General features: G+C 41.2%; 81 protein-coding genes and 1 pseudogene. 47 read left to right on the top strand and 35 right to left on the bottom strand.

Translation table 11 applies throughout. The annotated features are described in order from the left end of the window. Window positions 1–169 precede the first annotated feature (169 nt). The 5 genes from msrA to thyA form a co-directional block, all read right to left on the bottom strand. The gene (gene msrA, locus HLH16_RS03075) at window positions 170–694 is read right to left on the bottom strand and encodes a peptide-methionine (S)-S-oxide reductase MsrA (RefSeq protein ID WP_171528196.1); all 525 of its coding nucleotides are present in this window, start codon (window positions 692–694) and stop codon (window positions 170–172) included. A gap of 119 nt (window positions 695–813) precedes the next feature. Then, window positions 814–1,275, bottom strand: coding sequence for an META domain-containing protein (locus HLH16_RS03070; RefSeq protein WP_171528195.1), 462 nt, complete (start codon window positions 1,273–1,275; stop codon window positions 814–816). A 104-nt stretch (window positions 1,276–1,379) separates the two neighbouring features. After that, window positions 1,380–2,441: an Lnb N-terminal periplasmic domain-containing protein gene (locus HLH16_RS03065; RefSeq protein ID WP_171528194.1), complete on the bottom strand. Its 1,062-nt coding sequence runs from the start codon at window positions 2,439–2,441 to the stop codon at window positions 1,380–1,382. A gap of 28 nt (window positions 2,442–2,469) precedes the next feature. After that, window positions 2,470–2,982, bottom strand: coding sequence for a dihydrofolate reductase (locus tag HLH16_RS03060; RefSeq protein WP_171528193.1), 513 nt, complete (start codon window positions 2,980–2,982; stop codon window positions 2,470–2,472). 80 nt (window positions 2,983–3,062) lie between these two features. Further along, complete coding sequence (thyA, locus tag HLH16_RS03055; protein WP_171528192.1) at window positions 3,063–3,905, bottom strand: thymidylate synthase; 843 nt, start codon at window positions 3,903–3,905, stop codon at window positions 3,063–3,065. A gap of 635 nt (window positions 3,906–4,540) precedes the next feature. Between thyA and HLH16_RS03050 the strand changes: the two genes are divergently transcribed. Next, window positions 4,541–5,062, top strand: coding sequence for a CHAP domain-containing protein (locus tag HLH16_RS03050; RefSeq protein WP_171528191.1), 522 nt, complete (start codon window positions 4,541–4,543; stop codon window positions 5,060–5,062). 62 nt (window positions 5,063–5,124) lie between these two features. On the opposite strand, the gene HLH16_RS03045 is transcribed toward HLH16_RS03050, so the two are convergent. The 3 genes from HLH16_RS03045 to HLH16_RS03035 are packed head-to-tail and all read right to left on the bottom strand — an operon-like array spanning window position 5,125 to window position 9,865. Next, the gene (locus HLH16_RS03045) at window positions 5,125–6,528 is read right to left on the bottom strand and encodes an efflux transporter outer membrane subunit (RefSeq protein ID WP_171528190.1); all 1,404 of its coding nucleotides are present in this window, start codon (window positions 6,526–6,528) and stop codon (window positions 5,125–5,127) included. A gap of 11 nt (window positions 6,529–6,539) precedes the next feature. After that, window positions 6,540–8,519, bottom strand: coding sequence for a MacB family efflux pump subunit (locus tag HLH16_RS03040; RefSeq protein ID WP_171528202.1), 1,980 nt, complete (start codon window positions 8,517–8,519; stop codon window positions 6,540–6,542). Window positions 8,520–8,521: 2 nt separating this feature from the next. Next, the gene (locus HLH16_RS03035) at window positions 8,522–9,865 is read right to left on the bottom strand and encodes a MacA family efflux pump subunit (RefSeq protein WP_171528189.1); all 1,344 of its coding nucleotides are present in this window, start codon (window positions 9,863–9,865) and stop codon (window positions 8,522–8,524) included. Window positions 9,866–10,444: 579 nt separating this feature from the next. Between HLH16_RS03035 and HLH16_RS03030 the strand changes: the two genes are divergently transcribed. Further along, the gene (locus tag HLH16_RS03030; protein ID WP_131287464.1) at window positions 10,445–10,894 is read left to right on the top strand and encodes a bacteriohemerythrin; all 450 of its coding nucleotides are present in this window, start codon (window positions 10,445–10,447) and stop codon (window positions 10,892–10,894) included. Here HLH16_RS03030 and holA read toward each other — a convergent pair. The 4 genes from holA to HLH16_RS03010 form a co-directional block, all read right to left on the bottom strand. Then, window positions 10,891–11,889, bottom strand: a complete 999-nt coding sequence (gene holA, locus HLH16_RS03025) for a DNA polymerase III subunit delta (protein WP_171528188.1) — start codon at window positions 11,887–11,889, stop codon at window positions 10,891–10,893. The two genes, HLH16_RS03030 and holA, sit on opposite strands and share 4 nt — an antisense overlap. A gap of 16 nt (window positions 11,890–11,905) precedes the next feature. Beyond that, window positions 11,906–12,442 (bottom strand): LPS-assembly lipoprotein LptE, encoded by a 537-nt coding sequence (locus HLH16_RS03020; RefSeq protein WP_171528187.1) that lies wholly within the window; start codon window positions 12,440–12,442, stop codon window positions 11,906–11,908. A gap of 209 nt (window positions 12,443–12,651) precedes the next feature. Beyond that, window positions 12,652–15,276 (bottom strand): leucine--tRNA ligase, encoded by a 2,625-nt coding sequence (gene leuS, locus HLH16_RS03015; RefSeq protein WP_171528186.1) that lies wholly within the window; start codon window positions 15,274–15,276, stop codon window positions 12,652–12,654. Window positions 15,277–15,427: 151 nt separating this feature from the next. Beyond that, entirely contained in the window at window positions 15,428–15,781 is a 354-nt protein-coding gene (locus HLH16_RS03010) for a DUF4124 domain-containing protein (RefSeq protein ID WP_171528185.1), read from the bottom strand. 798 nt (window positions 15,782–16,579) lie between these two features. On the opposite strand from HLH16_RS03010, the gene HLH16_RS03005 reads away from it, so the two are divergent. The 20 genes from HLH16_RS03005 to HLH16_RS02910 all read left to right on the top strand — a co-directional run bounded on the left by HLH16_RS03005 (window position 16,580) and on the right by HLH16_RS02910 (window position 38,107). Further along, window positions 16,580–18,307, top strand: coding sequence for an acetolactate synthase 3 large subunit (locus tag HLH16_RS03005; RefSeq protein ID WP_171528184.1), 1,728 nt, complete (start codon window positions 16,580–16,582; stop codon window positions 18,305–18,307). Next, a complete protein-coding gene (gene ilvN / locus HLH16_RS03000) occupies window positions 18,304–18,795 on the top strand; it encodes an acetolactate synthase small subunit (protein WP_131287452.1) in 492 nt (163 codons plus the stop codon). The genes HLH16_RS03005 and ilvN overlap by 4 nt, the downstream gene beginning before the upstream one ends. Before the next feature lie 120 nt (window positions 18,796–18,915). Further along, window positions 18,916–19,932 carry a ketol-acid reductoisomerase gene (gene ilvC, locus HLH16_RS02995; RefSeq protein ID WP_086173953.1) on the top strand — a complete coding sequence of 339 codons (1,017 nt, stop codon included), beginning with the start codon at window positions 18,916–18,918 and terminating at the stop codon, window positions 19,930–19,932. A gap of 273 nt (window positions 19,933–20,205) precedes the next feature. Further along, a complete protein-coding gene (locus HLH16_RS02990; RefSeq protein ID WP_171528183.1) occupies window positions 20,206–21,021 on the top strand; it encodes an XAC2610-related protein in 816 nt (271 codons plus the stop codon). Window positions 21,022–21,208: 187 nt separating this feature from the next. Beyond that, window positions 21,209–22,492 (top strand): glycosyltransferase family 4 protein, encoded by a 1,284-nt coding sequence (locus HLH16_RS02985; RefSeq protein WP_171528182.1) that lies wholly within the window; start codon window positions 21,209–21,211, stop codon window positions 22,490–22,492. 31 nt (window positions 22,493–22,523) lie between these two features. Beyond that, on the top strand, window positions 22,524–23,075 hold the full coding sequence (locus tag HLH16_RS02980; protein WP_171528181.1) for a phosphatase PAP2 family protein: 552 nt from the start codon (window positions 22,524–22,526) through the stop codon (window positions 23,073–23,075). An 86-nt stretch (window positions 23,076–23,161) separates the two neighbouring features. Beyond that, a complete protein-coding gene (gene iscX, locus HLH16_RS02975; RefSeq protein ID WP_086192927.1) occupies window positions 23,162–23,362 on the top strand; it encodes a Fe-S cluster assembly protein IscX in 201 nt (66 codons plus the stop codon). Window positions 23,363–23,471: 109 nt separating this feature from the next. Then, window positions 23,472–23,903: a nucleoside-diphosphate kinase gene (ndk, locus tag HLH16_RS02970; protein ID WP_067722016.1), complete on the top strand. Its 432-nt coding sequence runs from the start codon at window positions 23,472–23,474 to the stop codon at window positions 23,901–23,903. Between the two features lie 123 nt (window positions 23,904–24,026). After that, on the top strand, window positions 24,027–25,262 hold the full coding sequence (gene rlmN / locus HLH16_RS02965; protein WP_171528180.1) for a dual-specificity RNA methyltransferase RlmN: 1,236 nt from the start codon (window positions 24,027–24,029) through the stop codon (window positions 25,260–25,262). 16 nt (window positions 25,263–25,278) lie between these two features. After that, window positions 25,279–26,085, top strand: coding sequence for a type IV pilus biogenesis/stability protein PilW (gene pilW / locus HLH16_RS02960; RefSeq protein ID WP_502707633.1), 807 nt, complete (start codon window positions 25,279–25,281; stop codon window positions 26,083–26,085). Then, the gene (locus HLH16_RS02955) at window positions 26,076–26,864 is read left to right on the top strand and encodes a helix-turn-helix domain-containing protein (RefSeq protein WP_171528178.1); all 789 of its coding nucleotides are present in this window, start codon (window positions 26,076–26,078) and stop codon (window positions 26,862–26,864) included. The genes pilW and HLH16_RS02955 overlap by 10 nt, the downstream gene beginning before the upstream one ends. Before the next feature lie 24 nt (window positions 26,865–26,888). Continuing rightward, a complete protein-coding gene (ispG, locus tag HLH16_RS02950; RefSeq protein ID WP_171528177.1) occupies window positions 26,889–28,004 on the top strand; it encodes a flavodoxin-dependent (E)-4-hydroxy-3-methylbut-2-enyl-diphosphate synthase in 1,116 nt (371 codons plus the stop codon). Then, on the top strand, window positions 28,001–29,296 hold the full coding sequence (gene hisS / locus HLH16_RS02945) for a histidine--tRNA ligase (protein WP_171528176.1): 1,296 nt from the start codon (window positions 28,001–28,003) through the stop codon (window positions 29,294–29,296). Before ispG ends, hisS begins: the two co-directional genes overlap by 4 nt. A 30-nt stretch (window positions 29,297–29,326) precedes the next feature. Further along, the gene (locus HLH16_RS02940) at window positions 29,327–30,028 is read left to right on the top strand and encodes a YfgM family protein (RefSeq protein ID WP_171528175.1); all 702 of its coding nucleotides are present in this window, start codon (window positions 29,327–29,329) and stop codon (window positions 30,026–30,028) included. Continuing rightward, window positions 30,028–31,176: an outer membrane protein assembly factor BamB gene (gene bamB, locus HLH16_RS02935; RefSeq protein WP_171528201.1), complete on the top strand. Its 1,149-nt coding sequence runs from the start codon at window positions 30,028–30,030 to the stop codon at window positions 31,174–31,176. Before HLH16_RS02940 ends, bamB begins: the two co-directional genes overlap by 1 nt. A gap of 3 nt (window positions 31,177–31,179) precedes the next feature. Beyond that, on the top strand, window positions 31,180–32,589 hold the full coding sequence (gene der / locus HLH16_RS02930) for a ribosome biogenesis GTPase Der (RefSeq protein WP_131287431.1): 1,410 nt from the start codon (window positions 31,180–31,182) through the stop codon (window positions 32,587–32,589). Window positions 32,590–32,680: 91 nt separating this feature from the next. After that, entirely contained in the window at window positions 32,681–33,328 is a 648-nt protein-coding gene (locus HLH16_RS02925; protein ID WP_171528174.1) for a 4'-phosphopantetheinyl transferase family protein, read from the top strand. A gap of 514 nt (window positions 33,329–33,842) precedes the next feature. Then, complete coding sequence (locus HLH16_RS02920; protein WP_171528173.1) at window positions 33,843–35,348, top strand: hypothetical protein; 1,506 nt, start codon at window positions 33,843–33,845, stop codon at window positions 35,346–35,348. Further along, window positions 35,339–37,399, top strand: coding sequence for an MreC domain-containing protein (locus tag HLH16_RS02915; RefSeq protein ID WP_171528172.1), 2,061 nt, complete (start codon window positions 35,339–35,341; stop codon window positions 37,397–37,399). The genes HLH16_RS02920 and HLH16_RS02915 overlap by 10 nt, the downstream gene beginning before the upstream one ends. Window positions 37,400–37,411: 12 nt before the next feature. Beyond that, window positions 37,412–38,107 carry a hypothetical protein gene (locus tag HLH16_RS02910; RefSeq protein ID WP_171528171.1) on the top strand — a complete coding sequence of 232 codons (696 nt, stop codon included), beginning with the start codon at window positions 37,412–37,414 and terminating at the stop codon, window positions 38,105–38,107. 119 nt (window positions 38,108–38,226) lie between these two features. On the opposite strand, the gene HLH16_RS02905 is transcribed toward HLH16_RS02910, so the two are convergent. After that, on the bottom strand, window positions 38,227–39,000 hold the full coding sequence (locus HLH16_RS02905; protein ID WP_171528170.1) for an SDR family oxidoreductase: 774 nt from the start codon (window positions 38,998–39,000) through the stop codon (window positions 38,227–38,229). Window positions 39,001–39,121: 121 nt separating this feature from the next. On the opposite strand from HLH16_RS02905, the gene mazG reads away from it, so the two are divergent. From mazG to yjgA, 9 genes are all read left to right on the top strand, one after another. Beyond that, complete coding sequence (gene mazG / locus HLH16_RS02900; RefSeq protein WP_171528169.1) at window positions 39,122–39,883, top strand: nucleoside triphosphate pyrophosphohydrolase; 762 nt, start codon at window positions 39,122–39,124, stop codon at window positions 39,881–39,883. Between the two features lie 61 nt (window positions 39,884–39,944). Continuing rightward, window positions 39,945–40,301, top strand: a complete 357-nt coding sequence (locus HLH16_RS02895; RefSeq protein WP_250850218.1) for a ComEA family DNA-binding protein — start codon at window positions 39,945–39,947, stop codon at window positions 40,299–40,301. 136 nt (window positions 40,302–40,437) lie between these two features. After that, window positions 40,438–41,889 (top strand): polynucleotide adenylyltransferase PcnB, encoded by a 1,452-nt coding sequence (pcnB, locus tag HLH16_RS02890; protein WP_214646599.1) that lies wholly within the window; start codon window positions 40,438–40,440, stop codon window positions 41,887–41,889. Further along, a complete protein-coding gene (gene folK, locus HLH16_RS02885) occupies window positions 41,886–42,374 on the top strand; it encodes a 2-amino-4-hydroxy-6-hydroxymethyldihydropteridine diphosphokinase (RefSeq protein ID WP_171528167.1) in 489 nt (162 codons plus the stop codon). The genes pcnB and folK overlap by 4 nt, the downstream gene beginning before the upstream one ends. A 39-nt stretch (window positions 42,375–42,413) precedes the next feature. Beyond that, window positions 42,414–43,223 (top strand): 3-methyl-2-oxobutanoate hydroxymethyltransferase, encoded by an 810-nt coding sequence (panB, locus tag HLH16_RS02880; RefSeq protein WP_131287419.1) that lies wholly within the window; start codon window positions 42,414–42,416, stop codon window positions 43,221–43,223. A gap of 2 nt (window positions 43,224–43,225) precedes the next feature. Further along, window positions 43,226–44,071: a pantoate--beta-alanine ligase gene (panC, locus tag HLH16_RS02875; RefSeq protein ID WP_171528166.1), complete on the top strand. Its 846-nt coding sequence runs from the start codon at window positions 43,226–43,228 to the stop codon at window positions 44,069–44,071. A 25-nt stretch (window positions 44,072–44,096) separates the two neighbouring features. Continuing rightward, on the top strand, window positions 44,097–44,948 hold the full coding sequence (rapZ, locus tag HLH16_RS02870) for an RNase adapter RapZ (protein ID WP_131287414.1): 852 nt from the start codon (window positions 44,097–44,099) through the stop codon (window positions 44,946–44,948). After that, the gene (locus HLH16_RS02865; RefSeq protein WP_010325935.1) at window positions 44,945–45,214 is read left to right on the top strand and encodes an HPr family phosphocarrier protein; all 270 of its coding nucleotides are present in this window, start codon (window positions 44,945–44,947) and stop codon (window positions 45,212–45,214) included. The genes rapZ and HLH16_RS02865 overlap by 4 nt, the downstream gene beginning before the upstream one ends. Window positions 45,215–45,216: 2 nt before the next feature. Further along, the gene (yjgA, locus tag HLH16_RS02860) at window positions 45,217–45,753 is read left to right on the top strand and encodes a ribosome biogenesis factor YjgA (protein WP_131287412.1); all 537 of its coding nucleotides are present in this window, start codon (window positions 45,217–45,219) and stop codon (window positions 45,751–45,753) included. Between the two features lie 147 nt (window positions 45,754–45,900). On the opposite strand, the gene HLH16_RS02855 is transcribed toward yjgA, so the two are convergent. Then, window positions 45,901–47,541, bottom strand: a complete 1,641-nt coding sequence (locus HLH16_RS02855; RefSeq protein WP_171528165.1) for an acyl-CoA synthetase — start codon at window positions 47,539–47,541, stop codon at window positions 45,901–45,903. A gap of 237 nt (window positions 47,542–47,778) precedes the next feature. On the opposite strand from HLH16_RS02855, the gene HLH16_RS02850 reads away from it, so the two are divergent. From HLH16_RS02850 to infC, 4 genes and pseudogenes are all read left to right on the top strand, one after another. Next, window positions 47,779–49,065 (top strand): D-arabinono-1,4-lactone oxidase, encoded by a 1,287-nt coding sequence (locus tag HLH16_RS02850; RefSeq protein WP_171528164.1) that lies wholly within the window; start codon window positions 47,779–47,781, stop codon window positions 49,063–49,065. Window positions 49,066–49,075: 10 nt separating this feature from the next. Further along, window positions 49,076–50,230 (top strand): annotated as a pseudogene (locus HLH16_RS02845) (alanine racemase). Between the two features lie 232 nt (window positions 50,231–50,462). After that, window positions 50,463–52,385 (top strand): threonine--tRNA ligase, encoded by a 1,923-nt coding sequence (gene thrS, locus HLH16_RS02840; protein WP_171528163.1) that lies wholly within the window; start codon window positions 50,463–50,465, stop codon window positions 52,383–52,385. A 5-nt stretch (window positions 52,386–52,390) separates the two neighbouring features. Next, the gene (gene infC / locus HLH16_RS02835; protein ID WP_131287406.1) at window positions 52,391–52,942 is read left to right on the top strand and encodes a translation initiation factor IF-3; all 552 of its coding nucleotides are present in this window, start codon (window positions 52,391–52,393) and stop codon (window positions 52,940–52,942) included. Between the two features lie 202 nt (window positions 52,943–53,144). On the opposite strand, the gene HLH16_RS02830 is transcribed toward infC, so the two are convergent. Beyond that, a complete protein-coding gene (locus HLH16_RS02830; RefSeq protein ID WP_171528162.1) occupies window positions 53,145–53,612 on the bottom strand; it encodes an Hsp20 family protein in 468 nt (155 codons plus the stop codon). 317 nt (window positions 53,613–53,929) lie between these two features. On the opposite strand from HLH16_RS02830, the gene HLH16_RS02825 reads away from it, so the two are divergent. From HLH16_RS02825 to HLH16_RS02815, 3 genes are all read left to right on the top strand, one after another. Continuing rightward, a complete protein-coding gene (locus HLH16_RS02825; protein WP_171528161.1) occupies window positions 53,930–54,553 on the top strand; it encodes a glutathione S-transferase N-terminal domain-containing protein in 624 nt (207 codons plus the stop codon). A gap of 103 nt (window positions 54,554–54,656) precedes the next feature. Further along, window positions 54,657–54,947, top strand: a complete 291-nt coding sequence (locus tag HLH16_RS02820) for a hypothetical protein (RefSeq protein WP_350643832.1) — start codon at window positions 54,657–54,659, stop codon at window positions 54,945–54,947. Window positions 54,948–54,965: 18 nt separating this feature from the next. Continuing rightward, window positions 54,966–55,388 carry a YqaA family protein gene (locus HLH16_RS02815; protein WP_171528198.1) on the top strand — a complete coding sequence of 141 codons (423 nt, stop codon included), beginning with the start codon at window positions 54,966–54,968 and terminating at the stop codon, window positions 55,386–55,388. Between the two features lie 39 nt (window positions 55,389–55,427). Here the strand turns inward: HLH16_RS02815 and HLH16_RS02810 are convergent, their stop codons facing one another. Both HLH16_RS02810 and HLH16_RS02805 read right to left on the bottom strand, forming a co-directional pair. Beyond that, window positions 55,428–56,162: an energy transducer TonB family protein gene (locus HLH16_RS02810; protein ID WP_171528160.1), complete on the bottom strand. Its 735-nt coding sequence runs from the start codon at window positions 56,160–56,162 to the stop codon at window positions 55,428–55,430. Between the two features lie 104 nt (window positions 56,163–56,266). Further along, window positions 56,267–57,526 (bottom strand): MFS transporter, encoded by a 1,260-nt coding sequence (locus tag HLH16_RS02805; RefSeq protein WP_171528159.1) that lies wholly within the window; start codon window positions 57,524–57,526, stop codon window positions 56,267–56,269. A 236-nt stretch (window positions 57,527–57,762) separates the two neighbouring features. On the opposite strand from HLH16_RS02805, the gene rpmI reads away from it, so the two are divergent. Together rpmI and rplT are read left to right on the top strand one after the other, a co-directional pair. Next, a complete protein-coding gene (gene rpmI / locus HLH16_RS02800) occupies window positions 57,763–57,957 on the top strand; it encodes a 50S ribosomal protein L35 (protein ID WP_004278281.1) in 195 nt (64 codons plus the stop codon). 11 nt (window positions 57,958–57,968) lie between these two features. Next, window positions 57,969–58,328: a 50S ribosomal protein L20 gene (gene rplT / locus HLH16_RS02795; RefSeq protein ID WP_131287394.1), complete on the top strand. Its 360-nt coding sequence runs from the start codon at window positions 57,969–57,971 to the stop codon at window positions 58,326–58,328. Window positions 58,329–58,402: 74 nt separating this feature from the next. On the opposite strand, the gene HLH16_RS02790 is transcribed toward rplT, so the two are convergent. The 3 genes from HLH16_RS02790 to lgt all read right to left on the bottom strand — a co-directional run bounded on the left by HLH16_RS02790 (window position 58,403) and on the right by lgt (window position 60,049). Continuing rightward, window positions 58,403–58,768 (bottom strand): hypothetical protein, encoded by a 366-nt coding sequence (locus HLH16_RS02790; protein ID WP_171528158.1) that lies wholly within the window; start codon window positions 58,766–58,768, stop codon window positions 58,403–58,405. After that, a complete protein-coding gene (locus HLH16_RS02785; RefSeq protein WP_171528157.1) occupies window positions 58,768–59,154 on the bottom strand; it encodes a hypothetical protein in 387 nt (128 codons plus the stop codon). The genes HLH16_RS02790 and HLH16_RS02785 overlap by 1 nt, the downstream gene beginning before the upstream one ends. A gap of 82 nt (window positions 59,155–59,236) precedes the next feature. Beyond that, a complete protein-coding gene (gene lgt / locus HLH16_RS02780) occupies window positions 59,237–60,049 on the bottom strand; it encodes a prolipoprotein diacylglyceryl transferase (protein WP_171528156.1) in 813 nt (270 codons plus the stop codon). 93 nt (window positions 60,050–60,142) lie between these two features. Between lgt and HLH16_RS02775 the strand changes: the two genes are divergently transcribed. Continuing rightward, window positions 60,143–60,925, top strand: coding sequence for an NRDE family protein (locus HLH16_RS02775; protein ID WP_171528155.1), 783 nt, complete (start codon window positions 60,143–60,145; stop codon window positions 60,923–60,925). Between the two features lie 43 nt (window positions 60,926–60,968). On the opposite strand, the gene HLH16_RS02770 is transcribed toward HLH16_RS02775, so the two are convergent. From HLH16_RS02770 to tatA, 4 genes are all read right to left on the bottom strand, one after another. Beyond that, entirely contained in the window at window positions 60,969–62,984 is a 2,016-nt protein-coding gene (locus HLH16_RS02770; protein WP_171528154.1) for a PhoX family protein, read from the bottom strand. A gap of 210 nt (window positions 62,985–63,194) precedes the next feature. Beyond that, window positions 63,195–63,971: a twin-arginine translocase subunit TatC gene (gene tatC / locus HLH16_RS02765; protein ID WP_171528153.1), complete on the bottom strand. Its 777-nt coding sequence runs from the start codon at window positions 63,969–63,971 to the stop codon at window positions 63,195–63,197. Beyond that, a complete protein-coding gene (gene tatB, locus HLH16_RS02760) occupies window positions 63,968–64,390 on the bottom strand; it encodes a Sec-independent protein translocase protein TatB (RefSeq protein WP_171528152.1) in 423 nt (140 codons plus the stop codon). Before tatB ends, tatC begins: the two co-directional genes overlap by 4 nt. 6 nt (window positions 64,391–64,396) lie before the next feature. Then, on the bottom strand, window positions 64,397–64,630 hold the full coding sequence (gene tatA, locus HLH16_RS02755) for a twin-arginine translocase TatA/TatE family subunit (protein WP_171528151.1): 234 nt from the start codon (window positions 64,628–64,630) through the stop codon (window positions 64,397–64,399). Between the two features lie 154 nt (window positions 64,631–64,784). Here tatA and HLH16_RS02750 point away from each other — a divergent pair, with 154 nt between their 5' ends. Further along, window positions 64,785–65,672, top strand: coding sequence for an AEC family transporter (locus HLH16_RS02750; RefSeq protein ID WP_171528150.1), 888 nt, complete (start codon window positions 64,785–64,787; stop codon window positions 65,670–65,672). Window positions 65,673–65,791: 119 nt separating this feature from the next. On the opposite strand, the gene rdgB is transcribed toward HLH16_RS02750, so the two are convergent. The 10 genes from rdgB to HLH16_RS02700 form a co-directional block, all read right to left on the bottom strand. After that, the gene (rdgB, locus tag HLH16_RS02745) at window positions 65,792–66,418 is read right to left on the bottom strand and encodes an RdgB/HAM1 family non-canonical purine NTP pyrophosphatase (RefSeq protein WP_171528149.1); all 627 of its coding nucleotides are present in this window, start codon (window positions 66,416–66,418) and stop codon (window positions 65,792–65,794) included. 107 nt (window positions 66,419–66,525) lie between these two features. Continuing rightward, entirely contained in the window at window positions 66,526–67,113 is a 588-nt protein-coding gene (locus HLH16_RS02740; RefSeq protein ID WP_171528148.1) for a tetratricopeptide repeat protein, read from the bottom strand. After that, window positions 67,110–67,703: a methionine biosynthesis protein MetW gene (metW, locus tag HLH16_RS02735; RefSeq protein WP_131287365.1), complete on the bottom strand. Its 594-nt coding sequence runs from the start codon at window positions 67,701–67,703 to the stop codon at window positions 67,110–67,112. Before metW ends, HLH16_RS02740 begins: the two co-directional genes overlap by 4 nt. After that, window positions 67,703–68,863: a homoserine O-succinyltransferase MetX gene (gene metX, locus HLH16_RS02730; protein ID WP_171528147.1), complete on the bottom strand. Its 1,161-nt coding sequence runs from the start codon at window positions 68,861–68,863 to the stop codon at window positions 67,703–67,705. The genes metW and metX overlap by 1 nt, the downstream gene beginning before the upstream one ends. Before the next feature lie 88 nt (window positions 68,864–68,951). After that, complete coding sequence (gene leuA / locus HLH16_RS02725) at window positions 68,952–70,649, bottom strand: 2-isopropylmalate synthase (protein ID WP_171528146.1); 1,698 nt, start codon at window positions 70,647–70,649, stop codon at window positions 68,952–68,954. Between the two features lie 258 nt (window positions 70,650–70,907). Then, a complete protein-coding gene (locus tag HLH16_RS02720; RefSeq protein WP_171528145.1) occupies window positions 70,908–72,020 on the bottom strand; it encodes an alpha-hydroxy acid oxidase in 1,113 nt (370 codons plus the stop codon). Beyond that, window positions 72,017–72,700: a Fe2+-dependent dioxygenase gene (locus tag HLH16_RS02715; protein WP_171528144.1), complete on the bottom strand. Its 684-nt coding sequence runs from the start codon at window positions 72,698–72,700 to the stop codon at window positions 72,017–72,019. The genes HLH16_RS02720 and HLH16_RS02715 overlap by 4 nt, the downstream gene beginning before the upstream one ends. A 107-nt stretch (window positions 72,701–72,807) precedes the next feature. After that, the gene (locus tag HLH16_RS02710) at window positions 72,808–75,045 is read right to left on the bottom strand and encodes a catecholate siderophore receptor Fiu (protein ID WP_171528143.1); all 2,238 of its coding nucleotides are present in this window, start codon (window positions 75,043–75,045) and stop codon (window positions 72,808–72,810) included. Window positions 75,046–75,410: 365 nt separating this feature from the next. Beyond that, complete coding sequence (locus HLH16_RS02705; RefSeq protein WP_171528142.1) at window positions 75,411–76,094, bottom strand: Fe2+-dependent dioxygenase; 684 nt, start codon at window positions 76,092–76,094, stop codon at window positions 75,411–75,413. A 107-nt stretch (window positions 76,095–76,201) separates the two neighbouring features. Further along, window positions 76,202–78,475 (bottom strand): TonB-dependent receptor, encoded by a 2,274-nt coding sequence (locus HLH16_RS02700; protein ID WP_171528141.1) that lies wholly within the window; start codon window positions 78,473–78,475, stop codon window positions 76,202–76,204. A gap of 808 nt (window positions 78,476–79,283) precedes the next feature. On the opposite strand from HLH16_RS02700, the gene tig reads away from it, so the two are divergent. The 5 genes from tig to HLH16_RS02675 all read left to right on the top strand — a co-directional run bounded on the left by tig (window position 79,284) and on the right by HLH16_RS02675 (window position 84,988). Then, the gene (gene tig / locus HLH16_RS02695) at window positions 79,284–80,618 is read left to right on the top strand and encodes a trigger factor (RefSeq protein WP_171528140.1); all 1,335 of its coding nucleotides are present in this window, start codon (window positions 79,284–79,286) and stop codon (window positions 80,616–80,618) included. A gap of 192 nt (window positions 80,619–80,810) precedes the next feature. Beyond that, window positions 80,811–81,416 (top strand): ATP-dependent Clp endopeptidase proteolytic subunit ClpP, encoded by a 606-nt coding sequence (gene clpP / locus HLH16_RS02690; RefSeq protein WP_131287347.1) that lies wholly within the window; start codon window positions 80,811–80,813, stop codon window positions 81,414–81,416. Between the two features lie 27 nt (window positions 81,417–81,443). After that, window positions 81,444–82,754, top strand: a complete 1,311-nt coding sequence (gene clpX / locus HLH16_RS02685) for an ATP-dependent protease ATP-binding subunit ClpX (RefSeq protein WP_171528139.1) — start codon at window positions 81,444–81,446, stop codon at window positions 82,752–82,754. 204 nt (window positions 82,755–82,958) lie between these two features. After that, window positions 82,959–83,672, top strand: a complete 714-nt coding sequence (locus tag HLH16_RS02680; protein ID WP_131287343.1) for a DUF2846 domain-containing protein — start codon at window positions 82,959–82,961, stop codon at window positions 83,670–83,672. A gap of 182 nt (window positions 83,673–83,854) precedes the next feature. After that, window positions 83,855–84,988: an IS4 family transposase gene (locus HLH16_RS02675; RefSeq protein WP_171528138.1), complete on the top strand. Its 1,134-nt coding sequence runs from the start codon at window positions 83,855–83,857 to the stop codon at window positions 84,986–84,988. A gap of 67 nt (window positions 84,989–85,055) precedes the next feature. Here the strand turns inward: HLH16_RS02675 and HLH16_RS02670 are convergent, their stop codons facing one another. Then, window positions 85,056–86,582, bottom strand: a complete 1,527-nt coding sequence (locus HLH16_RS02670; RefSeq protein WP_171528137.1) for a fumarate hydratase — start codon at window positions 86,580–86,582, stop codon at window positions 85,056–85,058. Window positions 86,583–86,817 lie beyond the last annotated feature (235 nt).

Raw genomic sequence — 86,817 nt, 5'->3', positions numbered from 1 at the left:
AAATACGGTATTCTGATGTGACAAAACCTGAATCCTGGTCGTTAAAGTGTTTGTTTGCACTCATATTTTAACTGTTCGGACTCAGGTTTTTTTATTTAAATCAAACTATGGGACAGCAGTGACCGAGAGGGTCGCTTTTTTTATATCTGAAGTTTGCTGAAAAGTGCGGTTATTGGGATTTAAGCAAATCCTGAAACTTGCTGCGTAATTTCATTAATTTGGGTGGAATGGCAAAATTACAGTAGCCTTGAGATGGATTTCGGGCAAAAAAATTCTGGTGATATTCTTCGGCAGGGTAGAACTTGGGTGCAGGACTCAGTTCAGTCACAATATTCAGACCTTCTGCTTTCAGGGCATCAATGGTTTGTTGTGCCTGCTGTTGCTGTTCATCATTCAGGTAATAAATCACAGAACGATATTGAGTACCGACGTCATTGCCTTGACGGTTTAACGTCGTTGGATCATGCGTGGTGAAAAATACATCCAAAAGCTGAGCAAAGCTAATTTGTGTTTCATCATAATCAATCAAAATGACTTCCGCGTGGTTGGTATCTCCACGGCAAATATCGTCATAACTTGGATTGTCGGTATGGCCACCTGCATAACCACTAACCACTTTTTCTACGCCTTTCAGCTGTAAAAATATGGCTTCAACACACCAAAAACATCCACCACCAAATAATGCCTGTTGCATGGTTTTATCCTATATTTGTTTATTTTTTTAATATATGGGCTTTTTATGAAGCTACAATGTATTTATTTATGCATTTTATATACAAAATCCTGAAATTTTAGGCTTTTTATCTGCATTATTTAACGCGGTTGAACCGGACTGGTCAATTGAATAAGAAGATTGCCATGACGATCAAGCAGTTTGAGTGTTTTGCCAAAGACTTGATAGTTTGCCACTTTAGTTAGTGCTGCATTAAATTGTTGCGATACATTGTTGCCATCTAAACATGCCATTTTGGTGCCTGCCATTTGGCTCAAGATTAAAGTATCGCGTCCCGCTGCATAGCTTCCCATAATCCGATTACAACCATCGGCACCACTGACGTGTTTGGTTGCAGCATCAAACTGTAAGCTTGGAATATTGTGTGCAGTGGGTGAGGTCTTAATTTCAGTATTGCCAATATGCGTTGCAATCCAGGTACGGTTTTGTAATTGAACTAAATTTGCAGTTTCAATCGTAGAAGATGCGTTAGGTATCGTTTCACAACCTGTAAAAGCAAGAGCTGCAGCAATCATGCTGACAGCACATAATTTTTTTAACATATTGGAATTCTCGTTCTTGATTTAACTTACGTTCTATATAAACAAAAAAATAGCCATTTAACTAGGATTAAATGTATGTTTTATATATTTTTTTGCATTTCTTATTATGGTACATCTACAGTTTTAGGTTTCGGTAAACTCTGACGAATAAGGGTTGAATATTGAGTGCTGCTCATATTGTTTAACGCACTGACACGTGGGTTGATGTAGGCAATTTCATACCACTGTTGCATGGTTAAATCGTGTGAAATGGCATGCAGGTCATACAGATAATTAGGTAAATAGCCAGAAGCCAGCAGGCGGTAATCGGTTGGCAAGTGCCTTTTAGATACTGCTTGTACCATATCAAATACCAGCGTGGTGCAGTTACTGGTCAGGCTGTTATACCATTTTGGCTGATTTCTTAATTCATTGGCTTTATACAGATATTCTTCAAACAAGGCGCGTCTTTCGGTTTTCGACATATTGACCGGGAAGAAATAGACATGTTCGCCCCGAATATTGCTGCGGGTATAAATCAGATCTTTTTCATCTGCTGCGATCAGGCTGAGTTCGTATTTTCTAAAAAAACCGCCATAGGTGGAAAATTCTTCATTTTTTTGTTTACGAATTTCAATCGAAAAGGTCAGTGGTTTGCTATTGGCAAAATCAAAACTGACTAGGGTATGCGCGATGCGTGGTCCCATCCAATAGGAGGTGATGATATTCACGCCGCTAATCTGGTCTAAATCAAACTGACGGGTTTCCCAATGCTCATCATAGCTGCCATCCGTATGCCAGTTAAAATTACGTACATTGTGTAGCGTGACCAAATTGCCCTGTTGTTCATAAGACAATATTTGGGCAACTTCGGGATTCCAGTCACGATCTTGTTTGGCTTCCAGGTTAAAATACCAAAATAAGCCCAACAGAAAACCAAAGATATAAATCAGTATATCTATATGGCGGTTAAATAAATTTTGGGTGATATAAATACCGAGAATACTTAAAGCAAAGACAATCCAAATGCCAATCATTATGCGGGTGACCAACCAGCCAAAAGGTTCTTGAAACCACAACGCAAGACACAGCCAAATAGAGGACACAATAACGAAAAGGCTAAACATGGAATGGAGTAAAGCCATGCCTAGAGCAGCGAAAAATTCCCTTTTTCCAATATTCTGCATATTTGACTGTTATAAGTAATTATTACCTTTATTTTCGGTAAGTTGCGAACTCAAAAGCAATCCCAGTTTTGTCGTCAATATGTTGTTCAGACGCGACCTTTTTAAATTCAGCTGGAATTTCTGGATAGTAGGCATCGCCTTGAACATCAAGTTCAACATGGGTCAGTTCTAAACGGTCGGCAATGTCCATAGTCTGTTTAAAGATCTCACCGCCACCGATAATAAAGATCGCTTCCGGCTTTTCTGAGGCTTGCACATCGGCAACCGCTTGAGCTAAGGCATCTTCAATCGAGTAGGCAACTTTAGTCCCTTCAAATGACCAGTCGGTGTCACGGGTAATCACCCAATTGACCCGTTTTGGCAAGGTGCGTCCCATCGATTCCAAAGTCTTACGACCCATGACCACGACACCACCTTGGGTGATTTCTTTAAAGTGCTTGAGGTCAGCAGAAATGTGCCAAGGTAAGTCATTATTTTTACCAATGCAGCGTTGTTGATCCATGGCCACGACATGAACAACTTCTAAATTTTGAAAGGTCATAAAATTTTCCCTGTATTTTTTATACTCAGATACGTTTTCCCCCTTTTGCAAAAGGGGGAATTAAAGGGGGATTTTAGAAATTAAACCGCAACCGGCGCTTTAATCCCTGGGTGTGATTCATAGCCAATAATTTCGATATCTTCAAATTTAAAATCGAAGATGTCTTTCACTTCGGGATTCAATTTTAATTGGCAAAGCGGCAAAGGTTCACGGCTGAGCTGTAATTTTGCCTGTTCAAAATGGTTGGCATATAAATGGGTATCACCACCAGTCCAGACAAAGTCGCCTACACCCAGGCCGCATACTTGCGCAATCATATGTGTGAGCAGGGCATAACTGGCAATATTAAATGGCACACCTAGGAACACATCCGCACTACGTTGATAGAGCTGGCAAGACAGTTTTTCGTTCTGGACAAAAAACTGGAACAGGGTATGGCAAGGTGGAAGGGCAACATTTCCCGCTTCATTCGGGTTCCAGCCCGATACGATTAAACGGCGTGAATTGGGATTGATTTTAATTTCATTAATCAGCCATTTGATCTGGTCAAAACCATCTTGCTCATATAAGCCATTTTCTTTTTTAGTTGCGCCAAAGTTACGCCATTGATGACCATAGACTGGACCCAATTCGCCTTCAGGACGACCAAAACGTGCAGTTTGTTCTGCAGTGGACCATTCATCCCAAATCGAAACTTTATTGTCCTGCAAATATTTGACGTTGGTATCACCTTTTAAAAACCACAACAATTCAATCACGATAGAACGGAAATGAACTTTTTTAGTGGTCAATAAAGGAAAACCTTTGGAAAGATCAAAGCGCATTTGATGACCAAATACAGAACGTGTACCTGTTCCAGTACGATCGCCTTTGTCGCCACCGTTGTCGAGGATATGTTGTAAAAGGTCTAAATACTGACGCATGTCTCTCTCATAATCGTGTGAATTTCATGTGGCACATATTAGCCTTTTTTTACCGGTGAGGAAACTCTATCAAGGGAGCAGATAGGTAAATTAAAATCTGCGAGTTAATTTTTATAAGATAATGATTTATATAGGTATTATTGGTATTTTATTGTAATCTAAGTCATCACCTCCAATCTTGACTGGATTGGATGAAAAATTATAAGGGTGAGGAAAATGGATCGATTTTTCTGGAAAGAATTTTTCAACCCCCTAAAAAAACTCTATTAGGTCATTTGGTATTAAATATTCGAAATAGTTGCATGATCCTGCATGAGAACAAGCAGGGCTTAAAAAATTACAATATATAGCCCATGTCAGATTTTGAAATTTAGACCGTTTTATTCCATCAAATTATGGCTTAAAGACTCGAAACTTAATAACAACCTAGTGTTGCTCGAATGAACATCAATTAAATTTTTACTGGTATTGGATTATAAAAATTAACAAAAAATAATCATTTAAGTCTATTTCAAAGGCTTTAGTTAAATTTTATTACATTTGTTGCATGAAAAATCACATTTTACACGGTACTATCTTTGCCGTCGAAATGAGTGAAAAGCCCGAATTTTAAGGGTTAGGAGTCGTTATAAAGAATGGTTTATGATCATAATGTAAACATGAATGAAGTATATGCTCCAGTCCAGACAAACATCGTAATTCGTTCCCAATCTGGTAAGAATTCTAAGAAAAATACGGAATCCAAGTTCGTTCAAGCCTTCCCAAAACAGAACATCATTGCAAGCAATGGACAGCGAATAGATATTAATAAATTCACCAATTTCTTGCAGGGTATTAGCTCATATAGCAGTTCACAAAAGTGTGCGAAAAGTATTCGTCTTGCTTTGGAATCGGCAGGTGCACGCTTTCAAAGTCATCCCGTTGCTGCGGCAGACTGGGGTAATACTTTAATGAAAATTGGCTATCGACAAATTAATCCTAAATTCGATGCCCCTAAAGAAGGCGATATTTATATTATTGATCGGACTGGTAAACATGTGTATGGACATATTGCAGGGTTTAATGGCACGCAATGGGTCTCTGACTTTAAGCAAAAAAGTTATGACGTTTATAATGAAAAAGGTCTGACCTATAAATATTATCGTCCGAGTTTTTAAGTTTTCCTGGAAAACTGCTTAAATAAAAAAAGCCTCTTTAGAGGCTTTTTTTATTGTTTAGCTTAAGGCAATTGTTTGATGGGACTGCCACCTAAAGCCTGCATCAGAGTCACATAGGCATTGTATTGACTCTGCTTGGTTTGAATTAATGACAGTCGTGCATTGCGTGTGGTTTCTTGTGCATCGAGCAGGTTTTTCAGCGCGATGGCACCGTTGCGGTAACGCACTTCAGTTAAACGTTCAGTCTTCTCGGCAAGTTGCACATTTCGTTCCTGCAAAGCCACCTGCTTGTTTAATTCGGTGCGTGCAGATAGCGCATTTTCCACATCGGCAAAAGCCTGATACAAGGTTTGGCGATATTGCATAATCGATTTTTCATAATCCAGATTACTGATCTCCACATCTTTCTTCATATCGTTATATTGCAGGAACGGCAAGCTGAGATTCGCCCCCAAAGTTAAAGCAGGGTTCTGCAACAGGTTGCTTAACGATGTGCTGGAAGAACCTAAATTTCCGGTCAGACTAATGGAAGGATAATAGCTGGCTTTAGTGGCATCTTTGCTTGCCAAGGCCTTACGTAAACGTAATTCGGACGCTTGTAAATCCGGACGACGCGATAGCAAGTCAGCGGGCAAGCCAGTCGACACAGCCGGTAGGGCAATTCGCGGTAAACGGGACGGTTCCTGAATATTCAGTTGCTGGACGGGCATGTTAAGTAGAACCGCCAAAGCCGTGCGCGCTTCAACACGCTGCTGTTCAATCTGACTTAAGCTCGCTCTCTGGCTTTGAACGGATTGTTCCGCCGAGGTGAGGTCCAGACCTGAAACTGCCCCAGCACGATATTGGGTACGGACCAGTTCATAGATTTTTTGCGTACTGGCCAGGTTTTGCTGTGCAACGGCGTAACGCTCGTTCAGATAACCCAATTCCCAGTATAAATTGGCAGTGGTCGCCACCAGACTTTGTGCGGTACTTTGCAAGTCCTGTTCGGTCGCTAGCGCTTCCCATTTACTGGCTTCAGTTTGACGCGCCAGTTTGCCGAATAAATCCAGTTCATAGCTCACGCCGCCACTTAAAGACAAACCACGTGAAGCATCATCCCCAGAATTCAGGTCAATACTATGTCCTGCTGAAACGCTGGAACTGACCCGTGGACCTTGCTTGTTTTGAGCCAAACCAGCTTGTAGACGTGCCTGCTGCAAGTTAATCCCTGTAACAGCTAAATCGGTATTAGTCGCTAACACCTGATTAACCAGTTGATTCAGCTGCGCATCGCCAAACAAGGTCCACCATTGATCGGCATAGACATTAGCATGCACCTGCTGGCTGAGTGCTTTATTGTTCTGGAAATTGCCTGGAATATTTACGGCAGGTTGTTCATACGGTGTTTTTACCACCGCAGCACAACCGACCAGTGATCCAGTTAAAATAAGACTAGCGACAAGTTTGGTAAAATTCATTTGCATTCTAAGTATCCTTATTCGCGAGAAAGTGCATCGACAGGATTAAGCTGTGCTGCATTACGGGCAGGGATAAAGCCAAAGATAATCCCGATCATGCTGGAACAGACAAAGGCCGCAATAATTGATGTGGTTGAGTACGCCATCTGGAAAGTTCCCCCAGCAAAATGACTAATCAGCTGCCCAATACCTAAAGATAAAAGCACCCCCAAGATCCCGCCTAAAATACAGACCAGCACGGCTTCAATCAGAAACTGCTGCAAGATGTCACTTTGACGTGCACCGACCGCCATACGCACCCCAATTTCCTGAGTACGTTCGGTCACCGAAACCAGCATGATGTTCATAACCCCGATCCCCCCGACAATCAGGGAAATCACCGCAATTGCAGACACTAACAGGGTCATGGTTTGCGTGGTTTGCTGAATGGTTTCACGAATACTGTCAGAGTTTTGGGTAAATACGTCTTGTGCGCCGTGACGTTGTACCAGCAGGTTCAGAATCGCATTTTCAGCCGCAGCACTCGGGTATTCATCTTTAATCCGGACAATGATATTACGCACATTGGATTGCCCTAGCATGCGACTCATCACCGTCGAGTAGGGCAGGTAAACATTCAGGCTGTCCGAGTTACCCATCATCGATTTTTGCGCTTCAATCACGCCAATAATACGACTCGGTACACTGCCCAACAAAATGACCTGACCCACAGGATTGGTGCCATCATTAAAGAAAGTATTCTTGGTATTGCTGTCAATCACTACGTCTTGGGCACGTTCAGTAACACCTTCTTTGTCAAAAGGTTGTCCGGATTCAAAGGTCATGCCTTTGACATAGAAGAATTCTTCACTGACACCATTCACCGTTGCAGAAGCTTCAGTATCTTTAAAGCGTGCGGTGATGCTGTTAGTCACGGAAGGACTGACACCATCGACATATGGTTGTTCAGCCAAAGCTTCAGCATCAGCAGGAACCAGTGTTTTGACTTGGGCAGTTTTGGAGTTATCACCAAATCCACGACCTTGATAAACGGTAATGGTATTGGTACCCAGACTACTGATATTTTCCAGAATCTGTTTCTGTGAGCCATTCCCTAAAGCGACCACCGATACCACCGATGCAATACCAATAATGATCCCGAGCATGGTCAGGAAGGTACGCATGCGGTGCGCATTCATGGCAAGCAAAGCCATGCGGAAGGCTTCGCCTAGTCGGTCGGCAGCAGAGCGCCAGGACGGAGTTTTCTTTTGCGGAGTACGATCAAGCTGCTGCTTTTCCAGAACTTCACCATCGGTTTCAGGAACATTCGGTTTATCTGAAATAATGTTGCCATCACTGATTTCGATAACACGTGAAGCATTTTTCGCCACGTTATGATCGTGGGTGACTAAAATGATGGTATGACCTTTGGCATTCAGTTCGCGTAAAATACGCATCACCTCAATACCACTGTTTTTATCCAATGCACCGGTCGGTTCATCGGCTAGAATCACATCGCCGCCGTTCATCAGGGCACGGGCAATCGAAACACGCTGCTGCTGACCACCGGAAAGCTGACTGGGACGGTTTTGGGTTTTTTCAGCTAATCCTAGATCCGTGAGTAGTTGGGTGGAACGTTGTTGACGCGCAGAGGCATCGACACCAGTATAAATGGCCGGAACTTCAACATTCCCTGCCGCAGTTAAATCACCCAGTAAATGATAACGCTGGAAAATAAAACCGAAATATTCACGGCGCAATTGTGCCAGTTCATCCGGTTCTAATTTTCGTGTTTCACGCCCTTTAACCTGATAGCTACCTGCAGTCGGTTGATCTAGACAACCGAGGATGTTCATCAGGGTCGATTTACCCGAACCAGATTGCCCGACAATGGCCACCAGTTCTCCGGGATAAATCTCTAAATTAATGCCCTTCAGAATCTGAATGGTGCTTTCCCCGGCAGGGAATTCACGAGTCAGATCTGTGACCTTGAGCAAAGGTTGTTGATCTTGACTCATCATTACATTCTCACTGGACCGGCACCACCAGCTACACGGTTACTGCGTTTGGCAGAATCATTCGAGGTATCAGAAGCATCTGCGATCACCACTTTATCACCTTGTTTTAAGCCTTTAATCACTTGAGCAGTGACACGGTTATTCAAGCCGACCAAGACTGGTTGCGGTTTTGTAGTGCCATCTGCCTGCACAATGCGAACCATCGACATAGAGGCTTTGCCTTGTTCAATCAGTGATTTTTCTTCAGCAGACAGTTCCAGGCGTTTTGGACGTTCAGTTTTAGCCTGCTCTGTATCGGCTGGCTTTTGTTGTTTTGTTTGGTCTGCATTACGTTCACCGCGTTTGCCTTGCGGGCGATTTGAGCTTTGTAAGGCTGCTGCAGGGACAGTTAACACATTTTTTGCTTCACTGAGTACGATATAAACCTGTGCAGTCATATCAATACGTAACTTGCCATCTTCATTGGGTACATCAAATAGGGCGTTGTAATACACTGCAGTGTTTGATGATGAAGTCGAAGAGTTATTGTTTTCGGTATTGATTGAATTCGGTGCAGGTTCTACTTGGCGTAGTTTTGCATAGTGCTTTTTGTCACTATTGCCTAAAGTCGTGAAATAAACAGTTTGACCTTCTTCAACTTTCATCACGTCAGCTTCAGAGATTTCAGCCTTAATGGTCATAGTGTCGAGCTTTGCCAGTTTAACAATGGTGGGTGCACTTTGGTTGGCGTTTACGGTCTGACCTTCCTCGGTCACAATCGCCACAATGGTGCCATCCATCGGCGCAACAATCTGGGTATAGCCCAAATCTTCTTTAGTCGTTGCCAGTGTTAAGCGAGATTGTTCAATTTGTGCATTAATCGCCAGAATTTCAGCTTGTGCTGTTTTGTAGCTGGCCAATGCTGATTCTAATTCAGCACGTGAAGTTGCATCTTGTGCATACATCGCTTGTTGACGTTGATATTCAGCTTGAACTTTGGCCAAGTTGGCTTGCTTGACGGCCAGTTGAGCCTGTTGATTTTTAATGCTCGCTTCAGCCGTTTTAAGATCATTTTCCTGACGAATCGAATCAATTCTCGCGATCAGTTGACCTTGTTTCACTTGGTCGCCCAATTTCACATACATTTTTTTTACCTGACCGGAAACCTGAGCACCGACGCTGACCATTTTGGTGGCTTCAAGTACACCGGTTGCAAGTACCGAGTCTTCAATATCGCCGCGGCTGACTTCACTGGTAATGTATTGCGGTGGTTGCTCTTTTGGTTTTAAGAAAAACCAGGCGGTGACTGCAATAGCAAGAATACAGACCACTGCTACAACTATTTTGGACGGCTTTATTTTTGGCATAGTGAGCGTATAAATTCAGAAAATTGAACAGATTATAAAAGCTAAATGAGGATAGAGCGTGAATTTTTTAAAAACAAATGAGAATTATTTTCTTTTTTGAGATCTCTTGAAAAGTGACTAAAGCGATTGTGAACTGATTTTAAAACAGCCTTTTACAGTGTGATTTGTAGGCGATGAGTAATTGATTGAATTTGGATTCAATGAATTTCTGAAAGGTGATTTTCAGTTTGATTGTTGAGTTTCACAGCAATACTGCTATGAGACTGCATTTTTACCAACGCATCTCAGGCCTCGAGAACAGATTAGATTTTAGTCGAATGATACTGGACTTATCTAATGATTTTTATTTAAAAATTTTCTATGTTTGACATTTTTGCATCTCCTTTATTTTCGCAGACCTAGCTAGATAATTATTCTAATAATTTAAAAAATCTTTGTTTTATCTATAGATTTAAATAAAAAAAGTTTGTAACATTAAATCCCATATTTTTTTTATGGGATTAATAATAATAGTGCCATGCACAATGATTGTGCGCAATAAATCATGACTTTAATATGAAAATTTGTGTGAGGTAACGGATGGAATGGAATGAAAGTTATAATATTGGAATCGATGTGATTGATAATCAACATCGCCAAATCTTGGATTACATTAATGCTCTGGAGAAGATTAGAGTGAGTGGTGATCGTAATCAGATCAAAGAAGTCTTGGATGATTTGATTGATTATACCCAATCACATTTTAGCTTCGAAGAAAACTTGCTTGAACAAGTGAGCTATCAGTATTTGCCTTCTCATAGAGGCATACACGACTTATTTGTTAAACGGCTGAATGATTATCGTCAAAAATTTGATCGGGGAGAATCGGTCGAAAATGATTTATACCGATTACTGTCAAAGTGGTTGATTAATCATATCCAACATGATGATCAAGATTATGTGGATGCGGTGCGTGACAATATGCTGCACTATTTACGTTCACAAGAACAGAAAAAAGGTAAAAGCTGGTTTTCGCGTTTTTTCAGCTAAGCAGTAGGTGATTCAAATAACATTTGACCACACATACTGGTAATCGCTTGTAGAACCAGATGTTCTGGATTTTCCTTTCCCAGACCTTTAATGGATGCATCAATACGTAACAGCAGTGAAGGCCAGGTTAGAAAGTTGTTTGGATTCAGTCGTCTTAGAGCTTGTTGATATAGACTGACTTTATTTTTCCAAATCCCCAGTTGCAAGGCATTTTGCGGCTGTTCAAACAGTTGCATCAGCAAGCGCATTTCTTTGCTGATACTCCATAGAATCAGGCTCATCGGTTCACCCGAGGCAATTAAATATTGGAAGATTTTAATTGCCTGAGCCAGATTTCCGGCAAGCAGGGCATCATTTAAATCGTAAGTGGTATAGCGTGATTGGTCTTGTAAACATGAATATAAATGATCAATCTGGATGATGTCCACATCGGCAAAAGTATCGCTGACACGCATCAGACTGTTTTTTGCCGCGAGCAGGTTATGCTCATGATGTTGTTCAAGCCACTGCCAGGCATCATTCGCCAGTTTAATCCCCAGTTTTTCCGCCTCAATCCCTAAAATCCGTTGACGATCTTGTGGATAGTTGGCAGTCAGCGGCACAGTGACACCGTTGGCATCAACCACCTGAAAGAAACTTGATTTTAAACTGCTACTGTCCTGCTTGGGCATTACCACAAGCAACAGGTTTTGCTCATTATGTTGAATGTAGCTTTTCAGCTGCTTGATGCCATTCGCATCCGGCTTGATGTTGCCATGCACTTCAATGGCAAGCTGATTGGAAAAAAGCGATAAACTATTTAGAGCATTAAATACATTTTTCCAATCGCTGACATTGTTAATGTCATAACGCTGACGTTCAATTTCTTGTTTTTGCCAACTTTGACGAAAAGCATCCAGTAAGTTTTGCTCAAGTAATGGCTCTTGACCATACATAATCCAGGCACCGCGAGCTTCATCAACACGTTTTAGTGCTTGTGGATAGTCAAGTTTCATAGCTTAATTTCTATCTTTAAGGTTGAGTGGTTGAAGCTGCTGATTTGGTCACGACTTTCGGCAGACGATTTGATGATATTTGACGCACAATTTGCTGGGCAATGTCATCAACAATGACTTGATTGAGATATTTTTGTTCTTGGTCATCGGTGTTGACTGTCGCGACGTCATATTGATAGCTGCGTGAAGCGGTCAGGGTACGTGGTTCAGTCACAGGATTACCTTGTGAATCTTCAATACGGAAAGTTACGGTTAACCGAAGCAAGGTTTCAACCAATTTACCGTTTAGTTCATGACGTTGAGGTGTGTAATCAAGTACATGTAATACATAAGCATCTGGATTGTTGCTGAGTTGAATACCGGTTGCACCCAGGTAAATGGCAAGTTTTTCGTGCAATTCTTCTGTGTTATTCGGAAGTGCTAAACTCATTTTAGAGTACGCAACAGGAGCCGTGGTTGGGGTAGTTCCTTTTAAATGAAAACCACAACCGACTAAGCTAGCACTTAGACCCAAAGTTAATACAACCGCTGCAACACGTTGAACTAAATGCATGCTTATTCCTCTATTTAATTTTCCCAATTGTAATGATTGGGAGGGATATCTTTCCCTAAGCTCAGTGGATTGTAAAGTCAAAGCCCGTTGGCTGGCAACGGGCTTTGTGTTTTTAAATCTCCCCTAACCCCTCTTTAAGAAAGAGGGGAACCCTTCACACCTACTGAGGGAAGTCCCCTTTGAAAAAGGGGGATTTAGGGGGATTAAAATTAAACGACTAGATTCACTAATTTATTCGGCACAACAATTTCTTTCTTGGTTGGACCGGTCAAGAATTGTTGAACTTCAGGTAAGGCTTTTGCCTGAGCCAAAATGTCTTCTTTAGACGTATCGACTGAAACTTCCAATTTACCGCGAAGTTTACCATTCACTTGAACCACAATCGTGTGGGTATTACGGGTTAATGCAGACTCATCCACAACTGGGAATAGCGCTTCAGTTAACTCAATGCCAAATTCAGTCAATAATGTTTGACTTAAATGTGGTGCAAATGGTGCAAGCATTGTCAGCAAAGTAATAATGGCATCACGTTCAACTGCAACATCGTTGTCATCTTTTGCTTCAAATTTGTTGATGCTATTCAATAATTCCATTTGTGCTGCAATGGCTGTATTGAATGCATGACGACGTTCTAGGTCATCACTGACTTTTTGAATGGTTTCATGCGTTTTACGACGTAAGTCTTGTGCATCTTTGGATAGGTTTGCAGTATCAATATTCGCTGCATGATTGCCTTTTTCCAAGAAGCCTGTTGCCAAACGCCATACACGTTTCAAGAAACGGTTTGCACCTTCAACACCGGCATCAGACCATTCAAGCGATTGATCGGGTGGCGCTGCAAACATCATGAATACACGTGCAGTATCTGCGCCGTATTGGTCAATAATCGCTTGCGGGTCGATACCGTTGTTTTTCGATTTCGACATTTTTTCTTGACCGCCAACTACAACTTCCTGACCATCACCTTTGTATTTAGCAGAAAGAATACGACCTTTCTCGTCTTTTTCTAACTCGATATCCGCAGGGTTAAACCAGGTTTTCTTACCTGATTCTGCTTCACGATAGAAGGTATCAGCCAAAACCATACCTTGAGTAAGAAGATTTGTGAATGGTTCGTTACCTTGAACAACACCTTCATCACGCATCAATTTATGGAAGAAACGTGCATAAAGTAAATGCAGAATTGCATGCTCAACACCACCGATGTATTGGTTCACTGGAAGCCAAGATTGTGCAGCCTCAGGTTTCACCATACCGCCAGTGAAATCTGGAGATGCATAACGTGCGTAATACCAAGAAGATTCTACGAATGTGTCGAGTGTATCTGTTTCACGACGAGCGTCTGCGCCACAGCAAGGACAAGTCGTTTGATAGAATTCAGGCATTTTGTTCAGTGGGTTACCTGAACCATCCGGCACCACGTCAGTCGGAAGAATCACTGGAAGTTGTTCTTCAGGTACAGGCACCTGTCCACAAGTTTCACAGTTGATCATTGGAATTGGGCAACCCCAATAACGCTGACGAGAAACACCCCAGTCACGTAAACGGAACTGAACTTTGGTATTGGCAAGTTTCTGTGGTTCTAATTTCGCGATAAACGCATCAAAAGCACCTTGGAAATCTAAACCGTCAAACTCACCCGAGTTAACCAGTTTACCTTCTTTCGAACCGTACCATTCTTGCCACTCAGTTGCAGAGAATTCGGCATCATCTGCGCCTTTGGCATCAATCACTTGCTTGATGGTTAAACCGTATTTATTGGCAAATTCGAAGTCGCGTTCATCGTGTGCTGGAACCGCCATCACCGCGCCTGAACCGTAAGACATCAACACGTAGTTGGCAATCCATACTGGAACCGCTTCACCAGTCACCGGATGCTTCACAGAAAGACCTGTTGCCATGCCTTTCTTTTCAGCAGTCGCAAGATCTGCTTCTGCAACAGAACCCATACGGCATTCTTCAATAAATGCCGCCAATTCAGGATTGGTTTCAGCAGCTTTAAGTGCCATTGGATGTTCAGCCGCAACAGCAACATAAGTCACACCCATCAAGGTGTCACCACGTGTGGTATAAACAGTTAAATCATCGGCATACACTTCAGGGTTCGCTGAAGGGAAGGTGATTTCCATGCCTTGTGAACGACCGATCCAGTTACGTTGCATGGTCAACACTTGTTGAGGCCAGCCATCTTTCAATGAATCTAAATCATCTAATAATTCTTGTGCATAATCGGTAATGCGGAAGTAATACATTGGAATATCACGTTTTTCAACCAATGCACCTGAACGCCAGCCGCGACCATTTTCAACTTGCTCATTCGCAAGAACAGTCTGATCGACAGGATCCCAGTTCACTGTTGAAAGTTTGCGATAAATCAAACCTTTCTTATAGAGCTGTACGAATAACCATTGTTCCCAGTGATAATACTCTGGTGTACAGGTTGCAAATTCACGATCCCAATCGACTGAAAGGCCAAGTTTTTTCAATTGATCACGCATGTATGCAATATTTTCAAAAGTCCATTTTGCCGGAGCAACCTGGTGGGCAATGGCTGCATTTTCTGCAGGAAGACCGAACGCATCCCAACCCATCGGTTGCAACACCGTTTCACCTTTTAAACGGTGGAAACGGCTGATCACGTCACCAATGGTGTAGTTACGCACATGACCCATATGCAGCTTGCCACTTGGGTAAGGGAACATCGACAGGATATAGCGATGTTTACCTTCTACAGTGTCGGCAACTTTAAAGGCTTTGCGAGTTTCCCAGTCTTTTTGGACATTTGGCTCAATCGCACTAGCTTGATATTCAGGGTCAATGTGAGAAGTAGTCATAAACGTATATAAGAACAACGGTTAAAAGTTTGTTGCACAGCATAGCGCAAAATGCACTAAAAAGTGAATTTTGCGCCCGACATAAATCATAAAATATAAAAGTTTTTAACCAGCAAAAACCATTTCAAAGGAGGAAATGAGGGATTGCTGACTATTGAGCAGATAATACTTTATTAGAATTTGATGAACGATCCGCTTCTCGTGCTACAGCTGGAGCCGCATTTGCAGCAGCCACTGCAACATTGGCAAGGTTTTGAGCTTCTTTTGATACGGACTCTGTTTCTGCGGTAGAGGTGTTTTTAGAGCTTTGAGATGACTTATTCGGACCGTAAGTATCTACTTTACCTTTTTTCTGGGCAGATTTTGGTGGTGGGGTGGTGGTGTAATGGGTAGACCCTTTTGCATCGACCCATTTGTAATATTCTTTAGCAAAACCAGTGGTTGAACTTAGACTGAAGGTAAAGCATGCAGCCATGAATCCAATTTTGATGAAAGATGATGACATAATGAACAAGTCCTTATAATAATCAGTCAGTTGTAATATATAAAATATAGCCACATTATCAGTTTTGTATTTTATATGATTTTTATTTATTTGCAGAAAAAAAAGATAAGCTGACGAATGATATGGATGATTCAATTCGGCATGAAGAATAGTTTAATTTAGTGTTACTTTTTTAAATCTAAGTCGTTCTGTTTTGACTGATTTGTGATCGCATTAGTAATGAGGCTATGACGAAAATAAAAGCAGAATATTCGGCACATGACAGGGTTATTTTAAATTTGTATTGAGAAAGATAAATCTGAAAAACCGCAATATATTAAAATTATTTATTTAATTTATAGTATTTTTTTATCATTAAATTTTGAGTTGTAATGAAGTGATTGGTTTTTCTCATGAAATCCTCAATAAGCAAATGAAATGTAAAATCACGCCTAAAGCTTAAAAAACAGACGGTCTGTAAATAATCAAGAAAAAGCTAATTTTTAAACTTGACTTTAATAGTCGAAACTACAAAAATGCTGACTGTAGTTTTATATGCGTTTATTTGATCACCCTTCGAATCAGCGTCATTTTAGCAATGGACTTCTTCTCTAGCCGAGAAGCTGAACAAAGCCAACAAAATATGTTTATCCCAACATGTTTTAGACCCCATATTGCTCAAACAGCAGTCAGGTCAGATTTTTTTCCTATTGCTATGAAAACTATGAAATTTGTGTGCTATAACAGTGCAGACAGTTAATGAATTAACCACTACAAATGCCCTCCATTTGTTAGTGAAAAAGATTAGGGTGAATCACGTTGGAACTTTTATCTGGTGGTGAAATGCTCGTTCGCGCATTGGCGGACGAAGGCGTTGAACATTTATTTGGATACCCAGGCGGCGCAGTACTTCATATTTACGACGCGCTCTTTCAACAAGACAAAATCAATCATTACCTCGTACGTCATGAGCAAGCTGCTGGTCACATGGCAGATGCCTATTCGCGCGTAACAGGTAAAACTGGTGTGGTACTTGTCACATCAGGTCCGGGCGCAACCAATACAGTAACGCCTATTGCAACCGCATATATGGACTCAATCCCAATGGTGATTTTGTCTGGTCAGGTTGCAACACATTTAATTGGCGAAGATGCATTCCAAGAAACAGACATGGTCGGTGTTTCTCGTCCAATCGTGAAACATAGTTTCCAAGTGCGTCATGCCAGTGAAATTCCTGGGATTATTAAAAAAGCATTCTATATTGCATCTTCAGGTCGTCCAGGTCCTGTGGTTGTTGATATTCCTAAAGATGCAACCAATCCTGCAGAAAAATTTGCTTACGAATATCCTGAAAAAGTGAAGATGCGTTCGTACCAACCACCGCATCGTGGTCACTCAGGTCAAATCCGTAAAGCCATTGAAGAATTGATTAGTGCTGAACGTCCAGTCATCTATAGTGGTGGTGGTGTTGTTCAAGGTAATGCCTCTGAATTACTGACTGAGCTTGCCCATCTTCTAAATTTCCCGGTAACCAATACCCTGATGGGCTTAGGTGGTTTCCCGGGTAATGATGAGCAGTTCATTGGTATGTTGGGTATGCATGGTAGGTATGAAGCCAACATGACCATGCACAATGCAGACGTGATTTTGTGTGTAGGCGCGCGTTTCGATGACCGTGTAACCAATAATCCAGCAAAATTCTGTCCGAATGCCAAAGTGATTCATATTGATATCGACCCGGCGACGATTTCAAAAACCATCATGGCGCATATTCCAATCGTGGGTGCAGTAGAACCTGTACTTCAAGAGATGCTGGTTCAATTGAAACAAATGAATGTTTCTAAGCCAAATCCTGAAGCGATTGCTGCATGGTGGTCTCAAATCAATGAATGGCGCAAAGTACATGGCTTGCGTTATGAGGCGGGTAAAGATGGTGTAATGAAACCACAACAGGTGGTTGAAGCACTTGATCGCATCACCAACAGTGAAGCCATCATTACTTCGGACGTAGGTCAGCATCAAATGTTTGGTGCAAACTACTATAAATACAAACGTCCACGTCAATGGATCAACTCTGGCGGTTTGGGAACCATGGGTGTTGGCTTGCCATACGCAATGGCTGCGAAACTCGCATTCCCGGATCAGCAAGTGGTGTGTATTACTGGTGAAGCATCCATTCAGATGTGTATCCAGGAATTATCGACATGTAAGCAATATGGCTTAAATGTGAAAATTCTCTGCTTGAATAACCGTGCTCTAGGGATGGTTAAACAATGGCAGGATATGAATTACGAAGGTCGTCATTCAAGCTCTTATGTAGATTCATTGCCAGATTTTGCCAAATTAATGGAAGCCTACGGTCACGTCGGTATTCAAATTGACCATGCAGATGAGCTTGAATCCAAGCTTGCAGAAGCAATGGCAATCAATGATAAATGTGTATTCATCAACGTAATGGTTGATCGTTCAGAGCACGTTTATCCAATGTTGGTGGCTGGTCAATCTATGAAAGATATGTGGTTAGGAAAAGGAGAGCGCACAAAATGAGACACATAATTTCTGTACTCGTTGAAAACGAAGCAGGTGCGCTTTCTCGTTTAGTGGGTTTATTTTCTCAACGTGGTTATAACATTGAGACATTGAACGTTGCACCGACTGAAGATCCAACCATGTCGCGTTTGACCCTCACCACTTATGGCGATGATCATAAAATTGAACAAATCACCAAACAGCTCAACAAATTGGTTGAAGTGGTAAAAGTGGTTGATTTGTCTGAAGGTGCGCACATTGAGCGCGAACTGATGTTGATTAAAGTGAAATCACTTGGATCAGCACGTGCCGAAATCAAACGTACTGCAGACATTTTTCGTGCCCAAATTGTCGATGTAACACCGACGACCTATACGATTCAAATTGCGGGTACCACTGAAAAGCTAGATGGCTTTATTGATGCATTAGCAGAAAATACCATTCTTGAAGTGGTGCGTTCAGGTGTATCGGGTATCGCGCGCGGCGAAAAAGTTTTAACGATCTAACAGATTTTAATTTTATTCACACATTCTGCTCATCTTATAGATGAGGTTCCAAGCCAATGAATACCAATAACATCATTGGCTTGGATAAAAGGAAACAAAAGCATTTAAGCGGAGACAGCAATGCAAATTTTTTACGATAAAGACTGCGACTTATCTATCATCCAAGGTAAAAAAGTAGCGATCATCGGTTACGGTTCACAAGGTCACGCACATGCGCTTAACCTTAAAGACTCTGGCGTTGACGTAACTGTTGGTCTACGTGCGAACTCTACTTCTTGGAAAAAAGCTGAGAATTCAGGTCTTAAAGTTGCTGAAGTTCCTGCTGCTGTAGCGCAAGCTGACGTAGTAATGATCTTGACTCCAGATGAATTCCAATCACAACTTTACCGTGACGTGATTGAGCCAAACATCAAGCAAGGTGCGACTTTAGCATTTGCTCATGGTTTCTCTATTCTTTATAACCAAGTTGTGCCACGTGCTGACTTAGACGTAATCATGGTTGCTCCAAAAGCTCCAGGTCACACTGTACGTTCTGAATACCAACGTGGTTCAGGTGTGCCTGACTTAATCGCCATTCATCAAGATGCTTCTGGTAATGCACGTAATGTAGCACTTTCTTACGCTTCAGGCGTAGGTGGTGGTCGTACAGGTATCATCGAAACTTCATTCCGTGAAGAAACTGAAACTGACCTTTTCGGTGAGCAAGCAGTTCTTTGTGGTGGTGCTGTTGAGTTGGTTAAAATGGGCTTCGAAACTTTGGTTGAAGCTGGTTATGCGCCTGAAATGGCTTACTTTGAATGCTTGCACGAACTTAAATTGATCGTTGACTTGATGTTTGAGGGCGGTATCGCGGACATGAACTATTCAGTATCTAATAATGCTGAATATGGCGAATACGTAACGGGTACTGAAGTAATCAACGAACAGTCTCGTGAAGCGATGCGCAATGCACTTAAACGTATTCAGTCTGGTGAATATGCGAAAATGTTCATTCAAGAAGGTGCGTTGAACTACCCATCTATGACTGCACGCCGTCGTCAAAATGCAGCTCACGGTATCGAAGTAACAGGTAACAAGTTACGTGCGATGATGCCTTGGATCCAAGCGAACAAGATTGTAGACAAAGAAAAGAACTAAGTTCTAATTTCTAAGTCAAAAAAAAGCCCTTGTTTGATAACAGGGGCTTTTTTATGCAAAGCAGTATTTTTCCTCCTTGCCCTTCGTACAAAACAGTGTTTTGTACTCGTTCATACCTTGGATTCAAGCAAATACAATCGTAGACAAAGAGAAAAACTAAGTTTTCTTTTTGTTTCAAAGATACAAAAAAGGCCGCTCAATTGAGCGATTTTTTTGTGATACAGTACTCATAATCGTCCGCATTATTGAGTGTGCTGAACAATGAAAACTAAAATGAAAACTAAATTATTGCTTTGTATTACTGCGTTGGCTTTTTCCAATTTAAGTACTGCTGAAACTGTTTTAAATGCTCCAGAATATAAACCACTCAATAACGTTCGTGTTTCCATGCAACGTATGTTGCGTTCGAGTGAGGGAAGATATTTCCTTAGCTTGTATGCCGGTATTTGGAATCCGCATGCCATTTTATATGACCTGGTTGAACCTCAGACAATCAATTTAAAAGGATTGCAAAAAGGAGATCAGCTGAATTTAAAATCTGTTGATGCTGACTCTGAAAATATAACAAATAAGACTTATCAATTATCAGGGATACTTAATGCCAATAGCGGTGATCTTAAAGCGATGTTGGCTGATGGTGATGATACTTTGGGAAAATCTATTCAATTTGAGCCTGCAATAAAGGTCTCAGATAAACCAAATTTTATTTTTAAATTTTATGGTCTAGAAGATATTAACCAACCATATGGTTCAGTACTCAAACGATTAGATATTGTGAATAAAAATAATAACAATGTGGCACAAAGCCTAACAGGATTTACTGCGTTTCCGAAAAGTATCGGTTATATGGATATTAATTTTGATGGGTATTATGACATTGTATTGTCAGATATTTCAGAAGAACGAACCATTCAAGATAAACGTTATATTTATTGGATGTTTAACCCCAAAACCCAACAGTTTCAGCGCTCACCACAACTTGAAAAGATTGTGGGGTTTCCAAATTTACATGGGGAAAAGCAACAAATTGATTTTGGGGAGGGACAGTTATACCAAGTGGAAAAAGGGTTGTTAAATCGGATGGAATAACCACTTACTGCTTGTAATTAAAGATATAACTAAAAAGAGCTGTTTAAAACATGATGGTTTAGAAGGATATGTTTTCTCTTTATTTATTTTGGGATTATACCGTATTTCAATAAATCTACATCTAATTATCATCAAACTGAAAGAAACAACATCTAAGCTAAGTCTAAAATAACGACATAGGTGTTGTATGGCAAATTTGTATGCGACCAGTCTGCTAAAACAACAAGATTTTCCAGAAAGTTTTCAATTTTATTTTAAGCAAAGAAAGCAAAATATTGCGTGTGATGATATCCAGGTTTTAAAAGACTTGGTTCGTCCACGCCTAAAAATAGCCATCGTTACTGAAACTTGGTCTCCAGAAATTAATGGGGTGGCACTATCTCTACTACAATTATGTAAAGGTTTGCAAAAACAAGGTCATAAAATTTTACTGATTCGACCAGAACAACAGGAGAGCTGTCACGACTTTATCCCCAGTAAAGAGTGTCTGGTCAAAGCACAATCTATTCCTAAATACCCAAGCCTTCAATTTGGTTGGCCACAATTTTTAAAAGTATCGCAAGCACTGGATGGATTTGTACCAGACGTTGTACATATTGTTACCGAAGGTCCCTTAGGTTTGAGTGTTTTGCAGGCTGCAAAAAGCAAAGGAATTCCGGTTTCAAGTGGTTTTCATTCACCTTTTCAAGAATTTAGTCGCTTTTTTGATTTGGCTTTTTTAGTTAAGCCTATTCAGCACTATTTACGTTGGTTTCATAACAATACACAACTGACCTGTATTCCAAGTAAAGATACAGAATATATTTTAAGACAGTTTGGTGTTCGTTGCCCGTTGGCTATTGTTGGACGTGGTGTAGATCTTGCATGTTTTTCTCCAGAACATAGTTCGGAGGCTTTACGTCAACACTGGAAAGCTACTTCAGAAACCAGGGTGATGTTGTATGTAGGACGACTATCTCCCGAGAAGGAAATAGATGTCGTGGTGAATGCCTATATCGCTATGAAGCGAATGACTCAGCACGATGTAAAACTCGTCATTGTCGGTGATGGACCAGATCGGAGTCGTCTGGAAATGTTATGCCAAGGTCATGATGTTATTTTTACGGGGAATTTAACTGGTTTGAATTTAGCTCAAGCTTATGCAAGTGCCAATGTTTTTGTATTTGCCAGTCAAGTTGAAACCTTTGGTAATGTGGTGCTTGAGGCCATGGCAAGTGGTTTGCCCGTGATTGCTTATGATTATGCCAGTGCACATTTACATGTGAAAAATGATGAAACAGGGTGGTTAAGTCCTTTAGGTCAGATGGATAAACTGATTCAGTTGATTTATCAATTACCGAATAATTATCACTTGAAATACATGGGGGTAAAAGCCCGTGAAGCAGTACAGGACGTAGGATGGCAACATCCTGTACGACAGTTTGAACAGGCACTATATGGAGTTGCCAGAGAGATGCAAATGACATCCTGAATTTTAAGCAGACGCTTAAAGGAGAATCATCATGAAATTAAAAAAAGCAATAATAACGATGCTAGATCTCGATTTAAAAGGATGTATGTATCTGAATCATTTTTCACATTCACATACGGTAGCCCATTTTTTTAAGATCATTAGTCGTCTCGGCAATGGTTTGTTTTGGTGTCTGATGTTAGCCAGTCTTTGGGTGTTGGAAGATAGGTTTTATATCGAGCAGTTGCTATATATCTTGATTGGTGGATCTGTAGGTTCTGCAATTTATAAAATCTTGAAACAAAAAACTACACGTCCTCGACCTTATCAAGTGCATCAAGTGATTCTATTGCGCGAGCAACCACTAGATCACTTTAGCTTTCCTTCTGGGCATACCTTACATGCTGTCATGGCGAGTACAGTGATGGGTTATATTCAGCCGATGTTACTTGTTTTGATGTTGCCTTTTACCCTATTGGTTGCCATATCCCGTATGGTTTTAGGATTGCATTATCCGAGTGATGTGATTGTGGGTGCGTTGATTGGTGTGTTGGTCGCAACAGGAATTATTTTTACCGCGCCATTTTTAAATATCGTGTTATAAAAATGTCTTTTTAAAAATCGAAAAGCTATCTCTCGATTTTAGGAATTTGTTAAAGTAGGGCATTCATTTAGCGCTTAGGAATAACCATGGGTTTACGTTGGACTGACACTATTGATCTTGCCATTGAACTTTCTGAAGCACATCCAGATGTCGATCCACAATGGATTCGCTTTACAGACCTACATGCATGGGTTTGTGCATTGCCAGACTTCAAGGATGACCCGGAAAAATCGACTGAAGGTTTGCTGGAAGGGATTCAAATGGCGTGGATTGATGAAGTTCGTTAATCAGTAAATCGAAAAAAGCAACTTTTTACATATCAAAAGCTGATACTTGCTGATTATCTCGGTATAATGCGGCAAAATTTTCTCGTCAAATTGACATAAGGAGCCAATCATGGCTATCGAACGTACTTTATCTATCGTTAAACCAGACGCAGTTGCTAAAAACAACATCGGTGACATCTTTGCTCGTTTTGAGAAAGCTGGTCTTAAAATCGTTGCAACTAAAATGAAACATTTGACTCAAGCTGAAGCTGAAGGCTTTTACGCTGAGCATAAAGAACGTGGTTTCTTCGGTGACCTTGTTGCGTTCATGACTTCTGGTCCTGTTGTAGTATCTGTTCTTGAAGGCGAAAACGCTGTTCTTGCTCACCGTGATATCTTAGGCGCAACTAACCCTAAAGAAGCTGCTCCTGGTACTATCCGTGCAGATTTCGCTGTAAGCATCGACGAAAACGCTGCTCACGGTTCTGACTCAGTTGCATCTGCTGATCGTGAAGTTAACTACTTCTTCGCTCAAACTGAGATCTGCCCACGTACTCGTTAATTCGAAGTATTCAAACCAGATAAGTGTTATTATACTTATCTGGTTTTTTTATTCTCTGAATAATACTTTGCTCGATTATTGAGCTTCTCCTTTCATCTTTAGACATGGTTTAGGTAATTACACATGAGTACTGAAGTCGTCGCTACAGCAGCAATTTCTGCTGACCAGCAACCATCTCCATCCGCTCCGACACAGCAAAATGCTGTGGAAAAAGTGAACCTACTCGGCATGTCACGTCCGCAAATGGAAAAATTCTTTGAGGATATGGGTGAGAAGAAGTTTCGTGCCGGGCAGGTTATGAAATGGATTCACCAGTTCTTCGTAACTGATTTTGCCGAAATGACCAATATTTCTGGCAAGTTACGTGAAAAACTGGAACGTATTTGTGAAATTAAAGCGCCCGAAGTGGTGCATAAAAACTATTCTAAAGACGGCACCCGTAAGTGGGTGTTCCGTGTCGGTGATGGTGAAGGTTCTCTCGTCGAAACTGTGCTGATTCCGGCAGAACATCGTAGTGGTTTACGTCGTACTTTGTGTATTTCCTCTCAAGTGGGCTGTGCACTGGACTGTTCATTCTGCTCAACCGGCAAACAGGGTTTCCAGCGTGATTTGACTCAGGCAGAAATTATCGGTCAGCTGTGGATGGCGAACTATTCTTATATGGAAGATGTGCCGGTGCTTGAGCGCGAACGTTCAGTGACCAACGTGGTGATGATGGGTATGGGTGAACCACTCCTCAACTACGATGCCGTGTTGAACTCGATGCGTGTGATGCTAGATGACTTTGCTTACGGTATGTCAAAACGTCGGGTGACTTTATCGACTTCAGGTGTGGTGCCGAAAATCGACCAAATGGTCAAAGATATTGATGTGGCGCTTGCCATTTCTTTACATGCGCCAAATGATGAACTGCGTAATGAATTGGTTCCAATTAATAAAAAATATCCGTTAGAGCAATTGATTGCCGCATGTCAGCGTTATATTGCCAAAGATGGTAACGAAAGTTCACGTAAACATGTGACCATTGAATATGTGATGCTGGATGGAGTGAATGACCATCCTGAACATGCACAACAAATGATTAAGTTATTAAAAAATTTACCCAGTAAAATTAATTTAATTCCATTTAATCCATTCCCGCATGCACCATACGGTCGTTCAAGCCGTAACCGCATTATTTCTTTCCAAAAAACTTTGTCTGATGCAGGTTTTGTGTGTACGATTCGTCAGACACGTGGTGATGATATTGATGCTGCGTGCGGACAGTTAGTAGGTCAAGTGGCTGACCGTACCCGTCGTGCGGAACAGTGGAAAAAGAAAATTGCGCAAAGTAATGAGATTATGCGCTCTCAAGGATAATAAAAGGGGACGCCAATTGAGAAAGCCCGCATATAAATTAGCTTTTATTACAATGATTTGTATGTCTGCTATTTTTATCACTGCTTGTCAGACACAGACAACCATGGTGAAGAAAGATCCAGAAAAAGCAGTTAAAGTTCGCACTCAATTGGCTGCAGAATATATCAAATCGGGTGATCTGGATTCTGCAAAGCGTACTTTAGACCAAGCGCTTGAAATGAATCCTCGAGATTCCGCTGCGAATATGATGATGGGAATTTTACTGCAACAAGAAGGCAGTAAAGTCAGTATGGATAAAGCAGAAGCATATTTTAAGCGTGCCATTTCTGCTGATCCGAAAAACGCACAAGCGCGTAACAACTACGGTACTTATTTGTATCAAATTGAGCGTTATAATGATGCGATTGAGCAACTCAATGTAGCGGGGACAACATTGGGTTATGATCAGCGCTATAAGGCATTGGAAAATGCAGGGCGAATTTATTTAAAACTAGGTGATATGGTGAATGCTGAAAAATCATTCAAACAAGCCCTGCAAGTAAATCGTGATTCCTATATTTCAATGTTAGAGTTGTCCGAAATTTTTTATTTGAAACAGCAGACCGCTGCTGCGACACAGTTGTATGAACAGTTTGTGCGTGGTGTTGGTCAAAAGAATCAAGGTGCGCGTGCGCTCTGGATTGGTATCCGAAATGCACGGGCAAATAGTGACACAATGGGAATGCAGGTACTTGTCAATCAATTACGTGCACTCTTTCCAGAGAGTCCGGAATACCAACGTTATCTGCAATTACAGTACAGTACTGAGGCCGTATGGAAGTAAATCCTAATTCACAGCAATCAAATGGTTCAAGCGTAGCACCCAATGCATTAGGAAATGTTCAGCGTCCAGGTGAGTACTTACGTCAAATTCGAATTGCACAAAAGCGTGAATTAAATGACGCTGCCAAAGATTTGAACATGCAAGTGAAAACTTTGACAGCTTTAGAGCAAGATGATTATAAAGCTTTGCCGGAAGCAACTTTTATTAAAGGTTACTATCGTATTTATGCGAAATATTTAAAGGTTGATGCAACAGCGATCATCCAGCGTTTTGATGAGATCTATCAAAATGATACAGGGTTATTGCCAAATCATGCCTTAAACAATTCCCCGATTAAAATTATGGGCAAACTGCCAGGTTCGAATCGTGATCGCAATAAGAAGTGGTTAAAACGTATCATCATCGCTTTAGTGGTATTGGTTGCTGTAGTTGCTGCTGTGATGGCTATACAAAATTTGTCGTCGAATAAAGATGATAGTCAAGAAATTGCACCTGCGGAATCCGATGTAGAAGTGTTGAATCTAGATAATTCAACAGCTGTATCGGGTGATCAGTTGGAACTTCAGTTTAGCCGTCCAACCTCTGTTCATATTGTAGATTCAACCGGTAAAGTTCTGGCAACAGGTCGTCAGGCATCAACAGTGAAATTAAATGGTGAAACTCCATTCCAAATTCGCCTTGATGATGCATCAGCTGTCACATTAACTTTAAATAATGAAAATATTGCGTTGTCACCGTATACCGTGGATGGCAAAGCAGACTTTCGTTTGTCACGTTAATGGGTAAAGAGAAGAGCGATATTAATGATTGAAAATCCGATTAAGCGCCGTCCCACTCGTAAAATTCGTGTTGGTTCAGTCTATGTAGGTGGTGATGCACCTATTAGCATCCAAAGTATGACCAATACTGAAACTTGTGATGTTGCTGCAACCATTGCACAAATTCAACGTTGTGCTGATGCCGGTGCGGACATCATGCGTGTTTCTGTACCTTCGATGGAAGCAGCAGCGGCATTTGGTGAAATTCGTAAGCAAGTCAATGTACCCTTGGTTGCCGATATTCATTTCGACTATAAAATTGCTTTGGCTGTTGCCGATGCCGGTGCAGATTGCTTGCGTATTAACCCGGGCAATATTGGTTCTGAAGCGAAAATTCGTGAAGTGGTTGCTGCGGCACGTCACCACGATATTTCCATGCGTATTGGCGTGAATGCCGGTTCACTGGAAAAAGACATTCAGAAAAAATATGGCGAGCCGACAGGTCAAGCGTTGCTTGAATCTGCGATGCGTCATATCGATATTTTAGACCGTCTGGATTTCCAGGAATTTAAAATTTCGGTGAAAGCGTCGAATGTGTTTCTAACCATGGATGCCTACCGTTTATTGTCTGCGCAAATTGATAATCCACTGCATTTGGGTGTAACTGAAGCGGGGATCTACCGTACCGGTTCAGTGAAATCAGCAATTGCCCTCGGTGGTCTGTTGATGGAAGGCATTGGCGATACCATGCGTATTTCCTTGGCAGCAGAGCCTGAAGAAGAAGTGAAAATTGGTTTTGATATCTTAAAATCATTGGGGCTTCGTTCTAACGGGATTAACTTTATTGCCTGCCCAAGCTGTTCGCGCCAAGAATTTAACGTGATTAAAGTGATGCAATCACTGGAAGAGCGTTTGGAAGATATTCGTACCCCCATGGATGTATCCGTGATTGGGTGTAAAGTGAATGGCCCGGGTGAAGCTAAAGAAGCCGATATTGGCGTTGTAGGTGCAAGTCCGCGTTCACTGGTGTATCGTAATGGCGAGAAAAGCCATTTAATCGATACCAATCAATTGGTTGATGAAATCGAAACTATGGTTCGTCAACGTGTTCTAGAGCTTGAAAAAGCTAAATCTAAAGAGATTATTCGTAGTTCATCATGAGTTCAATTGTCGCAATCAAAGGTTTTAATGACATTCTTCCAACGCAAACTGCTGCGTGGAGACGTCTTGAGCAACATTTAGCATCGCTTATGGATGCTTATGGTTACCAGCAAATCCGTTTGCCGATTGTTGAACAGACCAATCTGTTCAAACGTTCAATTGGTGATGCTACGGATATTGTTGAAAAAGAAATGTACACGTTCTTGGATAAGGGTAATCCACCTGAGTCTTTGACCTTGCGTCCTGAAGGGACTGCAGGCTGTGTACGTGCCATGCTTGAGCATAACTTGCTTCGCGGTGCGACTCCTCGTGTGTGGTATGTCGGACCCATGTTCCGTTATGAAAAACCACAAAAAGGGCGTTACCGTCAGTTCCATCAATTTGGTGTGGAAACATTTGGTGTCGCTACACCGGATATGGAAGCAGAATTGATTTTGATGACTGCGCGTTTGTGGAAACGCATGGGCGTAGCGGATAAAGTCCGTTTAGAATTGAACACTTTAGGCGAATCAGACGAACGTGCGGCATACCGTGCAGCGTTAGTTGAGTTTTTAGAATCGCACAAAGGTGATTTAGACGAAGATTCGCAACGCCGTTTAAGTACCAATCCGCTGCGTATCCTCGATTCTAAAGATGCCCGTACGCAAAAAATTCTTGAAAATGCACCAAAACTGCATGACTTCATGGGTGAGGATAGCATGAACCACTTTGCACAATTGCAGCAGTATTTAACTGATGCAGGTGTGGAATTTGTGATTAACCAAAAATTGGTTCGTGGTCTAGATTACTACAACAAAACTGTTTTTGAATGGACAACGACACATTTGGGTTCACAAGGAACTGTATGTGCCGGTGGTCGTTATGACGGTCTTGTGGGGCAATTGAAAGGTAAAGCTGATCAATCCGTACCTGCGGTTGGTTTTGCAATGGGCATGGAGCGTTTACTGCTTTTACTTGAACAAGTTGAAGACAATACACCTGTACGCGATTGTGAAGTATTCTTGTTGTCGGATCCTGCATCGCAAGGTAAAGCCTTGGTACTTGCAGAACAAATTCGTAACCAGCTTGAAGCAGCAAATAGCAATATTCGCCTGAAAGTCGGTTCTCAAGGTTCGATGAAATCTCAGATGAAAAAAGCCGATCAATCTGGCGCTATTTTTGCCGTGATTGCAGGTGAACGTGAGTGGGAAGCACAACAATTAGCTGTGAAAGAATTGGCAACCGCCGAGCAAACTGATGTTGCTGTGGCGAATATTGTGCCATTCTTCATTGAAAAATTTTCTTCAAAATAAGCTTAAAAAACATAAGGAAAGGGTAATCACATGAACGCATTGAGTGATGAAGAACAACTTGATAGCTTGAAATCTTTCACTAAGAAATATGGCTCTGCCATGATTAGTGGGATTTTAATTGCGTTGATTGCCTTTTTCGGATGGGAATATTGGCAGAAGAAAAACCTGGCTGAATCTCAAATGGAAACAGCCAAGGTTCAACAGTTGATGGATGATGCTAAAAATGCGCAAGGCAATGCCAATGCATTTAATGCCTTATCTGCAACTGCGGACAAAATTGTCAAAGAAGCCCCAGATTCTGCTCAAGCCATTCAAACGCAATTGCTTATGGCTAAATTGGCTTATGACAAAGCAGATTATGCGCATGCAGAAAGAGCATTAAAGAAAGTTGAAAATTCTAAGCTTGATGATGCAGGCCTGATTCAGCTGGTTAAACTCCGCTTGGCTTATGCTCAGCTTGCGCAAAAGAAATATGATGATGCATTAAAGACATTGTCTGCAGTGACAGATCCCGCTTTTAAAGCGACCGCTGATGAAGCACTGGGTGATGTGTATGTTGCTAAAAATGATATAGAAAATGCTAAGAAATCGTACAAGAGTGCATGGGATGCACTGGTTGAACGTCAGCAGGAACGTCAAATTTTACAAATTAAACTCGAAAGTGTCGGCGTTTTAGTTGATGATCCTGATGTGGAACGACCAATTTTAGAAACACAAGTGGATGAGTCATGATGGATAGAAAATACAAAATACCGTTTGCGCTGACAATTTTAACATTCGCACTTGTTGGCTGTTCAACCAATAAAATTAAAGTGGAAGAGGTTAAGCCGAATCCATTACCTAAATTGGCTCAAGCCAAAAGTCTTGTTCCGGTATTTTCTCAAAGTGTTTCATCAACATCGAAAGCGGATCCATTACGTCTGCGTTTAGATGTGGATAACGGTGTAATCTTTGCCTTAGATCCAAAAGGTGAAGTCGCGGCTTATCAAGGTAAGCAACGTATCTGGGAAAAAAAGGTGTCTAAGCAGGGCTTAAGCTCTGGCGTAGAAGCAGGTGAAGGCACTCTTATTGTTGGTAATAACAAAGGTCAATTGTTCGCTTTAGATCAAGCAACAGGCGAGCAAAAGTGGACTGCACAATTAGCAGGCGCCATTTTATCGACTTCACTGATTCAATCCGGTCGTGTGATTACCGTCAGCAATGACGGCACTGTTTATGGACATGATCTTGCCACCGGTCAGCAAGTTTGGACATATAACCTTCCTAATGTACAATTTAGCTTACGTGGAATGGCATCGCCGGTCGCACTCGACCCGCGTACGGTATTGATTGCTTCATCAAATGCTTATGTTTATGCCCTTGATATACTCAGTGGTGTACCGCGTATGCAGCGCCGTGTTGCAGTAAGCGATGGCCGTTCAGATATTCAACGCCTCAATGATATTGATGGCGATCCAGTTGTTGCAGGTCAGTTTCTTGTAACAACCAGTTTCCAAGGACAAGTCACTGTTACAGATTTAGCTTCACAACAAGTGGTGTGGAGTGAAGATGCAAGCAGTATCCAACGTCCAGAAGTAATGAATAATACCGTTTTTGTTGCACAAGCAGATGGCAAAATCACTGCTTATGCACTAACAACAGGTGAGCAATTATGGCAAAACGATAGTTTGCTCAATCGTCAGCTCAGTAATCCTGTTGTTCTCGGACAAGACCTTGTGGTTGGTGATCTCGATGGTGTATTACACCTAATCGATCCAACTTCTGGGCAACTCATTGGTCGATCAAAAACAAGTGGTGAAGTACGTTCACTACGCGAAATTGATGGACAACTATATGTCTCCACCAGAAAGGGCGCGTTAAGCGTTTGGCAGAACCGTTAATTTATGAAACCCGTAATTGCGCTAATTGGACGTCCGAACGTCGGCAAATCAACGTTATTTAACCAGATTACCAAGAGTCGTGATGCACTCGTTGCTGACTTTGCTGGTCTTACTCGTGACCGCAAATATGGCGATGCAGTATTCCAAAATAAATCCTTCATTGTAGTTGATACAGGCGGTATCGGTGAAAGTGAAGCAGGTATTGATTCATATATGGCTGAGCAATCAAAAACAGCCATCAATGAAGCCGATATTATTGTTTTTGTTGTTGATGCGCGTGCGGGATTACTAGCGTCAGATGAACAAATTGCACGAGAACTTCGTACCCTAGGGAAGAAAGTTTACTTGGTTGCAAACAAAGTTGATGGTGTACATGCAGAAGCTGCTGTAGTTGAATTTTATCAACTCGGCTTTGGCGAACCATTACATGTTGCAGCAAGCCACGGTCGTGGTGTTGCTCAAATGCTGGAAGATGTGCTTGCAGATGTTCCTGAGGATGAAGATCCTGAGTTGCATGACCAGAACACCGGTTTACGCTTAGCTGTGATTGGTCGTCCGAACGTCGGTAAATCGACCTTGGTCAACCGTTTACTGGGCGAAGAGCGGGTTGTGGTTTATGACATGCCAGGTACCACGCGTGATTCTATTTATATTCCGTATGAACGGAATGAACAGAAATACACGCTGATTGATACTGCAGGTGTACGTCGTAAAGGTAAAGTAGATGAAATGGTTGAGAAATTCTCAATCGTGAAAACTTTGCAAGCCATTAAAGATGCTCACGTTGTAATTGTGGTATTGGATGCACGCGAAGGCGTGGTTGAACAAGATCTACATTTGATTGGCTATGCTTTAGAAGCGGGTCGAGCAATGGTGATTGCAATCAACAAATGGGATAACATGACGGAGTACGACCGCAAGCAATGTAAGCTTGATGTTGAACGTCGTTTTGACTTTATTCCATGGGCGAAAGTGCACTTAATTTCAGCACTTCATGGTACCGGTGTGGGGGAGATGTATCCTTCAATCCACCGTGCATTTGATTCTTCACATTTGAAAGTTTCGCCAGCGAAATTAACCCAAATTTTGAATGATGCAACTGAAGCACATCAACCGCCAATGATTAATGGTAAACGCATTAAAATGCGTTATGCTCACATGGGTGGTCAAAATCCACCAACGATTATTGTGCATGGTAATAAAGTTGATAAAACCCCTGCGGATTATCGCCGTTATTTGGAAAATGTCTTCCGTCGCGTCTATAAACTTGAAGGCACACCGGTTCGTATTGACTTTAAAACGTCTGAAAATCCGTTTGAAGGGCGTAAGTCGCAAATGGACGAACGCGTGGCTGCACGTAAACGTCGTTATGTTCAGAAGTTTAAAAAGGCTGAAAAGAAATTTAAGCGTTAATCAATGATGTGTTGATGATAAAAAGCCTGAAGTTTACTTTGGGCTTTTTTCTTTTAAGATGTCATTATATTTTTGGGATTAGGATGTACACGTGACCAGATTGATACGAGTAGATGTCGATACAATTGAGCGTATTGTCCCTCTATCTAAAGAATTAGATCGCAAGACTAAAATTCAGCAGCAAAAACAGGCAATTTATCATTATCGAAATCAATTGCTCACCCAACAATTAGAGACAACAATTCAGCAAGAAGATTTTGCTACCACTCAACATGGCAAACCGTATTTAGTTAAATCTCCTAAATTTTATTTTAATCATAGTCATAGTCAAAAAAATTATGCTTTAGCAACCAGTAACAATATGCAGGATTTAGGTGTGGATATTGAAGATTTAGATCGAAAGGTACGATTTGAAGCTTTGGCAGTGCATGCTTTTCACCCCAATGAATTGCAACACTGGAAGGAACTGGAACATGATCGTGATTATTGGTTTAAAGTCTGGACGACTAAAGAAGCAGTATTGAAAGCATCTGGCTTGGGTATACATCTGAATTTAAATGAGCTAGAGACTCAGGTGCATCCTGTTTATGATGGAGGATTATGCACTCATCCTTTAATTGGAACATTTGCTTATCAAAATTTCAATTTAGGTCATGTCATGTTAACGGTGGCATGGCGTTCAGAGGCATCCTGTAAAGGTTTTGCTTTTCCAGAAATTAAAATATTTTTTCCATCTTAAAAAGTTTTTTAAATAACTTTATGAATCATTGAGTTTTTAAAGAGCCTGTTAATCCGGTTCTTTTTTTATTTTGATTTCATTCATTTTCTGTTCGCCAAAAATATTGCTCATCCGGTTAATAAATTATGGAGTGAGCTTCGAAAGAGTTTTTTTAGGGGGTATCTCGGGTTAAAAAGCATCTCTATTTATTATTCATCTTCATCTCTGATTTTTCTCTTGATTATGAGCTGTTCGGTTTGGACTGACTTCATCAATCCGTGATAACACATTCATAAAAATCTTGTTAAATTCACTAAGAATGCTTTCTAAGTCTAGGGAGTGTAGAAAATCTAAATAATGAGTTAATTATTTATAATTTGTTGAAAATCAATAAAAAATAAAATTATGTGATGGAGTTGATATTAAAATTTGTTTATTATTTGTTTGTTTTTTGTAGATTGATAAATCACGTAAAAAATAACCAAAATGTAAGAGTGGGTACACCCAAAAAAACTTTAGTGAAAAAGGTAAAAAGATGAAAAAAACCGTATTGACGCTCATGTGTATGTTTGCAGGACAAATCGCTAATGCAGAAATCATTAAAGTAAATGGGGAGGGGAAAGCCGCTATTATCAAAAAAGATCCGAATGGCACACGTAACCAGGCATTCAACAATGCGAAAACAGATGCCGTAATTGCAATGATCAAAAAAATAAATGGTCCACAAGCCATGGGTGAGGCACAACAGTATTTAGATGAAATTGTGAAGCAAGTTGATCCAACCTATATCAGTAACCGTGGAAGTTCGACTCAAGGCAATAATGAGTTAGTGACTCAAATTAGCTTGGAAATGGATGATCAAGAATTCCGTTCTATTCTGAATGATTTTGGTCTCTCTAAAAAGAACAGCCGTTCAAGCCCGATCATGATTGTTATGGATGAATATTTCGGTGTACCAAAAGATAATTCTAAACCGGTAAAAGAATTTACTTCTTATTTCTCCGATCGTAGCTACAGCTATGATGAAGATGCTAGCTACAAAGCGAGTGAAAGTGCCAAAGCAAGCGACAGCAGTTCTTATTCTTCTAAAGGGAAATCTGCAGCGGCATCAGGCTATGCCTATGGCAATTATTATGGGGCTGGCGCAGGCGTTTCTGCACGTTCAGCGAGTCACAACAACTCAGGTAAATCTGCATCTTCAAGCAGTTATAATGCCAGTGAGTCGGCAAATTATAGTCAATCTGAACGCCAGAATGATATTCAGAGCTTTGTGAAATATGTGGAATATCAAACGCCAAGTACTAAAGCTGAACATGATAATCAAACCTTAAATGCGATTTCAGCGGCAGCTTCCCGTTACGATTTACGCTTGTTGGATTCCGATATTTTTCGTAGTACTTACCTGAAAGGTCGTAGCCTGACCATTCAACAGCTTTTAAGTGATACAGAGCTTGCGAAATTGGCAGTTGCTGCACGTAAGGAAAAAGCTGATTGGTTTATGGCGGGAAGTTCGTACATTTATGACCGTGGTCGTTCATCCGCAACAGGGCAGTTCGTTTGCGATGGTGCAGTCAGTTTTAAAATTTATTCTGTAGATGATGGCACTTTAATGGGCGGTGAAACTCGCACTGAATCATCGACAGGTGCGACTACAGATTCATGTCGAACCAATGTGGCAAAAAAACTGGGTGATTTAGCCATTAGTCAGGTAGGGCCACAAATTCTTGCCTACTCTAAAAATCGTTCAATGTACGGCAAAGAAATCACCATTTTTGTGAAAAGCGTTTCAGGCAATGTTTCTACCCGTTTAGGTGATGACTTGTATGTGGCACTTGAAGAAATTGAAGGTGCAGAAAACATTGATGTGCGTACACAGGATGGCAAACTGGTCGAACTGACTATGACGTATAAGAGCAGTAAACCAATTACCGGTGAGCTGGCGAAAGCACTACGTAAAGTCAATCCGACACTTTCAAGTGCAGAACGCTTGCAGGCAGGTAATACGATCACACTTTGTATTGGTGGTACTCAATGCAAGTAAAAGCTAAAGCACTCTGGTTTGCAATGTCGATGCTTTCGGTATCTGTTGCACAAGCCAATATTCAAATCTACCCATCACAAGGGCTGTTTGGTTTAGAGCAACAGTGTCGCCAAGATTCAAATCGAATTGAAGCCAATGGTTCATCAATTATTTGTGATTTTAGCAAAGCCATTCAAAACGAAAGTGTTCGGAAACAGGCTCAACAATTTTTTGTGCAGGGTTTGCAAAACAGCTTTCCTGACCAAATCGTAGCGAACATTTCACAGAAGACTAAACATCGTACTTATGTGGCGTCTTTAGAAGTGATACGTGCCAGTGAATATGTGGTGAATAAAGACTCAACATCGGAAATTTTTTTACCTGTGACCTTGAGTTTAAAGCTCACCAATATTTTGTCGGGTGAAGTGATTTATAGCGACAGTGCGACTTTATCCCAACCGATAAAAGTCTTGAGCAGTGAGCTTGATTCAGTTGCCACAAAAGCTGAAATTGAAAAGAAATTTCAAAGTACTTTGCTGACCTTGACCCAGCAGGTCACACAGGATTTGAAATCCAAATTTAAGGTCGCTGAAATCGAAAGTAATGTGATTGATACATGGAAATCATATTTAGTGTTGGATAAAGGCTTTAATCAGGGAATAGCCAAAGGTGACGAGCTGAGTTCTGTGGATGGCGATTTAATTCGGATTGTGCATGCTGATAGTGATTATGCGGTCGCCATTCCTGTATTAATGCTGAATAAGGCAAAAATATTTAGCAAGATATCAACCAATACGCGCCAAGCTTTAAATAAGCCTAAAGCTTTGGTGGTGGATGTTTTGAATTATCAGGGTGAGTCAAAAGATCTGGTTGAACAAATATTTTCAGATGCCGTGGGAGAAAAAGCATCTTTCACACTGACACCGGTAAATAAGCGTTATAGCGCATTGGCACAAAGTATTGGTGAACAAACAGAACTGGCACAAGCTGAAGATATTAACCAGCGCGAATTGCCTGAATTTTTTATTCGCATCAATGTCATGCCTGCAATTGCTTATGAGCAAGCAGTCGGCAAAATGACTCAGCAGCAAGTGGTGCATAGTGAAGTATTTGCGGAGATGATCGATCGTTCAGGTCGCGTTATTTTTTCAGCACATACCACGGATGAAATTAAAGAAATCATTTCACAAGGTATGGGATTTTCTTTAGAGGCACGCAAAGAAATTTCACTAAAAAATGCGCTGATTCAATTGGGCCAGAAATTTCAAAAAGGTATTCAGTTCACTCGTTCCGATTTGAAAGTGAGTGGCAGCAGTCAACAAAATGTAAACATTGAAGATAAAGGTGAGCGCTTAAGTGTTGGGATGAAAGTGCATGTTTATAACCAGCAAAAAGTAGCACAGCGTAATGTTCTGATTCCGACTTGGGAAGCCACAATTATTGAGCGCAATGGTTCACAAGTAAAAGCACAACTTGATTTTCCAGTCAGTGGCAATGACCGACTTCCGGTACATTCGGGTGATGTCGTTTTAGTCGATAGCAATGCAGCTGTGGGCGACTCAAAATTGGCCCGTGTATTTTGCCCTAATATGCATACAGAGCAGGTCGGTGAGATTCCTTTCTATGGGTTTGGCCCTCTGATTTATCATGCATTTTCAAGTGAATCTAAGCGGCCATTTTATGCCACAGGCTCAGGTTTTAGAGGTCAAACAGCCTTAAAAGATGCGGTCATTCAACTGACAGAAAATTCAGGCTTCAAAAAGAACCTGGATCTCAAATTTTATCTCCCCCGCGATGAATGTTTGCAACCTGTCTTTAAAATTCAGGTCAAAGAAAATTCAATCAAATGTAATGCTGATAAATCAAATTGTGATGCAACCCTGGTTATGGGAAGTGGCGCGCGCAAATTTGATGAAAAAGCTGAACGTATTGGTGCCTATGGACTTCAGCAAGAAATTGAATTGAAAGGCATTGATAACCAGCATCGTTACGCGATGTATAACATCCAGATGTTTAATGCATTACCTCCAATTCTCAAACAAATCGTGCAAAAAGCCGATTCTTCACAATAAAGGAAATGACAGATGAAAAAAGTAGCGATTGTTTTGGCGGTATCATTATCACTGGGCACCTCATGTGTACAAGCGGGTTTTGGGTCGTTAGGCGGGCTTGCTTCTACATTGACAGAATCTGTAACGGGTGTTTCATCATCAAATATGGATTTGGCTGGCTTCTTTACTCAAGCGAAAGCAACCAATGCGATGTTCATTGAAAGCCGTAGTGCTTTGGCTTCCTTGCTTGCAAGTAAAAAGGAGTCAGATGAGTTAAGAACAAAACAAAAAAGTTTGAAAACCACTTCTGATCCAAAAGAAAAAGAAGCGATTCAAAAAGAAATTGTCGCAATGTCGAATGCGGTTCTTGATGCATCAAAAAAGGATGAAGATGCAACAGTTGCAAAACTTTCATCACTTAATGCAGATCAAAAGAAATATTTATTGGCGTCTGCATCAAACTTTGTGATTGCAAGTTTAACGGCGCGTGACTTGGCTTTGGGTGCGAAACAAGTCAGCATGGGCGTGATGGCAAACCCTATGAGCTTGACAAATACGGGCCTATCTCTGGTTGATGCAAAAAATGTTGTAGGTGATATTACCGGTATTGCGAAAAATTCAAGTATGGCTCTGGTGGAATATCCGAAACTACTTAAAAAAGCCGGGATTGAATTTAAAATGCCTGAGAGTGCAGCATCGAAACCACAAGATATCTCTTCATTTTTATAATTGGGTGCTTGTCTCTACGCTTTATTTAAAAGTAAATAAAAAATCTCTCACCAATAATTGAATGATTTTCTTTAGAAAAAAAGAGCCTGTTAGTCAGGTTCTTTTTATTTTGATTTTTCTCATTTTCTTTTCGCCAAAAATATATTGCTCATCCGGTTAATAAACTGCGGACTGAGCTTAGAAAGCATCATCAGTACTTTGGTTTTAAGTCCTACCGCTTGATGGATTTTGGTGAACATTGAGTCTTTCGCTTGCACACGTGCGTAAATTGCCTGTGCAACATCTTCAGCAGTTAAATGTACGCTCATATTTTGGATGCTGCCTGCATCCATATTTTTGACCATTGCGGTTTGAACAAATAAGGGCATGACATCTAAAACGCGAATGCCGTATTTTTGCCACTCAATATCTAAGCCTTCGGTAATGCCGCGAACCGAAAATTTACTGGCTGAATACGAGACTAAATCGGCTTGGCCATATATCGCAGAGGCAGAAGACAGGTTGATAATACGCGCGAAAGAAGCCTGCTTTAGGAAAGGTAAAGCGGCATGGCAACCATTTAAAATACCTTTAACATTAATATCGATGGTTCGGTGATGTGCTGCAATATCGGTCTGTTCAAAAGCCCCTGAATAGAGAATGCCAGCATTGTTGACCAACACATTCATTTCGCCTGCCCACGCCTGAAATTCAGTCAATGCCCGTTGCCATTGCTGATAATCAGCAACATCGAGTAAATCTGCTTTAGCTTGTGATCCTAATTGCTGGGCAAGTTTTTGGGCTAGAACCTCATTGATATCATAGATGCTGACTTTATAGCCGTGTTGATAAAACAGCCTTGCCGTTGCAGCGCCAATGCCTTGTGCTGCACCACTAATAAAGATACTGTGCATAGGTTTCTCCCTATCAATTTTATTTTTTGTGCGCTTAATTTCTTAACTCGTTCTGTTTGAGCATAACCAACCTTGATAGTGAAAACCGTTGTTAATTGGAAGTGATTGGAGTGATGAAAACATGGATAAATTATTGGTAGTGATGCGTGAGTTACGTGAAAAATGTCCATGGGACCAGCAGCAAACACCGCAAAGCCTGACTAAATATGCCATTGAAGAAGCGTATGAGGTGGAAGCGGCAGTTAGGGAGGGGAATACAGACGAGATACGGGATGAACTCGGTGATTTACTTCTGCAAGTCGTTTTTCAGTCGCAAATGTATAGTGAAGTCGGGGCTTTTGATTTTAATGATGTCGTGAATGCGATTACTGAAAAGTTAATTCGTCGTCATCCACATGTATTTCAGGCAGAGCGATTTTCACAGCTCAGTTCAGATGATGTTGCTGTGCTTTGGAAACAAATTAAACAACAAGAAAAACAAGGCAAAGCCCAATCCCGTTTAGATGAGATCAAACATGGACCTGCAATTCAACAAGCGCATGAAATTCAAAAAAATGCTGCACTAATTGGCTTTGATTTCCCGGATGTGGCAGGCGCTTATGGCAAGCTGAATGAAGAATTACAAGAGCTGCAACACGCCATGGATAATCAAAATTCCGACGAAATATTCGATGAATTTGGTGATTGTTTGTTTTCACTCATTAATGTTGGACGTAAACTAGGGCTTTCCAGTGAAATGGCGCTTTTAAGCACTATTCATAAATTTAGAACTCGTTTTGCTTTCATTGAAGATCACGCTCAACAGCAACATAAAAAAATTGAGACTCTGTCTTTAGAAGAAATGGATCGACTCTGGGAGCAGGCAAAACAACAATTAAAATAAAAGGCCGATAATGAAAAAAATAATACAGATCCTGAATGCAATTTTTTATATGGGTGTATTGATGTCGGTGTTGAGCGGAACGACGGGTTATGCTCAACAATTCGACCAACACTATTTAAAATGGAAGGCTGAACAGGAAGCCCAGGATGCACGTTTAAAAATACCGCATGTATCTCCGCCAAAAAATTACTATTTGGCGAAACCTGCTTTACAGGCATCCACTGGGGCTAAAATAAGTTTGAACCAGGCCAATCTGGAACAGTTACAAGAGCTGTCTGGGATCGGTTTAAAAAAAGCAGAAGCGATCATTGCCTATCGTCAAAAAAATGGAAAATTTAAAAACATTGAAGAATTACAGCAGGTCAAGGGAATTGGACCCGCTTTATTTGCCAAGAATAAAGATCGATTAAGCCTGTAATTCATAGGTCAAGCAGTCAAGAAGGGCCAAACAATATATTTAGCATTGAGATAATCAAATTGCCCTTTGATTGTGTTAGATATATGATTAGCGTCATCTTAGATATTTTACGTTCAGACGTAGGAGACAGCGTCTTTTGCAAACTTTGCGCGCGTCAAAATGTGGTTTATCAACCGCTCAATTACCTTCTTCCATATTAGATGTTATCGATGCCTTAAATAAGGCAGGCTTTGAAGCTTATATCGTCGGTGGCGGTGTCCGTGACTTAATGTTGGGTCTGAATCCCAAAGATTTTGATGCAGTCACCGATGCCACGCCGGCACAAGTGAAAGAAGTTTTCGGACGGCGTTGTCGTATTATTGGGCGACGTTTTGAGCTTGCTCATGTCTATTCAGGCCGAGAACTGATCGAAGTTGCGACATTCCGTGCACCGCCTAAAAAAGCAGTGACTTCTGCTTCAGGCATGATTTTACGTGACAATAATTGGGGCACGATTGAGCAAGATTTTGCCCGCCGTGATTTTTCCATTAATGCAATGTATTACCAACCGCGTAAAGGGATCGTGCTCGATTTCTGTAATGCAGTTGATGATATCGAAAATAAAACTTTACGCTTATTGGGTGATCCGACTTTACGTTTTGAAGAAGATCCAGTGCGTATGCTGCGTACTTTGCGTTTCGCGGCAAAATTAAATTTCAGTATTGCGCCTGAAATTTTAGAGATTTTCACCCCTGAAATGACCCAGTTACTGCGTGATATTTCTCCGCATCGTTTATATGACGAATCGCAGAAATTGTTCACCATGGGGCATTTGAATCGCGTGCTGCCGATGCTGATTGATTTTGATATCTGGCGTCAGCTGTTTGCCGATATCCGTCCAGATATTTCAACCTTTATCGAACGTGCAGCCATCAATACCGATCAACGTATTCAAATTGGTAAAACCATTAACCCTGCATTTTTCTATGCCGTGTTGCTGTGGAAACCCTTTTTAGAACGTTGTGAATTTTATCTCAATAAAGGTGTTGTTGCTGCAGAAGCACGTGCACAAGCGGGCTTGGATGTATTAAAGCGTCAGGCCACCCGTACTATTATTCCACGTTTTGCAGAAACCTTTATTCGTGAAGTTTGGGAAATGCAAACCCGTTTGCTCAATCCAAAACCACAGCAAATACAAGCGTTATCGACCCATGCACGTTTCCGTGCCGGCTTCGATTTCCTGTTGCTTCGTGAGAAGTCAGGTGACAATACCACCCAAGGTATGGGCATGTGGTGGGATTCTTATCAGCTGCTGAGTACGGATGAAAAAGAACGTGCCATTAGTCAATATAATCGCCAACGTGCAAAAAGTCGTCGTAAAGCTGCAACAGAAGATGTGATTGAAGCTAAATCAGTTTCTGTAGAAATTGAACCTTTGGTAAACGAGCCTGAACCACGCCGCCGTGAACGCAAGAGCAGAACACGATCTGACCGACCTGTTCAAACAGTTTCTGCAGGCGGTTCAGAGATTGCATATGACCATCCAATTCTAAAACGTAAACGTGTTAAACGTGATTTAAGCCAAGTGGTTTTTGGACCGACACAATGAGCACAGTCACCTATATTGGCTTAGGTAGTAACTTGGGTAATTCACGCCAGATTTTGCTTGAAGCTGTGCAAAAGCTGGCAACACTTGGAACCGTGAAAACATCCAAGTTATATCAAAGTCCTCCCATGGGACCCCAAGACCAACCGAATTATTTAAATGCGGTGGTACAGCTAGAAACCGATTTAGCGCCCTTGCTTTTATTGGATGAATTACAACGTTTTGAACAAGAATCAGGTCGGGTGCGTTTACGTCGATGGGGCGAACGTACTTTAGATCTGGATTTATTGGTCTATGGTCAAGAACACATTCAAAATGAGCGTTTAACCGTTCCACATGTGGGACTGCTCGAACGTGATTTTGTGGTCATCCCCTTGTTAGATTTAGATGCAAATATACAAATTAAAACACAACGATTAAAAGATTTACCCGTGGTTCAACATCCAACCCTGACTGTTTTGGATGATGAAACTTGGTCAAATATTTAATTTAGGCATGTTCTTGGAACGTGTTAGAGGAACATCTTGATGATTAGTCTCAGCGACTTAAGACAATTTAAAACTGATGGACGCAAATTTTCTTGTCTGACCTGTTACGATGCCAGTATGGCAAAGGCAATGGAAATTGCCGAAGTCGACAGCATTTTAATTGGTGATTCTTTAGGGATGTCGATCCAGGGCCGTGATTCAACCCTGCCCGTGACTGTGGAAGATATGGCTTACCATACCGCTGCGGTACGCCGTGGGAATCAACATGCCTTCATTATGACTGACTTGCCATTTATGAGTTATGCCACTTTAAATGACGCATTGATAAGCTCAAAAACCGTCATGCAAGCTGGCGCGCAAATGGTCAAAATGGAAGGCGGGGCTTGGTTAAGTGAAACTGTCACTGTTTTGACACGGAATGGCATTCCAGTCTGTGTACACTTGGGTTTAACGCCTCAATCCGTTCATGTATTTGGCGGATATAAATTACAGGCACGTACCCGTGAAGCAGCGGATCAACTGATTGCAGATTGTAAAGCTGTGGTAGAAGCGGGTGCTGCATTATTATTATTAGAATGTGTACCGGCACAATTGGGTAAAGAAATTAGTGAATTGTTCCCGCATATTCCAGTGATTGGGATTGGTGCAGGTGCAGATACCGACGGTCAGGTGCTGGTCGTTCAAGATATGCTGGGCTTGACCTTTGGTCGCGTGGCTAAATTTGTACGTAACTTTATGAAAGAACAGGCAGGGGAAACTGCAATTCTGGATGCTTTTAAAGCCTACCATGCTGCAGTACAGGATGGTTCTTTCCCTGCTAAAGAACAAACTTTTCAAGTCGAGCTGTAAACATGAAAACAGAAACCACCATTCAAGGATTAACTGCTTCACTTAGTCCAGCTCGAGCGGCACGAAAAATTATTGGTTTTGTTCCAACCATGGGGAATTTGCACGAAGGTCATTTAAACCTGGTGCGTGAAGCACGCAAGATATGTGATGTCGTGGTGGTCAGTATTTTTGTCAATCCAATTCAGTTTGGTCCAAATGAAGATTTTGAAAACTATCCACGTACTTTAGAACAGGATAGCCGTTTGTTGGCAGATGTGGGCTGTGACATTGTTTTTGCACCCAGTGTTGAACAAATGTATGGCAATAAACCCCGTTTAACCAATATTAGTGTCTCTGAAATTACTAACGATTTATGTGGCTTACAGCGTTCAGGTCATTTCGATGGCGTGGCTGTGGTTGTGACTAAACTGTTTAATATGGTGCAACCGAATTTTGCATTCTTTGGACAAAAAGATTATCAGCAATTGGCGGTGATTCGTCAGTTTGTACGTGATTTGAATATTCCATTGGAAGTGATTGGTGTGCCGATCACCCGTGCTGATGATGGTCTGGCTTTAAGCTCGCGTAATGGTTATCTAACTGAAGAGCAGCGTAAGACAGCTCCAGCAATTTACCAAAGTTTAAAAGCGGCTGAACAAGAACTGCAAAATGGTGTTGCTCTAGCGGAAGTGTTGGAAAATATAAAGCAAAAGTTGACACAAGCGGGTTTTATTGTGGATTATGTGGAAGCACGTACTCCCGAATTACAAAAAATTGAAGCATTTGATCAAGATGTCGTTTTGTTTGTAGCTGCTAAATTAGGTACAACCCGACTGATTGATAACTTGCAAGTTAAGTATACTGCATAAAATTTAGTCATAGGACAGCCTTGCCATGAAGCGTATTTTAATCGTTACAGGACAATCTGGATCAGGAAAATCATCTGCCTTGCAGGTGCTTGAGGATTTGGGCTATTACTGTATTGATAATTTACCATTGGCATTGCTGCCTGAAATTGTTGCCAAACTGGACAGTGAAAATAATTTAGAACAATTGGCTTTAGGGGTGGATGTACGCAGTACCCGCGCAGATCTACAAGAGTTTGATCATGTTTTTGAACAACTGCAAAGACATGGTTCGGTGGATATCATTTATTTGACCACCCAAGATCAACAATTGATTTCCCGTTTTAGTGCATCGCGGCGTCCACATCCTTTATCTAGTCGTTTTAAAAGTTTGAATCAGTGTATTCAGGAAGAAAAAACCTTATTGCTTCCGATACAATTACGATCAACAGTACATATTGATACCAGTGATAAAAGTGTGCATGATCTAAAGCACACTTTGTTGTCTAAACTTGGACAATCCGATAACTTAATTTTAATTTTACAATCTTTTGGTTATAAACACGGTATTCCCCTCGATGCCGATTATGTGTTTGACGTACGTCATTTGCCTAATCCGCATTGGGATCTGGAATTGCGAAAATATTCAGGTTTAGATTTACCTGTACAACAGTTTTTGCTGCAAAGTGAACAAACCAACGAGATGTTCGAAGACATTTATCATTTTTTAGATAAATGGTTGCCTGCCTTTGCTGAGGGGCATCGTCACTATATGACGGTGTCGATTGGGTGTACGGGAGGGCAGCACCGTTCAGTATATATTGTGGATAGACTCAAAAAGGCTCTTGAGGCAAAATGGTCTATTCAGGTCTTACACAGGGAAATGAAGCACTGGTCATGATTGACACAACTGTTGACGTAATTAACAAACTAGGTTTACATGCGCGTGCGTCTGGAAAGCTGATTGAAGTTACCACCAAATTTCGTTCATCGATTCAAATTGGTAAAGGTGACAAATTAGTCGATGCAAAAAATATTATGTCCTTGCTCATGCTCGGTGCAGGCAAAGGCACAACTTTACGTTTAGTGCTTGAAGGTGCAGATGAAGAACAAGCTTTATCTGAAATTCAGGCGCTATTTGCAGCAAAATTTTACGAGGCAGATTAATCGTGGCACGTCGACCGCAACAGCGTTTTACTGAAGATGACTTTGAAACTTTAGAAGGGCGTGCAAGCAAAACCGAACAAAAAAAAGCAGTTCAACGTATGGCTGCTTTAGGTGAACAACTCTCTGAATTGAGTCTTAAACAAATTCAGAAACTCCCTGTGGAAGAGCGTTTAATTGATGCGTTGTTAGACGTACGTAATATTACGTCACATGAAGCACGCCGTCGCCAATTTCTACGTATTGGTAAATTATTGCGCAATGAAGATGAGGCAGTGATTTTATCTTATTTAACTCCGCAACAAGGTGCGAAAAAAACTGCACAATTGCAGCGTTGGGTTGACCGAATGATTGCACAGGGTGATCCAGCAATCAAAGAATTCATGAAAGCGCATAATGCGGCTGAACATCATCCGATTCGTCAGCATATCTTGCGTATTCAGCGTGATATCACCAAACAATTGCCTGAAGAACAAGTCGCTGCTTCTAAGTTGAAATTATTTAACTATATTCAGCAAGTAGCATTGATTTCAGACAATTGATTTCTTGGTTCGATACTAAAACTAAAAAAGCGACTCATATGAGTCGCTTTTTTATGCTTTGATATTTCTCTCTTGCGCTTTGCGACAAGGCAGTGCATTGTCGCTTGCTCAGGGAGAGAGTTAGAGAGAGTTGTGGGTGCGGATAAATTACTGAAACTCACCTGTGGCACGTTCTTTTGCCCAGTCACGCAAGATGAATTTTTGCAGTTTCCCAGTTGAAGTTTTAGGAATCTCGGTAATCACCAGATCTTTAGGCACTTTAAAGCGTGCTAAATGTTGTTTGCAGAATTCAATCAGTTCTTCAGGTGTTGCTATTTTACCTTGTTTCAGTTCCACAAAGGCACATGGAACTTCTTGCCAGCGTGGATCAGGTTTTGCCACTACTGCTGCAGTGAGTACAGCGGGATGCTGATACAGCACTTCTTCTACTTCAAGCGAGGAAATATTTTCACCCCCTGAAATGATTACATCTTTGGAGCGGTCGGTGATTTTGGCATAGCCATCGGGTTGGCAAACAGCCAGATCGCCCGTATGGAACCATCCACCAGCAAAGGCTTCAGCTGTTGCCTCAGGATTTTTCAGATAACCTTTCATCACAATATTGCCACGGAACATAATTTCGCCCATGGTGTGACCATCATGTGGAACTTCCTGCATGGTTTCAGGATCAAGTACTTTCATGCCGTCTTGTAATGGGTAAGGAACGCCTTGACGTGAATGCAACTGTGCCTGTTCTTGAATCGACAAATCACTCCAGCCTGCCTGGGATGCGCACAGCGCAGAAGGACCATAGGTTTCTGTCAGGCCGTATACATGGGTGACGTTAATGCCAATATTGCGCATGCCTTCAATGATCGCTGCTGGAGGTGCGGCACCCGCGACCATGACTTCGACACGGTGATCAATCTTGGTCTTTTTCTCTTCAGGGGTATTGATCAGCATCGACAGAACAATCGGTGCGCCACAGAAGTAATCGACTTTATGTTCAGCGATCAGTTTAAAGATCAGTTCAGCATCGACTTTACGCAAGCAGACGTTGGTTCCACCGTTGGCCGCCAAGGTCCAGGCAAAGCACCAGCCATTACAGTGGAACAGAGGCAGGGTCCATAAATAGGTGGCACGAGGCATCATGCCGCAAGCAATAATGTTGCTGGCTGCATTAATGTAGGCACCACGGTGATGGTAAACCACGCCTTTAGGGTTGCCCGTGGTTCCAGAAGTGTAACTTAAGCTGATGGCATCCCATTCATCTTGGGGTAAATGCCATTCAAAGTTTGCATCACCTTGGGCAATCCAGTCTTCATATTCGATTTGACCTATACGGCTATCTTCACCTTCAAACTCTTCATCGGCCACATCAATCACATAAATGTCTTGTGGAACCAAGGCAAGCGCTTCAGTTGCAAGCGCTGTAAATTCAGGATCAACCAATAAGACTTTGCTTTCAGCATGTTCCAGCATGAAAGCAAGGGTCTTGGCATCCAGACGGGTATTTAAGGTGTTGAGAACTGCGCCTGCCATAGGCACAGCAAAATGCGCTTCAATCATGGCAGGGACGTTAGGCAGCAGTACAGACACGGTATCATTTTTACCGATGCCTAATTTTTGGAGTTGGTTGGCAAACTGACGGCAACGATTGTATTTTTCACGCCAGGTAATACGACGCTTACCGTGAATAATCGCGTTTTGATTTGGATAGATATAGGCTGCACGATCAAGATAGCGTAAAGGTGACAACGCTACAAAATTTGCGGGGGTACGCGGTAATTCATCATATGCGCTAACCATTGGAAAACTCCGTTGTATATTTATTTATTTTCATATCCTGTTGAAAAGATATGCATTTATCATGAGTGTTGCATTTATGCTTTAGTCGAGTGCTTTTTAATAATTTATAAAATATTGAATTTTAAAGATATTATTTTTTGACACTCAAATATTTTGAACGCACGGGTTCCCATATTTGATTTTTTAGGTATTTTACTCTAGTTGGGCAATTAAAATAATATCAGCCAAGGAAGAATAATGAAAATACAACAGGCGGATGAAGTGTGGCGGAATTGGTCAGGGAGTCAGCACGGCTCTGCTGAAATTTTTAAGCCCAGTCAGATCAATGAATTACAAAGTCTGGTGAAGTCGCATGCACACATTCGTGCAGTGGGTGCAGGGCATTCGTTCAGTGCTTTAGTCAATACAAATGAAGTGCTGATCAATCTCGATCGTTTCAATGGTGTAGTTGCCTTTGATGAAGATCAAACTCAATGCACTCTTCAAGCGGGCACCCGTTTATATGATTTAGGTGAATATCTTGCCCCGATCAATCAGGCCCTACCCAATCAGGGCGATATAGACCAGCAAAGTTTGGCGGGCGCCATTTCTACCGGAACGCATGGTACGGGTATTGGTTTACAGTGTTTATCTGCTTTTGTGGAAGGTTTTGAATTACTGACCGCATGTGGAGAGCTGTTACAATGTAATCGTCAGCAAAATACCGAAATATTTCAGGCTGGACGAGTGGCATTGGGCAGCTTGGGTATATTGATAAAAATTATCCTGCAAAATCGGCCACGATATAAATTAAAAGAACAGATTCGACTGTGTCCGCTACAGGAGATATTTGCAAATATCGATCAATGGAAACATCAGCACCGACATATTGAATTTTGGGCATTTATTTATTCTGATCATGTGATGTTGAAAACCTTGAATGAAACGGATGATGACATTCAGCCGAGGCAAGAGAGCTGGTCTTCAGAAGATGCCTTGTTGACCTTATGTTCGGAATTGACGCGAAGATTGCCTGCTACAAATCCCTATCTGCAAAAACTGCTGAGTGTGTTTATCAAACCGACCTGCTATGTTGATTGGTCCAACCAGATTTTTCCCACACCGCGCAAGACCAAATTTAATGAAATGGAATATCAGATTCCGGTTGAGCAAGGCTTACAGTGTCTAGAGGAGGTTTTGCATGTTTTATGCAAACATCAAGTGCCGATGTTTTTCCCGATCGAGTTTCGTTATGTCAAAGGCGATGATATCTGGTTAAGCCCTTTTTATGAAAGTGATTCAGTTTCTATTTCCATTCACCAGTTTTATAAACAGGATTATCATGCGATCTTTAATCTGGTCGAGCCTATTTTACAGAAATATCAGGGACGACCACATTGGGGAAAATTGCATTCCATGACTGCAGCTTCGCTGCATGATCTCTATCCGAAATGGGACGATTTCATGGCATTACGTCAGCAACTGGATCCACAGCAAAAATGGCTCAATCTTTATTTAAAGCAATTGTTTTTGTCTGGAAAATGAGGAGAGGGCGATGCAATCAAATTATTTTCAGCAACTGACTCAGGATCTCAAACAACAGGGAACAGGAACGCCGTAGCTGATTTTAGATGTAAAAACCTATCAACATAATTTGAACTATGTACAGTCAAAATTGCCTGTGCAGTTAAAACCACGTCTGGTGGTGAAATCCTTAGCCAGCATCCAGCTACTCAAACTGGCCAGTGGAAAACTGAATACCCAGTGCTTTATGGTGTTTCATCTGCCGCATCTTGCGGAAATTATGGGGTCATTTCCGCAAGCCGATATTTTGCTGGGAAAACCCATGCCGATACGGGCAGTGGAATTGTTTTATCAAAGCACTACGCAGCAGAATATTCATATCCAATGGCTGATTGATGATGTAGCGCGATTACAACAATATCTGCAGCTCGCGCAACGACTTAATCTCAGATTAAATATAAATATTGAAATTGATGTTGGGCTGCATCGTGGTGGAGTACAAACCCAGCAGCAATTTAGAGCCTTACTGAAGCTGATTCAGCAAAATGCGCCTTATCTCAAACTTTCAGGGTTGATGGGCTATGATGCACATGTTACCAAACTGCCAAAAATCATAAAAAGTCCTGAAAAAAGTTATCAACAATCACAGCAGATTTATCAACAATATAAAAATATTATTCAGCAGCAATTCCCGGATTTATGGCATGAAAGCCTCTGTTTTAACGGCGGTGGGAGTCCAACCTTTATGCAGCATTGCCAGCAGAGCGAATGTAATGATCTGGCTTTTGGTTCGATGTTGGTCAAGCTGAGTGATTTTGATCTGGAAAATTTATCCGTTTTAAAGTGTGCACTCTGGATTGCTACACCCGTGTTAAAAGTTTTGCCGTATAGCCAATTGCCCGGTTTGGAGGTGCTAAATCATCTTCCACATAAATATCAAGCTTTGTTTGTCTATGGCGGTTATTGGCGAGCAGATTATATTTATCCTGAAAAAAGTCAGCCGCACATGTTATATGGTCGTAGTAGCAATCAGGAAATGCTTCAGGTTCCTAAACCTCGTGACATTGCCGTGGATGATTATGTATTTTTAAGACCGGCACAAAGTGAAGCTGTGATCCCGCAATTTGCTCAGCTCTATGCTTATACACAGGGCAAATTCGAAGCATGGGATACCTTTAGAGCATAAAATGAGGAGCAAGATTTCCTGATTCTGATGAAGGGAGAGCATTGGCAAATAAATTCAAAATCAGTCAAATCGCGAATTTTCTAGGTGAAAAGGTTTAATCCTTGGGGTAAGACGTGTAAAATTCTAATCGATTTACATTTATCCACCGTTTTTATCTTTTGAGGTTCTCCTCGATCATAATCTCGCGGTGATATGCTCCATGGTACGGGGCATCACTCCTTAAGGATTTCTTATGCCAATTATCACTTTGCCCAATGGCGATCAAAAACAGTTTGATCATGCCGTATCTGTGATGGACGTTGCACTCAGCATTGGTCCTGGTCTTGCAAAAAATACAGTTGCTGGTCGTGTGAACGACCGTTTAGTCGATGCGTCTGATCTCATCACTGAAGATGCAACACTACAAATTATTACGCCTAAAGACGACGCCGGTGTCGAAATTATCCGTCACTCTTGCGCGCATTTGGTTGGCCATGCTGTTAAGCAATTGTTCCCAGAAGCAAAAATGGTGATTGGTCCAGTCATTGAAGAAGGTTTCTACTATGACATCTGGATGCCACGTCCATTCACATTAGATGACATGGCAGCGATTGAAGAGCGTATGAAAAAGCTCATCGATCAAGACTATGAAGTCGTGAAAAAAATGACACCGCGTGACGAAGTGATTGCAGAATTCACAGCACGTGGTGAAGAATACAAACTGCGCTTGATTGCAGACATGCCTGAAGAAACACAAATGGGCTTGTACTACCATCAAGATTATTTGGATATGTGCCGTGGTCCGCACGTTCCAAACACTAAATTCTTAAAATCGTTCAAGCTGACTAAAATCTCGGGTGCTTACTGGCGCGGTGATGCGAAGAATGAACAGTTACAACGTATTTATGGTACAGCTTGGGCAGACAAAAAACAGCTTGCAGCCTATGTAAAACGTATTGAAGAAGCAGAAAAACGCGATCACCGTAAAATTGGTAAAGCGCTAGATTTGTTCCATATGCAAGAAGAAGCACCGGGTATGGTGTTCTGGCATCCGAACGGCTGGACCATTTACCAAGTACTTGAACAGTACATGCGTAAAGTTCAGCAAGACAATGGCTATGAAGAAATCCGCACCCCACAGGTTGTAGATTTTACGCTTTGGGAAAAATCAGGACATGCTGCAAACTATGCAGACAACATGTTCACCACGCATTCTGAAAACCGTAACTACGCGGTTAAACCAATGAATTGTCCTTGTCACGTACAAGTGTTCAACCAGGGTTTGAAATCGTACCGTGATCTTCCGGTACGTTTAGCAGAATTTGGTTCATGTCACCGTAACGAACCATCGGGTTCATTACACGGCATTATGCGTGTTCGTGGCTTTACTCAGGATGATGCGCATATCTTCTGCACCAAAGAACAAATTGGTCAGGAAGTTGCAGACTTTATCAAATTGACACTGGATGTATACAAAGACTTTGGCTTCGAAGAAGTACAAATGAAATTGTCGACTCGTCCTGAAAAACGTGTTGGTGAAGATGCACTTTGGGATATGGCGGAAAAATCTTTAGCGGATGCTTTGGATGCTGCAGGTCTGGCTTGGGATTTACAACCAGGTGAAGGCGCATTCTACGGTCCGAAAATTGAATTCTCACTGAAAGACTGCTTAGGTCGTATCTGGCAATGTGGTACTATTCAGTGTGACTTCAACTTACCAGGGCGTTTAGACGCATCTTATGTAACAGAAGATAATGATCGTGATCAGCCTGTGATGTTGCACCGTGCAATTCTGGGTAGTTTTGAACGATTTATTGGTATACTTATTGAGCACTACGCTGGTTTCATGCCACCATGGTTATCACCAGTTCAAGCGTGTGTAATGAATATTACTGATTCTCAAGCCGAGGCATGTGAGTCAGTCGTCGCTAAACTTAAAGAAAGTGGAATTCGTACCATTTCTGACTTGAGAAATGAGAAAATCGGCTTTAAGATTCGTGAACGTACTTTAGAGCGTATTCCTTACTTACTGGTTCTTGGAGACCGTGAAGTAGAGGAAGGTACTGTGAATGTTCGTACCCGCTCAGGAAAAAATTTAGGTACTATGTCAATCGATGCCTTCGTTGACCTAGTGAAAGCAGCCGTAGCCGAACGCGGCCGGTACATTGTGGAGTAACAGCGATTAAACAGCCTGACCGTAATCAACAGGGCGGTAACAAATCAAACCGTCCTGCCTTGAATGATGAAATTCGTGCAAAAGAAGTCCGTCTTGTAGACGAAAATGGCGAGCAAAAAGGTATCGTAAGCTTGGCTGATGCCTTACGTGCAGCAGAAAGCGTTGAGCTTGATCTTGTAGAGATCGTTGCCAATGCAGAGCCACCCGTTTGTAAGATCATGGACTTCAACAAGCATTTGTTTGATCTTAAGCAAAAGCAGAAAGAAGCGAAGAAAAAACAGCATCAAGTACAGGTGAAAGAAATCAAGCTACGCCCTGCGACTGATGTTGGTGATTACAACGTAAAATTACGTGCAATTATCAAGTTCCTTGAAGAAGGCAACAAGGTAAAAATCACCTTACGCTTCCGTGGTCGTGAAATGGCTCACCAACAATTAGGTCTTGCTCAATTGCAAAAAGTTGAAGCAGACGTAATCGAATACGGTACAGTCGAACAATCACCAAAAATGGAAGGTCGTCAAATGGGTATGCTACTTGGACCAAAACGTAAAAAGTAAGCACTCATTGATCCATTGATAAAAAAAGCACTGCCAATGCAGTGCTTTTTTTATGGCTTAGGATTTGGTTTACAATTCCAATACTGGGACAAGACTTGGATAATCTGTTGGTAAGGATGATTATTTTTATTCTTAAAATGTCAATCTATGCTTTTTGATCCAAAAAGAAAGACCCTTCTGGGTCTTTCTCAATAAGAGCGATTTATTGTGCATCTACGCTGGTCTTTTCCGTATTTTCAATCGCCGTCTTTTTACCAATCGGAATTTGGCGCGGCATGGCTTCTTCAGGAACAGAACGTTGCAAATCTATTTTCAATAAACCATTTTCATAATTGGCTTGTTGTACCTCAATATGTTCATCTAGGCGTAGCGACAGTTTAAATGAGCGACTGGCGATGCCTTTATGTAAAAATTCAACCGTGGTATCTGACTTTTCTTCTACGGCTTTACCGGTAATCGTGAGTAGCTGATTTTCAAGATTAATCTCAAGTTGATCTTCATTAAAGCCCGCTGTAGCAACGACAATTCGATAGTTGTTATCACCTGTTTTTTCAATGTTATAGTGCGGATAATTGGGTGTATCGCTTTGCATGGCGTAATCAAATAAATCATTGAGACGGTCAAAACCAATGCTACGACGGAATAGGGGAGTAAGACTGATATTGCTCATTGATATAACCTCTTGAGTGCAAATAATTTTTATAAACAAGATTGCAATTCTGTTATGCATGCATGAACAGTATGTAGAACAATATCTGATAAGATCATTGTCCTCTGTTATATATTGTACTGTTTTTAGTGCTTTCAAGAATTCAGCTTGAAAAAGCTATAAGCTTTTAATATTGAATAAAAACAATTAATTATGCTTGATTGTTTTGTGTTTTAAACTTCAGTAAAGCTTGGTGATTTATCAATATAAAACATGATATAAGTATGAACACAGTTCAATAATGTCATGCAAAACGAGAACGACAAAAGGTAGGAAACATGATTGATCTATATTATTGGGGAACGCCCAATGGTCATAAAATTACAATCGCTTTAGAAGAAATGGGCTTGGATTATCAAATTTTTCCCATCAATATTATGGAAAATGATCAGTTTCAACCTGACTTTTTACGTATTTCTCCAAACAATAAAATTCCGGCAATTGTCGATCAGGATGGGCCGCGTGGCGAAGCCATTTCAGTGTTTGAATCTGGTGCAATCTTGCAATATTTGGGGCGTAAAACAGGCTTGTATTATCCCGAGGATGAACAGCAACGTGTTGAAGTTGAACAGTGGTTAATGTGGCAAATGGGCGGTTTGGGTCCGATGCTTGGGCAGAATCATCATTTTGGTAAATTTGCGCCTGAAAAAATCCCCTATGCGATTGATCGTTATGTAGCCGAGACTAAACGTTTGTACGGTGTGTTGAACAAGCAGTTGATTGGTCAAAAGTACGTGGCGGGTGAATATTCAATTGCCGATATGGCAATTCTGCCGTGGATTTTGCGTTATGAGTGGCAGCAGATTCAACTCGAAGATTATCCATACGTAAAAGAATATGTAGATCACTTGACCGCACGCCCAGCAGTGCAACGTGCTTTGGCAATTCAAGTGAATGCCTGATGATAAAAATTGAAAAATGTTTTTTGTGCTAAGATTGCGGAATAACACCGCTTAAATCTCGCAAAAATAAACCACCCGTTGCGGTGGTTTTTTATTGGACCTCATGGCTATGAAAGACTTTTTCTTAAATTTAACGCATATTATTGAAACAAATAAGAAAATTTATTGGGCGATCATCTTCGGTATTGCAGCTTGCTTGTTGTTGTTTATTGCGGAAGTGGTGCATATGCAATCAGTGGCAGAGACGCTAAAAGCCAATGATCCATCGGTATCCAAAGAAATATTTGGTGTGATTGCTCATCGTTATAGTTTGACGCGATGGTTGGTGATGGCTTTATTCATTGTTTGGTCTATTTATGAATATAAATCTACCAAGAAAAAACTCGGTCTTTAAACCGTTGTTCATCTAATGCTGTCCTACGCTTTACTGTTTATTTCTGCCTTTGGCGCAGCGACTTTATTGCCCTTACAGTCCGAAGCCGTTTTATTGGCGCTGTTGGCCGAGGGTAGTCAATCAGTTATTGGGCTGCTGTTTGTTGCAAGCTTGGGAAATATTTTGGGTTCCTGTGTGAACTGGTGGCTAGGTTTGCAAATCGAACACTATAAAGATAAAAAATGGTTTCCTGTTTCAGAGCAGAAAATGTTGAAAGCACAGGGAATTTATCAAAAGTATGGCTACTGGTCGCTACTATTGAGTTGGGTGCCGATCATTGGCGATCCTATTACCTTGATTGCGGGTTTACTCAAGGAAAACTTTTGGCAGTTTTTATTGATGGTGAGTCTTGCGAAAGTAGGGCGCTATTTATTTATCTATGGTGCTTTTTCAATGTTTTAAAAAAAGAGATGCATTGCGCATCTCTTTTTATTGCCTAGATTACTGACATTGATTTAAATCGAACTTGATTTCATCTTTAAGGGTCGATTTTTTATAAACCCAATATTTACGTGGTACATCTACTTTGGCATTTGAGACTGCGCGCACAATTTGTTGGTCTAAAGTGTAAATGCCAGAACCATTTTTCACTTTTACTTTTCTCACATCCCCATGTTTATTCACTTTAAAGGTGAATTTCACTGCACGATTGTGCCCATTGAGCTGTTCTGAATCGATATCTAAAGCGGGTTGAGCACGATATGAAAAGGGTGCTTTCTTGTCTTGCTGCTGAGCCTGCCAGTTTTTAGAGTTAAAGTTGTATTGGCAAACTTCCGCATCATTCTCTTGGTTTAATTTAAGGCTAAAGGTTTGATAGCCAATTTGTGGAATGGCAGTGTCATTTTCGACATAGGGTTTTACCTGCGCCTCACGAACCGCTTTAATTAACAGATCATCTAAATGCGTTAAGCCGGTACTTTCTTGTACGCTGGCTTTGCTGATACTGCCGGTTTCATCGGCATAGATCCGAATAATCGCGCTACGGTTTTGATCTTCTAAATCTTCACTTTTATAGCTTGGACGTGGAAATTTGCTCCACTGAATGCGCGTGGTTAAATGCGCGGGAAGGGCTGCGCTTTTCTGAACCGAGAGTTGTTTTGGTGCTTTAAGTGTAGCGCTATAAGTAGCACTTAACGGTAAGCTCATAAGTAGAGAAAAACACAGGATTTTCTTCATAAATATTTATTTCTTTAATCAGGCCAGAGGTTGTATTGGTAGCGGAGCATTGTGAGTGCGAAGTATTTCCTGAATTAGAAATACTCGCAAGTCTAAAAAGTGAATTAACGTATTTGATCATCACCTTGAGTGATATCTACGCCAAATAAATCATGAGTTTTTGCCCAACTTATCGCAACCACGACCATGGTTATACATCCACCAAATACGGTTGCCATAATGGTGCCCATGTATTTTGCGGCTAAGCCAGATTCAAATGCCCCAAGTTCGTTGCTGCTTGAGACAAACATGCCGTTTACTGCGGCAACGCGGCCACGCATATTTTCAGGTGGATAAATCTGCAGGATTGTTTGACGAACCACCACTGAAATACTGTCGCAGGCTCCGGTCATGGCTAAAGCAAATAGGGACAGCCATATGTTATTTGAGAAGGCAAACAGCAGTGTGAACACCCCAAAACCCGCTACGGCAAGCAGCATATTGCGCCAGGCATTTTGAGTAGGGGGAAATCTGGTTAAGGCAATCATGGTAAAAAGCGCACCAATAGAAGGTGCGGCACGTAAATAACCCAACCCTTCAGGACCAACTTTAAGAATATCTTCTGCGAAAATAGGCAGCAGGGCAATTACCCCACCAAAGAGAACAGAAACCAAATCCAGTGAAATTGCCCAAAGCACAATCTTGGTTTTCCAGATAAAGCGGAAACCATCCCCCAAACTTTCGATCAAATTATTCGTTTCAATTTTGGGGAAGCTACGCTTTTGTAGCAGGTTAATCAGGATAAAACAGATACTCAACAATACCGCGACTGATAGCAAACTGGTTTCACGACCTAAAAATGCCAGCATGAAACCACCGAGCATGGGACCAATAATCACGCCACTTTGCCAGCCGATCGTGGTCCAGGTTGCACCATTAGCATACAGTTCACGTGGAATTAGGAAAGGTTTGAGTGAAGTAGCAGAGGGGTTGTAAAAACCACGAATCGTGCCCAAGCCAAAAATGACGGCATAGATTCCCCAAGACAGCGTATTTATCCCAATTTCACCTACACCATAGGCATGAAACAGCCACCATAAAACCAAAGGTAAGGGCACGGCAAAGAACAAACAGATTTTCATAATGGTCTGTTTATTAAAGCGGTCTGCAAAATAGCCACCCCATAAAGACAAGCTGATAAACGGAATAGCTTCGGCTAAACCAATTAAACCTAGCGTCAGTGGGTCTTTGGTAATTTGATAAAGTGAATACGCGACAATAATTTCTTGAATTAAAATGGCGAGGGTGAGACAGAACTGATTTACCGTAACAATAGAGAAATCACGATAGCGCAGTGCTGCAAAAGCATCCTGTGCGGGAGTCATATTGGTCCAATATTCTTATGTTGTGATAATTATAGTGCTGAATAGTTGATTTATTAATAAAAACATCGCGCATTTGATATTGGAAATAAGACTAAGAGAAGCGGACGATTAGTCGTGTGTTTTAAGGATATTTGCTTTTGTTTTAAGCAAAGATGCTTTAGAATACTGGCTCCCTTACCTGCAGGTCGTTTTGTAATGGTGCAAACGAGCCGAACAGGTGTTCAAAAGAGGTTGTTATGCCTAAGATGAAAACTCGCCGTGGTGCAGCTAAACGCTTTAAAGCGACTGCTAACGGTTTTAAGCGTAAACAAGCGTTCAAACGCCACATTTTGACCAAAAAATCTGCTAAGCGTATTCGTCAATTACGCGGCTGTGTAATGGTTCACGTAAGTGACGTTGCTTCAGTTCGCCGTATGTGCCCGTACATCTAAGGAGATTATAAATGGCTCGTGTAAAACGTGGTGTACAGGCTCATCGCCGTCACAAAAAAATTCTTGCTCGCGCTAAAGGTTACTATGGTGCTCGTTCACGCGTTTACCGCGTAGCGTTCCAAGCGGTAATCAAAGCTGGTCAATATGCTTACCGTGACCGTCGTCAGAAGAAACGTCAATTCCGCGCTTTGTGGATTGCACGTATCAATGCTGGTGCGCGTCTTAACGGTTTGTCATACAGCCGTATGATTGCTGGCTTGAAAAAAGCTCAAGTAATTATCGACCGTCGCGTTCTAGCTGACATCGCTATGCATGACGCAGTTGCGTTTGCTGCATTGGCGACTAAAGCGAAAGATGCTTTGGCTGCATAAGTCTTTATGACTTTTAAAAAGACTGCTTTTAGCGGTCTTTTTTTATTTTGAGTTTCCAAAAATACCGAACAATTTTAATCAAATCTGCGTTTTGGAAATGTCGATAAGATGAATAAACCAATTGCAGAAAATCCAATGGCTTGCATGGCGAGAGTGATTTTATGCTCTGTCGGCAAAGCTGAAATTAAACTGATCAATGCCATAAGCGGCATAACCCAAATAAGAATAGCAAAGCCTTTTTTATAGGGATTATCTGCTGCAATTTTTAAGCTTAAAGCCCTTAACCCATGCAGGCTCATTCCAATGGCAATACTAATACCTGTAAACATTGGTGAAAGTTGTTGCACTGTAGAACACAGATAAATCATCACACAGGTGGCAATACAGACAATCAGCTTCATTTGACGGGTACATTTATCTGAATACCAAAATTCCAGCATTATTTTTTCTCGTCTGAAGCATCATTTTTATTCAGTAAAGATAAAGGTGAAAATAAACAGATGGCTAAAGCCGTAAAACCAATACCTTGCGCACCCGGAATTAAAATTTCACCCTCTTTCATCTGCATAAAAATAAGGGCCAGTAATAGCGCAATCGGAATCCAAGTCAGGAGGCGATATAGCAATCCGGTTGGATTTTTTGAGGCAAAATTAATTTTGCAATAACGACAAATCAGAAAAATAATACCCGTGCCTAAGAACATGAGAATTGCATCAGGTTTTAGCGGTTCCATCCAGTAAAGTATGCCTGTTGCAATCGCAATCGATACAAAGATCATGAGTTTACGGAGGATGGAAACTTTAGGATTAAACCAAAATTCGAGCATATTCTTCTGATAGATAAACGAGGACTGACTGCACTTTAGCAAAAACAAAGATAAAAAAGCGAGGCTTTTGCCTCGCTAAAAATTAAGTATTTTTCTGTGGACCCCAATCATAAATTTTCTTTTGGTAGGCATACCACATCATCCAGAGACCGATCAAAATCATCGGTACAGTCAGGAATTGACCTTTACTCATCCAGCCAATAAAGAGTTGTCCATTGTCGGGTTCGCGGAAGAATTCCACTACAAAGCGTGCAATACCGTAACCAATCAGGAACAAGGCTGAAACGGCCATACGTGGACGCGGTTTTGAACTGAACCACCACAACACAATAAACAGAATTAAACCTTCAGCCAATGCCTGATAAAGCTGTGATGGGTGACGCACCAATTGCAGCGGATCGGTCGGGAAAATCATGCCCAATGCAAAGTTTGGGTCAGTGACTTGGCGACCATAGAGCTCGCCACCAATAAAGTTACCGATACGACCGAACATCAAGCCAGTTGGTACGCAAGGGGCAATAAAGTCCAGCGTTTGAAACCAGGTCATCTTGTATTTCTTGCACCAGAACAGCATGGCTATCATCACGCCCAAGAAGCCGCCATGGAAGCTCATACCACCAGTCCAGACCTGAAATAGCCAGAGCGGATTGGCCAGAAACTGTTCAAAGCCATAAAAGAACACGTAACCTACACGACCACCAATCACTACACCTAAGGCGCCATAGAAAATCAGGTCAGATACCATGTCGGGTGTCCAGCCATCACGGTGTTTGGTGCGATAAGTCGCCAGTCCCCAGGCAAATAAAAATGCCAGTAAATACATCAGTCCATACCAATGGACTTGTAACGGTCCCAGCGATACGGCAACTGGGTCAATATTTGGATAGGTCAGCATTCCTGTTCCTTGTGATTCTGTTTTGCACAGATTTTAGCTGAATGTGATGAAAAATGTTGTACATTCAATGTGTAAAGATAAAGAGCATGGATTATGTGTATTGTCGCTTTAGCTTGGCAAGTCTTGGAAGATACGCCTTTATGTCTGATTTCCAATCGGGATGAGTTCTATGTCCGTCCGACAGCTGGTTTAAAAGCTTGGGGAAATAGCCCGATTATTGCCGGACAAGATCTACAGTCTGGCGGAACGTGGATGGGTGTGACTGCATCGGGAAGATGGGCAGTAGTGACCAATTTTCGAGATGCAACCGATAAAAAAACCTATCCGACTTCACGCGGTCATCTGATTCAAGCTTTTTTAGAATCTGATTTAACGCCCATTCGTTTTGCTCAAGCATTAGAAAAACACCAATGTGATTATGCCGGTTTTAATTTATTGCTCGGTAATCAAGATCAGGCGGTTTATATGAGTAACCGCGGTGAAGCTCCCCAGGTTTTAGCTAAAGGGGTGTATGTGGTATCCAATGGTTTAATGACTGAACATTGGGAAAAGACCAAACATTTACGTAAACGTTTTACCCAAGAATTTTTACCGATGTTGCAGCAGGCTTCTATAGCTGAAACGGATCTTGAATTTACGGTTTGGGATATTTTAGAAGATGAACGTAAAATTATTCCAGAATTGTTACCACAGACCGGTATTAGTGCAGAGATGGAAGAGTTGTTATCTTCAACCTTTATTCAAAGTCCTATTTATGGCACCCGCTGTTCGAATTTTTTAAGAATGAAAAATGATGCCTGGCTGTGGCAGGAAAAATCCCAGCAAGGGCAGAATCAAGGGCAAATCATTCAGCTTGATTTTGCCTTGAGTCCATAAAAAATGCCGACGTGAAGTCGGCATTTTGTTAAGTTGTTTTCAGCTATTTTGGAGTATCAGTTATTTTTTTAACGATGGATGGCATTGGGTCTGCTGTGATGTAGCCCACTGATGCGGCATAACCATCATTATAATTTGCATTAATTAAGGGGGTGAGTGCAGTCTTGACGACATTATGAATACCACCCCAATCACCTGCATGCTGGAAGTTGCTCATAATATACGTCCAACCATTAATGGAGTCGACCGCATGTAAGCCTGTTGCTTCTGCACCTGCGGGTGTAGAAAGAATACGATCAAGTGATTTCGTATCGACATTGTAGGCCCAAAGGAAGTTATTCACATGGTTGCCACTGTCTTCACCAATAAATAATGTGCGCAATGTTTCTGAGAATTTCAGGTTGTCTGGGCTGGCAATATTATTTGGATTGGCAGTATTCCCGAGGCTATCAGCAGGAATATCTTCGCCCATACGTAGCATATGGCTTTGATATGGAACCCAAGCACTGTCAATAAGGCTATTCTCAGTATCGACAAGACTGCCTTTTAAGTCATGTGCCATAATGCCGCCAGCTTTAACAACTTTGCTGAATTTGACGTTATGTGAAGCTACCCAGCCAGTTTGACCTTGCACCATAGAGCCTTGAATGTTAGCCAAAGCAGAGTAAGCAACTTTATCTTTAATGTTGACAGTTGTGCCTTCCATCTTTGTAAACGCCATACTGCCGCCTTTTAAAGCTGCGTAACGGTGTGTTTCAAGGAATGCTGCTGCCAGTTCAATTTCAGTTTTACTGAAGCCATTATTGGCTTCTTTGAGTTTGACCCAAAGTGTTTTGCCATCTAAAACAATTTGCGTGTAGCCTGTTGTATCTGCTGGAGCAGTAACTAAACTTTCCATGATATTTTCAGCTTTAATACCACGGACATTGACTAAATCTTCAATGGTTTTGCTGTCTGAATGACCGAGTTTGATCCATTCAATGCCAGCAGTTGACGTTTCATTCAGCTCATTCTTGTATTTAGCAACATAAAGTGAACCAGCAGATAAGTCTTTTTCTTTGTCTGCAACGAACATAAAGAAGCCGCCATTGGTATAGTCGTCGCCCATAATGGCAGTACGATTATCTGGCATGACTTGAATCAATTCATGTGAAATACGGCCTAAGCAATAATGTTTCTTCGCAGTTGCACCACCTTTACCATCTAAAATAATTTCAGGCATATGGCCATAGTTATATACATTGGCTTGAGTTTCATTACCGTACAAATATGAGCTATATGCTTTTAATGTACTAAGTTTCGTACCAATCTGATCGAATGCATCAGGTTCATATTCTTCACTAGAAAGGTGGGTGTTCCATGGTGACATGCTGGCACCACAGGTAATCCATAAGCCGTGAACTTTTGACATATCGACATTAAAGTATTTTTTGAGTTCCAAATGACCGGTAGTCTGATTTTGATCTAAAGTGAGTACTGCAATTGGAGAGGGTAATTTGCCATACATATCGTCTTTAGCCAGGTTTTTAGATGCATATTCAAATTGAACAACATGAAAAACAGGATTATTGACGCCAGAAACATTGGCACCTTCAATGTGAATCAGTGAAGAACCATCTGGGCAGTCTGAGAAAAATTGACGCGATGTTCCTGCAAGAGATGTATCTAAAATTGGCTGATTATTAATGTCATAATAACCACCGGCTAAAATTTTTCCACCGGCTAAGTTGTCGACCTCTACACCGGTGTTAAAGAAAGCTTTATAACCGAGTTGGTATTCAGTTTGGGTATTGTTATCCCAGTCAATGGTTAATTTAGATGCAACCGTTGTTGTCGCCATCGCTGCTGCATTGCTTAGATCTGGCGCAGCCATTGGGGTAAATTTAGCACTTTTAAAATTGATGGGTTTTTTCGGTGGAGTAGTGATGACGTCTGAATCACTATTATTACAACCGGTTAATGCTGCTGTTGTGGCCATTGCCCCAAGCGGTAAAAAAGGAATTCCAGAAAACCATTTTAAAAGATCGCGACGAGTTGGCTGATTAGAAGTGGCTGTCATATTAAATCCGTAAAGTGTGATTAAGTTATTGTTTAGTTAGTTATCGTGAACGATTGTATAAACGCTTGGTGACAGTTTTTTTACACTTTTTGGTCAATTTTAAGAATTTTTTTGTATTTAAAGATAATAAAATCAATATTTTAATTATTTTTAATGAGAGGGCTCCAAATCCCGGGTTATGGATTCGGAGTTGGAGGAAAGCCCCTTTAATTACTGACTCGATGCTTGACGTTTTTCCAAAATTTTTCCAAGAAATAAACCCACTTCAAATAATAACCACATTGGAATGGCGAGCATGATCATAGATAAAGCATCTGGTGGAGTCACAAACATGGCGATAAAGAAACAGCCCACCACAATGAAGCGGCGTTTTTCTGCCAAACTTTGCGTGCTGACCAAACCGATCAGAATCAGGACTAAAGTAACAATTGGAATTTCAAAGGTTAATCCAAACACCAAAAACAGCTTTAAACAAAAACTTAAATAACTGTTGATGTCGGTCATCGGTGCAACGCTCTCCGGTGATACACTGATAAAGAAATGCAAAATTGCCGGTAGGGTAATGAAGTAGGCGAAGGCTATACCTAAGTAAAATAAAGAAATACTGCCAGCTAAAAGGGGAATGGCCAAGTGACGCTCTTTTTCATACAGTGCAGGGCGTACAAATGACCATAAAAAGTAAATAATCACTGGCATCGCCAACATCAAGGCCACAAAGAGATTCAGCTTAAACGGTGCCATAAAGGTTGCGGTAACATCGGTGGCAATCATGGTGGAACTGACAGGTAATTGCTGTCTGAGCGGTTCCGACAAAAGCTGATAGGTGTAATTGCGAAATGGCAACAAGCAGAAAAACAGCAGCAGCGTAATACCGACGATTTTAAATAAATACTGGCGTAGCACGATTAAATGCTGCATCACAGGCATCTGTTCTAGATTTTCAGTCTCTGATTTGACTACAGAGGCAGGTAATTGACTTTGGCTCATACGGCAATCTTCAATGTAGATGGGAGATAAGAGCTCGAAAACTTGAGTACATCAGTACCATGTGACTTAACAAAATTCGCTGAAAATGGTGTCAAATGACACTGACTGAGCCTTGTGTAAAGTGGTAGAGATGGCTCTTGAGTCTTTTGTTGTTGTGTTGACTGAGTCAGATGATCCAGTTGCTTTTGTAAGCGCTGTTCTATTTCTGTCATGCGGTCAATTTCTTTCTGAATTTCTTCACGAAACTCGGAAAGCTTGAGTTCCCGATCGACTTCGGTTTGTACACTATGAATAAAACGTTTGCCTTTACCATACCATTTCGCGGCAAAACGAGCAGCTTCAGGAAGCTTTTCTGGGCCCAGTACCAGCAATACAATAATGGCAAAGCACAGCAGTTCAGTCATACCAATATTAAGCATAACGTTTTAGCCTGAATGGGTTTTTACCGTGGAATTAACATCGGAATGACTGGTTTGATGTTCAATAATTTTTGGTTCATTTAATGCTGAAGTAGTTGCTTCATCTTCTTTAATCGACTTTTTAAAATCTTTGACTGCACCACCAACATCTTTACCCAGGTTTTTAAGTTTTGATGTACCAAACAATAAAATTACCACAATTGCAAAAATCACAACGTGCCAAATTGATAATCCTGCCATGTTCTTTACTCATTTTTTATTTAAGATCATCTGAACATGTTGCGATGACAGCAATGTGACTGAAAAATTTCAGTTTAAAGACAAACCAGATTAAAGCTGCTTTTGTGTTTGATTCGATGCTAGCATATTTCTATTGCTCATTCAGGATGGTATTGTGGCTTTGCTTTTACCACTTTTCGGCTTTTTATGTGGATGGGGACTCGCTTCAACGCAATTTTCCGCAGCTTTAAAATCACTATTCTCGAGTCTGTTAGCACGGTTTTTTATTCCGATTGTGATTATTTACAACATGGTGTTCTATCAGGCAGGCAGTCTTAGCCTGATGATATTTAGCTTTGTTGTGGCTATTTTCATGTTCTATGCTTTTCACTTTATTTTTAAAGATAAGCTTCGTGCACTCTGCGTTAGTTATGTCAATTTAGCTTGGCTTGGTTTTCCATTTGCTTTGGCTTTGTTTGGCCCTGAAATTAGTGCGGCAATGGTAGCGCTATATGTTGGCGGTTCCATATTCGGCAATATCTGGGCAGTGACTGCAGTCAGTCTGGATGTTCAACCTCTTTCAACGGTAATCAAAAAAGTTGCTTTGTCACCCCCAGTTTTCGCATTATTGATTGCTTTAATCTGTCGAATTATAGGTTTACAGCATCTGCAACAGCATGATTGGCTAGATATAATTTATAGTTTTGCAAAAGTGGGCATGAGCTTTACCGGAATGTGCGTACTCGGCATGTGGCTACGACATACCAAAGTGCATGCGGAAGATTTACTGCGCAGCGGTAAAATTTTCTTGATCAAAATCGCTGTGGGCGTGGTGATCTGTAGTCTGACTTACTTCTTTATTCCAATTCCAAAGATTGAAAATTATATAGGTGTGATGTTTTTATTGTTCTGTCTACCGCCAGCCGCCAATATTGTGGTGCTAGAAACCCATTATCAAGGTACGGGAACTTCAGCGAAATATATCGCTTCGGGAACGGTTATAAGTTGTGTAGTGGTGATGCTGTATGGAGTGATACTTCATCTTTTATTACTCTCCCTCTAACTCCCTCCCAAAGGGAAGGAGGACATCGATTTAAAATTATGCTTGGATTAAATCACATATAATTCCCTGTCCTGAGCCATGTATGGCGCAAGAGAGAAGGGGGACTTTGAGAGCAGAAATTACTTGTATAAACTAGCCTTAAACAACTGCATCGCCTGACCACGGTGGCTGATTTTATTTTTCTCTTCTTTAGACAGTTCTGCACTAGAAATACCGAGTTCAGGCAACCAGAACAATGGGTCATAACCAAAACCATTTTCACCACGTGCAGCTTCTAAAATTTCACCTTTCCAGATGCCTTGGAAAATTTGTGGTAGCGGATCTTCTGCATGTTGCACCAGTGCAAGTACGCAGACAAACATCCCTTCAATTGCTTCGCCGTCTTTACGTAGTGGTTGAAGGTCGGCTAACAGTTTTTCATTATTGGCAGTATCATTGCCATGCTCGCCTGCGTAGCGCGCAGAATAGATGCCCGGTGCACCGCCCAAAACAGGAACGCAAATACCCGAGTCATCGGCAATCGCCGGTTTTCCAGAAATTTTAGATGCATGACGGGCTTTGATAATCGCATTTTCGACAAAGCTCAATCCGTCTTCAATTGCATCTTCAATATTGAGTTTACCTTGCGCAAGTACTTCAACAGGTAAGTTCAATTCTGCAAATAGTTTTTCAAATTCGGCAATTTTTCCTTTGTTGTTACTTGCAAGTACCAGTGTACCTTGGGATAACCAATTTTTAGAAGCCATTGTGTAGATCTTAATTTGAAAATAATTGTGAGTATTTTAGCAAAATTATTTGAATAATTTAGGCAATAAAAAAGCACCCGAAGGTGCTTTATAGAATCCATCAATGATTATTGAGCTTGAATCCATTTGTCCGCACGGTCACGTGCCATGCGAATCTGTTCTTGGGTCAGGTTGGCAGCCAAAGCGGTCTTCTTGCCTTCAGACAGGGTAATAACCTTATTGTCGAGCATGCCATCACGTGTAGAAAGCTCATACCATTGGTATGCACCGACGTAATTTTTCTTTTGCTCTTCCATCATCGCAAGATTAAAGCTGGCACGGTTGTCACCATGGCTGGCTGCTTTTTCAAAGTATTTACGTGCTAAGGTTTCGTCTTTTCTGGTGCCAATACCATCCGCCAGCATACGACCGACATTCAATTGTGCAGCAGTCAGACCTTGATCGGCAGCTGCTTTGTACCAGGTAAAAGCCTGCTGTTGATCTTTTTGAATGTCTTTGCCGAGTTGATATTTGGTCGCCAAATAAAACTGTGCAGCGGCTTGCCCTGATTTTGCTGATTTAATCAGGCTATTAATATCCATTACAGAATATTGTGCAGCTTGACTGGAAACAGATGGTGCAGGTGCAACATAATCTGCATGGGCTTGAAGGCTAAAAAGTCCAACTAATAGTGTGCTTAATAATATTTTTTTCATAGTGCGCTCACTCTATAAATAGCGACTTCACCAAACAGATTCGGGATATGTTTACTGAGTAAACTACCTTGCTGATCCCCATTCACGGCGAGTCGGTTAATAATCCTGATGTCATTTTCTGCACAAAGTGCTTCAAAATCACGGAAAGTACATAAATGGATATTCGGCGTGTTATACCACATATACGGTAAGGCATTTGAAACAGGCATCATTCCTTTTAAAGCCAAGAAAGAACGCGTCTTCCAATGGGCAAAGTTAGGAAAGGTAATAATGGCTTGTTTTCCCACACGTACCATGTCACGCAATAATACGTCTGGTGCATCTACTGCTTGCAAAGCCTGTGCCATAACCACATAGTCAAAGGACTGGTCTGCAAAGCGGCTTAAACCGAGGTTCAAGTCTTGTTGGATAATATTTAACCCTCGACTGACCGCAATTGCAATCTTTTCCTGATCGATTTCCAATCCATATGCACGAATATTGTGCTTTTTGCCCATATGCGCCAGCAGTTCACCATCACCACAACCTAAATCGAGTACGCTTGAATCAGGTTTAATCCATGTTTCTGCAAGTTGATGATCGATACGCATTACACAGTCTCCTGACGTGTTGCTTCAAGGTGTTCTGCGCCACCTAAAAATGCACGTAATGATTTAACGTAAAGCGGAATAGGAAACAGGAACGAGTCATGACCTTGTTCTGCATCAATATCGACATAGCTAACAGGTTTATGATTGGTGATCAGCGCATCCACAATTTCTTGTGAACGCTTCGGGGTGAAACGCCAATCGGTGGTGAATGAAACCACCAGGAAACGGCATTGGGTATTCGCCATCGCCTTAGTTAAAGACAATTCATATTCACGTGCCGGATCAAAATAATCCAGCGCTTTGGTCATAATCAGGTAAGTATTGGCATCAAAGTTACGACTGAACTGTTCACCTTGATAACGCAAATAGCTTTCAACCTGAAATTCAACGTCAAAACCATACATAAATTTGCCCGACTTCAAGTCACGGCCAAATTTCTGTTTCATGGCTTCTTCAGACAAATAAGTAATATGACCCACCATACGTGCCAAAATCAGGCCACGTTTCGGATAGCTGTCATTTTCCAGATAACGGCCGTTATGGAAATCTGGATCCGACAAAATCGACTGACGTGCGACTTCGTTGAAGGCAATATTCTGTGCAGACAGTTTTGGTGCACTGGCAATAATCACACAATTTTTTAAACGATCGGGATAGTCCACTGACCATTGCAAAGCCTGCATGCCACCCAGTGAACCACCAATAATCGAGTACCAGACATCAATGCCTAAACGGTCAGACAGCATGGCTTGGGTTTTCACCCAGTCACGAACGGTAACTAAGGGAAAGTCCGGACCATAAGGGCGATTGTCATTTTCAGGATTTGGCGATATTGGACCGGTAGATCCACTACAACCACCAATGTTGTTGAGGGCAACAACAAAGAATTTAGAGGTATCAATCGCTTTGCCTGGACCAATACAGGCATCCCACCAGCCTGGCTTTTTATCATCTTCATGATGATAGCCTGCTGCATGATGATGACCCGACAACGCATGGCAAATCAGAATCGCATTGGATTTATCTGCATTGAGTGTACCGTAGGTTTCAACCATGATTTCGAAACGTGGGAGAATGCGACCACATTCAAGCTCTAACGGCTCTTCGAATGAGAACTTTTGTGGGGTAACTAGACCCACTGAGTCAGCTGGAAAAGACACAGGAAATTTTCGCCTTAAATCTTTAGGATGAATAACAAAAGGATACCACTTGAGGGTATCCTTTCTAAAGTTTTTTATTTGATATCGTTTATACGGCGGCAGCAACGACCTGATCGGTACTTAATACACCTTGTTCGATCAAACGGTTGGTACAGGCAATGATCGCTTCGATTGAAGCAGTCACAATGTTGTCGTGAACACCTGCACCGAATGCAGATTTACCTGTGCCTTTCACTTGAAGCTCAATTAAAGCCAAGGCTTTGGCGTGAGCACCCGAACTAATGCTACGTTCTTCATAGTTCAACACGTCAATTGGTAATTGTAATGCATTCAAGATGGCAGAAATCGGACCGTTACCTTCACCACGCAAGTGTTGATTTTCACCGTTAATTTCGATATCTAACTCAATCACCTGATTGCCATTGTCATCAGACAATCTGTAGTTTTTCGCAGAGTAATGAGCGTCTTTGATTGCAACATAATTCTGTTTGAACAAAGCCCAAATATCTTGTGCTGAAATTTCTTTCGCCTGTTCATCCGTCACTTGTTGAACCGCTTGTGAGAATTCAATTTGTAAACGGCGTGGTAATACCACATTGTAGTTCGATTCCAACAAGTAAGAAATACCGCCTTTACCTGACTGTGAATTGACACGAATCACCGCGTCATAGTCACGACCTAAATCTTTAGGATCGATTGGCAAGTAAGGCATATCCCACATTTCTTGGTTCTTCTGGAACTCGAAACCTTTCTTGATTGCATCTTGATGCGAACCAGAGAATGCGGTGAACACCAAGTCGCCAGCATACGGATGACGTGGGTGAACAGGCAAGCCAGTGCATTCTTCAACAGTGGCAATAATTTCATTGATGTTGGAGAAGTCCAAGTTTGGTGCAACACCTTGGGTGTACATGTTTAAGGCAATTGCTGCAACGTCAACGTTACCGGTACGTTCACCATTACCAAACACACAGCCTTCGACTCGGTCAGCACCGGCCATAATTGCCAATTCAGAAGCTGCGATCCCACAACCACGATCATTGTGGCAGTGCACAGAAATGATCACGCCATCACGACGTTCAATATTACGGTGCATCCATTCCACTTGGTCAGCATAGACGTTTGGTGTCGACACTTCCACCGTAGCCGGCAAGTTCAAGATTACTTTGTTTGTCGGTGATGCTTCCCAAACTTCAGTCACTGCATCACAGGCTGCTTTTGCCACTTCTAATTCAGTCGCAGAGAAACATTCCGGGCTGTACTGAAAAATAAATTCGGTTTCAGGATATTGCGCTGCGTATTCTTTCACTTTTGTCGCAGCATTTACTGCTAACTGTTTTGCACCGGCAACATCAACATTCAAGACTTTTTGACGGAAAGTCGGTGAGTTTGAATTGTAGATATGCACGATGGCACGTTTTGCACCGATTAACGATTCAAAAGTACGTTGAATCAAGTGATCACGTGCCTGAACCAATACTTCGATGTAAACGTCATCCGGAATATGACCTTCTTCAATCAATTTACGGGTGAAGTCGAAATCAATTTGAGATGCAGAAGGGAAACCGATTTCAATGTGTTTGAAGCCGATTTTCACCAACATCTGGAACATTTTAAATTTCTGTTCCATATCCATCGGTTCGAAAATTGCTTGGTTACCGTCACGAAGGTCAGTGCTCATCCAAATAGGCGCTTGATTGATTTCATTATTTGGCCATTGACGGTCTGGCAAGTCTACACGTTGGTACATGCGACGATATTTTTTACTTGGATCAGCCAACATCATGAGGTAACTCCTTGTGTAGCATGTATTGCTTTTAATCGTGGATAACGGCAACGTACTACGAATATAGATTGTGTCTATTCTAACCATTTACAAGCGCTACTTCGGGTACTTTAGTCGAAAGTCGTAAAATATTGATAAATTATTACGACTTAGCTTTATCGCAGCACTTGCAAATCTATAACTAAATATTAATCCACTTATTCCGAAAATAAATTTCTATTTTTGCGTTTACAGCAGATTTATAGAAAATATTTTCCTTTAATTTGATTGTTTGTGAAAAATATAGTCGGAAGTGATCTCATTTAATGTCGCAGTTCCCGCTAAAGCCATCGTAATCTCAAATTCTTCCTTTAAGATTTTAAGCACATGGGCAACCCCTAAAGCACCTGCCACGGCTAAACCATGAATATAGGGACGACCAATACAAACGGCTGAAGCACCTAAAGCAATGGCTTTAAAAATATCGGTGCCACGACGAATTCCACCATCGACAATTAAAGGGAAATCCTGAGGAACCACTACTTTAATACGTTGCAGGGCAGTGAGGGGTGAAATGCAGCTATCTAAAACCCGCCCACCGTGATTGGAAATGATCAATCCTTGAACACCGGATTGAACTGCACGTTCTGCATCTTTGGGATGAACCACACCTTTTAAAATTACGGGGAGTGAGGTGTTCTTGATCAGCCATTGGATATCGTCCCATTTCGGAGCAATCTGCATTAAGCCATTAAATACCGGATGTTGATCTTTACCAATTTCAGGCAGGGGAAGATGCGCAGGCGTATGCGGATGGTGCATACCTTCGGGTAACTGAAAAAATACCCGACGTTCACGATCGCGAATACCGGTATGCGGTGAATCGACGGTAATGACCAAAGCTTTAAAGTTGTGCTGCTCTGCCAGTTTCACTAGGGCAAGCGATTTTTCCCGGTCACCCTGCCAATAAAGTTGAAACCATTTGTAAGGATTTTCAGCTTTAAGGCTACGCATATCGGTATTGCTGAAAGTACTTAAAATCAGGTTGCTCTGTAGTACTTCAGCGGCTAAAGCGGTTGCCAGTTCAGCATCCGGGTGAAACAGTTGTTGATGACCAATCGGGGCTAAAAAAATTGGATGTGGAAATGTTTGCCCCAGAATCTCATATGCGGTATTACCTTGAGTCAGGTCATTTAAATGTCTGGGAATCAGCTGGATTTTTTTAAACTGATCGAGGTTTTCCTGAACACTGACTTCATCCATCGCTCCGCCTTGCAAGTAATGCCAGGTACTTTCTGGAAGGTGCTTTTTAGCTTGTCGTTCATAATCGGCAAGGGTTTGCAAATGTGCTGGAATTTGGCTGAATGGGTCAAGCGGTGTCACCGGTTTCATAAATCACCCCATTGGCGTAATAAATTATGATAATGACTGGTTAAACTGATGATTTCTTCCGAATCACCCACTTGTAGTCGTAGTTTCATAATGGTCATATCCAGGTTGAATAACATACTGCGTTGCCAGTCATCTTTCACCATGCTTTGCAACCAGGTAAATGCTGCAACCCGTTTGCCATGAGTCACCGGTTCAACCCGATGCAAACTGGTTGCCGGGTAGAGAATGGCATCACCTGCATTGAGCTTCACTTCATGGCTGCCATAATGATCTTCAATGATCAGTTCACCGCCTTCATATTCATCCGGTTCAGATAAAAACAAGGTGATGGAAACATCGGTGCGAATTGCATGTCCTGTCGTATCTGAATATTGCACCGCACTATCGACATGATTGCCATAATTGCCCTCATCTTGATAGCAGTTAAACAAAGGCGAGAGTATGTGTTTGGGCAGTGCCGCAGATTTGACCTGAGCATTTCGTTGTAAGGCTTGCAAGATCTTGGGAGATAGGGATTGATAGATAATACTGTTCACATCAATTTGCAGATTATTTTTTATTTTTTGAGCCTGAAAGCCTGCGCTTTGCTGACCCTGAATCCAGGCATGGCTGACATCCAGTTGCTGGCGTAATTCAGTAACCTGCTGTTTGGTTAAAATTTCAGGAATATGTAACATCATCAGCTTTATGCATCCCTTGAATGAGGTGGACTCAAAAATAAATCATGTAGTGCATTAGCTCTAACACACTACATTTATACTCAATCTGCTAAGACTTAGCGAATGGCTTAAAACTTATAGTTAAAGGTTAAAGTAGCTGAACGCGGTTGTCCTAATATCACACGACCACCACCATTGTTCAGGGTGCTGATGTATTCCTTGTCTGTCAGATTGTAAACATTCAGGTTAACCGAAGCATTGTTATTGAAGCTGTAACCTGCCATGGCATCAAACACCACATAGCCTGGAATATTGGGCATATTCGCCGCTGCAGTACTGTCGGTAATCACACGTTTTTGTTCGTCTACATAGCGTGCGCCCAGACCCAGTTTAAAACCGGCAACATCATAGGTCGACCATAGGCTTGCAGTCCATTCTGGAGACCAGCGAACATTATTGGTTTGGGTAATTGCTCCGGTGGTGGCATTGACACTTAACTGGTCTTCTTGTTCAGTTTTCATATGTGCAACACCGGCAGACACATTCCATGCATCGGTGATTTTACCTACAGCACTGAGTTCTACACCTTTGACGGTGGTTTTACCTTCCTGAATAGATTCTTGGGTAATGGCATCTTGAGTAAACTGGTTTTCATTTTCAGTGTAATAGGCTGCAGCATTGATTGCCAATTGATCATTGAGCAAATCCCACTTGGTTCCAACTTCATAGTGGTTGGTTTCCTGTGGTTTTGCAGCTGCACTGTTAATCCCTTCTGCTGAAAGGCTAAAGTTGGCACTTCCGGGAGGGGTCAGAGATTTGGCATAAGAGGCATACACACTGCTGTAAGCAGTAGGTTTATATAGCCCCCCGAGTTTCCAGCTGACTAAAGTATCGTGTGCAGCAAAATTGGCAGGCACTAAGCTACTACTGCCAGATGGCAGGGTTAAAGCATCATATTCAGTGTCATAATAATCGACTCGTACCCCACCATTCAGCTGGAAACGTTCACCAAATTTGAGCGTATCAAATAAATACGCTGCGGCAGTATCTGTTTCGCCATTGGTATAACCACCTGTATAAACTAAGCCCGGTAGGACTTGATTGCGATCAGGGCTGTACAGATTCGCCGGTATAGGGGTAACAGTAGTTTGCCCCGGTATTTGCGTAGCTAGGGTTTTGTTATGTTGCTGTTCTTTTAGGAATTCCAGACCTGCAACAACATCATGTTCAATAGCACCGGTTTTTAAATTCAAATTTAAAGTAGTCTGGTTAGCCAGAATCTTATTTTCCTGATCCACCCCTTGGCGAGAGCGGCTCACTGTCCAGTCATTCGGATTAGTCGAACCGTTGGTGCTCAGGCTATTAATCCCGGTTAATACCCGTTGCATGTTGGTTTTGCCTGCACGGGTAATATTGGTCAGTTTGACGTTTTCAGCCAGATCATTTTCAATTTTTGCCGTGTACATGTCTGCATCGACATCTTCATGATCATTGGCTTGGCCATAATAATTTTCACGGCTGACTTTAGGTGCTGAAGCTAAAGCGGAATCTGCATTATAAAAACCTTTCATGCCGACAGTCGGAATACCGCCATCCGGAATATTACGTTGACGAATATGCTGTGAATAGAGATATAGGCGGGTATCGCTATCTAGACCGAAAGCAATTGAAGGGGCAATGGCCCAGCTATTGTTTTCAATAAAATCGCGGCCTTCAACACCGCCGTCTTGTCCCATCGCATTTAAACGAAAAGCAGTACCGCCATTGATGACTTGATTCATATCGGCAGTGAGACGGGCATGTTCAGCAGTATTATAAGTGGCAGAAACTTCACGACTATTTTCTGCATGAGGCAGTTTTGTGGCGAGGTTAATATAACCTGATGCCGACCCGCGTCCTGCTTCTGCTCCAGAAGGACCTTTGACTACTTCAATCTGTTCCAGATTAAATACATCCCGAGTAACAGCACCCAGATCACGAATACCATCGACATAGGTAGAAGTTTGGGTTGAAAAACCGCGCATTTGGAAAGTATCACCGGCACTGGTATTGCCATTTTCACCGAGCTGCAGGGTAATTCCCGGGGTATTTCTTAAGGCTTCAACCAGAGATGTTGCACCTTGTTCTTTTAATAATTCTTTTTTAATGACTGAAACGGTTTGCGGGGTATCTACCAGGGGTTGAGTATATTTAGGCGAGCTCACTTTATCTGCTTTATATTTATTTTCCGCATCTGACTTTACTGTAATAGTTGGAAGCTGAGTCACATCTTGTGTATTTGCTGCATGAGCCATGAGGGGCAGAGATGCAGCTAAAGCAACCAGTTGAGCATTTCGATTGTGTTTACGGCTTTTAATCTGTGCCATGGTAGGTAATCCCTAATATCGTTGTGACAGAATTCCATTACTGCCTGCGAATTTTAAAATCGGCAAAATAGCAGCAAAAGTGGAGATATTGTTATGGCCTGTAACAATTGATGCGAATTCTAATGATAATTATTATCATTAACAATAGTGATAAGTATTTAATGATGATGAAACTGGATGGAAATATGACTTAATTCGCGCTTATTTATTAGATAAAGCAATCATGCTTAAAGGGAAAAACGATGCCAAAGAAGTTAAATTTGACTAAAAGATAAAATAATTAAGTATTCAGATACTTGTAAGTTATTGGCTAGGCTGCCTGATATTAAGTTTCAGCAGCCTTTTTTATTTTGGCGTTATAAAGCTTAAAGTTCAGCCCATTTACGCATTAAATTATGATAAAGATTGGTCAGCTTGATCACTTCATCATGTTGATCACCCAACTGCATACGCAGGTTCTGAATGCTCTGATCAAGATTAAATAACATATGACGTTCTGCTTCATCACGAATCATACTTTGCACCCAAAAGAATGATGCCATACGGCAACCTGAGGTCACAGGTGTTACCTCGTGCAAACTGGTCGATGGATAGAGAATCATATCGCCGGCCGGAAGTTTAACTTCATGGTAGCCATATGTGTCTTCTATGACTAAATCGCCACCTTCATATTCATCTGGTTCGCTCAAAAAAACCGTACAGGACAAATCGGTTCTTAAGCGCTCATTGGTTCCCCGGATTCGACGAATTGAATTATCAACATGAAAACCAAAGGCTTCATTGTTTTCATAACGGTTAAACAGGGGAGGAATGATGTCTAAAGGAATTGCAGCAGACAGGAATAATGGATGTTGTCCGAGTGACTCTAAAATAATCGTACTTAAATGATGGGTCAGCGGAAGGTCTTCCGGAAGCTGTTGGTTTTGTTTGACTGTAGCTGAAAGTGTACCCGCAGTGACTTTACCATTGACCCATTCAATTTTATTCATTTCTTCGCGGAAATATTGAACTTGTTCTTTAGTCAGGACGTTAGGAATATGATGAATCACGGCAATACACCTTTGGAAGAATGAATTTTTTTAGCTATAAAAATAGCCTCATTATTATGAGGCTATTTTAGATTAAATCCATAATTAAGTTATGGTTTTAATTGAACTTAGTATTTGAAGTTTAGCGATAATACTGCGCTACGGCCTTCTGCTTCAGTTGCATAATGTGATGAATATGCTTTAGTGAAATAGCGTTCATCAGACAGGTTGTTGACGTTCAACTGCAGGTCAACATTTTTGTTAACGTTATAACGCGCCATGGCATCGTAACGTACGTAACCTGGAACGTATTTGGTATTAGCAGCATCGCCATAGACTTTGTCCATAGCGGTTGCACCAGCACCTAAAGTTAATTGTGGTAATACTTGGTAAGTTGTCCAGAGTGTTGCTGAGTTTTTCGCAACATTTTGAACTTGATTACCATCATTAGTACCAGCACCATCATCGATAATTTCACTGTCTAAATAGGTATAACCAGCAGAAACTGCCCATTTATCAGTAATGTTACCGTTTGCACCAAGCTCAAGACCATCTACACGAGTTTCGCCAATGTTTCGTGTAAAACCATCAGTATCAGTAGCTCGTGTATTTGTTTTTTCAGTACGGAAAATAGCAGCTGTTAAGTTTAATTTATCATTAAATAAATCCCACTTTGTGCCAAGTTCTATGGTACGAACTTCCTCTGGTTTGAGGTTGTTGATTGCTTCAGCTTGTGCTTCGGTAGTATTACGTCCAGGAACAGAAATTCCTTCTGAGCCATCAGCAGCATCCACCCCAACTGGGTTGGCTGAAGTTGCGTAACTTGCATAGATAGAACCATTTTCTAATGGTTTATAAGTCACACCTGCTTGATAGTTAAAGAAATCACTGTCACTTACATATTTTTTGCCCGAAGCATGAATGTTTTGTTCAGTTTCAAATTTATCCCAACGAACACCAAGGTCTAATAACCATTGTGAATTTAATTCGATGTTATCTAACAAATAAACAGAAGTACTTTCGGTTTCTGTTGTACTTGCTTTTGGTGCCGCTGTAATAATGTCATTAAAGCGATCATGAGGGTTAGGATTATAAGCATCCGTACACCAACCGTTAGATGCTACTCCCGTACCTAAAACACAAGCATTTTCATTAACATTAGTTGTAGCAGCATCATCAGAACCGCCAATAGGCTGGCCAGTACGAGAAGTAACGTTATAGCTACCTTTATCTGATTCTTGTTTACTGTATTCTGCACCCGTATTAAAGCTATGTTTAAGAGCACCAGTATTAAATTTACCCGTCAATGCAAGTTGATCAGTAAATGTATTTGTATCGCTAATACGAGAATTTACTCGACGCCACACTTCATTATTTGCAATATTGCCTTTAGAGTCATCTGGTTGTGTCCAAATATAATCATTCTTCGAATTACTATAAACAGCTGTATTACTAATCGTTAAATTATCAGTTAGATCATGTTCTAACTTAATTGTACCAATCTGATTTTCTTGTTTTTGGAAATCACGATCCAACCAACCATAGTAAATACCTTGTTTTGCATTTAATGGTTTACCAGTTGTTACACCAGTATTAGGACCAGTTGAAGTCCAATATGGAACACCCGAATCTGGAGTATCGTCAGATTTTAAGTAGTAATAGCTTAAAGTTGCACGAGTAGGGGTGTCCAAACCAAAAGTAATACTTGGCGCAATACCAGCACGTGCATATTCAGCACCATCGGCTTGACCGGCTTTTTCATTTTTGTGGCCCAATACCGCAACACGGGCTGCAATACCATTACCAAAATCTTTGTTGCCATCCAAAGTAATACGTTGGTAATTGTCTGTACCTGCGCCAACAGAACCTTCTAGGAAGTCACCTTGTTTCGCAACTTTAGAAATCATGTTAATGCTACCGCCAGTGGTACCTGCACCACCCATTGCAGATGCAGAACCTTTAGTAACTTCCACTTGTTCTACGGCAAACATTTCACGGTTTTGCGAAGTTGCGCTACGCACACCATCGACATACATTGAACTTTCAGAGTTATAACCACGAATAAATGGACGGTCGCCATTTGGGTTACCACCTTCACCAGCACCTAAAGTAATACCAGGTACAGTACGCAAAGCATCGCTTAAAGTTGTCACTTGAGTATCTGCAATCAGCTGTTTAGAAATCACAGAAACTGATTTTGGCGTATCGAGCAAAGGAGCAACGAACTTCGTGTTTGCAGATTTATCTACTTTTAAACCTTGAGTTGTTTCTACTTCTGCTTGAGTACGAATAGTATCAAGTTGGGTCACTTGATCTTGTGCAATTGCATTCCCTGCCATGACTGAAAGTGATGACACAATCGCAGAAGATACGATTTTTTTGCGTGTTTTTATGAAGGCCATTTCTAACTCAAAAGGTGAACTGTGAAAATGTATGAGAATAATAATGATTCTTATTTTGTATAACTATTAATTTTGATTGTGGTTTACGATCATTATTCTTGTATTGATTTTTTTATCGAATAAAAGAATACAGTAATACAGATTTAAGTTTTTGATTTTATTTATATATCTGTAAAATCATTTAATGTTTAATTTTTGATTGTGAATTTTAATCATGCTTATATTAAGAATTTTTTAAGCAATTTGTGATGTCGAACCGTTAATTTGATGTTACATCGTGTTTTTTATATGGAGTAGGCGGCATTCACTCTTAAGGCACTATTTTCACTTGAGTCGAAGCAGCGCTACTAAACCTTGTTCGAGATCTCTTATAATGAAATTATACAAAGTTCATCCGTGTTTGTTTTGAGTGATATAAGGTTATGAACCGGATTTAAACAGGGAGTATTGGGGTGTTAGAAATTTTGTAATGCAATTAAAAAGTGATTTTCAGTGATTGAGATTGTTACAAGTTGAAGCACGTTTTTTTATTGGCAGTTACAAAGAGTGATGCAACTCTAAATTAGGATGCACGAACTCAATCAGCTCAGTACTCAAAATTAAGAAAATTTACGCTTTTAGCGAAAGAGCATACAAAATGAGCGTCTTTGTTAGATAAAGTGTTAGGAAATTGAAATAAAAACGGATTTTTATCAGAAGAAAGCTTAAAATTTAATGGTTAAATCATCCTGTTTTGTATATCTTCCAATGTTGTCATATAATATGGCACTTTCAAAATTGCAATTACTATTTCTATATCGAGGAAGCCATGCAAGTAACTTCTGAAGCGGTTTCGGGCGTTGCCCGTCGTTTAAATGTATCTGTACCGACGAGCCGTGTGAACGAGCAATTTGAAGCTCGTTTAAAACGCACTGCTAAAACTGTGAAGATCAACGGCTTCCGTCCAGGTAAAGTGCCTTTAAATGTTGTACGTCGTGAATATGGCGCAGGCATTTATCAAGAAGTTGTGAACGATGTCATTCGTGACACAGTATTCGAAGCAATTCAACAAGAGAAAATCAATGCTGTTGGCATGCCAAACATTGATAAAGTTGAAAACAAAGAAGACGCTCTTGTTTATCAAGCAACTGTAGAAGTTTATCCAGAAGTTGAAGTGAAAGCTTTTGACGCTTTGGAAGTTGAACGTAAAACAACTGAAGTCAACGACAAAGACGTTGACCAAATGATTGAAAACCTTCAAAAACAGCGTCAAACTTGGGCTGAAACCAAAGGCATGGCTAAAAAAGACATGCAAGTAACTTTCGATTTCGAAGGTACTGTTGACGGTGAGAAGTTTGAAGGCGGTACTGCTGAAGACTTTAAACTTGTTTTAGGTTCTGGTCGTATGATTCCTGGCTTCGAAGACGGTATCGTTGGTATGAAGAAAGGCGAAGAGAAAGTTATTGATGTAACTTTCCCTGAAGACTACCAAGCTGAAAACCTTGCTGGTAAAGCTGCACAGTTCAAAATCACTGTTAAACAAGTTGAAAAACCAAAACTTCCAGAAATTGATGCTGAATTCTTAAAAATCTTTGGTTTAACTGAAGAAGAAGGCGTTGAAAAATTAAAAGCTGACGTTCGCAAAAACATGGATCGTGAAGTGAAAAACGGTCTTCGTAACCAAGTTAAAGCTGCGACTTTTGACGCGCTTGTAGCTGCAAACGAAGTTGAAGTTCCGGAGTCTATGTTGGCTCAAGAAATTGACCGTCAACGTCAACAAATGATTCAACAGTTCACTCAACAGTTTGGTGCTCAAGGTGCGCAAGCATTTGACAGCAGCATGCTTCCAGATGACTTGTTCAAAGAACAAGCTGAGAAAGCAGTTAAATTGGGTGTGTTGGTAAGCAAAGTTTTAGCTGATGCTAAAATCGAAGTTGATCCTGCTCGCGTTGAAGCTTACATCAATGACATGGCTTCTTCTTATGAAGATCCTACAGAAGTTATTGAATACTTCAACAATGACAAACAACAACGTGCTCAAATCGAAGCTGTTGTGTTAGAAGATCAAATCGTTGATCACATTTTAGCGTCTGCTAAAGTGACTGATAAAGCTGTAAGCTACGAAGAATTGTTGAAAGAGCAACAAGCTCGTCAACAAGGCTAAGTTTAGCTGATCTAAAAAAGGCGCATCATGCGCCTTTTTTTATGTATTGGCTTATATTGAACGTGTCCTGAATTAACAAAGCTTATGCAAAAAATATCTGTTATTTAATTGGGAATATTTTGCAATTTAGACAATTATCCCTCATATTGTGACTATGAGTTGAGTAACAAAAAATTTAGGAATAAATAACGTATGTATGTTCCAACAATTGATAACGCTTTAGTGCCAATGGTCGTAGAACAGTCTTCTCGTGGTGAGCGTTCTTTTGATATTTATTCACGCCTTTTGCGTGAGCGTGTAATTTTTTTAACAGGTGAAGTTGAAGACAACATGGCCAACTTAATTGTTGCTCAAATGTTGTTTTTAGAAGCAGAGAACCCAGATAAAGATATACACCTCTATATTAATTCACCAGGTGGTTCGGTGACTGCAGGTATGGCAATTTATGACACCATGCAGTTTATTAAACCCGATGTAGTGACTTATTGTATGGGTCAAGCGGCATCTATGGGTGCGTTCTTGTTGAATGCCGGTGCGAAAGGTAAGCGTTATTGCTTGGAAAATGCCCGTGTGATGATTCACCAGCCACTCGGTGGTTTCCGTGGTCAAGCATCGGATATTGAAATTCACGCACGTGAAATTCTATTCATTAAAGAACGTTTAAACCGTTTAATGGCAGAGCATAGTGGTCAAGACTATGAAACTGTTGCAAGAGATACTGACCGTGACAACTTTATGACAGCCCAGGCTGCTAAAGAATACGGTCTCGTGGATGAAGTGTTAAGTAAACGTCCATAATTTTCAGATTTTAATATTGGAGTGAATATGTCCGAACATCCTCAAGGACAAAAGCATTGTTCATTTTGCGGTAAAACGCAGTCTGAAGTCGGGAAACTGATTGCAGGTGAGGACGCTTACATCTGTAATGAGTGTGTGGACGTATGCTTAGATTTAGTCCAGACCAGTCAGCAAGTCGAATCTGGTGATTGGGCAACTAAACCTTTGCCAAAACCACATGAAATTCGTGCTGCGCTTGATCAATATGTCATTGGTCAAGATGTTGCGAAAAAAACGCTTTCAGTTGCGGTTTATAACCATTACAAACGTTTAAAAGTCACCAACTCAGGTCATAAACCTGATGATGCTGTAGAACTTGCGAAAAGTAATATTCTGCTGGTTGGACCAACCGGTTCAGGTAAAACCTTACTTGCTCAAACTTTAGCGCGTCTTCTCGATGTTCCATTTGCTATGGCAGATGCAACGACATTAACCGAAGCCGGTTATGTCGGTGAAGACGTTGAAAACATCGTACAGAAACTTTTGCAAAAAGCGGATTACGATGTAGAGAAAGCGCAAAAGGGTATTATCTATATCGATGAAATCGACAAGATTACCCGCAAGTCTGAAAACCCGTCGATTACCCGTGATGTATCGGGCGAAGGTGTACAGCAAGCATTATTGAAAATGATCGAAGGTACGGTTGCCTCAATTCCACCACAAGGTGGTCGTAAGCATCCGCAACAAGAGTTCATTCAAATTGATACCTCGAATATCTTGTTCATTTGTGGCGGTGCCTTCTCGGGTCTTGAGAAAATCGTCCAACAACGTCAAGAAAAAGGCGGTATTGGTTTCACTGCGGACGTGAAGAAAAAAGACGAAACTAAAAAATTGTCTGATTTATTCCGTCAAGTGGAAGCGAATGACTTGGTGAAATTTGGTTTAATTCCAGAATTCATTGGTCGTTTACCGGTGATTGCAACTTTGGAAGAGTTGGATGAAGATGCACTGATGCAGATTCTGACTGAACCGAAAAATGCCTTAACACGCCAATACCAATATTTATTCGGTATGGAAAATGTTGACCTTGTATTTGAAGATTCTGCATTGCGTGCTGTTGCCAAAAAAGCATTAGAACGTAATACAGGTGCACGTGGTCTGCGTTCAATCCTGGAAAATTCTTTACTTGAAACCATGTATGATTTACCAAGCCGTACCGATGTCGGGACTGTGGTGGTAACTGATGCGGTGATTAATGGTGAAGGAAAGCCAGAGTTAAAGGCAGAGCGTCAACCTAAAGCAGAGACTGAAGCTGCGCCTAAAGTAGATTTGAAAGTTGTAAACTCTAAATCTGCTTAATTCGCTATTCGTCTGAAACGTGCGGAAAACTTGTGTTTTCGCACGTTTTTTATTTCCAAAAATAAAACGCAATGTTAATCTCAAACACTAGGCGTGGATGCCTAAATAAGATCAACTAACTCAGATCAATGTCGCGATCAATATAGCGAAAAATTAAGTGTTTAATTGAGTACAAAAATAAAAAATACGCGGTGAGGGAAAATCATGCGTGGAGTCTGTATTGCGGTCTGTGCAAGCATTATTTTAATGGGGTGTCATGGCAAATCTGCTGTTGAACATGCCCAAGTAACATCAACCCTAAAACCTGTTGATTTTAACAGCAAGCCAGGCTTTATTGAGCAGCACCGTCTCGGTATGTTTACCATTGGTGCTTGGGTCAACCAAAAATTAGGACAACGTTTTCAGCCTGTACAAGCACAAAATGATCAAGCAGCCATTGTGTATATGTACCGTCCTGACAGTAAATGGAACCGTCAAGAAATTGTGGCCTCCAGTCTTTTTATTAATAGTGAGCGCATTCCCAGTTTATTGAATAATCATTATTACTGGATTGAATTGCCGGCAGGAACGTATCGTTTATCGAGCAGTCGTCCTTTGGGTGCACAGCATTTTCAAAAGCCTAAATATTTAGATTTTACCGTGGAAGCAGGCCAGTCCTATTTTATTAAATATGATGAAGAAAATTTAAGTACCCGTCGTGAAGTTTCGGGACCATTGATGATGGTGCCTGAAAAAGCAGGTTTAAACGAAATCGCATTTACCCAGTTAAAATCGGAAAGTTTTAACTTTGTGGCTCAAGATCAAAATACAGGTAAAATACGTAAAAAAGCTCAAAAGCTTAAACCTGCTAAATATGATCCTGCGGAAGATGTGCAACTGACCACACCATTTAAATTGTGGAATCCAATGACTTGGTAAATACACACTCCTCAATTTGAAGCTGAAAATAAGTTTCGATTAAGTAAAAAAATTTATCTAGATTCAAAAAAAAGCACCCATTTGGGCACTGCTGTCCCATAGTTTGATTTAAATAAAAAACCTGAGTCTAAATCGTTAAAATATGAGTGCAAACAAACACTTTAACGACCAGGATTCAGGTTTTGTCACATCAGAATACCGTATTTCATCAGCTTATTAAACCCGTCGTGCGACAGGATTTTGAACAACTTGCTAAAGTACACCATGTTGGACAGAAATTTAGAGCGGCTTCAAGATGGGGTCAGTTTATTGCCATCTTGATGTCTCAACTTTCCTGCAGGCAAAGTCTGAGAGATATTCAATCCAATCTGGAGTGCCAACAGGAAAAACTGAGTCATTTCGGAGCAAAGTCTATTCCCCGAAGCACGCTGGCACGAATCAACGAGGAGCAGCCTGCTGCCTTGTATCAACAGCTCTTTTACAAGTTGCTTAAATACTATGAACACTCAAAAGTAGCCCATAAATTTCGCTTTAAGAATCCATTATATTCCCTGGATGCCAGTCATATTGACCTGTCGCTTTCCTTATGTGAATGGGCCAAAGTTCACGACTCAAAAGCCAGCATGAAACTCAGCATAGGATTGAATCACAGCAATGATATTCCTGAGTTTATTGCAGTTGAAAATGGTAAAGAAAATGACATGGTACAAGGCCGAAAATTCCAGTTTCCCGCTGTCAGCATTGTGGTCTTTGATAAAGGCTATGTCGATTATCAATGGTATGCGAATCTAAGCGCTCAAAACGTTAGCTTTGTGACACGTTTTAGACCTAAATCGGTGTATCAGGTGATCCAGCAACATCCCGTGCTTGAATCCAAAGGCATTCTAAAAGATGAAACCATTCAGCTAAATAGCGCACATGCCCTAAAAAGAAAAGCCCCCGTATTAAGAAGAATTGAATATAGAGATCAGCAAAGTGGCAAGCACTTTAGCTTTCTCAGCAATAACTTTCATCTAGCTGCCTCTACCATTGCAGCGATTTACAAAGACCGCTGGAAAGTTGAATTGTTCTTTAAAGCGATTAAACAGAACCTGAAATTAAAAGCCTTTTTAGGCCGAAGCAAGAACGCCATTCAGACGCAAATCTGGATTGCGATGATCGCCTATTTACTGGTAAGTTTCGCTCAACATTTAGGGAAAAAAGGCTGGACAGTTCAGCGCTTACTCAGAATAATTCAAGTGAATTTATTTGAAATAAAAACCTTAAAAGCGTTATTTTCACCCGATAAAGTCCCCATCAAACAAGAGGAAGCTTAAATGAGCTTCCTCTTGTAAAAATTGTGGGACAGCAGTGGCCATTTGGGTGCTTTTTTAGCGTGGAAAATTAAACCGCAGCAGCATCAACCACTGGAATTTTACCAATTTTCGCTTGCCAGATTTTTGGTGCAATTGCATGAATAGAGGTACCATTCACATCTACTGCAACAGATACAGGCATATCTTCAACTACAAATTTGTAGATTGCTTCCATACCTAAGTCAGCAAAAGCAACCACTTCAGCTTGACGAACTGCTTTAGATACCAGGTAAGCAGCACCACCTACAGCCATCAAGTAAGTCGCTTTATTGTCTTTAATTGCTTCAATAGCAGTCGGACCACGATCCGCTTTACCAATCATACCGAACAAACCAGTATGTTCTAAAACTTGGCGTGTGAATTTGTCCATACGTGTAGCCGTTGTTGGGCCTGCAGGACCAACTACTTCATCACCCACTGGATCAACAGGGCCAACGTAGTAAATGAATTTACCTTTAAGATCGACAGGCAATTCTTCACCATTGTTGATCATGTCAACCATACGTTTGTGCGCAGCATCACGACCAGTATAGATTGTACCGTTAAGAAGTAATGTGTCACCTGGTTGCCAAGAGTTCATTTCTTCTTGAGTGATGTTGTCTAGGTCAACACGTTTAGAAGTTGAAGAATCCCAAGTTACAGCAGGGTAGTCATCAAGTTTAGGTGCTTGAATGTGAGCAACACCAGTACCGTCTAACTGGAAGTGTGCATGACGGGTTGCAGCACAGTTCGGAATCATACCGACTGGTTTACCCGCAGCGTGACATGGATAGTCTTTGATTTTGATATCAAGAACTGTGGTTAAACCGCCAAGACCTTGCGCACCAATACCCAAAGCATTTACTTTTTCGAAGATCTCGATACGGAGTTCTTCCATTTGGCTTTGTGGACCACGACGAAGCAATTCGTCCATGTTGATTTCTTCCATCAATGCTTCTTTGGCAAGCATCATGGCTTTTTCAGCAGTACCACCAATACCGATACCGAGCATGCCAGGAGGACACCAGCCTGCACCCATGGTTGGAACAGTTTTAAGTACCCAATCCACGATTGAATCAGATGGATTCAACATCGCAAGTTTAGATTTATTTTCTGAACCGCCACCCTTAGCAGCAACAGTAATGTCTACTTTGTTACCAGGTACGAGTTTGTAGTGGATTACAGCAGGCGTATTGTCTTTGGTATTTTTACGACCAAAAGCAGGATCAGCTAAAACTGATGCGCGAAGAATGTTCGAGTTTTCTAAATAACCCTGACGTACACCTTCGTTAATGGCATCGTCTAAGCTCATCGTTAAATCAAATTTAACGTCTAAGCCCACTTCAAGAAATACGTTAACAATACCCGTATCTTGGCAGATCGGACGATGACCTTCTGCACACATACGAGAGTTAATTAAGATTTGTGCAATCGCGTCTTTAGCAGCTTTATTTTCTTCACGATCATAAGCACGGCTCATCGCTTGGATGAAGTCCTGTGGGTGATAGTAAGAAATAAACTGAAGCGCATCTTTTACCGATGTGATCAAGTCATCTTGCTTGATAATAGTTGTCATATCAAATATCTCTTGAGCGGGCTGTTAGCTAGCGGGCTAAATTATAAGATAAAAAGCAAGTTTTGTGGGCGTTTTGAATGATTTTTGGCCGAAAGTTTAATAGCAAATTTCAACTCAATTTAACTGTCATTTTTGTGGGGGATTTCTGTCATAAATATGACAAAAGGCTGTCGTATTTCAGTGGCAATATGTCATTTAAAGCAGCAATCAAAATAATTTAAATCTATTTTTTATT

The sequence above is a fragment of the Acinetobacter sp. ANC 5378 genome (assembly GCF_013004315.1).
Classification (GTDB): domain Bacteria; phylum Pseudomonadota; class Gammaproteobacteria; order Pseudomonadales; family Moraxellaceae; genus Acinetobacter.
The sequence above is the reverse complement of the archived record's forward strand: the minus strand, read 5'-3'. Positions and strand labels throughout refer to the sequence as shown.

Bases quoted from the DNA above. Each gene is read 5' to 3' on its own strand.
- msrA (WP_171528196.1), bottom strand. From the start codon at position 694: ATGCAACAGGCATTATTTGGTGGTGGATGTTTTTGGTGTGTTGAAGCC.
- HLH16_RS03070 (WP_171528195.1), bottom strand. From the start codon at position 1,275: ATGTTAAAAAAATTATGTGCTGTCAGCATGATTGCTGCAGCTCTTGCT.
- HLH16_RS03065 (WP_171528194.1), bottom strand. From the start codon at position 2,441: ATGCAGAATATTGGAAAAAGGGAATTTTTCGCTGCTCTAGGCATGGCT.
- HLH16_RS03060 (WP_171528193.1), bottom strand. From the start codon at position 2,982: ATGACCTTTCAAAATTTAGAAGTTGTTCATGTCGTGGCCATGGATCAA.
- thyA (WP_171528192.1), bottom strand. From the start codon at position 3,905: ATGCGTCAGTATTTAGACCTTTTACAACATATCCTCGACAACGGTGGC.
- HLH16_RS03050 (WP_171528191.1), top strand. From the start codon at position 4,541: ATGGTTTATGATCATAATGTAAACATGAATGAAGTATATGCTCCAGTC.
- HLH16_RS03045 (WP_171528190.1), bottom strand. From the start codon at position 6,528: ATGCAAATGAATTTTACCAAACTTGTCGCTAGTCTTATTTTAACTGGA.
- HLH16_RS03040 (WP_171528202.1), bottom strand. From the start codon at position 8,519: ATGAGTCAAGATCAACAACCTTTGCTCAAGGTCACAGATCTGACTCGT.
- HLH16_RS03035 (WP_171528189.1), bottom strand. From the start codon at position 9,865: ATGCCAAAAATAAAGCCGTCCAAAATAGTTGTAGCAGTGGTCTGTATT.
- HLH16_RS03030 (WP_131287464.1), top strand. From the start codon at position 10,445: ATGGAATGGAATGAAAGTTATAATATTGGAATCGATGTGATTGATAAT.
- holA (WP_171528188.1), bottom strand. From the start codon at position 11,889: ATGAAACTTGACTATCCACAAGCACTAAAACGTGTTGATGAAGCTCGC.
- HLH16_RS03020 (WP_171528187.1), bottom strand. From the start codon at position 12,442: ATGCATTTAGTTCAACGTGTTGCAGCGGTTGTATTAACTTTGGGTCTA.
- leuS (WP_171528186.1), bottom strand. From the start codon at position 15,276: ATGACTACTTCTCACATTGACCCTGAATATCAAGCTAGTGCGATTGAG.
- HLH16_RS03010 (WP_171528185.1), bottom strand. From the start codon at position 15,781: ATGTCATCATCTTTCATCAAAATTGGATTCATGGCTGCATGCTTTACC.
- ilvN (WP_131287452.1), top strand. From the start codon at position 18,304: ATGAGACACATAATTTCTGTACTCGTTGAAAACGAAGCAGGTGCGCTT.
- ilvC (WP_086173953.1), top strand. From the start codon at position 18,916: ATGCAAATTTTTTACGATAAAGACTGCGACTTATCTATCATCCAAGGT.
- HLH16_RS02990 (WP_171528183.1), top strand. From the start codon at position 20,206: ATGAAAACTAAATTATTGCTTTGTATTACTGCGTTGGCTTTTTCCAAT.
- HLH16_RS02985 (WP_171528182.1), top strand. From the start codon at position 21,209: ATGGCAAATTTGTATGCGACCAGTCTGCTAAAACAACAAGATTTTCCA.
- HLH16_RS02980 (WP_171528181.1), top strand. From the start codon at position 22,524: ATGAAATTAAAAAAAGCAATAATAACGATGCTAGATCTCGATTTAAAA.
- iscX (WP_086192927.1), top strand. From the start codon at position 23,162: ATGGGTTTACGTTGGACTGACACTATTGATCTTGCCATTGAACTTTCT.
- ndk (WP_067722016.1), top strand. From the start codon at position 23,472: ATGGCTATCGAACGTACTTTATCTATCGTTAAACCAGACGCAGTTGCT.
- rlmN (WP_171528180.1), top strand. From the start codon at position 24,027: ATGAGTACTGAAGTCGTCGCTACAGCAGCAATTTCTGCTGACCAGCAA.
- HLH16_RS02955 (WP_171528178.1), top strand. From the start codon at position 26,076: ATGGAAGTAAATCCTAATTCACAGCAATCAAATGGTTCAAGCGTAGCA.
- ispG (WP_171528177.1), top strand. From the start codon at position 26,889: ATGATTGAAAATCCGATTAAGCGCCGTCCCACTCGTAAAATTCGTGTT.
- hisS (WP_171528176.1), top strand. From the start codon at position 28,001: ATGAGTTCAATTGTCGCAATCAAAGGTTTTAATGACATTCTTCCAACG.
- HLH16_RS02940 (WP_171528175.1), top strand. From the start codon at position 29,327: ATGAACGCATTGAGTGATGAAGAACAACTTGATAGCTTGAAATCTTTC.
- bamB (WP_171528201.1), top strand. From the start codon at position 30,028: ATGGATAGAAAATACAAAATACCGTTTGCGCTGACAATTTTAACATTC.
- der (WP_131287431.1), top strand. From the start codon at position 31,180: ATGAAACCCGTAATTGCGCTAATTGGACGTCCGAACGTCGGCAAATCA.
- HLH16_RS02920 (WP_171528173.1), top strand. From the start codon at position 33,843: ATGAAAAAAACCGTATTGACGCTCATGTGTATGTTTGCAGGACAAATC.
- HLH16_RS02915 (WP_171528172.1), top strand. From the start codon at position 35,339: ATGCAAGTAAAAGCTAAAGCACTCTGGTTTGCAATGTCGATGCTTTCG.
- HLH16_RS02910 (WP_171528171.1), top strand. From the start codon at position 37,412: ATGAAAAAAGTAGCGATTGTTTTGGCGGTATCATTATCACTGGGCACC.
- HLH16_RS02905 (WP_171528170.1), bottom strand. From the start codon at position 39,000: ATGCACAGTATCTTTATTAGTGGTGCAGCACAAGGCATTGGCGCTGCA.
- mazG (WP_171528169.1), top strand. From the start codon at position 39,122: ATGGATAAATTATTGGTAGTGATGCGTGAGTTACGTGAAAAATGTCCA.
- HLH16_RS02895 (WP_250850218.1), top strand. From the start codon at position 39,945: ATGTCGGTGTTGAGCGGAACGACGGGTTATGCTCAACAATTCGACCAA.
- folK (WP_171528167.1), top strand. From the start codon at position 41,886: ATGAGCACAGTCACCTATATTGGCTTAGGTAGTAACTTGGGTAATTCA.
- panB (WP_131287419.1), top strand. From the start codon at position 42,414: ATGATTAGTCTCAGCGACTTAAGACAATTTAAAACTGATGGACGCAAA.
- panC (WP_171528166.1), top strand. From the start codon at position 43,226: ATGAAAACAGAAACCACCATTCAAGGATTAACTGCTTCACTTAGTCCA.
- rapZ (WP_131287414.1), top strand. From the start codon at position 44,097: ATGAAGCGTATTTTAATCGTTACAGGACAATCTGGATCAGGAAAATCA.
- HLH16_RS02865 (WP_010325935.1), top strand. From the start codon at position 44,945: ATGATTGACACAACTGTTGACGTAATTAACAAACTAGGTTTACATGCG.
- HLH16_RS02855 (WP_171528165.1), bottom strand. From the start codon at position 47,541: ATGGTTAGCGCATATGATGAATTACCGCGTACCCCCGCAAATTTTGTA.
- HLH16_RS02850 (WP_171528164.1), top strand. From the start codon at position 47,779: ATGAAAATACAACAGGCGGATGAAGTGTGGCGGAATTGGTCAGGGAGT.
- thrS (WP_171528163.1), top strand. From the start codon at position 50,463: ATGCCAATTATCACTTTGCCCAATGGCGATCAAAAACAGTTTGATCAT.
- HLH16_RS02830 (WP_171528162.1), bottom strand. From the start codon at position 53,612: ATGAGCAATATCAGTCTTACTCCCCTATTCCGTCGTAGCATTGGTTTT.
- HLH16_RS02825 (WP_171528161.1), top strand. From the start codon at position 53,930: ATGATTGATCTATATTATTGGGGAACGCCCAATGGTCATAAAATTACA.
- HLH16_RS02820 (WP_350643832.1), top strand. From the start codon at position 54,657: ATGGCTATGAAAGACTTTTTCTTAAATTTAACGCATATTATTGAAACA.
- HLH16_RS02810 (WP_171528160.1), bottom strand. From the start codon at position 56,162: ATGAAGAAAATCCTGTGTTTTTCTCTACTTATGAGCTTACCGTTAAGT.
- HLH16_RS02805 (WP_171528159.1), bottom strand. From the start codon at position 57,526: ATGACTCCCGCACAGGATGCTTTTGCAGCACTGCGCTATCGTGATTTC.
- rpmI (WP_004278281.1), top strand. From the start codon at position 57,763: ATGCCTAAGATGAAAACTCGCCGTGGTGCAGCTAAACGCTTTAAAGCG.
- rplT (WP_131287394.1), top strand. From the start codon at position 57,969: ATGGCTCGTGTAAAACGTGGTGTACAGGCTCATCGCCGTCACAAAAAA.
- HLH16_RS02790 (WP_171528158.1), bottom strand. From the start codon at position 58,768: ATGCTGGAATTTTGGTATTCAGATAAATGTACCCGTCAAATGAAGCTG.
- HLH16_RS02785 (WP_171528157.1), bottom strand. From the start codon at position 59,154: ATGCTCGAATTTTGGTTTAATCCTAAAGTTTCCATCCTCCGTAAACTC.
- lgt (WP_171528156.1), bottom strand. From the start codon at position 60,049: ATGCTGACCTATCCAAATATTGACCCAGTTGCCGTATCGCTGGGACCG.
- HLH16_RS02775 (WP_171528155.1), top strand. From the start codon at position 60,143: ATGTGTATTGTCGCTTTAGCTTGGCAAGTCTTGGAAGATACGCCTTTA.
- HLH16_RS02770 (WP_171528154.1), bottom strand. From the start codon at position 62,984: ATGACAGCCACTTCTAATCAGCCAACTCGTCGCGATCTTTTAAAATGG.
- tatC (WP_171528153.1), bottom strand. From the start codon at position 63,971: ATGAGCCAAAGTCAATTACCTGCCTCTGTAGTCAAATCAGAGACTGAA.
- tatB (WP_171528152.1), bottom strand. From the start codon at position 64,390: ATGCTTAATATTGGTATGACTGAACTGCTGTGCTTTGCCATTATTGTA.
- tatA (WP_171528151.1), bottom strand. From the start codon at position 64,630: ATGGCAGGATTATCAATTTGGCACGTTGTGATTTTTGCAATTGTGGTA.
- rdgB (WP_171528149.1), bottom strand. From the start codon at position 66,418: ATGGCTTCTAAAAATTGGTTATCCCAAGGTACACTGGTACTTGCAAGT.
- HLH16_RS02740 (WP_171528148.1), bottom strand. From the start codon at position 67,113: ATGAAAAAAATATTATTAAGCACACTATTAGTTGGACTTTTTAGCCTT.
- metW (WP_131287365.1), bottom strand. From the start codon at position 67,703: ATGCGTATCGATCATCAACTTGCAGAAACATGGATTAAACCTGATTCA.
- leuA (WP_171528146.1), bottom strand. From the start codon at position 70,649: ATGATGTTGGCTGATCCAAGTAAAAAATATCGTCGCATGTACCAACGT.
- HLH16_RS02720 (WP_171528145.1), bottom strand. From the start codon at position 72,020: ATGAAACCGGTGACACCGCTTGACCCATTCAGCCAAATTCCAGCACAT.
- HLH16_RS02715 (WP_171528144.1), bottom strand. From the start codon at position 72,700: ATGATGTTACATATTCCTGAAATTTTAACCAAACAGCAGGTTACTGAA.
- HLH16_RS02710 (WP_171528143.1), bottom strand. From the start codon at position 75,045: ATGGCACAGATTAAAAGCCGTAAACACAATCGAAATGCTCAACTGGTT.
- HLH16_RS02700 (WP_171528141.1), bottom strand. From the start codon at position 78,475: ATGGCCTTCATAAAAACACGCAAAAAAATCGTATCTTCTGCGATTGTG.
- tig (WP_171528140.1), top strand. From the start codon at position 79,284: ATGCAAGTAACTTCTGAAGCGGTTTCGGGCGTTGCCCGTCGTTTAAAT.
- clpP (WP_131287347.1), top strand. From the start codon at position 80,811: ATGTATGTTCCAACAATTGATAACGCTTTAGTGCCAATGGTCGTAGAA.
- clpX (WP_171528139.1), top strand. From the start codon at position 81,444: ATGTCCGAACATCCTCAAGGACAAAAGCATTGTTCATTTTGCGGTAAA.
- HLH16_RS02680 (WP_131287343.1), top strand. From the start codon at position 82,959: ATGCGTGGAGTCTGTATTGCGGTCTGTGCAAGCATTATTTTAATGGGG.
- HLH16_RS02670 (WP_171528137.1), bottom strand. From the start codon at position 86,582: ATGACAACTATTATCAAGCAAGATGACTTGATCACATCGGTAAAAGAT.